102 protein-coding genes and 1 tRNA gene (2 of these 103 running past the window's edge) are annotated in these 115,343 nt (G+C 71.3%); 11 read left to right on the top strand and 92 right to left on the bottom strand.

Annotated elements, in window-relative coordinates:
- The 7 genes from DEJ11_RS10000 to polA all read right to left on the bottom strand — a co-directional run.
- Nucleotides 1-119: the start of an acyltransferase gene (locus DEJ11_RS10000; protein ID WP_181440787.1), read on the bottom strand. Its footprint begins 1,126 nt before the window's first position; only the first 119 of its 1,245 coding nucleotides appear in the window; the start codon lies at nucleotides 117-119; its stop codon lies off the left edge, out of view.
- A gap of 47 nt (nucleotides 120-166) precedes the next feature.
- A complete protein-coding gene (locus tag DEJ11_RS10005; protein WP_111103032.1) occupies nucleotides 167-1,663 on the bottom strand; it encodes an AMP-binding protein in 1,497 nt (498 codons plus the stop codon).
- Between the two features lie 22 nt (nucleotides 1,664-1,685).
- On the bottom strand, nucleotides 1,686-2,729 hold the full coding sequence (locus tag DEJ11_RS10010; protein ID WP_111100500.1) for a BPSS1187 family protein: 1,044 nt from the start codon (nucleotides 2,727-2,729) through the stop codon (nucleotides 1,686-1,688).
- Entirely contained in the window at nucleotides 2,726-3,328 is a 603-nt protein-coding gene (gene coaE, locus DEJ11_RS10015; RefSeq protein ID WP_111103033.1) for a dephospho-CoA kinase, read from the bottom strand. The genes DEJ11_RS10010 and coaE overlap by 4 nt, the downstream gene beginning before the upstream one ends.
- Before the next feature lie 92 nt (nucleotides 3,329-3,420).
- Complete coding sequence (rpsA, locus tag DEJ11_RS10020; protein ID WP_071403741.1) at nucleotides 3,421-4,896, bottom strand: 30S ribosomal protein S1; 1,476 nt, start codon at nucleotides 4,894-4,896, stop codon at nucleotides 3,421-3,423.
- Between the two features lie 158 nt (nucleotides 4,897-5,054).
- Nucleotides 5,055-6,734 (bottom strand): DUF885 domain-containing protein, encoded by a 1,680-nt coding sequence (locus DEJ11_RS10025; protein ID WP_111103035.1) that lies wholly within the window; start codon nucleotides 6,732-6,734, stop codon nucleotides 5,055-5,057.
- A gap of 50 nt (nucleotides 6,735-6,784) precedes the next feature.
- Nucleotides 6,785-9,427 (bottom strand): DNA polymerase I, encoded by a 2,643-nt coding sequence (polA, locus tag DEJ11_RS10030; protein ID WP_258375312.1) that lies wholly within the window; start codon nucleotides 9,425-9,427, stop codon nucleotides 6,785-6,787.
- Nucleotides 9,428-9,555: 128 nt separating this feature from the next.
- On the opposite strand from polA, the gene DEJ11_RS10035 reads away from it, so the two are divergent.
- Nucleotides 9,556-9,924 (top strand): PaaI family thioesterase, encoded by a 369-nt coding sequence (locus DEJ11_RS10035; RefSeq protein WP_051596794.1) that lies wholly within the window; start codon nucleotides 9,556-9,558, stop codon nucleotides 9,922-9,924.
- A 40-nt stretch (nucleotides 9,925-9,964) separates the two neighbouring features.
- Here the strand turns inward: DEJ11_RS10035 and DEJ11_RS10040 are convergent, their stop codons facing one another.
- The 5 genes from DEJ11_RS10040 to DEJ11_RS10060 all read right to left on the bottom strand — a co-directional run bounded on the left by DEJ11_RS10040 (nucleotide 9,965) and on the right by DEJ11_RS10060 (nucleotide 13,529).
- Nucleotides 9,965-10,435, bottom strand: a complete 471-nt coding sequence (locus DEJ11_RS10040; protein ID WP_111103037.1) for a GNAT family N-acetyltransferase — start codon at nucleotides 10,433-10,435, stop codon at nucleotides 9,965-9,967.
- A gap of 109 nt (nucleotides 10,436-10,544) precedes the next feature.
- The gene (locus DEJ11_RS10045) at nucleotides 10,545-11,150 is read right to left on the bottom strand and encodes an ANTAR domain-containing response regulator (protein ID WP_017887240.1); all 606 of its coding nucleotides are present in this window, start codon (nucleotides 11,148-11,150) and stop codon (nucleotides 10,545-10,547) included.
- A gap of 114 nt (nucleotides 11,151-11,264) precedes the next feature.
- Nucleotides 11,265-11,346: transfer RNA gene (locus DEJ11_RS10050), tRNA-Leu, on the bottom strand.
- Nucleotides 11,347-11,358: 12 nt separating this feature from the next.
- Nucleotides 11,359-12,849: a sensor histidine kinase gene (locus DEJ11_RS10055; protein WP_111103038.1), complete on the bottom strand. Its 1,491-nt coding sequence runs from the start codon at nucleotides 12,847-12,849 to the stop codon at nucleotides 11,359-11,361.
- Nucleotides 12,846-13,529, bottom strand: coding sequence for a response regulator (locus tag DEJ11_RS10060; protein WP_258371313.1), 684 nt, complete (start codon nucleotides 13,527-13,529; stop codon nucleotides 12,846-12,848). Before DEJ11_RS10060 ends, DEJ11_RS10055 begins: the two co-directional genes overlap by 4 nt.
- A 149-nt stretch (nucleotides 13,530-13,678) precedes the next feature.
- Between DEJ11_RS10060 and DEJ11_RS10065 the strand changes: the two genes are divergently transcribed.
- Nucleotides 13,679-14,155, top strand: coding sequence for a hypothetical protein (locus DEJ11_RS10065; RefSeq protein WP_146250027.1), 477 nt, complete (start codon nucleotides 13,679-13,681; stop codon nucleotides 14,153-14,155).
- Between the two features lie 24 nt (nucleotides 14,156-14,179).
- On the opposite strand, the gene DEJ11_RS10070 is transcribed toward DEJ11_RS10065, so the two are convergent.
- Genes DEJ11_RS10070 through exaC form a run of 3 tightly spaced genes read right to left on the bottom strand, consistent with a single transcriptional unit; the run spans nucleotide 14,180 to nucleotide 17,395 of the window.
- Nucleotides 14,180-15,403 (bottom strand): helix-turn-helix domain-containing protein, encoded by a 1,224-nt coding sequence (locus tag DEJ11_RS10070; RefSeq protein ID WP_111103040.1) that lies wholly within the window; start codon nucleotides 15,401-15,403, stop codon nucleotides 14,180-14,182.
- Between the two features lie 52 nt (nucleotides 15,404-15,455).
- A complete protein-coding gene (locus DEJ11_RS10075) occupies nucleotides 15,456-15,854 on the bottom strand; it encodes a DUF779 domain-containing protein (protein ID WP_111103042.1) in 399 nt (132 codons plus the stop codon).
- Nucleotides 15,854-17,395 carry an acetaldehyde dehydrogenase ExaC gene (exaC, locus tag DEJ11_RS10080; protein WP_111088760.1) on the bottom strand — a complete coding sequence of 514 codons (1,542 nt, stop codon included), beginning with the start codon at nucleotides 17,393-17,395 and terminating at the stop codon, nucleotides 15,854-15,856. Before exaC ends, DEJ11_RS10075 begins: the two co-directional genes overlap by 1 nt.
- Before the next feature lie 151 nt (nucleotides 17,396-17,546).
- Here exaC and DEJ11_RS10085 point away from each other — a divergent pair, with 151 nt between their 5' ends.
- Complete coding sequence (locus tag DEJ11_RS10085) at nucleotides 17,547-18,086, top strand: HdeD family acid-resistance protein (protein ID WP_181440788.1); 540 nt, start codon at nucleotides 17,547-17,549, stop codon at nucleotides 18,084-18,086.
- Between the two features lie 23 nt (nucleotides 18,087-18,109).
- Here DEJ11_RS10085 and DEJ11_RS10090 read toward each other — a convergent pair whose 3' ends face one another.
- From DEJ11_RS10090 to fmt, 19 genes are all read right to left on the bottom strand, one after another.
- Entirely contained in the window at nucleotides 18,110-19,204 is a 1,095-nt protein-coding gene (locus DEJ11_RS10090) for a VIT1/CCC1 transporter family protein (RefSeq protein ID WP_111046404.1), read from the bottom strand.
- A 130-nt stretch (nucleotides 19,205-19,334) separates the two neighbouring features.
- Nucleotides 19,335-20,780, bottom strand: a complete 1,446-nt coding sequence (gene pyk, locus DEJ11_RS10095; protein ID WP_017887208.1) for a pyruvate kinase — start codon at nucleotides 20,778-20,780, stop codon at nucleotides 19,335-19,337.
- Between the two features lie 197 nt (nucleotides 20,781-20,977).
- Nucleotides 20,978-22,435 carry a glutamate synthase subunit beta gene (locus DEJ11_RS10100; protein ID WP_111023053.1) on the bottom strand — a complete coding sequence of 486 codons (1,458 nt, stop codon included), beginning with the start codon at nucleotides 22,433-22,435 and terminating at the stop codon, nucleotides 20,978-20,980.
- Nucleotides 22,428-27,032 carry a glutamate synthase large subunit gene (gene gltB / locus DEJ11_RS10105; RefSeq protein ID WP_372500256.1) on the bottom strand — a complete coding sequence of 1,535 codons (4,605 nt, stop codon included), beginning with the start codon at nucleotides 27,030-27,032 and terminating at the stop codon, nucleotides 22,428-22,430. Before gltB ends, DEJ11_RS10100 begins: the two co-directional genes overlap by 8 nt.
- 223 nt (nucleotides 27,033-27,255) lie before the next feature.
- Complete coding sequence (lgt, locus tag DEJ11_RS10110; RefSeq protein WP_181440789.1) at nucleotides 27,256-28,242, bottom strand: prolipoprotein diacylglyceryl transferase; 987 nt, start codon at nucleotides 28,240-28,242, stop codon at nucleotides 27,256-27,258.
- 96 nt (nucleotides 28,243-28,338) lie between these two features.
- Nucleotides 28,339-29,133 carry a tryptophan synthase subunit alpha gene (gene trpA / locus DEJ11_RS10115; RefSeq protein WP_071403730.1) on the bottom strand — a complete coding sequence of 265 codons (795 nt, stop codon included), beginning with the start codon at nucleotides 29,131-29,133 and terminating at the stop codon, nucleotides 28,339-28,341.
- Nucleotides 29,130-30,344, bottom strand: a complete 1,215-nt coding sequence (gene trpB, locus DEJ11_RS10120) for a tryptophan synthase subunit beta (RefSeq protein WP_071244754.1) — start codon at nucleotides 30,342-30,344, stop codon at nucleotides 29,130-29,132. Before trpB ends, trpA begins: the two co-directional genes overlap by 4 nt.
- A 100-nt stretch (nucleotides 30,345-30,444) precedes the next feature.
- Nucleotides 30,445-31,230: an indole-3-glycerol phosphate synthase TrpC gene (trpC, locus tag DEJ11_RS10125; RefSeq protein ID WP_111103099.1), complete on the bottom strand. Its 786-nt coding sequence runs from the start codon at nucleotides 31,228-31,230 to the stop codon at nucleotides 30,445-30,447.
- Between the two features lie 19 nt (nucleotides 31,231-31,249).
- Nucleotides 31,250-31,489: an HGxxPAAW family protein gene (locus tag DEJ11_RS10130; protein ID WP_017887200.1), complete on the bottom strand. Its 240-nt coding sequence runs from the start codon at nucleotides 31,487-31,489 to the stop codon at nucleotides 31,250-31,252.
- The gene (locus tag DEJ11_RS10135) at nucleotides 31,486-32,184 is read right to left on the bottom strand and encodes a Trp biosynthesis-associated membrane protein (RefSeq protein WP_110858960.1); all 699 of its coding nucleotides are present in this window, start codon (nucleotides 32,182-32,184) and stop codon (nucleotides 31,486-31,488) included. The genes DEJ11_RS10130 and DEJ11_RS10135 overlap by 4 nt, the downstream gene beginning before the upstream one ends.
- Nucleotides 32,181-33,725: an anthranilate synthase component I gene (locus DEJ11_RS10140; protein ID WP_071403728.1), complete on the bottom strand. Its 1,545-nt coding sequence runs from the start codon at nucleotides 33,723-33,725 to the stop codon at nucleotides 32,181-32,183. Before DEJ11_RS10140 ends, DEJ11_RS10135 begins: the two co-directional genes overlap by 4 nt.
- Nucleotides 33,722-34,120, bottom strand: a complete 399-nt coding sequence (hisI, locus tag DEJ11_RS10145; RefSeq protein ID WP_111103043.1) for a phosphoribosyl-AMP cyclohydrolase — start codon at nucleotides 34,118-34,120, stop codon at nucleotides 33,722-33,724. The genes DEJ11_RS10140 and hisI overlap by 4 nt, the downstream gene beginning before the upstream one ends.
- 25 nt (nucleotides 34,121-34,145) lie before the next feature.
- Nucleotides 34,146-34,901, bottom strand: coding sequence for an imidazole glycerol phosphate synthase subunit HisF (hisF, locus tag DEJ11_RS10150; protein ID WP_258375314.1), 756 nt, complete (start codon nucleotides 34,899-34,901; stop codon nucleotides 34,146-34,148).
- An 11-nt stretch (nucleotides 34,902-34,912) separates the two neighbouring features.
- A complete protein-coding gene (hisG, locus tag DEJ11_RS10155; RefSeq protein ID WP_071403725.1) occupies nucleotides 34,913-35,752 on the bottom strand; it encodes an ATP phosphoribosyltransferase in 840 nt (279 codons plus the stop codon).
- Nucleotides 35,753-35,810: 58 nt separating this feature from the next.
- Nucleotides 35,811-36,074 carry a phosphoribosyl-ATP diphosphatase gene (locus DEJ11_RS10160; RefSeq protein WP_027465728.1) on the bottom strand — a complete coding sequence of 88 codons (264 nt, stop codon included), beginning with the start codon at nucleotides 36,072-36,074 and terminating at the stop codon, nucleotides 35,811-35,813.
- A gap of 101 nt (nucleotides 36,075-36,175) precedes the next feature.
- On the bottom strand, nucleotides 36,176-36,835 hold the full coding sequence (gene rpe / locus DEJ11_RS10165; RefSeq protein WP_110864565.1) for a ribulose-phosphate 3-epimerase: 660 nt from the start codon (nucleotides 36,833-36,835) through the stop codon (nucleotides 36,176-36,178).
- Nucleotides 36,836-36,872: 37 nt separating this feature from the next.
- Complete coding sequence (locus DEJ11_RS10170; RefSeq protein ID WP_258375315.1) at nucleotides 36,873-37,775, bottom strand: Abi family protein; 903 nt, start codon at nucleotides 37,773-37,775, stop codon at nucleotides 36,873-36,875.
- Nucleotides 37,776-37,876: 101 nt separating this feature from the next.
- Nucleotides 37,877-39,445 (bottom strand): RsmB/NOP family class I SAM-dependent RNA methyltransferase, encoded by a 1,569-nt coding sequence (locus DEJ11_RS10175; RefSeq protein WP_258375316.1) that lies wholly within the window; start codon nucleotides 39,443-39,445, stop codon nucleotides 37,877-37,879.
- A complete protein-coding gene (gene fmt / locus DEJ11_RS10180; protein ID WP_111103046.1) occupies nucleotides 39,442-40,377 on the bottom strand; it encodes a methionyl-tRNA formyltransferase in 936 nt (311 codons plus the stop codon). Before fmt ends, DEJ11_RS10175 begins: the two co-directional genes overlap by 4 nt.
- Nucleotides 40,378-40,511: 134 nt before the next feature.
- Between fmt and DEJ11_RS10185 the strand changes: the two genes are divergently transcribed.
- Nucleotides 40,512-40,841 carry a DUF8129 domain-containing protein gene (locus DEJ11_RS10185; protein WP_111103047.1) on the top strand — a complete coding sequence of 110 codons (330 nt, stop codon included), beginning with the start codon at nucleotides 40,512-40,514 and terminating at the stop codon, nucleotides 40,839-40,841.
- A 14-nt stretch (nucleotides 40,842-40,855) separates the two neighbouring features.
- Entirely contained in the window at nucleotides 40,856-41,311 is a 456-nt protein-coding gene (locus DEJ11_RS10190; protein WP_111029258.1) for a DUF4383 domain-containing protein, read from the top strand.
- 122 nt (nucleotides 41,312-41,433) lie between these two features.
- Here DEJ11_RS10190 and DEJ11_RS10195 read toward each other — a convergent pair whose 3' ends face one another.
- The 14 genes from DEJ11_RS10195 to DEJ11_RS10260 form a co-directional block, all read right to left on the bottom strand.
- Nucleotides 41,434-43,416, bottom strand: coding sequence for a primosomal protein N' family DNA-binding protein (locus DEJ11_RS10195; RefSeq protein ID WP_111046411.1), 1,983 nt, complete (start codon nucleotides 43,414-43,416; stop codon nucleotides 41,434-41,436).
- Between the two features lie 8 nt (nucleotides 43,417-43,424).
- Nucleotides 43,425-44,636 (bottom strand): methionine adenosyltransferase, encoded by a 1,212-nt coding sequence (gene metK / locus DEJ11_RS10200; protein ID WP_110858970.1) that lies wholly within the window; start codon nucleotides 44,634-44,636, stop codon nucleotides 43,425-43,427.
- 5 nt (nucleotides 44,637-44,641) lie between these two features.
- Nucleotides 44,642-44,905: a DNA-directed RNA polymerase subunit omega gene (gene rpoZ / locus DEJ11_RS10205; RefSeq protein ID WP_017887186.1), complete on the bottom strand. Its 264-nt coding sequence runs from the start codon at nucleotides 44,903-44,905 to the stop codon at nucleotides 44,642-44,644.
- 27 nt (nucleotides 44,906-44,932) lie between these two features.
- Nucleotides 44,933-45,856, bottom strand: a complete 924-nt coding sequence (gmk, locus tag DEJ11_RS10210) for a guanylate kinase (protein ID WP_239001435.1) — start codon at nucleotides 45,854-45,856, stop codon at nucleotides 44,933-44,935.
- Nucleotides 45,853-46,737, bottom strand: coding sequence for an orotidine-5'-phosphate decarboxylase (gene pyrF / locus DEJ11_RS10215; protein WP_258375318.1), 885 nt, complete (start codon nucleotides 46,735-46,737; stop codon nucleotides 45,853-45,855). Before pyrF ends, gmk begins: the two co-directional genes overlap by 4 nt.
- A gap of 11 nt (nucleotides 46,738-46,748) precedes the next feature.
- A complete protein-coding gene (gene carB / locus DEJ11_RS10220; RefSeq protein ID WP_111103049.1) occupies nucleotides 46,749-50,042 on the bottom strand; it encodes a carbamoyl-phosphate synthase large subunit in 3,294 nt (1,097 codons plus the stop codon).
- Nucleotides 50,042-51,241, bottom strand: a complete 1,200-nt coding sequence (carA, locus tag DEJ11_RS10225; protein WP_111103051.1) for a glutamine-hydrolyzing carbamoyl-phosphate synthase small subunit — start codon at nucleotides 51,239-51,241, stop codon at nucleotides 50,042-50,044. The genes carB and carA overlap by 1 nt, the downstream gene beginning before the upstream one ends.
- A complete protein-coding gene (locus tag DEJ11_RS10230; RefSeq protein ID WP_111103053.1) occupies nucleotides 51,238-51,801 on the bottom strand; it encodes a PH-like domain-containing protein in 564 nt (187 codons plus the stop codon). The genes carA and DEJ11_RS10230 overlap by 4 nt, the downstream gene beginning before the upstream one ends.
- On the bottom strand, nucleotides 51,798-53,156 hold the full coding sequence (locus tag DEJ11_RS10235; protein WP_111103055.1) for a dihydroorotase: 1,359 nt from the start codon (nucleotides 53,154-53,156) through the stop codon (nucleotides 51,798-51,800). The genes DEJ11_RS10230 and DEJ11_RS10235 overlap by 4 nt, the downstream gene beginning before the upstream one ends.
- Entirely contained in the window at nucleotides 53,153-54,127 is a 975-nt protein-coding gene (locus tag DEJ11_RS10240; RefSeq protein ID WP_071403715.1) for an aspartate carbamoyltransferase catalytic subunit, read from the bottom strand. The genes DEJ11_RS10235 and DEJ11_RS10240 overlap by 4 nt, the downstream gene beginning before the upstream one ends.
- Nucleotides 54,127-54,726, bottom strand: a complete 600-nt coding sequence (gene pyrR / locus DEJ11_RS10245) for a bifunctional pyr operon transcriptional regulator/uracil phosphoribosyltransferase PyrR (protein WP_017887177.1) — start codon at nucleotides 54,724-54,726, stop codon at nucleotides 54,127-54,129. Before pyrR ends, DEJ11_RS10240 begins: the two co-directional genes overlap by 1 nt.
- A gap of 24 nt (nucleotides 54,727-54,750) precedes the next feature.
- The gene (gene nusB / locus DEJ11_RS10250) at nucleotides 54,751-55,203 is read right to left on the bottom strand and encodes a transcription antitermination factor NusB (protein ID WP_027465744.1); all 453 of its coding nucleotides are present in this window, start codon (nucleotides 55,201-55,203) and stop codon (nucleotides 54,751-54,753) included.
- Nucleotides 55,204-55,214: 11 nt separating this feature from the next.
- Entirely contained in the window at nucleotides 55,215-55,778 is a 564-nt protein-coding gene (gene efp, locus DEJ11_RS10255) for an elongation factor P (RefSeq protein ID WP_017887175.1), read from the bottom strand.
- A 110-nt stretch (nucleotides 55,779-55,888) separates the two neighbouring features.
- Entirely contained in the window at nucleotides 55,889-57,580 is a 1,692-nt protein-coding gene (locus DEJ11_RS10260) for an ABC1 kinase family protein (RefSeq protein WP_181440790.1), read from the bottom strand.
- A gap of 159 nt (nucleotides 57,581-57,739) precedes the next feature.
- Here DEJ11_RS10260 and DEJ11_RS10265 point away from each other — a divergent pair, with 159 nt between their 5' ends.
- Both DEJ11_RS10265 and DEJ11_RS10270 read left to right on the top strand, forming a co-directional pair.
- Nucleotides 57,740-58,048, top strand: a complete 309-nt coding sequence (locus DEJ11_RS10265; protein WP_181440791.1) for a hypothetical protein — start codon at nucleotides 57,740-57,742, stop codon at nucleotides 58,046-58,048.
- Nucleotides 58,048-58,227: a hypothetical protein gene (locus tag DEJ11_RS10270; protein WP_110864577.1), complete on the top strand. Its 180-nt coding sequence runs from the start codon at nucleotides 58,048-58,050 to the stop codon at nucleotides 58,225-58,227. Before DEJ11_RS10265 ends, DEJ11_RS10270 begins: the two co-directional genes overlap by 1 nt.
- 9 nt (nucleotides 58,228-58,236) lie before the next feature.
- On the opposite strand, the gene aroB is transcribed toward DEJ11_RS10270, so the two are convergent.
- The 9 genes from aroB to DEJ11_RS10315 all read right to left on the bottom strand — a co-directional run bounded on the left by aroB (nucleotide 58,237) and on the right by DEJ11_RS10315 (nucleotide 68,644).
- Nucleotides 58,237-59,334, bottom strand: coding sequence for a 3-dehydroquinate synthase (gene aroB, locus DEJ11_RS10275; RefSeq protein ID WP_111103059.1), 1,098 nt, complete (start codon nucleotides 59,332-59,334; stop codon nucleotides 58,237-58,239).
- Nucleotides 59,331-59,912, bottom strand: a complete 582-nt coding sequence (locus DEJ11_RS10280) for a shikimate kinase (protein ID WP_111103061.1) — start codon at nucleotides 59,910-59,912, stop codon at nucleotides 59,331-59,333. Before DEJ11_RS10280 ends, aroB begins: the two co-directional genes overlap by 4 nt.
- Nucleotides 59,909-61,129, bottom strand: a complete 1,221-nt coding sequence (gene aroC / locus DEJ11_RS10285; protein WP_110858979.1) for a chorismate synthase — start codon at nucleotides 61,127-61,129, stop codon at nucleotides 59,909-59,911. Before aroC ends, DEJ11_RS10280 begins: the two co-directional genes overlap by 4 nt.
- Before the next feature lie 42 nt (nucleotides 61,130-61,171).
- Nucleotides 61,172-62,734, bottom strand: a complete 1,563-nt coding sequence (mltG, locus tag DEJ11_RS10290) for an endolytic transglycosylase MltG (protein ID WP_146250028.1) — start codon at nucleotides 62,732-62,734, stop codon at nucleotides 61,172-61,174.
- 93 nt (nucleotides 62,735-62,827) lie between these two features.
- Entirely contained in the window at nucleotides 62,828-63,271 is a 444-nt protein-coding gene (gene ruvX, locus DEJ11_RS10295; RefSeq protein WP_171907752.1) for a Holliday junction resolvase RuvX, read from the bottom strand.
- 8 nt (nucleotides 63,272-63,279) lie between these two features.
- Nucleotides 63,280-65,937, bottom strand: a complete 2,658-nt coding sequence (gene alaS, locus DEJ11_RS10300) for an alanine--tRNA ligase (protein ID WP_111103064.1) — start codon at nucleotides 65,935-65,937, stop codon at nucleotides 63,280-63,282.
- Between the two features lie 59 nt (nucleotides 65,938-65,996).
- On the bottom strand, nucleotides 65,997-66,179 hold the full coding sequence (locus tag DEJ11_RS10305; RefSeq protein ID WP_027465751.1) for a hypothetical protein: 183 nt from the start codon (nucleotides 66,177-66,179) through the stop codon (nucleotides 65,997-65,999).
- Between the two features lie 248 nt (nucleotides 66,180-66,427).
- Complete coding sequence (gene rpsD / locus DEJ11_RS10310) at nucleotides 66,428-67,057, bottom strand: 30S ribosomal protein S4 (RefSeq protein WP_017887166.1); 630 nt, start codon at nucleotides 67,055-67,057, stop codon at nucleotides 66,428-66,430.
- A 234-nt stretch (nucleotides 67,058-67,291) separates the two neighbouring features.
- Nucleotides 67,292-68,644 carry a replication-associated recombination protein A gene (locus tag DEJ11_RS10315; protein WP_111103066.1) on the bottom strand — a complete coding sequence of 451 codons (1,353 nt, stop codon included), beginning with the start codon at nucleotides 68,642-68,644 and terminating at the stop codon, nucleotides 67,292-67,294.
- A gap of 132 nt (nucleotides 68,645-68,776) precedes the next feature.
- On the opposite strand from DEJ11_RS10315, the gene DEJ11_RS10320 reads away from it, so the two are divergent.
- On the top strand, nucleotides 68,777-69,589 hold the full coding sequence (locus DEJ11_RS10320) for a peptidylprolyl isomerase (protein WP_111103068.1): 813 nt from the start codon (nucleotides 68,777-68,779) through the stop codon (nucleotides 69,587-69,589).
- 113 nt (nucleotides 69,590-69,702) lie between these two features.
- Nucleotides 69,703-70,935, top strand: a complete 1,233-nt coding sequence (locus DEJ11_RS10325; RefSeq protein ID WP_173034022.1) for a DUF349 domain-containing protein — start codon at nucleotides 69,703-69,705, stop codon at nucleotides 70,933-70,935.
- Between the two features lie 99 nt (nucleotides 70,936-71,034).
- Here DEJ11_RS10325 and DEJ11_RS10330 read toward each other — a convergent pair whose 3' ends face one another.
- Genes DEJ11_RS10330 through DEJ11_RS10350 form a run of 5 tightly spaced genes read right to left on the bottom strand, consistent with a single transcriptional unit; the run spans nucleotide 71,035 to nucleotide 74,300 of the window.
- A complete protein-coding gene (locus DEJ11_RS10330; protein WP_111103069.1) occupies nucleotides 71,035-71,997 on the bottom strand; it encodes a bifunctional riboflavin kinase/FAD synthetase in 963 nt (320 codons plus the stop codon).
- 8 nt (nucleotides 71,998-72,005) lie between these two features.
- Nucleotides 72,006-72,461, bottom strand: coding sequence for a hypothetical protein (locus DEJ11_RS10335; protein WP_111046420.1), 456 nt, complete (start codon nucleotides 72,459-72,461; stop codon nucleotides 72,006-72,008).
- Nucleotides 72,462-72,506: 45 nt separating this feature from the next.
- Entirely contained in the window at nucleotides 72,507-72,872 is a 366-nt protein-coding gene (locus DEJ11_RS10340; protein ID WP_071403707.1) for a hypothetical protein, read from the bottom strand.
- A complete protein-coding gene (truB, locus tag DEJ11_RS10345; RefSeq protein WP_071244775.1) occupies nucleotides 72,869-73,831 on the bottom strand; it encodes a tRNA pseudouridine(55) synthase TruB in 963 nt (320 codons plus the stop codon). Before truB ends, DEJ11_RS10340 begins: the two co-directional genes overlap by 4 nt.
- 22 nt (nucleotides 73,832-73,853) lie before the next feature.
- Nucleotides 73,854-74,300 carry a hypothetical protein gene (locus DEJ11_RS10350; RefSeq protein WP_071414719.1) on the bottom strand — a complete coding sequence of 149 codons (447 nt, stop codon included), beginning with the start codon at nucleotides 74,298-74,300 and terminating at the stop codon, nucleotides 73,854-73,856.
- Between the two features lie 52 nt (nucleotides 74,301-74,352).
- On the opposite strand from DEJ11_RS10350, the gene DEJ11_RS10355 reads away from it, so the two are divergent.
- Entirely contained in the window at nucleotides 74,353-75,279 is a 927-nt protein-coding gene (locus DEJ11_RS10355) for an iron-sulfur binding domain-containing protein (RefSeq protein ID WP_372440168.1), read from the top strand.
- On the opposite strand, the gene rbfA is transcribed toward DEJ11_RS10355, so the two are convergent.
- The 12 genes from rbfA to DEJ11_RS10415 all read right to left on the bottom strand — a co-directional run bounded on the left by rbfA (nucleotide 75,276) and on the right by DEJ11_RS10415 (nucleotide 90,103).
- Complete coding sequence (gene rbfA / locus DEJ11_RS10360; RefSeq protein ID WP_111031590.1) at nucleotides 75,276-75,749, bottom strand: 30S ribosome-binding factor RbfA; 474 nt, start codon at nucleotides 75,747-75,749, stop codon at nucleotides 75,276-75,278. The genes DEJ11_RS10355 and rbfA overlap by 4 nt on opposite strands.
- Nucleotides 75,750-75,862: 113 nt before the next feature.
- Nucleotides 75,863-78,715: a translation initiation factor IF-2 gene (gene infB, locus DEJ11_RS10365; protein WP_110864590.1), complete on the bottom strand. Its 2,853-nt coding sequence runs from the start codon at nucleotides 78,713-78,715 to the stop codon at nucleotides 75,863-75,865.
- Nucleotides 78,716-78,789: 74 nt separating this feature from the next.
- A complete protein-coding gene (locus DEJ11_RS10370) occupies nucleotides 78,790-79,101 on the bottom strand; it encodes a YlxR family protein (protein WP_031259737.1) in 312 nt (103 codons plus the stop codon).
- Between the two features lie 68 nt (nucleotides 79,102-79,169).
- The gene (nusA, locus tag DEJ11_RS10375; RefSeq protein WP_071414715.1) at nucleotides 79,170-80,165 is read right to left on the bottom strand and encodes a transcription termination factor NusA; all 996 of its coding nucleotides are present in this window, start codon (nucleotides 80,163-80,165) and stop codon (nucleotides 79,170-79,172) included.
- Between the two features lie 143 nt (nucleotides 80,166-80,308).
- On the bottom strand, nucleotides 80,309-82,060 hold the full coding sequence (locus DEJ11_RS10380; protein WP_111029245.1) for a proline--tRNA ligase: 1,752 nt from the start codon (nucleotides 82,058-82,060) through the stop codon (nucleotides 80,309-80,311).
- 694 nt (nucleotides 82,061-82,754) lie between these two features.
- Nucleotides 82,755-83,909 (bottom strand): flavodoxin-dependent (E)-4-hydroxy-3-methylbut-2-enyl-diphosphate synthase, encoded by a 1,155-nt coding sequence (gene ispG, locus DEJ11_RS10385; protein WP_171907786.1) that lies wholly within the window; start codon nucleotides 83,907-83,909, stop codon nucleotides 82,755-82,757.
- Between the two features lie 56 nt (nucleotides 83,910-83,965).
- Entirely contained in the window at nucleotides 83,966-84,526 is a 561-nt protein-coding gene (locus DEJ11_RS10390; protein ID WP_111103070.1) for a cysteine hydrolase family protein, read from the bottom strand.
- Entirely contained in the window at nucleotides 84,523-86,013 is a 1,491-nt protein-coding gene (locus DEJ11_RS10395; protein WP_111046426.1) for a purine-cytosine permease family protein, read from the bottom strand. The genes DEJ11_RS10390 and DEJ11_RS10395 overlap by 4 nt, the downstream gene beginning before the upstream one ends.
- A gap of 24 nt (nucleotides 86,014-86,037) precedes the next feature.
- The gene (locus DEJ11_RS10400; RefSeq protein WP_173034034.1) at nucleotides 86,038-87,372 is read right to left on the bottom strand and encodes a M50 family metallopeptidase; all 1,335 of its coding nucleotides are present in this window, start codon (nucleotides 87,370-87,372) and stop codon (nucleotides 86,038-86,040) included.
- 128 nt (nucleotides 87,373-87,500) lie between these two features.
- A complete protein-coding gene (gene dxr, locus DEJ11_RS10405) occupies nucleotides 87,501-88,613 on the bottom strand; it encodes a 1-deoxy-D-xylulose-5-phosphate reductoisomerase (protein WP_111031584.1) in 1,113 nt (370 codons plus the stop codon).
- Nucleotides 88,614-88,615: 2 nt separating this feature from the next.
- On the bottom strand, nucleotides 88,616-89,587 hold the full coding sequence (locus DEJ11_RS10410) for an FKBP-type peptidyl-prolyl cis-trans isomerase (RefSeq protein ID WP_071404621.1): 972 nt from the start codon (nucleotides 89,585-89,587) through the stop codon (nucleotides 88,616-88,618).
- A gap of 6 nt (nucleotides 89,588-89,593) precedes the next feature.
- A complete protein-coding gene (locus tag DEJ11_RS10415; RefSeq protein WP_071404620.1) occupies nucleotides 89,594-90,103 on the bottom strand; it encodes an OsmC family protein in 510 nt (169 codons plus the stop codon).
- Nucleotides 90,104-90,137: 34 nt separating this feature from the next.
- Here DEJ11_RS10415 and DEJ11_RS10420 point away from each other — a divergent pair, with 34 nt between their 5' ends.
- Nucleotides 90,138-91,130, top strand: a complete 993-nt coding sequence (locus DEJ11_RS10420; RefSeq protein ID WP_111103072.1) for an asparaginase — start codon at nucleotides 90,138-90,140, stop codon at nucleotides 91,128-91,130.
- A gap of 100 nt (nucleotides 91,131-91,230) precedes the next feature.
- Here DEJ11_RS10420 and DEJ11_RS10425 read toward each other — a convergent pair whose 3' ends face one another.
- The 18 genes from DEJ11_RS10425 to atpE form a co-directional block, all read right to left on the bottom strand.
- Complete coding sequence (locus tag DEJ11_RS10425) at nucleotides 91,231-91,986, bottom strand: hypothetical protein (protein WP_146250029.1); 756 nt, start codon at nucleotides 91,984-91,986, stop codon at nucleotides 91,231-91,233.
- A gap of 65 nt (nucleotides 91,987-92,051) precedes the next feature.
- Nucleotides 92,052-94,040 carry a zinc-ribbon domain-containing protein gene (locus DEJ11_RS10430; RefSeq protein ID WP_111103075.1) on the bottom strand — a complete coding sequence of 663 codons (1,989 nt, stop codon included), beginning with the start codon at nucleotides 94,038-94,040 and terminating at the stop codon, nucleotides 92,052-92,054.
- The gene (locus tag DEJ11_RS10435; protein ID WP_111046431.1) at nucleotides 94,037-96,514 is read right to left on the bottom strand and encodes a TgpA N-terminal domain-containing protein; all 2,478 of its coding nucleotides are present in this window, start codon (nucleotides 96,512-96,514) and stop codon (nucleotides 94,037-94,039) included. The genes DEJ11_RS10430 and DEJ11_RS10435 overlap by 4 nt, the downstream gene beginning before the upstream one ends.
- Nucleotides 96,511-97,824, bottom strand: a complete 1,314-nt coding sequence (locus DEJ11_RS10440; protein ID WP_071404615.1) for a DUF58 domain-containing protein — start codon at nucleotides 97,822-97,824, stop codon at nucleotides 96,511-96,513. Before DEJ11_RS10440 ends, DEJ11_RS10435 begins: the two co-directional genes overlap by 4 nt.
- A gap of 98 nt (nucleotides 97,825-97,922) precedes the next feature.
- Nucleotides 97,923-98,894 (bottom strand): AAA family ATPase, encoded by a 972-nt coding sequence (locus DEJ11_RS10445; protein WP_027465773.1) that lies wholly within the window; start codon nucleotides 98,892-98,894, stop codon nucleotides 97,923-97,925.
- Between the two features lie 69 nt (nucleotides 98,895-98,963).
- Complete coding sequence (locus tag DEJ11_RS10450) at nucleotides 98,964-104,837, bottom strand: Ig-like domain-containing protein (RefSeq protein WP_146250030.1); 5,874 nt, start codon at nucleotides 104,835-104,837, stop codon at nucleotides 98,964-98,966.
- On the bottom strand, nucleotides 104,834-106,246 hold the full coding sequence (locus DEJ11_RS10455; protein WP_111103077.1) for a serine/threonine-protein kinase: 1,413 nt from the start codon (nucleotides 106,244-106,246) through the stop codon (nucleotides 104,834-104,836). Before DEJ11_RS10455 ends, DEJ11_RS10450 begins: the two co-directional genes overlap by 4 nt.
- Nucleotides 106,247-106,376: 130 nt before the next feature.
- Nucleotides 106,377-107,198: a PP2C family protein-serine/threonine phosphatase gene (locus DEJ11_RS10460; protein ID WP_017885739.1), complete on the bottom strand. Its 822-nt coding sequence runs from the start codon at nucleotides 107,196-107,198 to the stop codon at nucleotides 106,377-106,379.
- 3 nt (nucleotides 107,199-107,201) lie between these two features.
- The gene (locus tag DEJ11_RS10465) at nucleotides 107,202-108,020 is read right to left on the bottom strand and encodes an FHA domain-containing protein (RefSeq protein ID WP_146250031.1); all 819 of its coding nucleotides are present in this window, start codon (nucleotides 108,018-108,020) and stop codon (nucleotides 107,202-107,204) included.
- Nucleotides 108,021-108,045: 25 nt separating this feature from the next.
- Nucleotides 108,046-108,603 carry a hypothetical protein gene (locus DEJ11_RS10470; RefSeq protein WP_027465775.1) on the bottom strand — a complete coding sequence of 186 codons (558 nt, stop codon included), beginning with the start codon at nucleotides 108,601-108,603 and terminating at the stop codon, nucleotides 108,046-108,048.
- Between the two features lie 109 nt (nucleotides 108,604-108,712).
- A complete protein-coding gene (locus tag DEJ11_RS10475) occupies nucleotides 108,713-109,483 on the bottom strand; it encodes a YaaA family protein (RefSeq protein ID WP_349775178.1) in 771 nt (256 codons plus the stop codon).
- Nucleotides 109,480-109,743 (bottom strand): F0F1 ATP synthase subunit epsilon, encoded by a 264-nt coding sequence (locus tag DEJ11_RS10480; RefSeq protein ID WP_027465776.1) that lies wholly within the window; start codon nucleotides 109,741-109,743, stop codon nucleotides 109,480-109,482. The genes DEJ11_RS10475 and DEJ11_RS10480 overlap by 4 nt, the downstream gene beginning before the upstream one ends.
- A 1-nt stretch (nucleotide 109,744) precedes the next feature.
- Complete coding sequence (atpD, locus tag DEJ11_RS10485; protein WP_017885744.1) at nucleotides 109,745-111,199, bottom strand: F0F1 ATP synthase subunit beta; 1,455 nt, start codon at nucleotides 111,197-111,199, stop codon at nucleotides 109,745-109,747.
- Between the two features lie 47 nt (nucleotides 111,200-111,246).
- Nucleotides 111,247-112,149, bottom strand: a complete 903-nt coding sequence (locus DEJ11_RS10490) for a F0F1 ATP synthase subunit gamma (protein WP_110864050.1) — start codon at nucleotides 112,147-112,149, stop codon at nucleotides 111,247-111,249.
- Nucleotides 112,150-113,778 carry a F0F1 ATP synthase subunit alpha gene (atpA, locus tag DEJ11_RS10495; protein ID WP_027465778.1) on the bottom strand — a complete coding sequence of 543 codons (1,629 nt, stop codon included), beginning with the start codon at nucleotides 113,776-113,778 and terminating at the stop codon, nucleotides 112,150-112,152.
- 108 nt (nucleotides 113,779-113,886) lie between these two features.
- Nucleotides 113,887-114,681: a F0F1 ATP synthase subunit delta gene (locus DEJ11_RS10500; protein ID WP_111033768.1), complete on the bottom strand. Its 795-nt coding sequence runs from the start codon at nucleotides 114,679-114,681 to the stop codon at nucleotides 113,887-113,889.
- Between the two features lie 2 nt (nucleotides 114,682-114,683).
- Complete coding sequence (locus tag DEJ11_RS10505; protein ID WP_071404610.1) at nucleotides 114,684-115,238, bottom strand: F0F1 ATP synthase subunit B; 555 nt, start codon at nucleotides 115,236-115,238, stop codon at nucleotides 114,684-114,686.
- A gap of 9 nt (nucleotides 115,239-115,247) precedes the next feature.
- A protein-coding gene (atpE, locus tag DEJ11_RS10510; protein WP_017885749.1) for an ATP synthase F0 subunit C crosses the window boundary here: on the bottom strand, nucleotides 115,248-115,343 show its end. 147 nt of this gene lie beyond the right edge of the window; 96 of the gene's 243 nt are visible here — the last part of the coding sequence; its start codon lies off the right edge, out of view — the gene reads right to left on this strand; the stop codon is at nucleotides 115,248-115,250.

The raw sequence follows: 115,343 nt of genomic DNA on the forward strand, positions 1-115,343 counted from the left end.
GCAGCGGTGTGGCTCGTGGTGTGCACCCCGATCACGCACGCGAACGTGAGGATGCGGAGCACGTCGACCTCGTACAGGTGCCGGGGCTTGCCCTCGGCCGTGCGTGTCGGCGTCTGCACCCCCGGCTCGTCGCCGGTCGATGCCGGGGACACGCGTGATGGTCCGTTCACGATGGTCGGGCCATGGTCCGGACCTTCGCGCGCTGCACCTTGCCGGTGGGTGCGCGCGGCAGGTCGGGCACGACGATGACCTCGACCGGTCGGCGGAACCGGGTCAGGTGTGCCTCGGCCCGGGCAACGAGATCGGCCACGAGGGCTGCGTGGTCGACGGGTTCGTCGGGCTGCGGGATCACGTAGGCGATCGGGACGGCACCGAGCACGTCGTCGGGGCGGCCGACGACGACCGCCTCGAGCACGCGGGGGTCGCCGAGCAGGACGTCCTCGACCTCGGACGGGTAGACCTTCTCGCCACCGCGGTTGATGACGTCGTCGGAGCGTCCGGCCAGGGACACCCAGCCGTCGGTGCTGACGGACCCGACGTCACCGGTGTGGAGCCAGCCTTCGGCGTCGAACCGCTCGGACGCGCGGCCACCCAGGTAGCCCCGGACGATCCCCTCGCCCCGCACCCACAGCGCACCGATCTCGCCGGCGGGCAGCACCGAGCCGTCCTCGCCGCGGACCTGCACCTCGGAGCCGACCGGCACCCCGACGGTACCGGGCCGGGCCGGTTCGTCGAGCGGCGTCGCCGTGATCTGCGAGGCGCCTTCGGTCATGCCCCAGCTCACGACGAGCGGCACGTCACCGAGGGCGGCGCGCACCGGATCCGGCAGCGGCGCCGACGCGCTGCGCACGAACCGCAGGCCCGGCGGGAACTCGAGCGGCCCGGTCTTCGCCAGTACGGCCAGGACGGCCGGGACGGCGTTCAGCCAGGTGATCCGTCGTTCCGCGAGCAGGTCCCAGAACCCGGTACGCCGGAAGCGCCGGTCGAGCACGAGGGTCCCGCCGGCGACGAGCGTCGCAAGCAGTCCGACCACCTCGGCGTTGACGTGGAACAGCGGCAAGGAGTTGAACCCGCGGTCGTCCGGCACGAGCCGGTTGTGCTGCGCGACGGCCCGGGCGACGAACAGCAGCTGCGTCTCGGGCAGCTCGACGCCCTTCGGCGTGCCGGTCGACCCGGAGGTGAACAGCACGACGGACCCCTGGCCCGGCTCGTGCGGGCTGTGGGCGGGCAGGTCGCCGTCACGGACGGCGGTCGGGAGGAACGTGGCCGGGTCGATCCTGCTCGCCGGTGCCCCGGGGACGGTCGCGTCCACCGCGCGGTCCGACACGACGATGGACGCTCCGCCGATGAGGTCGGCGAGACGGCCGGGCTCGGTGGCCGGCTGGCCGGTGTCGACGGGGATCGCGCGGCGACCGGAGGCGACGGCGCTCAGGTGCACGACCGCGAACGCGAGCGGGTCACCCACGTCGACCAGGACGGCACCCGACGGGGCGATGCCGATCGCGTCGAAGGTCCGCGACCAGGCGGTCACCGCGTCGTCGAGCGCGCGGTAGGTGAGGACGCGCTCCGAGCGGGCGTCCTCGAGGAAGTGGCGCACGCCCCCGTCGGCCGCACGGGCCCGGATGAGCGAGCGCAGGTCGGGTTCATCACGAACGGGCTGCACGCAGGAAGGCTATTGCGCGACGCTATGAGCGGTCGGAGGGAACAGCGGGATCTGTGGAGAACCGGTGCAGCATCCACTGCCACAGTGGGAGCATCCGGGGGACGCCGTCACGGGTGAGCGGCGTCGAGTCCTTGATGATCAGGGAGTGCGCCTTGCCCTCGCCGCCGAGGTCGGTGAGGATCGCGTGCGGGTCCGCTCCGGCGAGTGGCGGTGCGGTGTCCGTCTCGAACGGCCCGGACACACCGCTCAGCCCGAGCACGTCCCACGAACCGGTGATGCGGGGGCCGAACGTGTCACGGACGTCGTCGATGGCGTACATCCGGTCCACCGGTGTCCGGCCCGGGCGGTCCATCCACGCTGCGTGTGCCGGCCCGCGGGACTCGACGGGTGACGAGAACATCAGCGCGCCGTGGACACTGCGGATGTGGGCGATGTACGCCGCCTCTCCGCCGCCCTGCGAGTGCCCGGCCACGACGATGTCGTTCCAGACGATGCGGTCGTCGCCCTGGACGAACCGCCCCCAACCGCCGTCGGGGTCGTGGTCGTCGAGGTACGCGACGGCGTCCCGGAAGCGCGAGACGATCGACCCGGCCGGACTGACCGCACTGAACGCCGAGGGCCGCGTGCCGTCGAAGCGGTTCCGCTGCACCATGCCGTAGCAGCGTGCGTCGGCCTCACACGTGCCGGACAGGGTGCGGCCCAGGTTCCAGTAGTCGAGGCCGAGCACGTGGTAGCCGTCAGCAAGGGCGGCTCCGAGGAACCGCTGGTACTCCGCGGGACGGGATCGGGTCGCCGGCAGGAACAGCAGGAGCGGACCGTCAGCCGAGGTGCGTGCGGCGAAGTCGTCGCGGTTCGGGGTGAGCCGCTCACCGTTCACCGTTCCGAGCCGGAACCGGTGGAACTCCCCCTCTGGCCCGTGTTCGTCACCCGACGGCCGTTCGTGCACCGCGACGCGGCCGTTGTCCGCCACTCGCTGGGCACCGAGGACGTTCGCGGCGACGAGCGACGCGCCCCCGATCGCCACGAGGACGATCGCGGCGAGGACCAGCAGCAGGCGGTGGCTCATGGAGTGATCCGCGCCCACACCTCGTCAGCGGAGCGGATCGTCTGCTCGAGCGTCCCGGTGGCGTCCACGACGTGGTCGGCGAGGGCAAGACGGTCGGCATCGCTCGCCTGGGCGGCGACGCGGCGCTCGGCCTCGTCACGGGGCATGCCGCGGTGCTCGACGAGCCGTTCGATGCGCTGCACCGCGGGGGCGTCGACCACCACGACGGCGTCGAACCGGAGCGGACGCGAGCCGCGGGCCTCGGCGAGCAACGGTACGTCGTAGACCACCACGGCGTCGGGGTCGGTGGCCTCGGCGGCGTCGAACGCCTGCTGCGCGAGCCGCCAGACCTCGGGGTGCGTGATGGCTTCGAGGTCCTTCCGCGCCGCGGGGTCCGCGAACACGATCGACCCGAGCGCCGGCCGGTCGAGCGAACCGTCGGCGGCGATCACCGACGGACCGAACCGCTCGGCGACCTGCGCCAGGCCCGGGCTGCCCGGTGCCACGGCGTCCCGAGCCAGTCGGTCAGCGTCGACGACGACGGCCCCGTGCTCGGCCCAGCGCCGGGAGACGGTCGACTTGCCCGCGGCGATGCCGCCCGTGAGTCCGATGATGTGCACGGCAACAGGGTAACGACCCCGATGCCCGGAAACGCCGGAAGCCCGGCACCCTGTCAGGGGTGCCGGGCTTCCGGTCGGGACGATCCGCTCGATCAGTTGTTGGTCGAGCTGAGCTTCTCGCGGAGTGCAGCGAGCGACGCGTCGTCGGCCAGGGGGCTCGCGCCACCCGTCTCGCCGGCGAACGACGAGGTCGACGACGACGAGGAAGCCGTGGCCGGGAGGTCGAAGCCACCCTGCGCCTCGTCGGCGATGGTCTTCGCGACCTGCGCCTTGTGGGCTTCCCAACGACCCTGGGCGGCCGCGTACTGGCCCTCCCACTCGGTGCGCTGCGTGTCGTAGCCCTCGAGCCACTCGTTGGTCTCCGGGTCGAAGCCCTCGGGGTACTTGTAGTCACCCTTGTCGTCGTACTCGGTCGGCATGCCGTAGAGCGCCGGGTCGAACTCGTCGCTCTCCGGGTCGACGCCCTCGTTCGCCTGCTTGAGGCTGAGCGAGATGCGGCGACGGTCGAGGTCGATGTCGATGATCTTGACGAAGACCTCGTCGTTGACCGAGACGACCTGCTCGGCGAGCTCGACGTGCTTGTTCGAGAGCTCCGAGATGTGCACGAGGCCCTCGATGCCGTCGGCAACGCGGACGAAGGCACCGAACGGGACGAGCTTCGTGACCTTGCCCGGTGCGATCTGACCGATCGCGTGGGTGCGGGCGAAGACCTGCCACGGGTCCTCCTGCGTCGCCTTGAGCGAGAGCGACACGCGCTCGCGGTCCAGGTCGACCTCGAGGATCTCGACAGTGACTTCCTGACCGACCTCGACGACCTCGCTGGCGTGCTCGATGTGCTTCCAGCTGAGCTCGGAGACGTGGACGAGACCGTCGACGCCGCCGAGGTCCACGAACGCACCGAAGTTGACGATCGAGGACACGATGCCCTTGCGGACCTGGCCCTTGTGGAGGTTGTTGAGGAACGTCGTCCGGGACTCGGACTGCGTCTGCTCGAGGAGTGCACGGCGCGACAGGACCACGTTGTTGCGGTTCTTGTCGAGCTCGAGGATCTTGGCCTCGATCTCCTGGCCGAGGTACGGCGTCAGGTCGCGGACACGACGGAGCTCGATGAGCGAGGCGGGGAGGAAGCCACGGAGGCCGATGTCGACGATGAGACCGCCCTTGACGACCTCGATGACCGTCCCGGTCACGACGCCGTCGGACTCCTTGATCTTCTCGACGTCGCCCCACGCACGCTCGTACTGCGCGCGCTTCTTCGACAGGATGAGGCGGCCTTCCTTGTCCTCCTTCTGGAGAACCAGGGCCTCGACCTCGTCGCCGACCTCGACGACCTCGTTGGGGTCGACGTCGTGCTTGATCGAGAGCTCGCGCGAGGGGATGACGCCCTCGGTCTTGTAACCGACGTCGAGGAGGACCTCGTCGCGGTCGATCTTCACGACGGTGCCGGAGATGAGATCACCGTCGTTGAAGAACTTCAGGGTCTTCTCGACCTCGGCCAGGAAGTCATCAGCCGAACCGATGTCGTTGATGGCGACCTGCTTAGGAGCCTTGGTCGTAGTGGTTGTCATGTAGAGATTGCTCCGAACGGACATGAGTCGGGCCATGGCGTGCGGGGACTCGGCCCCCGTGGTGCACCGCCGTGGCGATTGATTGAGTGGCGCGGATTGCGCCGCACAAGTCTAACCGCACCGGCGGAGGCCCCACAACCGGGCGTGTCGACGGCGCGTCACCCGACCAGGGCGGTCCGCAGGGTGTCGAGGCCGATGCTGCCGAGCGAGAGCGCACGGTGGTGGAACGCCTTCAGGTCGAAGTCGGCTCCCTCGCGGGCGGCGACCTCGTCGCGGATGGACTCCCAGACGCGCTGACCCACCTTGTACGAGGGGGCCTGCCCCGGCCACCCGAAGTACCGGGCGACCTCGAACCGGACGAACGCGGGGTCCATGTTCACGTTCTGCCCCATGAAGTCGAGCGCGTACTCCCACGTCCAGCCGCCGCCGTCGGGGTTCGTCTTCTGCAGGTGCACGCCGATGTCGAGCACGACGCGGGCCGCACGCATGCGCTGCCCGTCGAGCATGCCGAGGCGGTCCCCGTCGTCGTCGAGGAACCCGAGCTGCTCCATCAGCCGTTCGGCGTACAGCGCCCAGCCCTCGACGTGCCCGGAGGACCCGGACAGCTGCCGTCGCCACGTGTTCAGTTCGCCGCGGTTGTAGACGCCCTGGCTGATCTGCAGGTGGTGTCCGGGGACACCCTCGTGGTAGACCGTCGTCTTCTCGCGCCAGGTGCCGAACTCGGTGACGCCCTCGGGGACGGACCACCACATGCGGCCGGCACGGGAGAAGTCGTCGGAGGGGCCGCTGTAGTAGATGCCGCCCTCCTGCGTGGGGGCGATCCGGCACTCGAGGCGACGGATCGGGTCCGGGATGTCGAAGTAGGTCCCGGCCATCGCGGCGATCGACGCGTCACTCGTCTCCTGCATCCACCGCTGCAGTGCCTCGGTGCCGTGCAGGATCCGGGACGGGTCGGTGTCGAGCACCTCGATCGCCCGGGCGACGCTCGCACCGGACTCGATGCGGTCGGCGATGCGCTCCTGCTCGTCCCGCATGCGCGAGAGTTCCTCGAGGCCCCACTCGTACGTCTCGTCGAGGTCGACGACGGCGCCGAGGAACCGGCGCGAGTGCAGCTCGTAGGCTTCGCGACCGACGGCGTCGACGGGGGTGGCAAGCGGCAGCAGCTCGTGCTCCAGGAACTGGCCGAACGAGCGGTAGGCCGCCGCGGCGACCTCGGCACCGCGGTGCAGTTCTGCTCGGAGCGTCTCCGGCACGGGGACGTCGCCCTCGAACGCGGCGGAGTCGGCCAGCTGACGGAACATCCCGCCGTCGGCGCCGGTGCGCGCCGCCTGCTCGGCGATGAGCGCGACCTGGCGCTTCGCCGGGGTGACGCCTTCACGCGTGCCCTCGAGCAGGGTCTCGCGGATGCCCTCGAGCGCATCCGGCAGCGCCTGCAGCCGACTCGCGATGTCCTGCCAGTCGCCCTCGGTCGCGGTCGGCATCAGGTCGATGATCTCCCGCACCGACTGCGCCGGGCTCGCGATGACGTTGAGGTCGCGGAGGTGCAGCTTGCGCTCGTACGACTCCTGCACCAGGTCCAGCTCGGCGCCGAGGTCGGCCTTCGTCACCTGGTCCACCGAGTCGACGGCGGGAGCGGCGTCGAGCGCACGCTTCGCACCGCGCGCGGCCTCGGCCATCGCGGCGGCACCGGCGGGCGAGGTGTCGCCGTACTCCCCCGTGCGCCCCGGGACGCCGATGTACGTGGCGGTCGTCGGGTCGAGGTCGACGAGGGTGGTGACCCAGTCCTCGGCGACGCGGTCGACGGCGGACGGCTGGCGGACAGGACGCTCTTCGCTCATGCCCCGACCCTACCGACCCGCGGGTCGGCAGGAATCCCGAGCCGCCCGGGTCAGTGGGCGGCGCTCTCCCAGTTCGGCCCCACACCGACCGAGACGTCGAGCGGGACGCTCAGCTCGGCGGCGCTGCCCATCCGGGTGCGGAGGATCTCCTCGACACGCTCCTGCTCCCCGGGCGCGACCTCGAGGATGAGCTCGTCGTGCACCTGGAGCAGCAGGTGCGACTGCAGCTCGCCGTCGCGCAGGTCGTCGGCGACCCCGAGCATCGCGATCTTGATGATGTCGGCGGCCGAACCCTGGATCGGGGCGTTCAGCGCGGCGCGTTCGGCGTTCTCGCGCAGGACCCGGTTCGGGCTCTTCAGGTCGGGGAACGGGCGACGGCGACCGAAGATCGTCTCGGTGTAGCCGTCCTCGCGCGCCTGCTCGACGACGTTGCGCAGGTAGTCGCGCACCGCACCGAAGCGGGCGAAGTACTCGGTCATCAGGGTGCGGGCCTCGGACTGCTCGATGCGCAGCTGCTTCGACAGACCGAAGGCGCTCAGCCCGTAGGCCAGGCCGTAGGACATCGCCTTGACCTTGGTGCGCATCTCGTTGGAGACCTCGGACGGGTCGACTCCGAACACCCGGGCGCCGACGAAGCGGTGCAGGTCCTCGCCCTCGTTGAAGGCCTGGATGAGCCCCGGGTCGCCGGAGAGGTGCGCCATGATCCGCATCTCGATCTGCGAGTAGTCGGCGGTGACGAGCGTCGTGTACGGCTCGGCCACCGCGAACGCCGACCGGATCCGGCGACCGACGGCCGTCTTCACCGGGATGTTCTGCAGGTTCGGGTCGGTCGACGAGACCCGGCCGGTGCTCGTACCGGTCTGCTCGTAGCGGGTGTGGATGCGCCCGTCGACCACGGCGGCGTCGAGCGTGTCGACGATCTGCCGGAGCTTCGTGGCGTCGCGGTGCTGCAGCAGGAGCCCGAGGAACGGGTGCGGGTGCTGTTCCTGCAGGTCGGCCAGGCTCGCGGCGTCGGTCGAGAACCCGGTCTTGGTCTTGCGGGTCTTCGGCATCGCGAGCTCGGTGAACAGGACTTCCTGCAGCTGCTTCGGCGATCCGAGGTTGACCTCGTGCCCGATCTCGGCGAAGGCCTGCTGCGCGAGTTCGGCGGCGCGCTCCCCGAGTTCCTTCGACAGGCCGGTGAGCACCGGGCGGTCGATGCCGACGCCGATGGTCTCCATGCCAGCCAGCACCGACACGAGCGGCAGCTCGATGTCGTCGAGGACCTGCAGCGAGGACGCGTCGATCCGGGCGCGCAGGGCCGTGGTGACGCGGAGCACGAACCACGCGTGCACCCCGACGTTGACCGGGTCGGTCTCGGGGACCAGCTGGTTGGGGTCGGCCGTCGGCAGTTCCTCGCCGAGCTCCTGGTAGACGAGGTCGGACAGTGGCTGTCCCTGCTTGCCGGGCTGCGCGAGCCACCCCATGATCCGTGCGTCGCCGGCGATGCCGTTCACGACGAAGCCGGCGGTGCCGAGCGCCTTGATCGCGGCCTTGGCGTCGTGGAAGTGCTTCGGGGCGTCGGAGGCGAACCAGGCCGAGAGCTGCTCGTAGTCCTTCGCGCCGCTGCCGCCCGGCACCAGCACGGCGTCGTCGTGGGTCGCGATGCCGATGGCGCTGAGGCGTCCGTCGATGACCTCGACCGCGACGCCGTAGCCGTTCGCCGCCTCGGTGGCGTTGCGGCGCTCGAGCCAGTAGCCGAGCTCTTCGTCGATCAGCGTCTTGACGGGCGGCGGGGTCGGCGCGCCGTCATCGACGGTGCCCTCGGCCGCGGGCTCGGCGGGGTCGCCCGACCCGGCCACCTTGAAGACGCGGTCGAGCAGCGTGCGGAACTGCAGCTTGGCGAAGAGCTCGCGCACCGCGGTCTCGTCGACCGGGCGGAGTGCGACGTCGGCGGGACCGACGGGCAGCTCGACGTCGGTGACCAGGCGGTTGAGCCGGCGGTTCCGGATCGCCCGGTCCTGCTGCTCGCGCAGGTTGTTGCCGACGACGCCCTTGATCTCGTCGGCGTGCTCGAGGACGCCGTCGAGCGACCCGTACTGGGTGACCCACTTGACCGCGGTCTTCTCGCCGACCTTGTCGATGCCGATCAGGTTGTCGCTGGTCTCGCCGACGAGTGCGGCGATGTCCGGGTACTGGTGGGGCTCGATGCCGTAGCGCTCGTAGACCTTGTCGCGGTCGTAGCGGGTGAGTTCGGAGACACCGCGGACGGACGGGTAGAGCAGCGTGACGTCGTCGTTGACGAGTTGGATCGAGTCGCGGTCACCGGAGACCACGTAGACCTTGAAGCCCTGGTCGGCACCCTGCTTGGAGAGGGTCGCGAGGATGTCGTCGGCCTCGTAGTCCTCTTTCGTGACGGTGGTGATGCCCATCGCCTCGAGCGCCTGCTGCAGGAGCGGGATCTGGCCCTTGAACTCGGCCGGGGTCTCGGAGCGGGTGCCCTTGTACTCGGCGTACTCACGCGTGCGGAACGAGAACCGGGAGATGTCGAACGCCACCGCCAGGTGGGTGGGCTTCTCGCGCTGCAGGAGCATCAGCAGCATCGAGATGAAGCCGTGGATCGCGTTGGTGTGCTGCCCCTCGCGGTTCACGAAGCTGTCGACCGGCAGCGCGTAGAAGGCCCGGAAGGCGAGCGAGTGGCCGTCGATGACCATGAGGGTAGGCTTTGCGGAGTCCGACACCCGGACAGCCTACCGACGCCCGCTGACACGGAAGGTCGACGCAGACCGTGACCGACGACACCACATCGACCACGATCGATCCCCGCATCGACGAACGCGGCATGGGCGAGCTGGCCGAGAAGATGGGCATGGTCATCACCGAGCTCTCGGCCGAGCGCGCGGTCGGTTCGATCCCCGTCGAGGGCAACCGCCAGCCGGTCGGCCTGCTGCACGGCGGCGCCTACGTCGTCCTCGCGGAGAGCCTCGGTTCGATGGCCGCGAACGTGCACGCCGGGCCCGGCCGCTACGCCGTCGGCATCGAGCTCAGCGCCTCGCACTCCCGCAGCGCCACGAGCGGCATCGTCACGGGCACGTGCACCGCCATCCACCTGGGCGGCACGCTCACCACCCACGAGATCGTCCTGACCGACGACCAGGGTCGTCGCTGCTCCACCGTGCGGATCACGAACATGATCCGCGAGCGACGCTGACCGACGGAGCGACGGAGCGACGGAGCGACGGAGCGACGACTCAGTCCTCCGGCGGCCGCTGCAGCAGCAGGCGGGCGTCGCCGAACCCGAGCCGCCGGTAGAGCCGTTCGCCGTCCACGCTCGAGTGCACCGACGTCCGCTCCACGCCGAGCTCGTCGGCGAGCTCGAGCAGCGCCGTCACGAGGCGTCCGGCGACGCCGGAACCACGCAGCTCCGGGTGCACGTAGACCGTCTGCAGCTCGGCGGCGAACCGGTCACCGTCGACGTGCGGCGCCGGCGGTCGCGGGTGGACCGCCAGCCACGCCATGCCGAGCACCACGCCGTCCCGCTCGGCGACCACGCACCGGTGCGACCCCCGGTGACGGGCGGCGAAGTCCGTCATCGCCCTGCGGTACTCCTCCGGCGTCTGCACCGGTGAGCGGCCGTCCTCGTCGACGCTCCACCGCCACCGCAGGTCCGCCACCGCCGGCATGTCGTCAGGCCGGGAGGCCCGGATCACCACGTCGTCCATGGCTCCAGCCTGCCAGGTGGTCGCGGCACACGCCCCGCCCCCGGACGCAGGAACGCCGCCGACCCCAGGGGGGCCGGCGGCGTTCCGTGAGCGACGGTGGAGCGCTGGACTACTTCTTGGCGCTGAGCTGCTCGATGATCGCCTTCGCGACGTCGTGCATGGTCAGGCGGCGGTCCATCGAGGCCTTCTGGATCCAGCGGAACGCCTCGGGCTCGGTGAGGCCCATCTTCTCGTTCAGCAGGCCCTTGGCGCGGTCGACGAGCTTGCGGGTCTCGAAGCGCTCGACGAGGTCGGCGACCTCGGCCTCGAGCGTGATGATCTGCTGGTACCGCGAGAGGGCGATCTCGATCGCGGGGAGCAGGTCGTTCGGGGTGAAGGGCTTGACCACGTAGGCCAGCGCTCCGGCCTCGGTCGCACGCTCGACGAGGTCCTTCTGGCTGAACGCCGTCAGCAGGACGACGGGCGCGATGTGGTTCTTGGACAGCTTCTCGGCTGCGGAGATGCCGTCGAGCTGGGGCATCTTGACGTCCATCACGACGAGGTCGGGGCGGAGGTCGGTCGCGAGCTGGACGGCGGTCTCACCGTCACCGGCTTCACCGACCACGTCGAACCCGTTGTCGCGGAGGATCTCCACGATGTCGAGGCGGATGAGCGACTCGTCCTCGGCGACGACGACGCGACGGGGTGCTGGTGCTGTTGCTTCTGTGTCACTCACGGACGAAAGCCTACTAGACGACGGAAGTGCCGTATCCCAGACCACGCAGATCGATGCTCGGTACGAGTGGCGGGACGCGGGTCCGAACTGCCCCGCACGCCGTGAGCGATTTCGTACGAGTGGCGGGACTTGAACCCGCACGCCGTGAGGCAGAGCATTTTGAGTGCCCCGTGTCTGCCGATTCCACCACACTCGCGAGGACTCCAGGCTAGCAGGACGCGCGCACCACCCCGGTCGCCGCCGGGAGCGACAACTCGAACACGGCGCCGCCCAGGGTGCCGTCCTCGCCGTACCGCAGCCCGCCGCCGTGCGCCTCGGCGATGCCCCGCGCGATGGGGAGCCCGAGCCCCGCTCCGCCCGAGCGGGCGTCCCGTGCGGCCTCGAGCCGGACCAACCGGTCGAACACCCGCTCACGGTGTTCCACGGGGATCCCCGGCCCGTCGTCCTCGACCCGCACCACGGGGCCGGGTCCGCGGTCGTCGAGGCTGACGGCGACCCGTCCCGTCGCACCGCCCGCACGTGCCGCGTTGTCGACGAGGTTGCCGAGGACCTGGGCGATCCGCTCGGCGTCGACGTCGGCCTCCACCGGGTGCGCGGGCACGACGACGTCGAGCTCGAGGGTAGGCAGCCGGAGCCGGAGCCGGTCTCCCTCGGCCGCCAGGAACGCCCCGAGGTCGACCACCCGACGGTCGAGTTCGATCCCGCGGTCGAGCCGGGCCATCGTGAGCATGTCCTCGATGAGCCGAGCTGCCCGGTCGGCCTGCCGGACGACGTGCACGGCCAGCACCTCGCGGGTCCGGTCGTCACCGGCGCCACCCCGCACCAGGGTGTCGGCGGCCGCGCGGACCCCTGCGACGGGTGTCCGCAGTTCGTGCGCGGCGTCGGAGAGGAACGACCGGACGCGGGCCTCTGCGGCGACGGCGTCACGCTCGGCGCCCTCGACCGCGTCGAGCATCTCGTCCAGGGCGACGGCCACGCGACCGATCTCGGTGTCGCGGCGCGAGGGTCGGAGCCGCTGCCCACGGTCACCGCCGGCGATCGACCGCGCGGTCGTCGCCATCTGGTCGAGCGGTCGCAGGGACCGTCGGACGACCAGGACGACGCCGAGGACGGCGATGCCGAGGAACGCCGCCGAGGCACCGCCCATCACCCAGCCGAGCTGCACGAGCGTGTCCTGGACGTCACGGGTGCCGGCGGTGAGGGTGATCCGGGTGCCGTCGTCGAGCCGGCTCACCAGGGTGAGGACACCGTCGTCCTCGCGAACCGACGACGACGTGATCGTGGCGCCGTCGTCGGCGGGCGCCGGCGTGGCCGGATCGGTGGGTGTCCGTCCGACGCCCCCGCTGCCCCGCGGGACCGTCACGGGGAGGGAACCGGGGTCGAGCGGACCGGCGCGGAGCTGGTCCGGGGTCGGTCCGGCCTCGACGGCGTCCCCGTCCGGCTGGACGATCCGGACCGAGAGTCCCTGCGCGGAGAGCCGGTCGGCCAGATCCTCGGCGTCGACGGTGCCGACGAGCGCCGCAGCGGCCGACGCACGGTCACGCAGGCGGTCCTCGGCCTGGGCGCGGAGCCGGACGCCGAGCAGCCCCTCGACCGCGATCGTCAGCCCGGCGAGCAGGACGGCGAGCAGGACCACGATGGCGACGACGGTCCGCAGCCGCAGCGAGGTGGTCCGCAGGCGCCCGGCCTCAGCCCTCACGCTGCGGTCCGCTCGTCGCTGAGCCGGTACCCGATGCCCCGGACGGTGTGCACGAGGCGTGGTCCGTGCGCCTCCATCTTCCGCCGGAGGGCGCTGAGGTGGACCTCGACGACGTTCGCCGCGACGTCGTCGTACCCCCACACCTGGGTGGTGATCTGTCCCTTGGACACCGTCCGGCCCCGGCTCTCGGCCAGGAAGCGCAGCAGGCGGAACTCCGTCGCGGTGAGGTCGAGCAGCACCCCGGCGCGGCGGGCGGTGGCGGCGTCCGGGTCGAGCACGAGGTCGCCCACCTCGACGACCGAGGGGATCCGGCCACGCCGTCGGAGCACCGCGGTCACGCGGGCGACCAGTTCGGCCATCGCGAACGGCTTCACCACGTAGTCGTCGGCCCCCTCGGCGAAACCGCGCAACCGCTCGTCGAGTTCGTCCCGCGCGGTCATCATGACGACGGCGGCGTCCGTGGCGGAACGCACCCGTCCGGCGAGCACGATGCCGCTCGGTCCGGGCAGCATCCAGTCGAGCAGGACGAGGTCGGGGGCGCTGCGTCGCAGGTCGTCGACGAGGTCCCGTCCGTCCGCGGCCTCGGCGACGAGGAAGCCCTCGGCGCGGAGTGTGGTCGCGACCGCGGTGCGGATGGAGTCGTCGTCGTCGACGACCAGGATTCGGGCGGGAGCAGGCACGGCGGACACCGTACGGCGCTCCGACGGCCACCGAGCATGGAGGACGCTGGAGAACCCCTGTGCTTCAGGCATGCTTCAGATTCGGACTCGAGCGTCGTCTGCAGCGGCGGATCACCCGGATCCGCTCGGACAGACGAACGGTGACCACCATGCACGACGAACGAGACGACTCGACCACCACTCCCACCCGGCGACGCGGGGCGCTCCTGCGACGGGTCGGCATCGGCACGGCCGCGGCCGCGGTCCTGGTGCTCGGCGGGTTCGGCATCGCCACGGCGAACGCAGCCACGACCACCCCGGCGCAGGGCACCCCGACCGGCGCACCGACCGGTGCGACCACGCAGGCCCCGGCTCCGGCCGACGGCGACACCGCGACGGTGCCCGCACCGCCCGAGGGCGGGCCCGCGACGGCGCCCGGCTGCACGGCGCTCCCGGACGCCGGTGCGCACGCGACCGTCCCCGCCCCGCCGAAGGGCGCCGACGGGAAGGCGCCGACCCCGCCGAAGGAGGGTGCGAAGCCCACGGCGCCGACCCCGCCGGAGGACAGCGCGACGGGGAAGGCCACGGCACCAGCCCCGGCAGCTCCCGACGCGACCACGACCCCTGCGCCGGCCTCCGGTTCCTGATACCGAGCCGGGGAGCGCGCGCCGTCAGCGATCCCGATCGCGCGGGGCGCGCCTCCCGGTCTGGTCGTCCCGAGCGTCTCCGGAACCCTCGAGCGCCTCGATCGCCGCCACGAGACCGGCCCGTCGCGGCGACCGCCGCGGCAGCACCGCGAGCAGCGCGCGCAGCACGAGCGCGTCGGTCGCACCGTCCGGTGTGCGCGCCCACGCGAGCAGGGCGTCGACGCCGCCGTCGGCGACGACCGACTCGCGGAACCGCAGCCGCACCAGGTCACGCACCGCGTCGACGCCGGGTGCGGCGGAGCCCGGCAGGACCGGTCCGGCGTACCGGTCGACAGCCTGGAGGCGCGCCCCGCGTTCGAGCGCGGACAGCACGCCGTCGACGTCGGTCCGGACCCCGGTCACCCGGTACGGCCGCGACGTCACGGTCACGTCCGGCGCGTGCTGCGCGAGGACCCGGCGCAGCCGGACGACCTCGGCGCGCAGGGTGACGACCGCGCCCGGGTCACCGTAGACGGCGGCGGCGAGGTCGGTCGCTGCGAGGCCGGCGGGGTGCGCGGCGAGCACGACGAGCAGTTCGGAGTGCCGGGCGGACAGCTCGACCCGGCGGTCGGCGATCCGGAGCACGGCGGTGTCGGTCCCGAGCACGGTCAGCTCGGCCGACGGTACGCGGGGTGTCCGTGCCCGGGGGCGGACCGCAGCCAGGGCGAGTTGGGCCTCAGCGGCGGCGACCGTGGCGGCGAGCAGCGACAGCGTGTGCCGCTCGACGGCGCGGTCGTCGCCCGTCAGGTCGAGCACGCCGACGGTCGCACCGCTCGCGTCGTGCACCGGGACCGCCGTGCACGAGAACGGCTTGACGGCGTTCGCGTAGTGCTCGTCGGAGCGGATCTGCACCGGACGGTCCAGGCGCAGTGCCGTGCCGGGCGCGCTGGTGCCGACGCGGTCCTCCGACCAGTCGGCTCCGGGGACGAAGCCCATGTCCTCGGCGGCGCGACGCGTGGAGCGGGCGCCGTCGACCCAGACGAGACGGCCCGCGGCGTCCGCGACGGCGACGACGCACCCGGCCGAGCGGGAGTCGTCGAGCAGCAGCCGGCGGACCACCGGCAGCAGGGTGGCGAGGGGGCCGTCGTGCCGTACGGCGTCGAGTTCGTCGTCGCCGAGGGCGAGGACCGGGGTGGCGTCGGGGTCGACCCGGGCGGACCGCTGCCACGATGCGGCGACGAGCGGGCGGAGCCGACCGGGTGCGCGCATGCGTCCTCCGATCGACCCCACCCGCCGCTCCGTCGCGACGCGTGCGGTCAGCCTACGTCCGGGCCACCCGCGGGACCAGGCCGAGATCGGCGAGCTCGACGTCGTCGAACATCCGCGACCGGGTGAGGAACCGTTTGCCCTCCGGGACCTCGACCGAGAACCCGCCGCCCCGACCGTCGACGACGTCGATCGTCAGGTGCGTGTACTTCCAGTACTCGAACTGCGACACCGACATGTAGACCTCGACCGGCTCGAGACCGTCCACCTGCAACGCGCCGAGCAGGACGTCCCCCGGACCGGTCCGGAACATGCCGACGGGGTAGCACATCGGGCTCGAACCGTCGCAGCAGCCGCCGGACTGGTGGAACATCAGCGGGCCGTGCCGGGCGGTGAGGGTGTGCAGGAGCTCCCCCGCCGCCGGCGTCACCGCGACGCGTGCGGTGTCGGGCATCAGAAGAAGCCCATCGGTCCATCGGCGTAGGAGACGAGCAGGTTCTTCGTCTGCTGGTAGTGGTCGAGCATCATCTTGTGGTTCTCGCGCCCGATGCCGGACTGCTTGTAGCCGCCGAAGGCCGCACCCGCCGGGTACTGGTGGTACGTGTTCGACCACACGCGCCCGGCCTGGATGTCCCGTCCGGCGCGGTACAGGGTCGTGACGTCCCGGCTCCACACCCCGGCGCCGAGCCCGTACAGGGTGTCGTTGGCGGTGGCGATCGCGTCGTCGTAGCCGCTGAAGGACGTCAGCGCGAGCACGGGCCCGAAGATCTCCTCCTGGAAGATCCGCATCGAGTTGTCGCCCTCGAACACCGTCGGCGTGACGTAGTAGCCACCGGAGAGTTCGCCGCCCAGATCGGCGCGCTCGCCACCGGTCAGGAGCTTCGCGCCCTCCTGCTTGCCGATGTCGATGTAGCTCAGGATCTTCTCGAGCTGGTCGTTGGACGCCTGGGCGCCGATCATCGTCGACAGGTCGAGCGGGTGTCCCTGCTTGACGGCGCGGACGCGTTCCAGGCCGTCGGCGACGAACCCGTCGTAGATCTCCTCCGCCACGAGTGCCCGCGACGGACACGTGCAGACCTCGCCCTGGTTGAGGTTGAAGAACGTGAAGCCCTCGAGCGCCTTGTCGTAGAAGGAGTCCTTCTCGGCCGCCACGTCGGGGAAGAACACGTTCGGGCTCTTGCCGCCGAGCTCGAGCGTCACCGGGATGAGGCTCTGCGAGGCGTACTGCATGATCAGCCGCCCGGTCGTGGTCTCCCCCGTGAAGGCGATCTTCCGGATGTCCGGGTGCTGCGCGAGCGGTGCGCCGACCTCGATGCCGAAGCCGTTGACCACGTTGAGCACCCCGGCGGGCAGCAGGTCGCGGATGAGCTCGACGAGCACGTGGATGGACGCCGGGGTCTGCTCGGCGGGCTTCAGCACGACGCAGTTGCCGGCGGCGAGGGCCGGTGCGAGCTTCCACACCGCCATCAGGATCGGGAAGTTCCAGGGGATGATCTGCCCGACCACGCCGAGCGGCTCGTGGAAGTGGTAGGCCACGGTGTCGTGGTCGATCTCGCCGGCGGAGCCCTCCTGCGCACGGATCGCCCCGGCGAAGTACCGGAAGTGGTCGATCGCGAGCGGGATGTCGGCGCCGAGGGTCTCACGGATGGGCTTGCCGTTCTCCCACGTCTCGGCGACGGCGAGCATCTCGAGGTGCTCCTCCATGCGGTCCGCGATCTTGTTGAGGATGACGGCACGTTCAGCCGCGCTCGTCCGTCCCCAGGCCGGGAACGCCTTCCATCCGGCGGCGACGGCCCGGTCGACGTCCGTGGAGTCACCGCGGGCCACCTCGGTGAACACCTTGCCCGTGACGGGGGTGGGGTTCTCGAAGTACTGCCCGCTGGCGGACGGCACGTACTCCCCGCCGATGAAGTGGTCGTACCGGGATCGGTACTCGACCAGGGAGCCGGGCTCGCCGGGTGCGGCGTAGCTGGTGGGCGAGGGTGCGATGGTCATGGTGGTGCCCTTTCGACGACGCTGTCGGGGCGCACGGGTCGCGCGCCTGCTCCGCACAGTACGACCGCGGGGGTTGCAGGTCGTTGCACGGCCCGCGGCTCCGACGGGTAGCGTGCTGGACACCAGCGCTGGCGATCAGGGAGGAGCGCTCGTGGATTCTCGTGCCGTCAGGACGTTCCGGGTGTTCGTCGTCGTCACCGCCGTCGTCGCCATCGCACTGGGCATCGTGGCCATCGTCTGGCCCCGCCCGTCACTCGTGCTCGTGGCGCTGCTGTTCGGCGTGTACCTCGTCGTGGCCGGGGCACTGCGCGTCTTCGCCGCGGTGCGGGGGCACGGCACCCGTCCGGTGTGGCGGTGGACGTCCGGCATCGTCGGCGGCCTGGTCGCGGTCGCGGGGCTCGTGACCCTGCTCGACCCGGCGATCCCGCTCGTCGTCTACGCGGTGCTCGCCGGTGTCGGGTTCGTGATCGAGGGGATCGCCGCGATCGTCGGCGGCTTCGTCGGCCACCCGGGGTCGTCACGCGTCCCGACGGTCGTCAGTGGCGTGCTGTCGATCATCGGGGGCATCGTCGTGCTCGTCGCCCCCGGACTCGCGCTGACCGTCTTCATGGTCTTCGCCGGCATCGCGCTCATCGTCGTCGGGGCCGCGACCCTGCTGCTCCTGCCGCCGCGCGCCGCCGTCCGCCGCTAGCCGCCGCTCGCCGCCGTCCGCCGCTAGGCCGACCCGGTGCCGAAGAGCAGCCCGAGCGCGTAGGTGACGATCGCCGCACCGAACCCGATGGCGAGCTGCCGGAAGGCCCGCTTGCCCGGCGAGGCCCCGCTGAGCACGCCGACGACGGCGCCGGTGCCGAGCAGGGCGATGCCCACCAGCCCGCCGGCCACCGCGATCGCCGGCCACCCCTGCATCCCGAACAGGAACGGCAGCACCGGGATGATCGCGCCCGAGGCGAAGAAGCAGAAGCTCGACACCGCGGCGCTCAGCCCGGTACCGACCGCCTCGTGGTCGTCCGTGACCGCGGTCGAACCGGTCGCCGGCCGCCGCTCGCCGATGCCGGACAGCACCTGCGCGGCGTGCTCGGTCGCCTCGGCCTCGGACATCCCGCGCGCGCGGTAGACCAGCGCGAGCTCGTTCGCATCGACGTCGAGGTCCGACACCGCCTTGCCGGCCTCGGGGTGCGGCGCGGACGCCTCGAGCAGTTCGCGTTGCGACCGGACGGAGACGTACTCCCCCGCCCCCATCGACAACGCGCCGGCGAGCAGGCCGGCGATGCCGCTCAGCAGCACGAAGTGCCGGTCGGCCCCCGAAGCACTGATACCGATGATGAGCGCCAGGTTGGACACCAGACCGTCGTTCGCGCCGAACACCGCCGCCCGGAACGTGCCGGACAGCCGCATCCGGCCCCGGTTCGCGAGCCCGCGCACGACCTCGCCGTGGATCCGCTCGTCGGCGGCCATCCGCGCGGTCGCGTCCGAGTCGTCGGCGTACGGCGAGCGGTCCTCGGCGCGCTGCATGAGCGCGAGGACGAAGACCGACCCGAACCGCTTGGCGAGCACGGCGAGCACCCGGGTGCGCAGGCTCCCCCGCTGGGGACGTCCGACGTCGTCGCCGAGCAGGTCGAGCCAGTGGTCGGCGTGCCGTCCCTCGGCCTCGGCCAGCGCGGCGAGGATCTCGCGCTCCTCGCCGGAACGGCGGGCAGCGAGGTTGCGGTACACGGCCGCCTCGGCACGTTCGTCGGCCAGGTAGCGACGCCAGCGGCGGACGTCGGCGCGCGGCGCCGGGGTGTCGGATCGGAGGCTCACAGCGACCATCCTGCCGCCTGCGGCCGACGTCCGGTCACCACCAGGGCCGTGGAGACGCGGCAGGGCGCGGACCGGAAGCGGTCGGCGCTGCGCGCGCCGGGCCTCCAGTCCGCGCCCTGGTGGTGACGGATCCCTCGGATCAGTCCCGGACGTAGGCCGGGGCGGCCTCGGCGTGGGCGTCGCCCACCCGGTGCACGCGCAGGTCGTTCGTCGAGCCCTCGATGCCGGGAGGGGACCCGGCCGTCACGATGACGCGGTCGCCGGGGGCGGCCAGGCCGTTCTCGAGGAGGACGTCGTCCACCTGCGAGAAGAGCTCGTCGGTGTGGGTCTTCCGCTCCACCAGGAACGAACGGACACCCCAGGTGAGGGCCATCCGGCGGCGCGTGGCCTCGTTCGGGGTGAAGGCGATGATCGGCAGACCGTGGCGCAGGCGCGACATGCGGCGGGCCGAGTCACCGGACTCGGTGAAGACGCAGAGGTACGACGCCTCGGTGAACTCGGCGATCTCGACGGCGGCGAGGGTGATCGCACCGCCGAGGGTGCGCGGCTTGGTGCCGAGCGGCGCGATGCGCTCGAGACCGTGGTCCTCGGTGGACTCGACGATGCGGGCCATGGTGCGGACGGTCTGCACCGGGTACTCACCGACGCTCGTCTCACCGGACAGCATGACCGCGTCGGCACCGTCGAGGACGGCGTTCGCGACGTCGGACGTCTCGGCGCGGGTGGGGATCGGCGACGAGATCATCGACTCGAGCATCTGCGTCGCGACGATGACCGGCTTCGCCATGCGGCGGGACAGCTCCACGGCGCGCTTCTGCACGATCGGGACGGCCTCGAGCGGGAGCTCGACGCCGAGGTCACCGCGGGCGACCATGATGCTGTCGAAGGCGTCGATGATCTCCTCGAGCGCGTCGACGGCCTGGGGCTTCTCGACCTTGGCGATGACCGGCAGGCGCTTGCCCTCTTCGTCCATGATCTCGTGGGCACGCACGACGTCGCTCGCGTTGCGCACGAACGACAGCGCGATGAGGTCGGCACCCTGGCGGATCGCCCAGCGCAGGTCGGCTTCGTCCTTCTCGCTGAGCGCGGGGACGTTGACGGCGACACCGGGCAGGTTGATGCCCTTGTTGTTGGACACCGTGCCGGGGACGACGACCTCGGTGCGGACCCGAACGCCGTCGGTGTCGAGGACACGGAGGCGGACACGGCCGTCGTCGATGAGCAGCGGGTCGCCGGGCTTGACGTCCTGCGGCAGGCCCTTGAACGTCGTGCCGCAGATCTCCTTCGAGCCGGGGACGTCCTCGGTCGTGATGGTGAAGATGTCACCGACCGCCAGGTCGTGCGGGCCGTCGGCGAACCGTGCCAGACGGATCTTCGGACCCTGCAGGTCGACGAGGATCGCGACGGGCTTGCCGAGTTCTTCGGCGGCACGACGGACGTTGACGTAGTTGGCCTCGTGGACGCTGTAGTCACCGTGGCTGAGGTTGAGGCGGGCGACGTCGACGCCCGCTTCGATGATCTCCTTGACGGTCTCGTAGTCCGACGTTGCCGGTCCGAGCGTCGAAACGATCTTTGCGCGTCTCAATGGATTCCTTCGTGGTGGTGGATGGAGCTTGGGTTTCCGCGCTGTGGGGCCGCGCGGAACGAAGCGAGGCCACCAGCACCCTACCGAGTGCTGGTGGCCTCACGCTCACGGGAGCGTGAGCATCTGGTGGAGACGGTCCGCCGTCCGGCGGCGGTCCGACATCTGGTGCGCGTCCGACATTCCGTGATCGTCCGACATCAGACGGAGATCGCCCGGTCGGTCGCCTTGACCGGTGCCGGCAGGATCGTGGAGCCCTCGAGGTACTCGTCGACCTGTGCGGCCGCGGCACGGCCCTCGGCGATAGCCCACACGATGAGCGACTGCCCGCGACCCGCGTCGCCGGCGACGAACACGCCGGCTTCGTTGGTCGCGTAGTCGGCACGGCGGTCGAGCGCCCCGGAGACCGTGGTCGGCAGACCGAGCTGCGGCTCGATCGTGTCCGACTCGGGGCCGGTGAAACCCATCGCGATGAGGACGAGGTCGGCCGGGATCTCCCGCTCGCTGCCCGCCTTCGGGACCCGTCGGCCGTCGAGGTACTCGGTCTCGGCGACCCGCAGTGCGCGGACCTCGCCGGCGTCGTTCGACAGGAACTCGACGGTGGAGGCGAGGAAGTGCCGCTCGCCGCCCTCTTCGTGCGCGCTCGTGATCTCGAACACGGTCGGGAACATCGGCCACGGCTGGTCGGACGGACGCTCGAGCGGCGGCTGCTTGCCGATCGCCAGGTTCGTCACGCTCAGCGCACCCTGGCGGTGAGCGGTGCCGATGCAGTCCGCACCGGTGTCGCCGCCGCCGATGACGACGACGTGCTTGCCCTCGGCCGTGATCTGGTTGTCGACCGTCGTGCCCGCGTTCGCCTTGTTCTGCTGGACCAGGTAGTCCATGGCGAAGTGCACGCCCTCGAGGTCGCGCCCCGGGATCGGCAGGTCGCGCGGCACCGTTGCACCGGTGGCGACGACGACCGCGTCGTAGCGCGACTTCAGGTCGTCCCAGGTGATGTCCTTGCCGATCTCGACCCCGGCACGGAACCGGGTGCCCTCGGCCTGCATCTGGGCGAGGCGCGCGTCGATCTGGCGCTTCTCCATCTTGAAGTCCGGGATGCCGTAGCGGAGCAGCCCGCCGATGCGGTCGTCCCGCTCGTAGACGGCGACCGTGTGGCCGGCACGCGTGAGCTGCTGCGCGGCGGCGAGCCCGGCGGGGCCGGAGCCCACGACGGCGACGGTCTTGCCCGTCAGGCGCTCCGGCGGGTGCGGGGTGACCCAGCCGTTCTGGAACGCCTGGTCGATGATCGAGACCTCGACCTGCTTGATCGTCACCGGGGGCTGGTTGATGCCGAGCACGCACGACGACTCGCACGGTGCCGGGCAGAGCCGACCCGTGAACTCCGGGAAGTTGTTCGTCTCGTGCAGGCGCTCGATCGCCTGGCGGCCCTCACCGCGCCAGGTCAGGTCGTTCCACTCCGGGATCAGGTTGCCGAGCGGACAGCCCTGGTGGCAGAACGGCACGCCGCAGTCCATGCAGCGGCCGGCCTGGCGCTTCAGGACACCGGACTCCTGCTGCTCGTAGACCTCTTTCCAGTCCATGAGCCGCACGGGCACGGGTCGCCGGGGCGGGAGTTCGCGTTCCTGGACCTTCAGGAATCCCTTGGGGTCAGCCACCGGTCACCTCCATGATCCTGTTCCAAACGATGTCACCGTCGGGGTCGAGCCCCTCGTCGACGGCCTGTCTGCGCGTCTCGAGCACCGCCGCGTAGTCGCGCGGCAGCACCTTGACGAAGTCGCTCAGGTCTCCGGACGCCAGCAGGTCGGACGCGAGCGTCGACCCCGTCTCGTCGGCGTGCCGGGTGAGCAGGTCGGTGACGATCTCGACGTCGGCGCTGTCGAGCGCCTCGAGCCGGAGCTCGCCGGACGCGAGGGCGTCGGTGTTCACGTGTTCCTGGCGCAGGCCGCGGACGTACGCCGTCCCACCGGACATGCCGGCACCGAGGTTCCGGCCGGTCTCGCCGAGGATGAGCGCGAGCCCGCCCGTCATGTACTCGAGCGCGTGGTCGCCCACGCCCTCGACGACGGCCGTGGCACCGGAGTTCCGCACCAGGAACCGCTCGCCCACGATGCCGCGGATGAACATGCTGCCCTGGGTGGCGCCGTACCCGATGACGTTGCCGGCGATGACGTTCTCGGCGGGGTCGAAGCCCGAACCGGCGTCGGGACGGACGACGATCTGGCCGCCGGAGAGCCCCTTGCCGACGTAGTCGTTGCTGTCGCCGATGAGCCGCAGCGTGATGCCTGCCGGCAGGAACGCACCGAGCGACTGCCCGGCGGAACCGCGCAGCGTCACGTCGATCGATCCGTTCGGCAGGCCGTGCTCGCCGTGCCGCAGGGTCACCTGGTGGCCGAGCATGGTGCCGACGGCGCGCTCGGTGTTGCGGATGGGCAGGTCGAGCGCGATCGAACCGCCGTGGTCGAGCACGTCCGCGGTCTGCTGGATGAGCTGCACGTCGAAGTGCTGGTCCAGCTCGTGGTCCTGCTCGCGGTGGTGGCGGCGCGGTTCGGCGTCGTCGAAGTGCGGTCCCTTGAGCACCGGCGCGAGGTCGAGGCCCGACGCCTTCCAGTGCTCGACGGCACGGTCGACGTCGAGGGCGTCGGTCTGCCCGATCGCCTCGTCGAGGCTGCGGAAGCCGAGCTCGGCGAGGAGCTCGCGGACCTCTTGTGCGATGAACTCGAAGAAGTTCACGACGAACTCGGGCTTGCCGGAGAACCGCTTGCGGAGCTCGGGGTTCTGCGTGGCGACGCCGACCGGGCAGGTGTCCAGGTGGCAGACGCGCATCAGGATGCAGCCCTCGACCACGAGCGGGGCGGTCGCGAAGCCGTACTCCTCGGCCCCGAGCAACGCGGCCACGACCACGTCGCGTCCGGTCTTCATCTGCCCGTCCACCTGCACGACGACGCGGTCACGCATGCCGTTCAGCATGAGCGTCTGCTGGGTCTCGGCCAGGCCGATCTCCCACGGGGTGCCGGCGTGCTTGAGCGAGTTGAGCGGGCTCGCGCCGGTGCCGCCGTCGTGGCCGGACACGAGCACGACGTCGGCCAGGGCCTTCGTCACGCCGGCCGCGACCGCACCGATGCCGGACTGGCTCACGAGCTTCACGTGGACGCGGGCGGCCGGGTTGGCGCGCTTGACGTCGAAGATCAGCTGCTTGAGGTCCTCGATGGAGTAGATGTCGTGGTGCGGCGGCGGCGAGATGAGGCCGACGCCCGCGGTGGCGTGCCGGGTGCGGGCCACCCACGGGTAGACCTTGGCCGGGGGCAGCTGACCGCCCTCGCCGGGCTTCGCGCCCTGCGCCATCTTGAGCTGGATGTCGGTGGCGTGCGTGAGGTACATGCTCGTCACGCCGAACCGGCCGGAGGCGACCTGCTTGATCGCGCTGCGGCGCTCGGGGTCGAGCAGGCGGTCGACGTCCTCGCCGCCCTCACCCGTGTTCGACCGGCCACCGAGTCGGTTCATCGCGATGGCGAGCGTCTCGTGGGCCTCCTTCGAGATGGACCCGTAGGACATCGCACCGGTGTTGAACCGCTTGACGATCGACTCGATCGACTCGACCTCGTCGAGCGCGATGGGCTTCCGAGCGCCCTGCTTGAACCGGAACAGCCCGCGGAGCGTCATGAGCTGCTCGGACTGGTCGTCCACGGCGCTCGAGTACTCGCGGAAGATGTCGTACCGGCGGGCACGGGTGGCGTGCTGCAGGCGGAACACCGTGTCCGGGTTGAACAGGTGCGGCGGGCCCTGACGGCGCCACTGGTACTCGCCACCGATCTGCAGTCGCTCGTGCGAGAGCACCGCGCCGTCCTGCGGGTACGCCTGGGCGTGCCGCTCGGCGTTCTCCTTGGCGATGACGTCGATGTCGACGCCGCCCAGGATCGACGAGGTGCCCGTGAAGTACTTGTCGACGAACTCCTGGCTGAGCCCGACGGCCTCGAACGCCTGCGCACCGGCGTAGCTGGACACCGTGGAGATGCCCATCTTCGACATGATCTTCAGTACGCCCTTGCCGAGCGCCTTGATGACGTTCTTGACGGCCTGCTCCGGGGTGATCCCGGGGATCATGCCGGCGCGGACCAGGTTCTCGCAGGTCTCCATCGCCAGGTACGGGTTGATCGCCGAGGCGCCGTACCCGATGAGGGTGGCCACGTGGTGGACCTCGCGCACGTCGCCGGCCTCGACGATCAGCCCGACCTTCATGCGCTGCTCGGTGCGGATCAGGTGGTGGTGGACCGCGGCGAGGAGCAGGAGGCTCGGCACCGGTGCCTGCTCGGAGTTGCCGTCGCGGTCGGACAGCACGATGAACTGCTTGCCGGACTCGATCGCGGCGTCGACCTCGTCGCACACGGCGGCGATGCGCTTCTGCATCGCCTTCTTGCCGGCGTCGACGCGGTACAGGCCCTTGATCGTGACGGTCAGGTGGCGACCCGACTCGGTCTCGAAGTGCTGGACCTTGGCGAGCTGGTCGTTGTCGATCACCGGGAAGTCGAGCGTGATCTGCTTCGCGTGCTCGGGACCGGCGGAGAGTAGGTTGCGCTCCGGACCGAGTCCCATCCCCATCGAGGTGATGACCTGCTCGCGGATCGAGTCGAGCGGCGGGTTGGTCACCTGCGCGAACTGCTGCGTGAAGTAGTCGAAGAGCAGGCGCGGACGCTCCGACAGCACGGCGATCGGGGTGTCCGAGCCCATCGCGCCGAGGGGTTCGGCACCCGCTGCCGCCATCGGGCGCAGCAGGATGCGGACTTCTTCCTCGGTGTACCCGAACGCGCGCTGACGACGGGTGACCGACGCCGGGGTGTGCACGATGTGCTCGCGCTCCGGCAGGTCGTTGAGGTTGATGCGTCCGGCTTCGAGCCAGTCGCCCCACGGACCGGAGGCGGCGAGCTCGCGCTTGACCTCGTCGTCCTCGATGATGCGGCCGGCCTCGGTGTCCACCAGGAACATCCGGCCCGGACGCAGGCGGCCCTTGCGCACGACCTTGGCGGCCGGCACGTCGATGACCCCGGTCTCGGAGCCCATCACGATGAGGCCGTCGTCGGTGACCAGGAAGCGTCCGGGGCGCAGGCCGTTGCGGTCGAGGGTGGCGCCGACGAGCGAGCCGTCGGTGAAGGTGATCGCGGCGGGGCCGTCCCACGGCTCCATGAGCATCGAGTGGTACTCGTAGAACGCGCGGAGGTCCGGGTCCATCCCGACCTGGTTCTCCCACGCCTCGGGCACCATCATCGACACGGCGTGCGGCAGGGTCCGGCCGGTCAGGGTCAGCAGCTCGAGGACCTCGTCGAACGAGGCCGAGTCGCTCGCCCCCGGGCTCACGATGGGCAGCAGCGGGGCCATGTCGCCGAGCAGTTCGCTCTCGAGCTGCGACTGGCGGGCGCGCATCCAGTTGCGGTTGCCGCGCACGGTGTTGATCTCACCGTTGTGGGCGATCGTCCGGAACGGCTGCGCGAGCGGCCATGACGGGAACGTGTTGGTGGAGTAGCGCGAGTGCACGATCGCGAGCTTCGACGCGAAGCGCTCGTCGCTGAGGTCCGGGTAGAACGGCTCGAGCTGGAGCGTCGTGACCATGCCCTTGTAGACCATGGTGCGGCTCGACAGCGACATGAAGTACAGGTCGTTGTCGTGCTCGGCGCGCTTGCGGAGGCGGAAGGCCTGACGGTCCAGCGCGATGCCGCTCCACGAGGCACCGTGCACGTCGTGCCGGATGGAGGCGACGAAGAGCTGCTCGAACGCCGGCATCGCGGCACGGGCGAGCGTACCGAGGACCTCCGGACGCACCGGGACCTCGCGCCACCCGAGGACCTTCAGGCCCTCTTCGCGGGCGAGTCGCTCGACGGCGCCCTTCACCGCGTGGCGGGCGTCGTCGTCCAGGGGCAGGTAGGCGGTGCCGACGGCGTACTCCCCCGCTGCCGGCAGCTCGAACGGCACGACGGCCCGCAGGAACTCGTCGGGCACCTGGCACAGGATGCCCGCGCCGTCACCGGTGCCAGCGTCGGACCCCACGGCACCGCGGTGCTCGAGGTTCCGGAGCGCACCGAGGGCCGCGTCGACGATGTCGTGCCCGGGCGTGCCGCGCAGAGTCGCGACCATCGCGAGACCGCAGGCGTCCTTCTCGTTCGCCGGGTCGTACATGCCCGTCGCGTCCGGGATCGCGGAGAAGCGGCGGTGCGGCGGCACGAGGCTCGTCGGTGCCGAGGGCTGGGTTGGCTGGAGCGCCATGGGGAACCGTCCTCACGAGGAAGTGGAACAGGGACAGCGGTGGCCCGGTGGTGCGTTCCGCCCGAGCGGGCGGGACTGGTGCCCGTGCCCGCCGTCAGTGAGTTGCCCTGCCGGCCGGCGAGGTTGCTGGGCCCCGCTTGTGGCGGGGACCGTCTGGTGCTGCTGCTGCTGGTGTGCTGCACGTGACCGGTGGTCGTCGGGAGCGGGTGCTCCCACCACGGGATCAGCGAGTGGTCGTGACCGGTTCGTCGCTCGTGACGCCGTCTGCTGCGTCGTCATCGTGCTCCGAGAAGGTGTCCTCGGAGTCTACAACGGAGGTCGGACGGGGCCCGCGACCCGGCAGGTACGGGCTCGGCTCCTTGCCGGTGTGGCGACGGGTCTGCACCACGAAGATCAGGATGCCGATCACGACCGCGGCGAGGGCCACCCACACGTTGGTGCGGACGCCGAAGAAGGTCTCGCTCGTGTCGACGCGGATGGACTCGAGCACCGAGCGCCCGGCGCCGTACCAGATCAGGTACAGGCCGAGGACCTTGCCCCACTGCAGCGTGAACTTGCGCGCCAGGAAGAGGATGACGACCACACCGAGGACGTTCCAGATGATCTCGTACAGGAAGGTCGGGTGGAACAGCGTGCCCTCGGGCAGGCCCTTCGGGAACGCAGCGTTGCTCGAGTCGATCTCGAGGCCCCAGGGCAGGCTCGTCGGCATGCCGAAGAGCTCCTGGTTGAAGTAGTTGCCCAGGCGACCGAAGGCCTGTGCGAGCAGGACGCCCGGCACGACCGCGTCGATGAACGACGTGAACCGCAGGCCCACCTGACGGCAGCCGATCCACGCACCGACCGACCCGAGGATGAGCGCCCCGAAGATGGCGAGCCCGCCCTCCCAGATGTACAGGAAGGACAGCGGGTCGATGCCGGGGCCGAAGTAGTCGGACACGTGGGTGAACACGTGGAAGAGACGACCGCCGATGATGCCGGCGGGCACGGCCCAGATCGCGATGTCGATGATGATCCAGCGCTCGACGCCACGGGCGTTGAGTCGTCGGTTCGCCAGGACGACCGCGGCCACGATCCCGATCAGGATGCAGATCGCGTACGCGTGGATGCGGAAGTCGAGGGGCAGCGACCAGCCGAACGCGTCGCGCAGCCAGGCGGTCAGGTCGAAGTACTGCCAGGCGGTGCTCGGGCTCGGGATGCTCAGGAGGGGCATGGAGGTGCTGTCGCCTTTCGGAACTGACGGGGCGCGGTCGACGTGGCGTCGGCCTCGCTCACTGTAGCGCGGCTCGCGGGCCGGACAGGAACTGGACTAGCGGCGGCGGGCGCCGGTGGCGAGGTCGGCGGCACGGTCCGCCACGCCCTGCACACCGAGGTCGGCCAGCGCACGGACGAACGCGGACCCGACGATGGCGCCGTCGGCGTACTCGAGCACCTCACCGACCTGCTCGGCCGTCGAGATCCCGAGACCGACGCAGGTGCGCTCGACCCCGGCGTCGCGCAGACGAGACACTACCGTGCGTGCGGCGACGTCGACGCCGACCCGGGCACCGGTCACACCCATCGTCGAGACGGCGTACACGAACCCACGGCTGGCCTCGACCGCCTGGCGCATGCGCTCGTCCGACGAGGACGGTGCGGCGAGGAAGACCCGGTCGAGCCCGGTCCGCTCGGAGGCCTCGGTCCACGCGGAGGCCTCGTCGGGGATGAGGTCGGGCGTGATGAGGCCGGCTGCACCGGCGGCGACGAGGTCGTCGGCGAAGCGGTCCACGCCGTAGCGCAGCACCGGGTTCCAGTAGGTCATGACGAGGACCGGCACGTCGGCCCGTTCGGTGATCTGCTGCACGGCGTCGAAGACCTGTGCGACCCGGAAGCCGTTCGCCAGGCTCTCCTCGGCTGCCCGCTGGATCACGGGCCCGTCCATCACGGGGTCGGAGTACGGCAGACCGAACTCGATGACGTCCACCCCGTTCTCGGCGAGGGCGACGGCGGCGTCGACGCTGGTCTGCAGGTTCGGGTACCCGGCGGGCAGGTAGCCGACGACGGCTCCGGCGCGCTCGGCGTTGGCGGCGTCGATCGTCTGGGCGACGGTCTTGTTCGTGGTCACAGCTGCACCGCGTTCTCGTCGAGGATGCCGAAGTAGCGACTGGCGGACGCGACGTCCTTGTCACCGCGGCCGGACAGGTTCACGAGCACGACGCCCTCGGGGCCGAGCTCCTTGCCGAGCTTCATCGCACCGGCGAGGGCGTGGGACGACTCGATCGCCGGGATGATGCCCTCGGTCTGGCTCAGCAGGCGGAACGCCTCCATGGCCTCGGTGTCGGTGATCGGCTGGTACTTCGCGCGGCCGATCGACGCCAGGTACGCGTGCTCCGGTCCGACGCTCGGGTAGTCGAGTCCGGCGGAGATGCTGTGGCTCTCGATCGTCTGGCCGTCCTCGTCCTGCATCAGGTACGACTTCGCGCCCTGCAGGACGCCCTCGCGACCGAGCGTGATGCTCGCCGCGTGCCGACCGGTCTCGACGCCGTCGCCCCCGGCCTCGAAGCCGTGCAGTGCGACGGACTCGTCGTCGAGGAACGCCTCGAAGATGCCCATCGCGTTCGAGCCGCCGCCGACGCACGCCGCGACGGCGTCCGGCAGACGACCGACGCGGTCGAGGACCTGCTGGCGCGCTTCCTCGCCGATGACCTTGTGGAACTCGCGCACCATCTCGGGGAACGGGTGCGGACCGGCGACCGTGCCGAGCAGGTAGTGCGTCGACTCGACGTTGGCGACCCAGTCGCGCAGGGCGTCGTTGATGGCGTCCTTCAGGGTGCGCGATCCGGTCTCGACCGGGATCACCTCGGCACCGAGCAGGCGCATCCGGGCCACGTTGAGGGCCTGTCGCTCGGTGTCCACCGCGCCCATGTAGACGACGCACTCCATGCCGAACAGGGCTGCGGCGGTCGCGGTCGCGACGCCGTGCTGGCCGGCACCGGTCTCGGCGATCAGACGGGTCTTGCCGAGCCGACGGGCGACGAGGGCCTGGCCGAGGACGTTGTTGATCTTGTGGGACCCGGTGTGGTTCAGGTCCTCGCGCTTCAGGATGACCCGGGCACCACCGGCGTGCTTCGCGAACCGCGGCACCTCGGTGATGATCGAGGGGCGCCCGGTGTAGTCACGCTGCAGCTCGTCGAGCTCCGCACGGAACGCCGGGTCCGCCCAGGCCTGGCGGAAGGCGGCCTCGAGCTCGTCGAGCGCGAGGACGAGGGACTCGGGGACGAAGCGTCCGCCGAAGTCACCGAAGTAGGGGCCGTGCAGGTCGCGGAGTGAGGTCACGATGTGTCTCCCGGGACGAGTCCGACGCGGCCGGTCGGCCGCGTCGGACGGGTGGAACGTGCGGCCGCGGTCGGCGGCCTCGATACGTGGGCGGAGCCGGTCAGGCCCGGTCGGCGGCGTCGACGAACGACGCCAGGGTCGCGGCGGGGTCGTCACCCGTCACGAGCGCTTCGCCGACCAGCACGACGTCGGCGCCCGCCGCACGGTAGTGCGCGACGTCGGCCGGACCGGAGACCGCGGACTCGGCGACACGCACGACCCCGTCGGGGATGCGGTCGGCGAGCGACCCGAACAGGTCGCGGTCGAGCGAGAAGTCGGTGAGGTCCCGCGCGTTGACGCCGAGGATGCGGGCACCGGCGTCGAGGCCACGCGTGACCTCGTCACCGGAGTGCGCCTCGACCAGCACGCGCATGCCGAGTTCTTCGGCCAGGGTGTGCAGCTCGACAAGACGGGCCTGCTCGAGCGCCGCCACGATGAGCAGCACGACGTCGGCTCCGGACGCCCGGGCCTCGATCACCTGGTACGGGTCGGCGATGAAGTCCTTGCGGAGCACGGGCACCCCGACGCGGGCTTTCACGGCTTCGAGGTCGGCGAGGCTGCCGAGGAACTTGCGGCCCTCGGTCAGGACGCTGATCGTCGAGGCCCCGCCACGCTCGTAGTCGGCGGCGAGGGCGGCCGGGTCGGCGATCGCGGCCATCGACCCGCGGGACGGGCTGGCGCGCTTGACCTCGGCGATGATCTTCACCCGGTCGCCCGGGCTGAGGAACGCGAGGGCGTCGAGCGGCGACGCCACCCGGTCGAGGTCGCGTTCGACGTCCGAGTACGGACGGTCGACACGACGGGCGGCGGCGTCCTCGAGCGCGCCCGCGACGAGGGACTCGAGCACGTTCGGCATCGGGAGACCCCTACTCGCCGTGGTGCTTGGGGACGAACTTCGGACCGTCGACGCCGTAGCCGGCCTTCTTCATCACGCCACCGACGATGAGGCCGATGAGGACGACGCCAGCGGAGGCCCAGACGCCCCACGGCTGGTCGAACCAGAAGAACAGCGTGCCTGCCGCGAATCCGATCAACATGATCACGACGGCGGTCCAGGCGGCCGGCGAGTGGCCTTCGCCGAGTTCTGCGGGCTCAGTGTTGCTCACGGTGCTCCTCGTTCTGCTCCGGCGTCGTCGGTCGAGCGACGCCCTGTCGATCCTACCGTGTCGTCACTCGGCGCCCCCGCGCCCGCGCCGTCGGCGGTGGTCGGGTCCACGCCCGCGCTCAGGTCGTCCCAGTCGACGACCGCGTCGCGCTGGACGGGTGCTGCTGCACGTGCTGCTGCGGCGGCTCCGGCGGTGGCGGCACCGTACTTCCGGCTCGGGCCGGGCCAGGCGCGCTGGACGACGATGACGACCACGCCGAGCAGCACGGCGAGCACGCCACCCGCGATCCCGACGGCGGGCCACGGGCTCACGGAGACGCTCGACACGACACCGCGGACGGCACCGAGGTCACTGACCCCGGCGACCTCGCCGACGGCACCGCGTGCGGCGGCGATCGGGTCGCCGAGGGCGGTGATGCCGCTGACGACCACGCCGAGGCCGAGCAGGATCTCGACGGCGGCGAGCACGATGCGCAGCACCCGTCCGGCGATGGTCATCGCCAGGAAGAGCGCGAGGCTCGCGATCGCCAACGCGGTGTACTGCGGCACGACCGCCGCCCCGTCGGCCGAGACCGTCGAGGTGACGGCGGCACCCGCGTGCAGACGGACGGTGAACCAGGTCTGGGTCCAGGCGAGCATGATGACGCCGGCGACCAGGAGCCCGGCGACGACGACGATCGGACGCGAGCGCTTCACGAGCGGACCTCGCGCATCCGGTTGGCCGTGGCGACGGCACGCAGTGGGGCAGCGGCCTTGTTGACCGCCTCGACGTGCTCGGTCTCCGGGTCGGAGTCCGCCACGAGTCCGGCCCCGGCCTGCACGCGGGCGACGCCGTCCTTGATCAGGGCGGTCCGGATCGCGATCGCAAGGTCGGCGTCACCGGCGAAGTCGAAGTAGCCGACGACACCGGCGTACGCACCGCGCTTCGCCGGTTCGAGCTCGTCGATGATCTCGAGCGCACGCGGCTTCGGCGCGCCCGAGAGCGTGCCTGCCGGGAACGTCGCCCGGAACACGTCGATCGCCGAGGCGTCGGGACGCACCCGCCCCTCGACGCTCGACACCAGGTGCATGATGTGGCTGAACCGCTCGACGGTCATGAACTCGGTGACGCTGACGGTGCCCGGCTCGCACACCTTCTGCAGGTCGTTGCGCGCGAGGTCGACGAGCATCAGGTGCTCGGCGCGCTCCTTCGGGTCGCCGAGCAGGTCCTCGCCGAGGTGGACGTCCGCTTCCGGGGTCGCACCTCGCGGGCGGGACCCGGCGATCGGGTGCGTGATGGCGCGGTCGCCCTGCACCTTCACCAGCGCCTCCGGCGATGCGCCGACGATCCAGAACCGCTCGTCGGCGGTGTCCGCGAGGGCGAGGAAGTACATGTAGGGGCTCGGGTTCAGCGTCCGGAGCACCCGGTAGACGTCGAGCGGGTCGGCCGTGACCTCGTGGTCGAACCGCTGCGAGATGACGACCTGGAACACGTCACCGTCGCGGATGAAGCCCTTCGAGCGCTCGACGGCCGCCATGTAGTCGGCCGGGCTCGTGCGGTGGGTGGGGGTCGGCTCGGCGATCTCAAAGGCCTCGGCGACGGTCGCGACGCTCGGCTGCACCAGGTCGCCCTGCATGCGGTCGAGTCGCTGCTGCGCGTCCGCCCAGAGGGTGTCCGCATCGTCGGTGCCGTCGTTCAGCACGCTCGCGACGAGCAGCACGAGACCGGTGCGGTGGTCGAGCGCGGCGAGTTCGGAGACGAAGGACAGCGCCTGTCCGGGCACGTCGAAGTCGGCCGGCGGCACGTTCGGCAGGTGCTCGAGCTGACGCACGGCCTCCCACCCGATGAAGCCGACGGTCCCGCCGACGAGCGGCGGCGAGCCGGGCACGCGGGGCGTCGCCCAGCGCTCGTGCAACCGTGCCAGGACCTCGAGCGGGGCGCCGTCGAGCGACCCGACGGCGCGCTCGGCGTCGATGCCGGTGTCGATCCAGGCCGCGCGGTCGCCGTCCTGGGTCAGGACGCCGAAGCTCCGCACGCCGACGAACGACCAGCGCGACCACAGGCCGCCCTGGCCGGCGGACTCGAGCAGGAAGGACCCGGGGCGGCCGTCGGCGAGCTTGCGGTAGACGCCGACCGGCGTCTCGCTGTCGCCGTACAGCGCGCGGACGACCGGAAGGACACGGTGGTCGCCGAGCAGGCCGTCGAACTCCGGTCGGGAGGTCGTGTGCGGGGTCTCGGAGATCGTCGCGGTGGTCATCGGGTCGGCTCCACGGCCGTGTCCGTCGGGGCGGACATGGTCACGGGCGCGAGCGGGTCGACGTCGAAGCACCGGTGCGCACCGGTGTGGCACGCAGCCCCGACCTGCTGCACCGTGACGAGGAGCGTGTCGTCGTCGCAGTCCAGCGCGGCACCGCGGACGTACTGGGCGTGTCCCGACGTGTCGCCCTTCCGCCAGTACTCGTTCCGCGACCGCGACCAGAAGGTCACACGGCCTTCGGTGAGGGTGCGGCGGAGGGCTTCCCGGTCCATGTAGCCGAGCATGAGGACGTCCTTCGACGATTCCTCCTGCACGATGGCGGGGAGCAGGCCGTCCGCACCGAAGTGTGCGCGGTCGAGGACCGCCTCGGTGTCGGTGCTGGTGCTGTCGGTCATGAGGCTCCTAGCCTACGGCGGCGGATCAGCGGACGGCGTGGCCGGTCGCGCGGAGCGCGGCCTTGACGTCCCCCACGGTCATCTCGCCACGGTGGAAGACGCTGGCGGCGAGGACTGCATCCGCACCCGCGTCGACGGCCGGGGCGAAGTGCTCGACGCGACCCGCGCCTCCCGAGGCGATCACCGGGACCGACGAGACGGCGCGCACCGCGGCCACGAGTTCGAGGTCGAACCCGTTCTTCGTGCCGTCGGCGTCGATGGAGTTGACGAGCAGCTCCCCCGCGCCCCGCTCGACGGCCTCGCGTGCCCACGCGATGGCGTCGAGGTCGGACTCGGTCCGCCCGCCGTGGGTGGTGACCACGAAGCCCGAGGGCATCCGGTCGGAGCGCTTGACGTCGAGCGACAGCACGACGGCCTGGGCACCGAACCGGTCGGCGATCTCGCCGATGAGCTCGTGCCGGGCGATCGCTGCGCTGTTCACGCCGATCTTGTCCGCGCCGCACTGCTGCATCCGCGAGACGTCGTCCACACTGCGCACCCCGCCGCCGACGGTGAGCGGGATGAAGACCTGCTCGGCCGTCCGGGTCACGGTGTCGTACATCGTCGCCCGGTTCTCGACCGTGGCGCCGACGTCGAGGAAGGTCAGCTCGTCGGCACCCTGCTCGTAGTACCGAGCCGCGAGTTCGACGGGGTCACCGGCGTCCTGCAGGTCGAGGAAGTTCACGCCCTTGACGACGCGGCCGCCCTTGACGTCGAGGCACGGGATGACCCGGACCGACACGCCACCGGCGGTCACAGGCGTGCGGCGTGGATCGGGCTGACGAGGATCGCCCGGGCGCCGAGGTCGTAGAGCGCGTCCATGATGAGGTTCGCGTCGTCGCGCGGGATCATCACGCGGACCGCGGCCCAGTCGCGGTCGTGCAGCGGCGACACGGTGGGCGACTCGATGCCGGACGCCACCGCGGTCGCCTGCTCGAGCAGGGCCGTGGGGACGTCGTAGTCGAGCATCACGTAGCCACGGGCGACGAGCACGCCCTGCAGGCGTCGGCGGAGCACGTCGATGCCGGGGATGGTCTCGTCGGTGGAGACGAGCACCGCGGTCGACTCGAGGATCACCGGGCCGAAGATCTCGAGGCCCGCCTGCCGGAGCGTGCTGCCCGTCGACACGACGTCGGCCACGGCGTCGGCGACCCCGAGCCGCACGGCGCTCTCGACGGCGCCGTCGAGCTTCACGAGCGTGGAGCTGACCCCGTGCTCGGCGAGGAACGCCCCGACCAGGCCGGGGTAGCTCGTGGCGACCCGGACGCCGTCGAGGTCCTGCAGCGAGCCGAACCGACCGGGCGTGCCGGCGAACCGGAAGGTGGAGTCGGCGAAGCCGAGCGCGTCGACCTCGTGTGCCTCGGACCCGGAGTCGAGCAGCAGGTCGCGGCCGGTGATGCCGACGTCGAGTGCGCCGGACCCCACGTACGTGGCGATGTCCCGCGGGCGGAGGAAGAAGAACTCGACGCCGTTGCGCTCGTCGAGCAGGTGCAGCGCCTTCGGGTCGCGGCGGCCGGCGTACCCGGCCTCCCGCAGCATGTCGGACGCGGTCTCGGACAGGGAGCCCTTGTTGGGCACGGCGATGCGGAGCATCAGTGGGTCTGCTTTCTGTGGGGTCGTCGGCGGTCGTCGGTGCGCCGGGCGGCGCTTCCTACAGATGTCGCCAGACGTCCGCCGGGGTGAGCCCCTTGGCGACCATGAGGACCTGGAGGTGGTAGATCAGCTGCGAGATCTCCTCCGAGGTGCGCTCGTCGCCCTCGTACTCGGCCGCCATCCAGACCTCGGCGGCTTCTTCCACGATCTTCTTGCCGATCTGGTGCACGCCGGCGTCCAGTTCGGCGACGGTGCCGGAGCCCTCGGGGCGCGTGCGCGCCTTCTCGGTGAGCTCCTGGAACAGGTCGTCGAACGTCTTCACGAGGTCCAGGCTACCGGTCTCCGCTGACGCTGCCGACGCACCGTCCGGACGGGAGGCAGTGGTCGCCCCGGTGACACCGGTACCGGCCGGCGCTCCCCCGGTCACGAGCGCGCCCGAGCGGCGGCCTCGCGCAGGTCGGCGATGCGCGCGGCGGGTTCGCCGCCGTACACCGCGGAGCCCGCGACCAGCGTGTCGGCACCGCTCCGGACGGCCTCGGGCACGGTGTCGACGGCGATCCCGCCGTCCACCTCGAGCCACACGTCGAGCCCGGAGGCATCGACGGCGGCGCGGGCGTCGGCGAGCTTCGGCATCACGGACGGCATGAAGGACTGGCCGCCGAACCCGGGCTCGACGGTCATCAGCAGGATCATGTCGTAGGCGTCGAGGTGGTGCAGCACCTGCGTGATCGGGGTGCCGGGCTTCACGGCGACGGCGGCGCGGGCACCGTTCGACCGGATCGCCGCGGCGGTCGCCACCGGGTCGTCGGCTGCCTCGAAGTGGAACGTGACGCTCGATGCACCGGTCTCGGCGTACTTCGGCGCGTTGCGGTCGGCATCGGTGATCATCAGGTGCACGTCGAGCGGCACCGGCGACACCTGCTGCAGGCGCTGCACGATCGGCAGCCCGAGCGTCAGGTTCGGGACGAAGTGGTTGTCCATCACGTCGACGTGCACCAGGTCGGCGGTCTCGATGCGCTGGAGTTCGCGCTCGAGGTTCGCGAAGTCGGCGGACAGGATGCTCGGCGAGATGCGGATCGTCACCGGGCAAGCCTACCGGCGTGCCGCTGGAGGCCCGCGGTCATCGCCACAGCGACGTCGCGTTCCAGTCCACTGGCGCCCCCGTCTGCTCGAAGGGGACCAGTGCGATCGGCGGGTAGGCAGCCATCGCTTCGGCGAGCAGCCGGGACGGCCCGATGCCGCTGGCTTGGCGGAGGTACTGCACCAGCGTCAGCTGGCCGTAGGTCCGGTTCATCGCGTGGGCGGCGAGGTCGAGTCCGTCGTGCGTCCCTCCGCGCGGCAGGCGGGGGCGTTTCGGGTACACCCTGTTGAACAACCGGCCGTGGTGGGCACAGGCGTTGCGGACGACGTTCAGCGCACGGAGCCACGAGGAGAACTGCGGCGGTCTCAGCCCGAACGCTCCGGCGACCTCGGTCTGCACCAGCGGCGGTGCGAACCCGAAGAGCCGGCTCAGGCTCCCCCAGTCCATGAGCTCGACGGCGGCCCACACGGGCAGGGTCCCGCCGTAGGCGAGCCGGTGGTGCTCCACGAAGTCCTCTCGGGACCGCCCGACCTCACGGTCGTGGCGACGGCGCCAGTCGGCGTACTGGTCACCCGACCGGGCGAGCACGCCGAGCAGCGCCGGCTCCAGGTGGGCGCACGGATCGAGCCGCCCCAGTTCATGGCCGAGTGCGGCGCGGACGGCGAGTTCGATCGGCGCGATCGCGTCGAAGACCGTGGTCCGGAGGCGGGCGTCGAAGTCGGAGAGGGAGACCACGTCAGCGAGACGAGTGCCCGCCGCGAAGTCGTCGCTCCGGTGCCCGGACCGCAGTCGACGGAACGAGTACCAGTACCCACTGAGTCGGTAGTAGCTGACCCGCCGCAGCAGCTCGACCGCGGCGTCGTGGTCCCCGACGTCCATCCCGCGGGCCTCGAGCAACGCGACCTGTTGGCTTGTCGACCGGAACGCCTTGACCTCGCTCAACGCACCCCCACACGAAGAGGACCGGCCCTGGACCTGCTTTCGCAGGCGGAACCGGTCTTGTGGAACCAACATATCAGAAGCGCTCCAGCGGAGCAACCGCCTCAGTCGACGCGACGGAACAGCGCGATGAACATCGCGTCCGTCCCGATGCGGTGCGGCCACAGCTGCGCCGTGGCACCGTCGGCGATCTCGGGGTCACGTGCGGCGACACCCCGGACGATCGTGGCAGTGTCGAGCTGCTCGAGCCGGTCGCCGTGCCGCCCCATCAGCGCGTCGACCTGCCCGCGGGTCTCGGCCAGGTGCGGCGAGCACGTCACGTACGCCAGGGTCCCGCCCGGTGCGAGCACCCGGACGGCGGCGTCGAGCAGTTCGGTCTGCAGGGCCGCGAGCTCCTCGACGTCCTCGGGGAGCTTCCGCCAGCGAGCCTCCGGTCGGCGACGCAGCGCGCCGAGCCCGGTGCACGGGGCGTCGAGCAGGATGCGGTCGAAGGTCATCCCGGTGCCGTCGCGTCCGTACCGACGGGCGTCACCCTCGACGACCCGCACGTGGTCACCGAACACGCCGAGGGCGTTCCGCACGAGTCCGGCGCGGGCGGGCACGAGTTCGTTGGCGACCAGGGTCGCCCCGCCCTGCTGCGCCTCGGCGGCGAGCAGCGCGGCCTTGCCGCCGGGCCCGGCGCACATGTCGAGCCACCGCTCCCCCGCACGCACGTCCGACGAGCGGCTCAGCGCCAGCGCGGCGAGCTGCGACCCCTCGTCCTGCACACGCAGGCGTCCGGCGGCGACGCCCGGCACGCGCGCCGGGTCGCCGCTGATGCCGCGGATGCCGACGGGCGACACCGGCGCGGCGTCCGCCTGCACGACGGGCTCGTCGGCTCGGACGGGAGGCACGGTGCCGGTCGCGCCGTCGGCCTCCGGTTCGTCGTCGACGGGCACCAGGGCCGCGGGCACGTCGTCCGCACCGGTCGCGTCGGCGAACGCGGCGTCGGTGTCGTCGTCCGGGGCGGTGCGGGCGGTCGCCGTGGCGATGTCCTCGTCGGTGGCGAGTCCGGGCAGGGCCGCGAGCTGCACCCGGGGTGCGGCGTTGTCGGCGGCGAGCAGGGCGGCGAGCTCGTCACGGGAGCGTTCGGCGGCCAGGGCGTCGCGGAGCGCCGAGACGACCCAGACCGGGTGCGACCAGCGGGTGGCGAGCAGGGCGTCCCCGGCGCGGCCCTCGGTGATCAGGGCGTCCCACTCCTGGTCGGTGCGGGCGGCGATCTTGCGCATCACGGCGTTCACGAACCCGGTGGCGCGGCGGGCACCGACCTCACGGGCGAGCTCGACCGTGGCGTCGACGGCGGCGTGCGTCGGGGTGCGCATGGCGAGCAGCTGGTGCGCACCGAGACGCATCACGTCGAGGACGTCCGCCTCGATGTTCTCGGCGCGGCGACCGGATGCCAGCGCGATGATCACGTCGTAGCGGCCGAGCATCCGGATCGACCCGTAGGTGAGCTCGGTCGCGAACCCGGCGTCGCGGGCGGTGAGCCCGGCGCGGCGGATGCGCGTCGGCAGCAGCAGGTTCGCGTAGGCGTCGTCGACCTGCACGGCGCGGAGCACGTCGAACGCCACGCGGCGGGCACTCGCCGGACGCGGGCCGCGGCGGGCACCCTGGGGCTTCGTCTGGGGGCTCATGCGAGGACCTTCCCGTCCAGTTCGCCGAGGCCACGGGCCCAGGCGGCGGCGTCCATCGCCTTCTTGCCCGCCGGCTGCACCTCGAGCAGCACCAGCGGGGTGTCGGCGGTCCCGACCAGCAGCCGTCCGCCGTGGAGTGCGAGCGCACCGGGCGCGAGCGACGGGGCGGGGTCCTGCGTGCCTCCAGGCTCGATCGTGCTGCGGAGCAGCTTCACGCGGGTCTCGCCCAGGTGGGCGTACGCGCCGGGCTCGGGCGTGACCCCGCGCAGCAGCGCGTGCACGGAGGCGGCGGGCGCGGCGAAGTCGGTGCGGCCGTCGTCGATCGTGAGCTTCGGGGCGAGCGTGGGCTCGCCGGACTGCTCGGTCGCGACGGCGGTGCCGGCGGCGATGGCGTCCACGACGTCCGCCACCACGTCGGCGCCGACCTCGGCCATCGCCGCGAGGACCTCACCCGAGGTCGCTTCGGGGTCGATCTCGAAGGGCAGGGCGGCGTAGACCGGGCCGGCGTCGAGCGACTCGACCAGCTGGAAGACCGTGGCGGCGGTCCGGGTGTCGCCGGCCATCACCGCACGCTGCACCGGAGCCGCACCGCGGTACGCCGGCAGGTCGGAGAAGTGCAGGTTGATCCACCCGTGCCGCGGGGCGTCGAGGGCCGGGCGGCGGAGCAGTGCGCCGTAGGCGACGATCACGCCGAGGTCGACGTCGAGGTCCGCGATCCGGGCGGTGACGGCGTCGTCGACACGCGAGGCCTCGATGACCGGCAGTCCGAGCTCCGCTGCGACGACGGCCACCGGGGTCGGGGTGAGGACACGCTTCCGGCCCTGCGGGGTGGCCGGCCGCGTGAGCACCGCGACGATCTCGTGGTCGGACGCCGCCAGACGGCGGAGGGTGGGGACGGCCGCAGCGGGGCTGCCGGCGACGACGAGACGCATGGGTTCGATCCTCCCACGCCGACGGCCCCACCCGACCCCGACCGCCTGTCCGGAGCACGCGGTGCTCAGCTCTGCCTGTGCACCAGCAGAGCGTGGGCTGCGTAGGTTCTGGCTGCATCGACGGAAGGAGCACCATGACCGACCGAGACCTGCCCATCCCGGACTTCGACCACGTCCCGCTCGGCAACCTGACGGAGCACCTGACGGCCCTCGACCGCGAACAGCTCCAGGTGCTGCTCGACCACGAGCACGCCCACGGCGCGCGGTTGCCGGTGCTGGAGCGGATCCGTCACCGGATCGAGGCCCTGGACGGCGGTGCGGAGCCGATCGGTTCCGTGCCGGAGCACCTCCCCGAGACGTCTGCGGGGGCTTCGGCACCAGCGGACGTCACGCCGGCCACCGCCGGTCCGACGATCAACCCGCCGTCCCACGGCGTGCCCACCAACCCCGCGCAACCGCGCTGAGATCAGGAGACACCATGAGTGACGTCACCACCGCCACCAACCGCTACGCCGGTTCGTCCGTCCAGAAGGCCGCCCTCGTGGTCGGCATCGTGTTCCTGCTCGTCGGGATCGCCGGCTTCGTCCCCGGCATCACGACCGGCGACCTGGCCGGGGCCGGACACGAGTCGATGGGCATGCTGCTCGGCATCTTCCAGGTGTCCGTGCTGCACAACATCGTGCACCTGCTGTTCGGCGTCGTCGGACTGCTCGCCGCCAACCGCGCTTCCGGCTCGCGGATGTACCTGGTGCTCGGCGGGATCGTCTACTTCGTGCTGTGGATCTACGGCCTGTTCACCGCCGGCCACAGCTCGGGTGCGAACTTCGTCCCGCTGAACAACGCCGACAACTGGCTGCACCTCGTGCTCGCCATCGGCATGGTCGCCCTCGGCGTCGTGCTGCCGCGCGAGCGTCGTCGGCCCGCCAACGCCTGACCGGCCAGCACCAGCCGGTCGCCGCACGGCGGCAGACCCCGAACGACACCGCCGACGTCCCACGACGTCGGCGGTGTCGTTCTGCGTCGTGCAGCGCCCGGGCCCGCCCGGGACCGGCGGCGTCAGACCTCGGAGAACGGCTCCGCGTCGTCCAACCGCACCCGCAGCGTCGGAGCGGCCCGTCGTCGGTTGCCGCCCTTGAGCACCCGCCGGGTCGACGAGCGCCGGATGACCTCGGCCTTGAGCGTCGCGGCGACCTCGGCCCCGTGCGCGTACGGGAACCGCACGATGGCCCGGACCGTGCCCGGCAACGTGTCGTCCTCGACCGGGACCGGGCCGAGCACCGGACCGACGACGGCGTCGCCGAGGGCCTCGACCGCAGCGGTGACGGCCTCGTCGGTGCCGGTCATCGTCGCCACCCGCACCGCCGGCGGGAAGTGGAGTTCGCGGCGGTCGGTGAGCTCGTCGTGCGCGGGACCGTCGAGCCGCCACAGGGCCATCGCCGAGGCCAGGCGCCCGCCGATCCCGACCAGGTACACCTCGGCCCCGGGGGCCGACTTCGCGGCGGCGTTCGTCCAGAAACGCAGCACGTCCTCCTGCACCCGCAGCCCTTCGCGGGCGAGCATCTTCTCGCCGTCGAGCAGCAGCACGCAGGCGTAGCCGCCCGGCACCGACGGCTCGGCCCCACGGGTGGCGACGACGACCGATGGCTTGGCGGGAACCTCGTCGAGCGGACGGGACCCGTCCGCGACGATGATCCGGGTGCCGGGGAACGCCCGCCCGAGCTCCTCCGCGGTGCGCTGTGCCCCCTGGCCGACCGGCTTCACGGTGCCGTTGCCGCACGTCGGGCAGCGGAACCCAACGGCCAGGGCACCGCAGAACCGGCACTGGGGCGTGGCGCCGCGGTGCGGGCTGCCGAGCGGCCCGCCGCAGACCCGGCAGTGCGCGCGTTCGCCGCACTCGGCGCAGACCAGCCCCGTACCGAAGCCCGGGCTCGCGACCTGCACCAGGACGGCACCGTGCTGGCTGGCCTCGCGCGCGGCACGCCAGGCGGAGCTCGGGATGCGGGCCTGTGCGGCAAACCCCTCGGCCCCGGTCTGCTGCACGGTGGGGATGACCTTCGGCGTCTTCACGCGGTAGGGCACGACGTCCTGCAGCCAGTGCAGCTCCACCAGCCGTTGCACGTCGGTGCTGCGCGCGTGTGAGACGAACAGCAGCGCGGCCCCGGACTGGGCGGCCCGCACCAGGGCCACGTCACGCGTGTGCACGTAGGGGGCCCGCTGCTCGATGAACGAGGCGTCGCCGTCGTCCCACATCGCGATCAGCCCGAGGTCGGTCGCCGGCGCGTACATCGCCGTACGGTTGCCGATCGCGACCACCGGGTGCGTGCGGGCCTGCAGCAGGGCCTTCGCGCGCTGCCCGTTCGTCTGCTTGGCGTCGAACCGAACCACCCGTTCCGGCGGCAGCACGGCGAGCAGGGCGCGCTCGAGGTCGATGACGTCGCGGAAGTCCGGCACGGCGATCACCGCGGACTGCTCGGCCGCCACCGTGTGTGCGGCGGCCTGGGCGAGCGTCGCGGCCCATCCCGGCACCCAGACCGGTGCGTCCGCGTCACCCACCGCCACGGGCTGGGGCACGGCGGCGACCGCGGCGCGTCCGTGCTCCGTCACCACGGCCTCCAGGACGCCGTCGGCGTAGCCGGTGACGGGCGGGGCGGTCACCGGCGGCGGCGACCACGCGGTGTCCCGGGCGAGCCAGGCCTTCTCGGCGCGCACCTGCCGCGGTGGCACGGCGAGGCGCAGGACGTCGGAGGCGACACCCGCGGCCCGGTCGGCGACGGCACGCGCGAGGGTCCAGATCTCCGGCGCGAGCACGGGCACCGGGGACAGCACGGCCTCGATCTGACTGAGTTCCCCCGGGTACTCGCCCTCGGTGACGATCTCGACCACGTAGCCGTCGGACATCCGGGCCCCGGTGCGCAGCGGCACCTTGACGCGGACCCCCGCGACGCAGTCGTCCTCGAGCTCGGCCGGCACCCGGTAGTCGAACAGACGGTCCAACTGCGGGAGCGGCGAGTCGAGGACGACGCGCGCGACGGTGGTCACGCGGTGCTTCAGACGGTCGCGGCGACGAGTCCTGCGGCGGCGCGGAGTTCCTCGACACGGTCGAGCTGCTCCCACGTGAACCCGGGGAGCTCGCGGCCGAAGTGGCCGTAGGTCGCGGTCTGCGCGTAGATCGGTCGGAGCAGGTCGAGGTCGCGGATGATCGCGGCCGGACGCAGGTCGAACACCTGGCGGATGGCGGCCTCGATCGTGGCGTCGTCGACGTGTCCGGTGCCGAAGGTCTCGACGTAGAGCCCGACGGGCTTCGCACGGCCGATCGCGTACGCGACCTGCACCTCGAGCCGGTCGGCGAGCCCTGCGGCGACCGCGTTCTTGGCGACCCAGCGCAGCGCGTACGCCGCCGAACGGTCGACCTTCGACGGGTCCTTGCCGCTGAACGCGCCGCCACCGTGCCGGGAGGCCCCGCCGTAGGTGTCGACGATCACCTTGCGGCCGGTGAGCCCGGCGTCGCCCTGGGGGCCGCCGATCTCGAAGCGACCGGTCGGGTTCACGATGACGTCGACGTGCGACGAGTCGAGGTCGACCAGGTCGAGGACCGGACGGATCACGTGCTCGGTGATCGCCGCGGTGAGCTCGTCGAGCGTGACGCTCGGCGAGTGCTGCGTGGAGAGCACGACGGTCTCTACGGTCTTCGGCACGACGCCGTCGTACCCGATGGTGACCTGGGTCTTGCCGTCCGGACGCAGGAACGACAGCTCGCCCGACTTGCGGACCGCGGCGAGGCGCTCGGCCAGCCGGTGCGCCAGCCAGATCGCGACCGGCATGTACTCGGGGGTCTCGTTCGTCGCGAAGCCGAACATGATGCCCTGGTCGCCGGCGCCCTGACGGTCGAGCGGGTCGACCGCACCGGTGCGCGAGTCGAGCGACTCGTCCACACCCTGCGCGATGTCGGGCGACTGCGCGCCGATCGAGACCTCGACACCGCAGGTGGCACCGTCGAACGAGACGTCCGACGAGTTGTAGCCGATGCCGGTGATGACGTCACGGACGAGCTTGGGGATCTCGACGTAGCCGGAGGTCGTGACCTCGCCGGCGACGTGCACGAGCCCGGTGGTCACCATCGTCTCGACGGCGACGCGCGCGTTCGGGTCGACCGTCAGCAGTGCGTCGAGGATGCTGTCCGAGATCTGGTCGCAGATCTTGTCGGGGTGCCCCTCGGTCACCGACTCGGACGTGAAGAGGCGGAGAGCAGCTGCAGTCACCGGGATCAGTCGGTGGGCTGCTGCTGCTTGGTGACGGTGAGCTTGTCCTCGTTGATCTCGTGGAGCGCGACGGACAGCGGCTTGTCGTCGATCGTCGAGTCGACGAGCGGTCCGACGTTGTCGAAGAGCGAGCCCTCGTGCAGGTCGGCGTAGTAGTCGTTGATCTGGCGGGCGCGCTTCGACGCGAAGATGACGAGCGCGTACTTCGACTCGACCTTGCTGAGCAGGTCGTCGATGGGCGGGTCGATGATGCCCTGGGGGTTGGCCATGGTGTCTCCTCGAAGTCAGTGCACCCGTCAGGGCGCAGAGAACAAGTCTACGACCTCACGTGCCGCGGTGCCGACATCGGAGTTCACGATCCGCACGTCGAACTCGTCCTGCGCGGCCAGCTCGACCTTCGCGGTCTCGAGACGACGCGCCTGTTCCTCCGCGGATTCGGTGCCGCGGCCGATCAGCCGGCGCACCAGTTCCTCCCACGTCGGGGGCAGCAGGAACACGAGCACCGCCTCGGGCATGGCGTCGCGCACCTGCCGGGCGCCCTGCAGGTCGATCTCCAGCATGACCTTCTCGCCGGCGTCGAGCGCGCGGTCGATCGGCGGGCGCGGGGTGCCGTAGCGGTACGAGTTGTGGACGGTCGCCCACTCGAGCAGCTCGCGGTCGCGGATCATGCGGTCGAACTCGTCGTCGTCCACGAAGTAGTAGTGCACGCCGTCGACCTCGCCGGGGCGCGGCTTCCGGGTGGTGGCGGAGACGCTGAGGTTGACGTCCGGGTAGTGCTGTCGGATGTGCGCGCTGACCGTGCCCTTGCCGACCGCGGTGGGTCCGGCGAGCACGACGAGCTTCGAGGCGCCACGCTTGCGACCGCGGGCGGCGAGCCAGTCGGCCAGGGCGGTGCGCTGCCGGGTGCCGAGGCCACCGAGGCGCTTCGAGGGGGCGATCCGCAGGGTCCCCATGATCGCCTCGGCTCGTGCGGGGCCGATCCCCGGCAGGCTCACCAGCAGGTCACGGACCCGCAGCGAGCGTTCCGCCGAGGTCGTCTCGACCAGCGAGTCGTCCCAGGCGGCACGGGCGACGTCGAGTGCCGAGCGCTCCCCCGATGCGATCGCGGCCTTCACCGCGGCCCGGGCGCGTCGCGCGGCGACCGCGGCCTTCGCCGCAGCGACGCGGTCGACCTCTGGCGGGGTCCGGTGGGCGGGCAGGCCCTCGTGTTCGTCGGTCACGCTGCCGCCACCAGTGCGGTGCGGATGCGGTCCGCGCGGTCGGTGACGAGCGCCGCGACGCCGTCCGGACCGTCGGTCAGCAGGCCGCGCGACTCGCTCACGAGCACCTGCTCGGCACGCCCGCCGTACAGCGCACGGAGGTCCTCGATGCGGGCGCCCTGGGCACCGAAGCCCGGGGCGAGGACCGGAGCGGTGCCGATCGTGTCCGCGTCGATGCCGAAGTCGTCGAGGTGAAGGGTCGCGCCGAGCACGAGCCCGACATCGCCGAGGGCCTGATCGCCCACGGACCGGTTGTCGTCTGCCACGTCCAAGACGATACCGGCCGCGACCGTCCGGCCGGTACGCGGTCCTTCCGCGAGCACCGCGGTCTGCAGCACACGGGCCTCGGGGTTGCTCGTCGCCGCGAGCACGAAGACCCCGGCACCGTTCCGGCGCGCGACGTCGATCGTGCCCCGGAGCGAGCCGTACCCGAGGTACGGCGACACCGTCATCGCGTCGGCCGCGAACGGCCCGTCGCGGTCCAGCCACGCCAGCGCGTAGTCGTCACCGGTGGTCCCGATGTCGCCCCGCTTCACGTCGGCGACGACCAGGAGGCCCGCATCGCGTGCCCGGCGGATCGTCGCGTCGAGCGCACGGTAGCCCGCGACCCCCGCCGCCTCGAAGAAGGCGACCTGCGGCTTCACGATCGCCGCGCGGCCGGCGGCCGCGTCGACCAGGGTCGCGCCGAACGCCGTCAGGCCCTGCTCGTCGCGGGCGAGCCCCCACGCCGCAAGGGTGGCGGCGTGGGGGTCGATCCCGACGCAGAGCGGTGAACGCTCCCCCATGGCGGACGCGAGGCGGTCGCCGAAGGAGGCCGGGCCTCCTGACCGGGTCGTTGCCACGCTGGCAGCCGTCACCAGGTCGCGCGCTCGAGCGCGTAGTCCTGCAGGCTGCGGACGTTGAGCGGCGAACCGATCGTCTCGATCGCCGCGACGGCCGCCCCGATCTGCGCGATCGTCGTGAACAGCGGCTTGTCCGCCGCGACCGTGGCCGCGCGGATCTCGTACCCGTCCGCACGACCGGCGGCACCCGACGGCGTGTTGATGACGATGTCGACCTCGCCCCTGGCGAGCAGGTCGACGACGCTCTCGCCGCCCTGGCTGTACTTGCCGACGATCCCGACCTCGATGCCGTTGCGGCGGAGGATCTCCGCCGTGCCCTCGGTCGCGATGATCGTGAAGCCGAGCTGCTGCAGGCGGTGCACCGGCAGCACGATCGCGCGCTTGTCGGTGTCGGCGACGCTCACGAAGACCGTGCCGCTGGTCGGCAGGCCGCCGTACGCGGCGTCCTGCGACTTGAGGAACGCCCGCGGGAAGTCGCGGTCGATGCCCATGACCTCGCCGGTGGAGCGCATCTCGGGGCTGAGCACCGAGTCGACGACCTGGCCTTCGCGGGTGCGGAAGCGACGGAAGGGCAGCACGGCCTCCTTCACGGCGACGGGCGACTGGGCGGGCACGAACGCCCCGTCACGCTCGGGCAGCATGCCCTCGGCGACGAGCTCGGCGACCGTGGTGCCGGTCATGATGCGGGACGCGGCCTTGGCCAGCGGGATGCCGAGCGCCTTCGAGACGAAGGGCACGGTGCGGCTGGCGCGCGGGTTCGCCTCGAGGACGTAGAGCACGCCGGCGCCGATGGCGAACTGGACGTTGAGCAGGCCCTGCACGCCGATGCCGCGGGCGATCTTCTCGGTCGCGTCGACGACGCCCTGGATCTCCGCGCGGCCGAGGCCGACCGGGGGCAGGGTGCAGGCCGAGTCGCCGGAGTGGATGCCGGCCTCTTCGAGGTGCTCCATGATGCCGCCGATGTAGAGCCGCTCGCCGTCGAAGAGCGCGTCGACGTCGATCTCCACGGCGTCGTCCAGGAACCGGTCGACCAGCAGCGGGAGCTCCGGGCCGATGATCGCCTGGTCGGCCATCCGGTCGAAGTAGTCCGCGAGCGACGGGGAGTCGTACAGGATCTCCATGCCGCGGCCGCCGAGCACGAACGACGGGCGGACGAGGACGGGGTACCCGATCTCCTCGGCCACCGTGGTCGCGCTGGCCAGGTCGTGGGCGGTGCCGTTCCGCGGTGCGAGCAGGCCGGCGGCGTCGAGGATGGCGGAGAACTGCCCGCGCTCCTCGGCCGAGTCGATCGCGGTGGGGCTGGTGCCGAGGATCGGGATGCCCGCGGCCTCGAGCGGCTTCGCCAGGCCGAGGGCGGTCTGGCCACCGAGCTGCACGACGACGCCGACGAGTTTGCCGGACGCGGCCTCGGCCTCGATGACCTCGAGGACGTCCTCGGCGGTCAGCGGTTCGAAGTACAGGCGGTCCGAGGTGTCGTAGTCGGTCGAGACGGTCTCGGGGTTGCAGTTGATCATGATCGTCTCGAACCCGGCGGCGCTCAGCGCGAAGGACGCGTGCACGCACGAGTAGTCGAACTCGACGCCCTGCCCGATGCGGTTCGGGCCGGAGCCGAGGATGACGACCTTCTTGCGGTCGCTCGGCGTGATCTCGGTCTCGGTGTCGTACGACGAGTAGTGGTACGGCGTCAGGGCGGGGAACTCGCCGGCGCAGGTGTCGACCGTCTTGAAGACCGGTCGGATGCCCTGGGCGTGCCGCTCGTCACGGACCTGCTGCTCGGAGACCGGAGCCGCGTCCGTGCTGCGCAGGCTCGCGATCTGGGTGTCGCTGAAGCCGTGCTCCTTCGCCCAGCGCATCGTGTCCGCGTCGAGGGTGTCGGCGGCCCGGACCTCGTCCGCGACCTCGTTGATGAGCACGATCTGGTCGATGAACCAGGGGTCGATCTTGGTGGCCTCGAAGACCTCGTCCGCGGTGGCACCCGCGACCAGCGCCTGCTGGACCGTGACGATGCGGCCGTCGGTCGGGATCGACGCCTTCGCCAGCAGGGCGTCCTTGTCGAGCTCGGCCGCCGGGGTGTCCCAGTGGAAGCTCGACCCGCGCTTCTCGAGCGAGCGCAGCGACTTCTGCAGCGCGGTGGCGTAGTTCCGGCCGATGGCCATCGCCTCGCCGACGCTCTTCATCGTCGTGGTGAGGGTGGCGTCGGCGGCCGGGAACTTCTCGAACGCGAACCGCGGGGTCTTCACGACCACGTAGTCGAGGGTCGGCTCGAAGCTCGCCGGGGTGACCTTCGTGATGTCGTTCTCGATCTCGTCGAGCCGGTAGCCGATGGCGAGCTTCGCGGCGATCTTGGCGATCGGGAAGCCCGTGGCCTTCGACGCGAGGGCGGACGAGCGGGACACGCGGGGGTTCATCTCGATGACGATGACGCGGCCGTTCGACGGGTCGACGGCGAACTGGATGTTGCAGCCACCGGTGTCGACGCCGACGCGACGGATGATGTCGATGCCGATGTTCCGCATGTTCTGGTACTCGCGGTCGGTCAGGGTCAGCGCGGGGGCGACCGTGATCGAGTCACCGGTGTGGACGCCGACCGGGTCGACGTTCTCGATGGAGCAGATGACGACGGTGTTGTCGTAGTTGTCGCGCATCAGCTCGAGCTCGTACTCCTTCCAGCCGAGGATGGACTCCTCGAGCAGGACCTCGGTCGTCGGGCTGGACTGCAGCCCGTCGCCGACGAAGCGGACGAGTTCGGCCTCGTTGTAGGCGAAGCCCGAGCCGAGGCCGCCCATGGTGAAGGACGGGCGGACGACCAGCGGGTACCCGAGGTCCTTCGCGAACTCCTTCGCTTCCTCCAACGTGTGCGCGATGTGGCTGCGGGCGACGTCGGCACCGGACTCGAGCACGAGCTCCTTGAAGAGCTGGCGGTCCTCGCCGCGCTGGATCGCCTCGACCTTGGCGCCGATGAGCTCGACGCCGTGCTTCGCGAGGATGCCGGCCTCGTCGAGCGCGATGGCCGCGTTCAGGGCCGTCTGGCCGCCGAGGGTCGGCAGGACCGCGTCCGGCTTCTCGATGCGGATGATCTCCTCGAGCGACGCGTTCGTGATCGGCTCGATGTAGGTCGCGTCGGCGAAGTCGGGGTCGGTCATGATCGTCGCCGGGTTCGGGTTGACCAGGATGACCCGGACGCCCTCGGCCCGGAGGACGCGGCACGCCTGCGTGCCGGAGTAGTCGAACTCGGCGGCCTGACCGATGACGATCGGGCCGGAGCCGATGACGAGGACGGAGTTGATGTCTGCGCGCTTGGGCATCAGTTCGCTTCCTTGGTGATGTCTGCTGCGGGGGTCGTGGCATCGGCGGTGGCCGCGTCGAGCGGCTCCCCGTCGCGACGCTCGCGCACCATGTCCGCGAACCGGTCGAAGAGGTACATGCTGTCGTGCGGTCCGGCGGCGGCCTCGGGGTGGTACTGCACGCTGAACGCCGGCACGTCGAGCGCGCGGAGGCCCTCGACCACGTTGTCGTTCAGCGAGTAGTGCGAGACCTCGACCCGACCGAACCCGGCCGGGGACTCGAGGACCTCGCCGAGGGGCGCGTCGACCGCGAAGCCGTGGTTCTGGCTCGTGATCTCGACCTTGCCCGTGGTCGTGTCGAGCACCGGCTGGTTGATGCCGCGGTGACCGAAGGGCAGCTTGTAAGTGCCGAAGCCGAGCGCGCGGCCGAGCAGCTGGTTGCCGAAGCAGATGCCGAAGAACGGGCGGCCGGTGCGCAGGCTGTCCTGCAGCAGCTCCACCTGTGCGTCCGACGCGGCGGGGTCGCCGGGGCCGTTCGAGTAGAACAGGGCGTCCGGTGCGAGGGCTTCCAGCTCCGCAGCGGAGATGTCCTGCGGCACCACGTGCACCTCGAAGCCGCGGGCCGCGAGGTACCGGGTGGTCGAGGCCTTCACGCCGAGGTCGAGCACGGCCAGGGTGCCGATCTGCTCGCCGACGGCGGGGACGACGTAGGTCTCCGGGGTGGACACGACCGCCGAGAAGCTCGCGCCGGCCATCGTCGCCTGCGACACGACCGCGTCCAGCTGCGACTCGGCCGACAGCGCCGCGTCCGGACCGCTGAAGACGCCGCCCTTCATGGCGCCGGCGTCACGGATGCGGCGGGTGAGTGCGCGGGTGTCGATGCCGGAGATGCCGACGATGCCGTCGCGCACCAGGTGGTCGTCGAGCGTGGCGTTCGCGCGGTGGTTCGACACCACGCGGCTGGGGTCGCGCACCACGTACCCGGAGACCCAGATGCGACGGGACTCGGGGTCCTCGTCGTTCACCCCGGTGTTGCCGATGTGCGGCGCGGTCTGCACCACGATCTGTCCGGCGTAGGAGGGGTCGGTCAGCGTCTCCTGGTAGCCGGTCATGCCGGTCGCGAAGACCACCTCGCCGAGCGTGCGCCCACGGGCGCCGTAGGCCCAGCCGTCGTACCGGGTGCCGTCTTCGAGGACCAGGACGGCCCGTTCGCGTGTCATGCTTTCTTCCCTTCGCCCGCGGTTCGCGGAGCATCGGCCGCAGTCGCCTGCGGCCCGGTCTCGGTCAGTCCCTGCAGGGCGTGCAGCGCGGATGCGTCGCCCTCCGGGAACCGGAAGTAGGTGTCCAGGTCCGTCGCACCTGCGGCGCCGGTCGCCGTCCATCGCAGACGGACCAGTCCCCCGGGTTCGACCACTCGGTCGATCGCCCACGTGGAGCGGTCGGCGCCGCGGACCGCGTCGCGCGCGATCCAGCGGTCGTCGGTACCGGCAAGGCGCATCACCACGCCGGTCGCGTGGACCGTCACCCCGCCGCGGCCGCGGAACCCGAGGCCGCCTGCGGTGATGCGTTCCAACGGCTGGTCGGCGCGGGTCGTCGCGACGGTGAACCCGTCCCACGACCCGACCGCCGGTGCCAGGTCGGCCGGCACGCGGACTGGAGGCACGGCTTCCGCCTGCTTCCTGGTCCGCGTCCGCCAGGTGCGCGCCATCGCGACGAACAGGGCGGCGACCGCGAGCAGGATCACCGCGCCGAGGAGCCAGCGCTGCGCGTCGCCGCTCATGCGCGCGCCCCTGTCCGGAGCGCCGCGGCGTGCGCCGCGATCGTGTCCGCGTCGACGACCCGGCCGTCGAGCACCGTCGCGTACCCCTGGTGGAAGGTCGCGACGACCCGGCCAGGCAGGGTCATGCCGAGGTACGGCGAGTTCTGCGACTGGCCGGCGAGGTCGGTGACCGCGAACTCGCGGCTGGCCGACGGATCGTAGAGCGTGATCTCGGCGGGTGCTCCCACGGCGATGCGCTGCCCGTGCCCCTCGACCTGGCCGATCCGCGCCGGCGCCTCGGACAGCACCCGGGCGACGTCGGCCCAGTCGAGCCGGCCGTCGTCGACCACGGCGGACTGCACCACGCTCAGCGCCGATTCGAGGCCGACCATGCCGTTCGCGGCGGCGGGCCACTCGCAGCACTTCGCCTCGGCGGTGTGCGGCGCGTGGTCGGTCGCGACGATGTCGATGGTGCCGTCGGCCAGGGCCGCGCGGAGCGCCTCGACGTCCTCGCGGGCGCGGAGCGGCGGGTTCACCTTGTAGCGGGCGTCGTAGCCGGGCGCACCGTCGTGGCCGGCGATGAGGTCCTCGGTGAGCACCAGGTGGTGCGGGGTGACCTCGGCCGTGACGTCGATGCCGCGGGACTTCGCCCACCGGATCACCTCGACGCTGCCGGCCGTCGAGACGTGGCAGACGTGCAGACGTGCTCCGACGTGGTCGGCGAGCAGGACGTCGCGGGCGATGATCGCCTCTTCCGCGACGGCGGGCCACCCGGCGAGGCCGAGCTCCGAGGACAGCCGGCCCTCGTTCATCTGCGCGCCGATGGTCAGCCGGGGCTCCTGGGCGTGCTGCGCGAGCACCCCGCCGAAGCCCTTGATGTACTCGAGTGCGCGGCGCATGAGCAGCGGGTCGGCCACGCACGAGCCGTCGTCCGAGAACACCCGGACCTTCGCCCGCGAGGTCGCCATCGCGCCGATCTCGGACAGGTGCGTGCCCTGCAGCCCCTGCGACACGGCGCCGATCGGGCGGACCGTCACGTAGCCCGCGTCGTCACCGAGTGCCTGGACCTGCTCGACGACCCCGGCGGTGTCGGCGACGGGGCTCGAGTTCGCCATGGCGTTCACGGCGGTGAAGCCACCGGCGGCCGCGGCACGCGAGCCGGTGAGGACGGTCTCGGACTCCTCGTGACCGGGCTCGCGCAGGTGCGTGTGGAGGTCCACGAGACCGGGCAGGGCGATGAGGCCGTCCGCGTCCACGGTGGTGGCGCCGGCCGTGTCGAGACCGGACCCGACCGCGGTGATGCGCCCGGCCTCCAGGCGGATGTCGGCACGCGAGCCGTCGACCAGCTGCGCGCCACGGATCAGGTGAGCGGTCATGCGGCGGACTCCTTCGCGTCGGTGCCGGTGCCGGCACTGCCCGTCAGGGCGAGGTAGAGGACGGCCATCCGGACCGAGACGCCGTTCTCGACCTGCTCGACGACCGTCGAACGGGGGTCGTCGGCGGCGACGCCGGCGATCTCGAGCCCGCGGTTCATCGGGCCGGGGTGCATGATCAGCGTGCGCTCGGACAGCCGCCCGAAGCGCGCCGCCGTCAGGCCCCAGTGCCGCGTGTACTCGCGCGGGTTCGGGAAGAAGGCGTCGTTCATCCGCTCCTGCTGGATACGGAGCGTCATGACGACGTCCGGGTCCTCGGCCAGGGCGGTGTCGAGGTCGTGGTGCACCGCGGCGCCGAACGGCGACGGGGTGGCGGGCAGCAGCGTCGGCGGCGCGGCGAAGGTCACGCTCGCGCCGAGGGTGCGGAGCAGCCAGGCGTTCGACCGGGCGACCCGGCTGTGCAGCACGTCGCCGATGATCAGGACGCGCACGCCGTCGAGGCCCTGGCCGCGCGAGCCGGCACCGTGCAGGCGGCGGCGCATGGTGAAGGCGTCGAGCAGCGCCTGCGTCGGGTGTTCGTGGGTGCCGTCACCGGCGTTGACCACCGGTACGTCGATCCAGTCGGCGTCGGCGAGCACCCGCGGGGCGCCCGATGCACCGTGGCGCATGACGATGCCGTCGATGCCCATCGCGCCGAGGGTCTGCACGGTGTCCTTCAGGGATTCGCCCTTGGAGACGCTCGAGCCCTTCGCGGCGAAGTTCAGGACGTCGGCGGACAGGCGCTTCGCGGCGGCCTCGAACGAGATGCGCGTGCGCGTGGAGTCCTCGAAGAACAGGTTCACCACGGTCTTGCCGCGCAGGGCCGGGAGCTTCCGGACCTCGCGCGTGTTGACCTCGGCCATCTCCTCGGCGACGTCGAGGATGTGGACGGCCTGGTCGCGGGACAGGTCGGCGGTGGAGAGCAGGTGCCGCATCACGCCACCCCCTGCTCGATGAACACGGTGTCGTCGCCGTCGGTCTCGGCCAGGTGCAGGGTGACCCGCTCGTCGGACGCGGTCGGCAGGTTCTTGCCCACGTGGTCCGCGCGGATCGGCAGCTCACGGTGGCCGCGGTCGACGAGCACGGCGAGCCGGACGGCACGCGGCCGGCCGATGCCCTGCAGCGCGTCGAGCGCGGCGCGGACGGTACGGCCGGAGTAGAGCACGTCGTCGACGAGCACGACGACCTTGCCGTCGATGCCGCCGGCGGGGATGACCGTCCGGTGCGGTGCGCGACCGATGCCGTGGCCGAGGTCGTCGCGGTGCATGGTGACGTCGAGCGTGCCGACACGCTCCGTCCCGATGCCACCGGCGGCCGAGGACCACTCCGGCTCGATGCCGGCCAGGATCCGGCCGAGGCGTTCCGCCAGGACGGCGCCGCGGGTCGGGATGCCGAGGAGCACGAGGTCCGAGCCCCCGTGGTTGGCTTCGAGGATCTCGTGCGCGATGCGTGTCAGGGCACGCGTGATGTCGGGCTGTTGCAGGACCGTTCTGGTTCCCACGTCGACCCCCTTCCCCGCCTCACTGGACGGCATTAAAGGATGCTGACGTGGTCAACCCTACCGGGACTCCTGGTCTCCTGCGACCGTCCGACCGGACGGTGCACGACCGCCGGCGACGGCCCCGAGCACGCCGTTGACGAAGCCGGCCGAGTCCTCGGTGGACAGCGACTGCGCGAGCTCCACCGCCTCGGCGATGGCGACGGCGTCGGGCACCTCCGGGTTGAACCGGAGCTCCCAGACGGCCATCCGCAGGATGCAGCGGTCGAGGACCGGCATCCGGGCGATCGACCAGCCCTGGGCGTGGTCGACGATGACGGAGTCGATCTCGTGACGGGCGTCGTCGACACCGGTGACGATCTGGCGGGCGTAGTCCCAGCTGGAGGCACGCTCCGGCTGGTCCAGGTGCCGGACCGTCTCGGTGGCGAGCACGTCCGCGATCGGCAGCTCGCGCACCTCGGCGACGTACAGCATGTCGAGGGCGCGCTTGCGGGCCTTCGAACGAGCACTCATACGGTCAGCGCCTAGGAGTTGACGCGGCCGAGGAAGCTGCCGTCGCGCGTGTCGATCTTCACCAGGGTGCCGCTCTCCAGGTACAGCGGGACCTGGATGCGGTGGCCGGTCGCGATGATGGTCGCGTCCTTGGTGCCGCCGGAGGAACGGTCACCCTGCAGGCCCGGCTCGGTCTCGACCTCGGTGACGATCGACGTCGGGAGCTCGACGTACAGCGGGTTGCCCTCGTTCATCGCGATGGTGACCATCGCGGACTCGAGCAGGTAGTTCTTGGCGTCGCCGACCACGGTCGCGGAGACCGGGATCTGGTCGTACGTGTCGGTGTCCATGAACACGTAGGAGTCGCCGTCCTCGTAGAGGAACTGGTAGTCACGACGGTCGACGACGGCGGTGTCGATCTTCGCGCCGGCGTTGAACGTGCGGTCGACGACCTTGCCGGAGACGACGTTCTTGAGCTTCGTGCGGACGAACGCGCCGCCTTTGCCCGGCTTGACGTGCTGGAACTCGACGACCGACCACAGCTGGCCGTCGATGATGAGAACGGCGCCGTTCTTGATGTCTGTGGTACTGGCCATGAGTCGTCGGTGTCCCGTTCGGTCGTGTTGTGAAGTGTCCTCGGGCCGCGGACGGCCCCGGACGAGTGTAGCGGACGCCCGCCCGGCAGCCGGAGCGGTGCGCGCGGCGGTCAGCGTCGCCGTCGGGCGAGCCAGGCGTCGATCGCCGCCCATCCGAGCAGCACCACCGCCGCTCCCCCGAGCAACCCGCCCGCGACCCCGGTGGACAGGGCCGCCGTCGGTCGTGCCGGCAACGACAGGTAGACGATCGCCAGGATCCCCGCCCCCGCACCGAGCAGCACGAGCAGGATGCGCCGGATCATCCCGGACACGAGCTGCCGGTCGCGGCTGTCCGCGAAGAGCCGGATGTTCACCGTGAACCGGCCGGTCTCGATCGCCTCGCCGATGCGGTCCACCCGGCGGGGCAGGCGACGGGCAGCCGACACGACGCCGAGCAGCTCCTTCGCCGCCAGGTCGCGGAGCTTGCCCGGCCGGAGCTGGTCGGTGATCTGCTCCCGGGCGAGTCCGCGGGACTCCTCGAGCAGGTCGAACGACGGTGCGAGCGTGCGGAGCGTCCCCTCGAAGATGGCCAGGGCGCGTGCCGCGGCGACGAAGTCCGGCGGCGGCTTCAGCCGGTAGCGCCCGAAGACCTCGACCGCGTCGTCCACGGTGTCGACGCCGATGCGCGCACCCGGGCCGAGCTCGTCCGCGACGAAGCGGGCGATGTCCCGACGGAAGTCGGGCTCGTCGTGCGCATCGCGCACGGGGGCCATCCGCAGGACCGCATCGGCGATCCGCGACGTGTCGTCCTGCAGGTACGCGGCCAACAGGTCCTGGACCGTGTCCCGGAGACCCGGGTCGAGCCTCCCGACCGATCCGAAGTCGATCAACGCGGGCCGCCCGTCGGGCAGCACCAGGACGTTCCCCGGGTGCAGGTCCGCGTGGTACAGGCCGTCGAAGACGACCTGGCGCAGGAAGGCGCGGAGGATGGCGCGCATCGGCGCGTCGAGGTCGCGCTCGGAACGCTCGGCGCGGATCGCGCTGAGCGTGTCGCCCTCCAGGAACTCCATCACGAGCACACGCCGGCCGGACAGGTCCGGGTAGGGGTCCGGGAACCGGACCTCGTCCGGACGCGCGCTGCGGGCCTGGGCCGCACGCAGCGCGGAGAGGTTCCGGAGCTCGGAGACGAAGTCGACCTGCCGGATCAGGTCGTCCGCGTACTGGCTGGCGATGTCCTGCACGCCGACCTGCCGCGCCTCGGTCGACCACCGGGCCATGAACCGGACGACCCGCAGTGCGATGTCCACGTCGCGGCGCACCGCTGCGTCGATCCCCGGCCGCTGCACCTTCACGGCGACCGCGGTGCCGTCGGGCAGCCGGGCGCGGTGCACCTGCGCGATGGACGCCGCTGCGACGGGCACCGGGTCGAAGGTCGCGAAGACCTGGTCGACCGGGGCGCCGAGCTCCTGCTCGAGGAGCGCACGGACCTCGTCCGCCGGTGCCGCCGTGACATTCCGCTGCAGGTGGGCGAGTCCCTCGGTCCACTCCTCGGGCAGCAGGTCGTCACGGGTGGAGAGCAGCTGGCCCATCTTCACGAATCCGCCACCCGCTTCCTCGAGCGCCCGGCGCAGGTGCTCGGCCTGGTCGCGCCGCAGCTCCGACGTTGCCGGGTCGTGCGAGAAGTCGAGACGACGGAACGGCACCAGGTGGTGGCGACGGGCGATCGAGAGGAGTTCGGTGAAGCGGCGACCACGGGAGCGCAGGGTGCCGGTGTCGGCATCGCGCGGGCCGGAGAGGTCGCTCAGTCGGGGTGGGGTGGGCACGTCCGCCAGTCTGCTCCCCGGTGCTGGGTCCGCAGCGTGCGGGTCGCCCGGTCCGTCGCGTCGCCCCATCCTCCTCCACAGCCTGGAGGCCCGGTGCGGCTTCCACAGGCCGGCGCGGGCCCGGCGCGGGGCGCGGTCCTGGAGCGAGACACTCGTGCCGTGGAGACAGCACTGACCGCGGCGTGCATCGCCGCCGGAGCGGCGATCGTCGCTGCCGTCGTCAGCTGGTTCGGGCCGTTCCAGAGTCGACGGACGTCCGATCGTGACCACGCCTGGCATCGGTTCACCTGGGCCGTCACGCAGCGGCCGGACATGAACACATACGACATCTCGACAACGGTGCTCCGAGACCTGGAGACCGTACCGTGGTGGTCGAAGGCCGATCGCCGACTCGCGAGCCGAGCGCTCCGCAGGCGAGCCAGCGCCGACCAGGCACATGACCACGACGAACGAAGGGCATCCGACTGATGTCGATCCTGCGACCGCTCCCCGACGCGCCCGACCTCGACGAGGACGACGACGTCCTCTTCGCCTGGGACCACGGCGCCACCGTCGACGAATGGCGGGAATCCCAGCGCACCGGCGTGGTCACCGTCTCGACGCGCGTCACCTGGTGGTGGCGCAGGATGCGACGGGTCCTGCGCTGACCGGCGTGGCTAGACGCCGACCTCCTGGTAGGCGGTGAAGAGCAGGTGGTCCTCGGGGCCCTCGAGCACGACGGGCTTGCCGACGCCGTCCAGGATGATGAACCGCAGCATGCCGGCACGGGCCTTCTTGTCACGACGCATGGTGGCGAGCAGCCCCTGCCAGCGCCCGACGCCGTACGAGGTCGGCAGGTCGAGCGACTCGAGGATCGCCCGGTGCCGGTCGACCGTGGCGTCGTCCAGGTGCCCGGTGAGTCGGGCGAGTTCGGCGGCGAACACCATGCCGACCGACACCGCTGCGCCGTGGCGCCACTGGTACCGCTCGGCGTGTTCGATCGCGTGCCCGAGGGTGTGCCCGTAGTTCAGGATCTCGCGTCGGCCCTGCTCCGTGAAGTCGGCCGAGACGACCTCGGCCTTGAGCGCGATGGCGAGCTCGACGACCCGGCGGAACTCCGGGGTCGTCGGGTCGGTGACCCGGTCGACGTCGGCCTCGATGATGTCCAGGATCTCGGGCACGGCGATGAACCCGGCCTTCACGATCTCGGCGAACCCGGTCAGGATCTCGTTGCGCGGCAGCGTGCGAGCGAGGTCGAGGTCCACGACGACGGCATGGGGCGCGTAGAAGGCGCCGACCAGGTTCTTGCCCTCGTTCGTGTTGATGCCCGTCTTGCCGCCGACGCTGGCGTCCACCATGCCGAGCACGCTGGTCGGGACGGCCACGTACGGCACACCGCGCAGCCAGGTCGCGGCGACGAAGCCGGCCAGGTCGGTGACGGCGCCGCCCCCGAGGCCGATCACCGCGTCGGTGCGGGTGAAGTCGGCCTGCCCCATGATCTGCCAGCAGAACGCCGCGACCTCGACGCGCTTGGCGCCCTCGGCGTCGGGGACCTCGGCGATCAGGGCTTCGAGCCCGGCCTCGACCAGCAGCGCCCGGAGCTCGTTCGCCCGGGCACCGAGCGTCGGCGAGTGCACGATGAGGACCTTGGCGACACGCGGGCCCAGGATCGCGGGCAGGGCGCCGAGCAGGTCCGTGCCGACGGCCACCGTGTAGCCGTCGTCACCGCCGACCCGGATCTCGGTGGTCCCGGCGGGCAGGGTCGACTCGGTCACGGTGCTCCTTCGGTGCTGGTGGTGCTGCTGGTCGTGCTGCCGGGCGCGGCGGTGGTGCCGGCGTCGCTGCGCAGCCACGTGACGACCTCGTCGACCACGCGGGACATCGGCCGGCGCGACGTGTCGACCACGACGTGCGCGAGTTCGTCGTAGGTGGCCGCCCGCTCGTCCATGATCGTCTGCCAGGCGTCGATCCCGCCGTTCGCCAGCAGGGGCCGGTCGGACCCGGCGATCCGGTCGGCGACGGCCTCGGGCGACACGGTGAGCAGGACGATGCGCGCGCCGCTCAGGGCCTGCCGCGTGTCCGCGTGGGTGACGGCTCCCCCGCCCACGGCGATGACGCCGCCGGTGGCCAGCGCCGCCCGGACCGCCTGGGCCTCGAGCGCGCGGAACGCCGGCTCGCCGCGGTCGGCGAAGATCCCGGGGATCGGCCCGTGCTCGCGCACGATGACCCGGTCGGTGTCCGTGAACGGGACGCCGAGGGCCTTCGCCACCCGCTTGCCGACGCTCGACTTGCCGGCGCCCATCGGGCCGATCACGACCACGGGCGCGTCGGCGCGTCGGACGTCGGTGCTCACAGGTCGGTCGACGTCGCCGACGGCTCGGTCCGGCGCGTGCGCAGGGTCTCCGGGATCGCCGCGAGGTAGGCGTCGAGGTTGCGCTTCGTCTCGACGACGTTGTCGCCGCCGAACTTCTCGAGCACCGCGTCGGCGAGCACCAGGGCCACCATCGCCTCGGCGACGACACCGGCAGCGGGCACCGCGCAGACGTCCGAGCGCTGGTGGTGCGCCGAGGCGTCTTCACCGGAGACGACATCAACCGTGTGCAGGGCGTGCGGGATGGTCGCGATCGGCTTCATCCCGGCGCGGACGCGCAGCACGGTGCCCGTGGACATCCCGCCCTCGGTCCCACCGGCGCGGTCGCTCGTGCGGTAGATCTCGCCGTCCTCGCGGTACAGCTCGTCGTGCGCGGCGGAGCCCCGGCGGCCGGCCGTCGCGAAGCCGTCACCGACCTCGACCCCCTTGATGGCCTGGATCCCCATGATCGCCGCGGCGAGGCGGGCATCGAGCCGGCGGTCCCAGTGCACGTGCGAGCCGAGGCCCGGCGGGACGCCGTAGAACAGCACCTCGACGACGCCGCCCAGGGTGTCGCCGTCCTTCTTCGCGGCCTCGACCTCGGTGACCATGCGTGCGGAGGTCTCGGCGTCGAAGCACCGCAGCTGGTCCTCGTCGAGGCGGTCCACGTCGTCGGGCAGCGGCAGGTCCGTGCCGTCGGGGACCCGGACGGTCCCGACCTGCAGGGTGTGTGCCACCGAGCGGATGCCGAGTTCGGCCAGGAACGACTTGGCGACGGCACCGAGCGCCACGCGTGCGGCGGTCTCGCGGGCGCTCGCACGCTCCAGGATCGGGCGCGCCTCGTCGAAGCCGTACTTCTGCATGCCGACCAGGTCAGCGTGGCCCGGTCGCGGTCGGGTGAGCGGCGCGCTCCGCCCGCGGGACATCTCGGTGGACTCGATCGGCTCGGGGTTCATGACCTCGACCCACTTCGGCCACTCGGTGTTGCCGATGCGGATCGCGATGGGGCTGCCGAGCGAGTAGCCGTGCCGGACGCCGCCGGACACGTGCAGCTCGTCCTGCTCGAACTTCATCCGCGAGCCACGGCCGTAGCCGAGCTTGCGGCGCGCGAGATCGGCACGGATGGACTCGAACGACACCGGGACACCCGCGGGCAGGCCCTCGAGCATGGCGATCAGTTCGGGTCCGTGGGACTCACCAGCAGTCAACCAACGAAGCATGCCGCAATCCTCCCACAGCGATCGTCCGTGCGACGTCGTCGCCTACTGGTAGTCGGGGTGCGCCCGCAGCCACGCCTGGAACTGCTCGACCGCCACCAGGTGCTGGTCGTAGGTGTCCGAGAAGACGGTCTTGCCCGACTCCAGGTCGACCGTCACGAAGTACAGCCACTTGCCCGGGGCCTCGTTCGTCACGGCCTTGATCGCGATGTCCCCGGGGTTGGAGATCGGTGCGGGCGGGAGCCCCTCGTGCACGTAGGTGTTGTACTCGTTCGAGCCGTCCGCACGCTCGGCGTCCGTGGTCGTCACGGTGTGCGTGTTGCCCGTGCCGTACGCGACCGTGGCGTCGGACTGCAGCTTCATGCCCTGGTCGAGGCGGTTCTGGAACACCCGGGCGACCTTGGGGTAGTCGGCTGCGAGACCGGCTTCCTTCTGCACCAGCGACGCGAAGACGATGGTGCGCTCCTGGTCGGCCTCCTTGACGCCGGCGGCGGACAGGTGCTCCTTCATGGTGTCGACCATCGACTTGAAGTACTGCTCGGCGGTCCAGCCCGGGTTGATCGGGTAGGTCGCGGGGAAGAGCCAGCCCTCGAGCGTCGTGACGCCGGACGGCAGGTCGTAGGCCGACAGGTCCTTCGCGGCCGCGTCGACCTGCTTCTCGGTCAGGCCGGCCTTCGAGACCATCCCGGCCTTGATGTCGGCGAGTGCCGTGCCCTCCGGGATGATGATCGACGCCTGGACGCGGTTGTCCTTGTCCTGCAGGGCCGCCAGCGCCGACTTCGAGCTCATCTGCTTCTTCAGCGCGTACGAACCGGGCTGGAACTGCACGTCCGGCGATGCCAGCAGGAGCTTGTAGAACACCTTCGAGTCCTTGACGACGCCGCTGCGCTGCAGCGTCGCGGCGACGTTCTCGCCGATGTCGCCCTGCTTGATCGTGATGGTCACCTTGGAGGTGCCGTTGCCCGTGTAGTCGTCGGGCTCCTGCGCGCCGCTGATCGCCGCGATGAGCTGCTGGATCTTCGGCGCGGCGAACGTGTACGCCCCGACGCCGGCAGCGAGCACGACCGCGACGATGACGAGCCCCGCGACGAGCGGTCCGCGCCGGCGCTTCGGCCGTGGCTCGCGCGGCGGCCTGGAGGCGCGTCCTCCGCCGCCTCGTCCCCCGCGTCCGCCGCCTCCCGCGGCACCACCGCCGCCGGTCGCGTCACCGTCGTCCGTCCCGTCGGCGCCGGACCCGCCGGCCGCGGCGGTCACCGCGGGCTCGGTCGGCAGCTCGCCGGTCAGCAGTGCGGCGACCTCGGGGTGCAGGTCTTCGGGGCGGGTGGCGATCGGTGCGTCGGCGGGGGACGCCGGGCGTTCGTCGCGTGCGGCTGCCGGGGCCTCGGTGGTCCGTTCGGCGGCCGGCGGCTCCTCGGTCGCTGCGACGCGGGCTCGTTCGGCTTCGAGGGCGCGGGCTTCGCGTCGGGACATCGGAGGCGCCGGCGGTGGGGTCACCTGACCAGCGTCGTCGCGGTCATCGGTGCCTGTCGTGCGGTCGGAAGTCGCCTTCCGCCGCTCGGCGTCGTTGCCGGGCGCGATGATCGCGTTCCAGTCCAGATCGTCTGCCAACGTCCTCGGTCTCTCGGTCGGGAACTCCACCTGGGCACCGTCGTCCTCACAGCTGACGACGAGAGCACCCATGTGCGGTACCGGGCAGCCCTGTCAGGGAAGCGTGGTGCCCGGAGGGGCACCGGCACTGCGCTCGTGGTCGAGCGCGTGTTGCAGAATGATAACAGCGGCTGCTTGGTCGATCACGGCCCGGGACTTCTTCGTGTTCTTGCCGGCCTGGTGCAGCCCTCGCTGGGCGGTCACGGTCGACAGTCGTTCGTCGACCAGGCGCACCGGCCGACGCGCCGCGATCCGAGCCGCGAACACGCGGGCGTCCTCGGTCGAGGCCGTGTCCCCACCCGACATCGACAGCGGCAGTCCGACGACGACCTCGAGCACGTCGTACTCGTCCGCGAGCTCCAGGATGCGCCGGAGGTCCTTCGAGTCGTCGCGACGGACGGTCTCGACCGGCGTCGCCAGCAGGCCGTCGCGGTCGCACACGGCGACCCCGATCCGGGCGCGTCCGACGTCCACGCCGAGCCGCCGCCCGGACCGGATGCCCACGGTCAGCCCGCGAGCCGTGCGGTCACGGCACGCAGCGCCGCGGGGAGCGCTGCTGCGTCCGTCCCACCGCCCTGCGCCAGGTCGGGCTTGCCGCCGCCGCCACCACCGAGCACGCCGGCGGCCTCCTTCGCGAGGGGGCCCGCCTGCACGCCCGCAGCACGGGCGGCGTCGTTCGTCGCGACGATCACGATCGGCTTGCCGCCCACGACGGCACCGAGCACGACGACGGCCGCGCCGTCACCGAGCTGGCCCCGGACGCCGGTGGCGAGCGAGCGCAGGTCGTCGCCGGACTGCAGGCCGTCGACCGTCTCGGCGACCACGGTGGTGGCACCGACGGTGGTGGCGTTCCGGGCGATGGCGGGCACGCGCTGCTGCAGGTTCGCCGACTCGTACTCGGCGAGCTTCTTCTGGGCGGACCGGAGGTCCTCCATCAGGTTCTGCACGCGGGCCGGCAGGTCGGCACGGGGAGCCTTGAGCGCGCTGGAGAGCTGCGACACGATCGTGCGCTCGACGGCGAGGTCGCGGAACCCCTCGAGCCCGACCAACGCCTCGACGCGGCGGTTCGTCGAACCGACGCTCGACTCCCCCACCAGGTTGACGAGTCCGATCTGCGCGCTCGAGGCGACGTGCGTGCCACCGCAGAGCTCGCGGGACCACGGGCCGCCGATGTCGACCATGCGGACCTCGGCGCCGTACTTCTCACCGAACAGGGCCTGCGCCCCGAGGGCCTTCGCCTCGTCGATGGGCAGGATGCGCGTGGAGACCTCGAGGTCGGTGCGGATCGCGGTGTTCACGACCTCCTCGATCTCGGAGCGCGTCTCGAGCGAGACCGGCTGCGACCACGAGAAGTCGAGGCGCATGTAGCCGGACTTGTTGTACGAACCGGCCTGCAGCGCCTCCGGCCCCAGGATGTCGCGGAGCGCCGCGTTCACCAGGTGCGTCGCGGAGTGTGCCTGGGTCGCGCCGCGGCGGTACTCCGCGTCGACGATGGTGCTCGCGGCGTCACCGACGCCGACCTCGCCGGAGCGGACCTGCACGGTGTGGCTCCACAGCCCGGAGACCGGTCGCTGGACGTCGAGGACCTCGAGGTCGAACCCGTTGCCGACGATCGAGCCCTGGTCGGCGTCCTGGCCGCCCGACTCGGCGTACAGCGACGTCTCGCCGAGGATGACCTCGGCGATGTCACCGGCGACCGCACGGTCGACGCTCACACCGCCGACGATGATGCCGAGCACGCGCGTCTCGGCCTCGAGCGCGTCGTAGCCGAGGAACGTCGTCTCGCCCTTGGCCCGGAACGCGCTGTACACGCTCAGGTCGGCGATCGCGGTCTTCTTGCTCTTCGCGTCAGCCTTCGCCCGGGCACGCTGCTCGGACATCAGGGTCTCGAACGCCGTGCGGTCGACGTGGACCCCGGCTTCCTCGGCCATCTCCATCGTCAGGTCGATGGGGAACCCGAAGGTGTCGTGCAGCAGGAACGCCGTGTCACCGCCGATCGACGGGGCGCCGTCCTGCTTCGCACGCTCGACGGCCACGTCGAGGATGGTCGTGCCCTGCGCCAGGGTGCGGAGGAAGGTCTCTTCTTCCGCGTAGGCGATACGGGAGATCCGGTCGTAGTCGGACGCCACCTCCGGGTACGCGTCGCGCATGGCGTCGCGGGACGCCGGGAAGAGCTCGGGGAACGTGGGCGCCTCGACACCGAGCAGGCGCATCGCGCGGACGGTGCGACGGAGCAGACGACGGAGGATGTACCCGCGGCCCTCGTTCGACGGGCTCACGCCGTCGGCGATGAGCATCAGCGAGGAACGGACGTGGTCGGCGATGACGCGCATCCGCACGTCGTCCTCGTGCACGGCGCCGTAGCGTCGGCCGGAGATCTCGGCTGCGCGGTCGAGCACCGGGCGCACCTGGTCGATCTCGTACATGTTGTCGACGCCCTGCTTGATGAAGGCGACGCGCTCGAGCCCCATACCGGTGTCGATGTTCTTGTTCGGCAGCTCGCCGGTGATCTCGAAGTCGTACTTCGACCGCACGTCGGCGATCTGGTACTGCATGAAGACGAGGTTCCAGATCTCCACGTAGCGGTCGTCGTCCGTCGCCGGGCCGCCGTCGATGCCGTACTCGGGGCCACGGTCGAAGAAGATCTCCGAGCAGGGACCCGCGGGTCCGGGCTGTCCGGTCGACCAGTAGTTGGTGTCCTTGCCGAGGCGCTGGATCCGCTCGTCGGGCAGCGACGAGTGCTGCTTCCAGAAGCCGATCGCCTCGTCGTCCTCTTCGTAGACGGTGACCCAGAGGTCGTCCGGCGAGAAGCCGAGTCCGCCGTCGGTCTCCGGGTTGGTCAGGAACTCCCAGGCGAACTGGATCGCCTGCTCCTTGAAGTAGTCGCCGAACGAGAAGTTGCCGTTCATCTGGAAGAACGTGCCGTGGCGCGGGGTCTTGCCGACCTCTTCGATGTCGTTCGTGCGGATGCACTTCTGCACGCTCGTCGCCCGCGGGAACGGCGCCGGGATGAGACCGGTCAGGTACGGGATGAACGGCACCATGCCGGCGACCGTGAAGAGGAGCGACGGGTCGTCGGAGACGAGGGACGCGGACGGGACGACGGTGTGGCCGCGGTCACCGAAGTACTGGAGCCAACGGCGGCGGATCTCTGCGGTCTGCATGGTGCTTCCTGGGTTCAGGTCGTGGGTGGAGGAGGGGCGAGGCTGCTCGGTCGGAGCGCTCAGACGTCGGTACGGAGCTCGGCCTCGCGCGACCGGTAGCCGTCCGCGACGGCACCCGTGAAGGCCTTCGTCTTGGCGTTCACCTCGGCGAAGAGCCGGGCGCCACCGGAGGTCTGGGCGACCCGGTGTGCGACGGCGAACCCGATGACGATGCCGACGGCGACGAAGAACAGCTGCTTCACGGTGCCTCTCCCTCTGTGCACCCGGGCGGTGCATGCCCGGACAAGCTTAGTCGCCGGGCACTTCCGCGCGTCCCCGTCCGCAAGACGCCGTCGTGTCGGCAGGTCGCCGCCGAAACCGGAGGCGTCTCGCGCACCCGGAGGCGCGTCGCCGAGACGACGGCGTGTTGCGAAGCGGAGGGCGGTGCCGGAACGCCGAACGGCGGGTCGCCCTCGAGAGGACGACCCGCCGTTCGGGTGTGATCAGTGGATCAGCGAGCTGCGTAGTACTCGACGACGAGCTGCACTTCACAGGTCACGGGGACCTCGGCGCGCTTCGGGCGACGCACGAGGCGGGCCTGGAGCTTCTCGATCTCGACCTCGAGGTAGCCCGGGACCTTCGGGAGGACTTCCTGGTGGCCACCGGCAGCGGCGACCTGGAAGGGCTCCATCGACTCGGACTTCGCCTTGACGTGGATCAGCTGGCCCTCCTTGACGCGGAAGGAGGGGCGGTCGACGAGCTTGCCGTCGACCAGGATGTGGCGGTGCACGATCAGCTGACGGGCCTGCGCGGTGGTGCGGGCGAAGCCGGCACGGACCACGAGGGCGTCGAGGCGCTGCTCGAGGAGCTCGACCAGGTTCTCACCGGTCAGGCCCTTCGTCTTGCGGGCCTCTTCGAAGACGATGCGGAGCTGCTTCTCGCGGATGCCGTACTGGGCGCGCAGACGCTGCTTCTCACGGAGGCGGACGGCGTAGTCGCTGTCCGCACGACGGCGCGTACGGCCGTGCTCACCGGGCCCGTAGGGGCGCTTCTCGAGGTAACGGGCGGCCTTCGGCGTCAGCGGGATGCCGAGTGCGCGCGACAGGCGGGTCTTGCTGCGGGTACGTGACTTGGTAGACACAGGGTCCTTTTCTCTGTTCGAACTGAATACTCACCGGAGGCCGGGCACGCGAGTGCCGGTGGCCCCGACGACGGGATCCAGAGGGATGAGCCTGTGGGATCGGACGGCTACAGTCCGAACCTCTGCCCCCGTACCACCGGAGTGGCACTCTGTCCTCGACGCAGCCGTGCTCGAGGACCAGGACGTAGGCCCGGCAATGCTAGCAGCATCGGGGCGAGCGCAGAAGCACCGACGCTAGTGGCCGCGTGTGATCTTCCGGAGTCGCTCGAGCCGCGGCCCGACCTCGCGCTCGTAGCCGTTGGCCGTCGGCGTGTAGTACTCGGTGCTCTCGAGGGCGTCCGGCAGGTACTGCTGCGCGGCGACCCCGTGCTCGGCGTCGTGGGAGTAGACGTACCCCTTGCCGTGCCCGAGGCGCTTCGCCCCGGCGTAGTGCGCGTCGCGCAGGTGCATCGGGACCGTGCCCATGCGCCCCGCCTTGACGTCGGCCATCGCCTGGTTGATGCCGTTGTAGGCGGCGTTCGACTTCGGCGCCGTCGCCAGGTACACGACGGCCTCGGCCAGCGGGATCCGCCCCTCGGGCATCCCGATGAGCTGCACGGCCTGGGCCGCGGCGACCGCGATGGGCAGCGCCTGCGGGTCGGCCATGCCGATGTCCTCGGACGCGGAGATGATGATCCGGCGCGCGATGAACCGGGAGTCCTCGCCGGCCTCGATCATCCGGGCGAGGTAGTGCAGGGCGGCGTCGACGTCGCTCCCCCGCACCGACTTGATGAACGCGCTGATGACGTCGTAGTGCTCGTCGCCCTGTCGGTCGTAGCGCAGCAGGGCCCGGTCGACCGCGGCCGCGACGGTGTCGGCGTCGACGACGGGCACGGTGTCGTCGTCCTCGTCCTGCGCGGCGGTGGCCGACGCCGCGGCGGCCTCGAGCGCGGTCAGGGCACGTCGAGCGTCGCCGGACGCGAGGCGGATGATCGCGCTGCGGGCTTCGTCACCGAGGACGACGGCACCGCCGAGCCCGCGGGGGTCCTCAACAGCGCGGTCGACGAGCATGCCGAGGTCGGGATCGGTGAGCGGTTTGAGCGTCAGGAGCAGCGAGCGGGACAGCAGGGGCGAGATGACCGAGAACGACGGGTTCTCGGTGGTGGCGGCGATCAGGATGACCCACCCGTTCTCGACGCCGGGCAGCAGGGCGTCCTGCTGGGCCTTGCTGAACCGGTGGATCTCGTCGAGGAACAGCACCGTGGTCGACCCGTACAGGTCGCGGTGGGTGAGGGCCTTCTCCATGACCTCGCGCACGTCCTTCACGCCGGCGGTCACGGCGGAGAGCTCGACGAACTCGCGACCGGACTGCCGTGCGATGGCCTGCGCCAGCGTGGTCTTGCCGGTACCGGGTGGGCCCCACAAGATCACGGAGACCCCGCCGGGGTTCTCACGCGTGCCGGTGGCGAGCTGCACCAGGGGCGAACCCCGGCCGAGCAGGTGCTGCTGACCGGCGACCTCGTCGAGGCTGGTGGGGCGCATCCGGACGGCGAGCGGGACGGAACCCTGCGCGAGACCGGCGCGACCACCCGTGGTGGGCGCGTGCATTCCCGAACGATCCGCTGCCATCCTGCAATCGTAGGCCGGTCCACCGACGCAGGCCGCGCCTCCCGCCAGGTGGTGGTGGTGACCGTTCGGCTACGCTCGTTGCACACTGCGACGAGAGGGCAGACCAGCACCGTGGCACCGAAGAACCCAGCGCGTGACAACCGAGAGGCGCGCGAGCGCCTCCGCCTCTACCAGGCCCGCCAGGGCCTCCACGAGCGGCAGCGACGCCGCCGCGTGCGGGACAACCTGATCGGTGCCGGTGCCCTCGTCCTCGTCGCGGCCCTCGCCACCGGGTCGCAGCTCGCCTTCGCTGGGTCGCGGGGGTCGGACGCCCCGGCCCCGAGCGCCTCCGCGTCGTCAACGGCCACGCCGTCGGCCAGCGCCACGGCCGGCAACACCGGCGACGTGCCGAGCAAGTCGATCGCGAAGGGCGCGACCTGGACCGGCACGCTCACGCTCAACAAGAGCATCGACCTCGGCATCGAGCTGGACGGTGCGAAGGCCCCGCAGGCCGCGAGTGCCGAGATCTCGTTGATCCGTGAACAGTTCTACAACGGCACCACCTGCCACCGGCTCGCCGACAGCGACGGCCTGAAGTTCCTGCAGTGCGGCTCCGCGAACGGCGACGGCACCGGCGACGCCGGCTTCGAGTACGGCCCGCTCGAGAACGTGCCGGAGGACGGCGTCTACGAGAAGGGCACGATCGCGATCGCACGGTCGGACTCCCCGTACTCGCAGTCGACGCAGTTCTTCATCGTCTACGGGGACACCACGCTCGACAGCTCGACGGGCGGCTACACGGTCGTCGGCAAGGTCACGAGCGGGCTGTCCGAGCTCGAGTCGAAGATCGCCGCGAAGGGCATCGCGTCGCCCGGCAGCGACGGCACCGGCGAGCCGAAGGTGGCGACGAAGATCACCGACGCGACCATCGCGGAGCAGAAGTAGTCCACAACCCGTCGCACCGGTCGGGCGGCGGAGCCCGTCCGTGCAATAGGCTGACGACCTGACCGTGCCGACGGTGACGTCGGCGATGCACGACCACGATCGAGGCGAGACCTGTGGGATCTGACGAAGCAACGACCTGGGGGCGGGTCGACGAGAACGGGACCGTGTACGTCCGGTACGAAGAGACCGAACGTGCTGTCGGTGAGTACCCGGACGCCACCCCCGAAGAAGCCCTCGCCTACTTCGCGCGGAAGTACGCCGACCTCGAGGGGCAGGTGAAGATCGCCGAGCAGCGCGTCCAGCGCGGTGCGTCGGCGAACGACGTCGCCCGGACGGTCGAGCACCTGACCGCCTTGGTCGCCGACGCCCGCGTGGTGGGTGACATCAAGTCACTCGAGACCCGCGTGGGCGCGCTCACCGAGCAGCTCGGCTCGCTCACCAAGGAGCAGGCGGAACAGGCGCAGCAGGCACTGCAGGACGCCCTGGCGCACCGCACCGCCCTGGTCGAGGAAGCCGAGGCACTCGCCGCGGTGGACCCCGCACGCGCGCAGTGGAAGCAGATCACGGCGCAGCTCGACGACGTGTTCGCGCGCTGGCAGCAGCACCAGCACGACGGGCCGCGGATCCCCAAGAACGAGGCCAACGACCTCTGGAAGCGGTTCCGCGCAGCGCGGTCCACCGTCGACCAGCACCGTCGTGCGTTCTACTCCGAGCTGGACGCACAGCACCGTGACGCCCGGACTCGCAAGCAGGAGCTCGTGGCGCAGGCCGAGGCCCTCGCACCCCGCGGCTCCGATGCGATCCCGGACTACCGCCAGCTCCTCGACGACTGGAAGAACGCCGGACGTGCCGGCAAGCGCCACGACGACGCACTCTGGGCACGCTTCAAGGCCGCCGGAGACGTGCTGTTCGAGCAGCGCCACGCCGAGAGCGCAGCCGAGAACGAAGAGTTCTCCGCCAACCTCGAGGCGAAGCAGGCCCTGCTGACCGAGGCCGAGCCGCTCCTGCAGGCGACCGACCGTGTCGCGGCGCGCAAGACCCTCACCGGCATCCAGCGCCGCTGGGACGAGATCGGCAAGGTCCCCCGCGGCGACGTCCGTCGGGTCGAGGACCGCCTGCGTGCGATCGAGGACCACGTCCGTGGGCTCGAGGACGCGCACTGGAAGGAATCGAACCCGGAGCGCAAGGCCCGTCAGAACGGCCTCGCGAGCCAGCTGGAAGACGCGATCGGCAAGCTCCAGTCCGAGCTCGCCGCGGCGCAGGCCACCGGTGACGCCCGGAAGATCAAGGACGCGCAGGAAGCCCTCGACGCCCGCAAGATCTGGCTCGACGCCCTGGGCGGCTGAGCTTCCGCCCCGACGAACGACGCCCCCGTGACCGATCGGTCACGGGGGCGTCGTCGTACGGGGGCGTCGTCGTACGGGGGAACAAGTGTGCTCAGCAGGTCAGACCGGCGCGGGCAGTCCGAGCAGCAGTCGGATGTCGAGGTCGTCCTGCCGCATCTGCGCGGCGAGCTCGTCCATCGACGAGAACTTCACCATGCCGCGCACGTACGACACGAACAGCACCGAGATCCGATCGCCGTACAGGTCGATGTCGACGTCGAGCAGGTGCGCCTCGATCTGCTTCGCCGGCACGCCCTCGAACGTCGGGTTGTTGCCGACCGACACCGCTGCCGGGTACACGGTGCCCTCGTGCAGCACCCGGGCGGCGTAGACGCCGTCGGCGGGGACGAAGCCCTCGCACGCAGGGTCGAGGTTCGCGGTGGGGTACCCCATCGCACGGCCGCGCTGGTTGCCGTGCACGACGACGCTCCGCACGGCGTGCTCCCGCCCGAGGAGTCGAGCGGCCTCGGCCACGCGGCCCTGGCCCAGGAGCTCCCGGATCCAGGTGGAGGACACCCGGCGCTCACCGTCGGGTCGGACGTCGTCGATGAGGTCCACGTCGTCGATGAGCTCGACGGTGAAGCCGTGCTGCTCCCCCAGGGTCCGCAGCAGCGCGACGTCACCGGCGCCCCTCGCACCGAAGCGGAAGTCGCTGCCGACGAAGACGAGCCGGGCGTGCAGGGTGTCGACGAGGATCTCGGACACGAACGCCTCGGGCGACTTCGACTGCAGTTCCTGGTCGAACCGGAGCAGCAGGGTGGCGTCGACCCCGGCGTCCTCGAGCAGTTCGCGGCGCTGCGCGGTGCTCGTCAGGGCCGGCGGGACGTGCGGCGGGTCGATGACGTTGAGCGGGTGGCGGTCGAACGTGACCACGGTGGCCACGAGGTCGTGCTCGCGGGCGGCACGCTCGAGGTGCGCGATGACGGCTCGGTGCCCGACGTGCACGCCGTCGAACTTGCCGATGGTGACGGCGCTCGGGCCGAACCCGTCCGCCACGTCGGCGGTGTCCTCGTAGAACTGCACGGTGGCTCCTACTCGCTCGCCGGGGCGGTCGACGAGGACGCAGCCGGTGCCGACGGCTCGGCGACCGCGGTGCGGTGGTGCTTGCGGAGCCACCAGAGCCCGGCGATCGGCAGCACGAGCGGCGCGAAGGCGTAGCCCAAGCCGTAGTACGACCAGATGGTGTCGTCGGGGAACAGCTGGCGGTCGAACAGCGACAGGGTGCCGATGACGAGCACGCCGGTCATCTCGAACACGATCGTGACGCAGGCGACCCGGTACCAGAACCGGCCGGGCACGATGAGGGCGATCATCGCGACGATGTAGACGACGGCAGCGATGGCACTGAGCGTGTACGCGAAGGGTGCGAACGAGAACTTCTCGATGATCTGCACGACGCTGCGTCCGGTCGCCGCCAGCGCGAGGATGCCGTACACGGCGATGAGGACGCGGCCGATGCCGGTCGCGAGTGAGGATCTGGTCGCCATTGCACCGATTCTACCGACGCGCGGCTGCGCGCATGACCTCCGGCGTCAGTTCAGCGCGAACCAGATCTGGTACATCCGGTAGACCATCACCGCGACGGTGAAGGCCCCGGCGCCGAGCACCACGGTGCTCCACTTCGTGCGGTCGATCAGTGCCCACACGACCGCGGCCGGCGGGACGAGCAGGACAGAAACGGCGTACACCCCGAACTCGAGCGCGTTGCCGTCGGGCGGACTGCCCGTCGCCGGCAGCACGATCGAGATGACGCCCTGCGCAAGGAGCAGCAACTCGATGAGCACGAGCGCGCCGACCGTGTAGTCGTTCGGCTTCCAGCCGATGAACCCCACGACGACCGCGAAGAGCCCCACCACGACGGCGAGCACCAGCTGCACCCACATGTACCACTCGATCACGCGCGGGCTCCGGTCTGCGAGGAGGACGACGCACCGGGCGTCGGGAAGTTCGTGATGACCCGGAGCAGCCCCCGGCGGACGGAGACGAGGCCGACCAGCCGGTCGTCGGACGCGGTGACCGCTGCCACCGGTCCGTCCGAGTCGGGGTGCTCGGCCGCGACACGCTTGCCGTCGGTGAGGTCCTTCGCCGAGGCTGCGTCGAGCGTCACCGACGAGAAGAGTCGCCGGGCGATGTCCGCCGGACGTGCGAGCGCGGCGCGGACGTCGACGGCGTCGTCCTCGAGGTCGATGGCGTCCTGCACGTCGAACGGTCCGACGCGGGTCCGACGGAGGGCGACGAGGTGCGCCCCGGTGCCGAGGGCAGCGCCGACGTCACGGGCGAGCGCACGGACGTAGGTGCCCGACGAGCAGGTCACGACGACGTCGAGGTCCACCACGGCGACGTCGGTGCCGTCGACGGCGACGGTCCGCTCGTTCCGCGTCGTGACGTCGAACTGCGAGACGGTCACCGTGCGGGACTTGAGCTCCACCGCCTCGCCCTTGCGCGCCAGGTCGTAGGCGCGGCGCCCGTCGACCTTGATCGCGCTGACCGTGGACGGGACCTGGTCGATCACGCCCCGCTGCGCCGCGACAGCGGTCTCGACGGCGTCGTCCGAGACGTCCGCAGCGGCCACACCGACCGCAGCGGTCGGCGTGCCGTCGGCGTCGTCGGAGTCCGTGGAGACACCGAGCCGGATGGTCGCCGTGTAGGTCTTGTCGAGGCCCACCAGGTGCGTGAGCAACCGGGTGGACGGCCCGATGCCGAGCAGCAGCAGCCCGGTGGCCATGGGGTCGAGGGTGCCGGCGTGGCCGACCTTCTTCAGGCCGAGGCGCCGACGGGCGATGGAGACCACCCGGTGGCTGGAGATCCCCTGCGGTTTGTCGACGAGGAGGATGCCGTCCGGCGCGGTTTCGAGCACCAGGCGAGATTACCAGCGCCGGTCAGCAGGCGTCGTTCCACTCGCGGCGGGGGTGCTCGGGATCGGTGACGTCGAGCACCGCGGAGGCCGCGATCTTCACGTCGGCGCGACGCTCGAGTCGGCCGGACTCCTGCTCGACCCACAGCGACCAGCGCCACAGGGTACGGACCCCGGGGGCCAGGATGCCCCGCCCGTGCACGATCAGGACACCGTCACCGGCTCCGGTCGTGCGGAAGGGCGTCACCAGGTCGGACCGGAGCGTGTCCTGGTCGGCGGACGGCGCGGCGGCCGCCATCGCGGAGATCCCGTGCTGCTCGAAACCGGTGACGAGCGCGGCCGCGACCCGCTCGAGGTCGGTGCCGTCCTGCCCGTCGACGCCGATGACGGTGCGGTTCGTGCCGACCTGCGCGATCGCCTCTGCAGCGATCGCAGCCATCGTGTCGGTCTCTTCGGGTGCCCAGCGTGCCATGCGTCCACCGTAGGCTGTCGAGGTGAACGCGAGTCGGGCCTCCAGACCGGATGTGGACAAACCGACCGCGCGACGCGGTGTGCAGGAGCCGGCCACGCCGGAACGGCCCGACATCGCGACCCCGCTGATCGCGTGGTTCCGGCAGCAGGCGCGGGACCTGCCGTGGCGCCGCCCCGGCTTCCCCGCGTGGGGGACGCTCGTCAGCGAGATCATGCTGCAGCAGACGCAGGTCGCGCGCGTGGTCCCCCGACTGGAGGCGTGGCTCACCCGGTGGCCGACGCCTCGCGACCTCGCGGACTCGCCCCCGTCCGAGGCGGTGCGTGCCTGGGACCGGCTCGGCTACCCGCGACGCGCGCTCGCGCTGCACGCGGCGGCGACCGCCATCGCGAACGACCACGGCAACGTCGTGCCCCGCGACGTCGACGCGCTGCTCGCTCTGCCGGGCATCGGCGACTACACCGCCCGCGCCGTCGCGGTCTTCGCGTACGGCGACCGGCACCCGGTCGTGGACGTCAACGTGCGCCGCGTGCTCGCACGTGCGGTCCTCGGCCAGGGCGAACCCGGGCCGGCGAAGGCGAAGCAGGACCTCCCGCTCATGGAGTCCGTGCTGCCGGCGGACCGCGACGACGCCGCCGCCACGAACGCCGCCGTGATGGAGCTCGGCGCGCTGGTGTGCGTGTCCCGCTCCCCCGCTTGCGATGCGTGCCCCATCGCGGACCGCTGCGCGTGGCGTGCGGCCGGGTACCCGGAGCACGACGGGCCGCGGGCTCCGCGGCAGGCGAAGTTCGCCGGCAGTGACCGCCAGGTGCGCGGCCTGATCATGGCCGAGCTGCGCGCCAGCGACGTGCCGGTCACCCGGTCCGAGATCGAACCGGTGTGGCCGGACGCCGACCAGCGGGACCGGGCGCTCGCGTCGCTCCTGCGTGACGGACTGGCCGTCGGGGACGACGCGAGCGGCTACCAGCTGCCCGGGGTCTAGGAACGCGGCTCGGCGGAGCCGTCGGTCTCGGCAGCGTCGTCGGCGTCGTCGTCCTCGTCGCGCTTGTACGGGTCGGCGTCGCCGGCGTACGTCGCACCGACTGAGGCTGCGCGGACCTGCTCGTCGCGCACCTGGGCCTGCACGAGCAGGTCCTCCATGTGCGCCGAGGTCTCGGGCAGGGCGTCGGCGATGAACTCGAGCGACGGCGTGAGCCGGGCGGTGATGTTCTTGCCGACCTCGGACCGGAGCATGCCGGTCGCGGCCTTGAGCGCCGCGGCGGAGTCCGCACGCTCCTCGTCGGTGCCGTAGACGGTGTAGAAGATCGACGCGTGCTGCAGGTCACCGGTCACACGGACGTCGGTGATCGTGACGAACCCGAGTCGCGGGTCCCGCAGACCCTTGTCGAGTCGACGTGCGACGACTTCCTTGATGCGGTCCGCCATCTTGCGTGCGCGCTGCGGATCGGCCATTGGGTGCCTCCTGAGGCAGTGGCGGGACGCATCCCGCCGGTGGTCCTGCGTGGGAAAGGGGTCGGGCCCCGGCCTCCCGCGTGGGGAGGCCGGGGCCCAGAGGAGTCACGCGATCAGTCGCGCGGCTTCTCGACGAGTTCGGTCGTCTCGACCTCGTCGCCGATCTGGATGTCGTTGAACTTGCCCAGACCGATACCGGCTTCGAAGTCCGTGCGGACCTCGGTCACGTCGTCCTTGAAGCGACGCAGTGACTCGATGGCCAGGCCATCGGCGACCACCACACCCTCGCGGATGACGCGCGCCTTGGCGTTGCGCGTGATCGTGCCGGAGCGGACGATGACACCCGCGATGTTGCCGAACTTCGAGGAACGGAACACCTCGCGGATCTCGGCGACGCCCGACTGGACCTCTTCGTACTCGGGCTTGAGCATGCCCTTGAGGGACTGCTCGATGTCGTCGAGTGCGTTGTAGATGACCGAGTAGAAGCGCACGTCGATGCCTTCGCGCGCCGCACGTTCACGGGCCTTGACGTCCGGACGGACGTTGAAGCCGATGACGATGGCGTTGTCGATCGTGGCGAGGTCGATGTCCGACTCCGTGATCGCACCGACACCGCGGTGCAGGATGCGGAGCTGGACGCTGTCGTCGACCTCGATGTCCAGGAGCGACTGCTCGAGTGCCTCGACGGCACCGGAGACGTCACCCTTGATGATGAGGTTGAGCGACTCGACCTTGCCCTCTTCGAGCGCACGGGTGAAGTCCTCGAGCGAGATGCGCTTGCGCGACTTCGCCAGCAGGGCGTTGCGCTCGGCGGCTTCACGCTTCTCAGCGATCTGACGCGCCGTCCGGTCCTCTTCGGTGACGAGGAACGTGTCACCGGCGCGGGGCACCGAGGACAGACCCTGCACCTGGACCGGGCGGCTCGGCGTCGCGGCCTTGACCGCGACCCCGTTCTCGTCCGTCATCGCACGGACTCGGCCGTAGGCCGTGCCCGCCACGATGGCGTCACCGACGTGGAGCGTGCCGGACTGGATGAGGACCGTGGCGACTGCACCGCGACCCTTGTCGAGACGGGCCTCGATCGCGACACCACGGGCGTCCTTGTCGGGGTTCGCACGCAGGTCGAGACCGGCGTCCGCGGTGAGCAGCACGGCGTCCAGGAGCTCCTGGATGCCGATGTTCTGCCGCGCCGACACGTCGACGAACATGACGTCGCCGCCGTACTCCTCGGCCACCAGGTTGTACTCGGTGAGCTGCTGGCGGACCTTGGCGGGGTTCGCGCCTTCCTTGTCGATCTTGTTGACCGCGACGACGATCGGCACACCGGCCGACTGCGCGTGGTTCAACGCCTCGATGGTCTGGGGCATGATGCCGTCGTCCGCCGCGACCACGAGGATCGCGATGTCCGTCACCTGGGCACCACGGGCACGCATGGCCGTGAAGGCCTCGTGACCCGGGGTGTCGATGAAGGTGATCGGGCGGTCGATGCCCTCGTGCTGCGCGACGATCTGGTACGCACCGATGTGCTGGGTGATGCCACCGGCCTCGCCCTCGACGACCTTCGAGTTGCGGATCGCGTCGAGGAGGCGGGTCTTGCCGTGGTCGACGTGACCCATGACGGTGACCACGGGCGGCCGCTGCTGCAGCACGTCGTCGTCTTCGTCCTCGAGTTCTGCGTCGAGGTCGATGTCGAAGCCCTCGAGGAGCTCCTTGTCCTCGTCCTCGGGCGAGACGATCTGGATCTTGTAGCCCAGCTCGTCACCGAGGACCTCGAACGTGGCCTCGTCCAGCGACTCGGTTGCGGTCGCCATCTCACCGAGGTGGAACAGCACCGTCACGAGGTTGCCGGGCATGGCGTCGATCTTGTCCGCGAAGTCCGAGATGCTCGCACCACGACGGAGTCGGACGACCGTGTTGCCATCGCCACGAGGGACCTGCACACCGCCGAGCGACGGGGCCTGACGCATCTCGTACTCGGCGCGCTTCGTCCGCTTCGACTTGCGGGCACGGCTCTTGCCGCCACCGCGACCGAACGCACCGGCGGTACCACCACCGGGGCCACGACCACGGCCTCCGCCACCCGCGGGACGCGGGCCGCTGAAGGCCGGACGCGGGAAGCCGCCACCGGCACCGCCGCCGGCACCCGGACGGGCACCGGGGCCGCCACGGCCACCACCCTGGCCCGGGCGCTGCCCGAAGCCGTTGGGACGGTTGCCCTGACCGGGACCACCCGGACGCGGAGCACCCGGACGGGGCGTGCCCGGACGCGGGGGCTGCGGACGCGGGATGCCACCGCCACCGGCTGCGCCGGCGGCCGGGCGCTGGCCCATGCCCTGGTTGGACGAGTACGGGTTGTTGCCGGGGCGCGGCGGGCGCGAGCCCATGCCCTGGTTCGACGAGTACGGGTTGTTGCCCGGACGTGCACCGGGCTTGGGGCCACCCGGCTTCGGACCGGCTGCCGCGGGAGCCTTCGGGCTGGTGCCCGGCTTCACGGCGTCGGACTTCGGAGCAGCGTCGGTCGACCCGCCTGCCTGCTCGGCGGCCTGCTTCTCAGCGGCCTGCTTCTCGGCACGGGCCTTCTGCGCGGCCTCGGCCTCGGCCTGTCGCTGGGCGACGGACTTCGGTGCGGCCGGTGCGGGGACGTCGGCAGCGGGTGCTGCCGGGGCCTCGGGCTCGGGAGCCGGTGCCGGACGAGCCGGACCCGGACGGGGACCGCCGGGCTTGGGTGCACTCGACTTCGGCGCGCTGGCCTTGGCGGGTGCGCTCGGCGCGGAGGCCGAGGCGGCGGGCTTCGCCGCGGGGGCGCCGTCTGCCTGGAGGGCGGCACGGAGCTTCCGTGCCACGGGGGGCTCGATGCTCGAGCTGGCACCCCGGACGAACTCGCCGAGCTCCTTGAGCTTCTCGAGTGCGGTCTTGCTGTCGACGCCGAGTTCGCTTGCGATCTCGTGTACGCGTGGTTTAGCCACTGTTCTCCTTCACGGGTCCCACCCCGTGAAGGGGCAGGACTCAATGGATGACGGGTCTCATTTCGAGCCGCTCATCAGTTGTCCATAAGCCGTTCAGCCTGTTCTGTCATGTCCGGGCGCTCGGCCGGTTCCTGTGGGAGACCGACGATGTGGTCGAGCACCGCGGACGTGTCGGGATCGCGATCCAACCGGAGCGCACGGCGGAAAGCCCTGCGCTTGACGGCCAGATCGTAGGCATCGACGGTCGGTGTGAGCCACGCTCCCCGGCCCGGCATGACTGCCTTCGGATCCGCCACGACACGGCCATCGCTCAGGGCGACGACTCGGAGGAGGGAGGATCGGGAAGCGCGACGACGACTGCCGATGCACGTTCTGACGGGAACCACTCTACTCCTTGCCTCGGACGTGCGCGATCCGGCGCGCCCTCGCAGGGCGCGCCGGGAGCGAAATCGTCCTAGTCCTCGCCGTCCAGGATGGAGTCCGGCTGGATGTCGATGCGGGCACCGGTGAGCTTCGCGGCGAGGCGGGCGTTCTGCCCCTCCTTGCCGATCGCGAGCGACAGCTGGTAGTCCGGCACGAGCGCGCGGACGGCCTTCGTCGAGGCGTCGAGCACGAATGCGCTCGTCACCTTGGCCGGCGACAGGGCGCTCGCGACGAACGATGCGAGGTCGGACGAGTAGTCGACGATGTCGATCTTCTCGGCACCGAGCTCGTTCGTGACGGCCCGGACACGTGCGCCGAGCTCGCCGATGCAGGCACCCTTCGCGTTCACGCCGGGCTCGTTCGCCTTGACGGCGATCTTCGTGCGGTGGCCGGCCTCGCGGGCGAGCGAGGTGATCTCGACGACACCGGACGCGATCTCCGGGACCTCGAGTGCGAAGAGCTTCCGGACGAGGCCCGGGTGCGTGCGCGACACGATGATCTGCGGGCCCTTGTTGCCGCGGGCGACGCTCGTCACGTAGACGCGGATGCGGGAGCCGTGCTTGTACGACTCCCCCGGCACCTGCTCTTCGGGCGGCAGGATCGCCTCGATCGTGCCGAGGTCGACGTGCACCATCTTCGGGTTCGGGCCCTGCTGGACCACGCCCGCGACGATGTCGCCTTCCTTGCCGCGGAACTCGCCGAGGATCTTGTCGTCGCCGATGTCGCGCAGGCGCTGGTTGATGACCTGCTTCGCCGCGAAGGCCGCGATGCGTCCGAAGTCGCTCGGCTGGTCGACGGCTTCACCGATGACGGTGCCCTCGTCGTCCAGCTCGGGGACGTAGACGCTGACCTCGCCGGACTTGCGGTCGAGCTCCACACGCGACTGCGCGTGGGCCGGCTCGCCGTTCTCGTCGGCGTGCTTCTGGTAGGCGGTCAGGATGGCAGATTCGATGATCTGGACGAGCTCGTCGAACGGGATCTCCCGCTCGCGCTCCATGAGTCGCAGGACTGCGAGATCGATCTTCACCGAGGTGCCTCCGTATTCAGATGAGTCGCTCCTGCGGGGTGGAACTGCGCAGAAGTCGGCCACAAGCGTACCCCAGAACCAGGAGACGGACAGGAGGCCCGTGGCGACGTCGCCACGAGCCTGCTGTCCGTCAGGGGTCGCGTCTAGATCGCGCGGACCGCGTCGAGCAGCTCGGCCACCGGCACGTCGCGGCGGTCGCCGGTCGCGCGGTCCCACAGCTCGACGACGCCCTCGGCGGCGCCGCGGCCGGCGACGACGACGATCGGCATGCCGAGCAGCTCGGCGTCACGGAGCTTCACGCCGGGCGAGACCTTGGGGCGGTCGTCGTACAGCACGTCGAACCGCTCGCCCTCGAGCTCGGCGACGACGGACGCCGCCAGCTCGTAGGCGACCTGGTCACGGCCGGTGGCGACGATGTGCACGTCGAACGGCGCGACGTTCTTCGGCCAGACCAGGCCCTTCTCGTCGTTGTGGGACTCGGCCAGGATCGCGAGGATGCGGGTCACGCCGATGCCGTACGAGCCCATCGTGACCGTCGCGAGCTTGCCGTTCTCGTCCTGCACCTTGAGACCGAGCGCCTCGGCGTACTTGCGGCCGAGCTGGAAGACGTGCCCGATCTCCATGCCGCGCGCGGTCTCGAGGGGGCCGGAGCCGTCCGGCGACGGGTCACCGGCGCGGACGTCGGAGACCTCGACGACACCGTCGGCCACGAAGTCACGGCCGGCGACGAGGCCGGACACGTGCACGCCGCGCTCGTTGGCGCCGGTGATCCAGCTCGTGCCGTCGACCACACGCGGGTCGACGAAGTAGCGGAGGCCGGTGGCGCTGTCGGCGCCGAGGACCTGCGGGCCGATGTAGCCCTTCACCAGGCCCCGGTGCTTCTTGAAGTCGTCGTCGCCGGCGGCCTCGACCTCGGCCGGGGCGAACGACACCTCGGCGCGCTTCAGGTCGACGTCGCGGTCACCGGGCAGGCCGACGACCACGACCTCGCGCGTGCCGTCGAGGTGGGTGAGCGCCAGGACGACGTTCTTCAGCGTGTCCGCCGCGGTCCACGGCGCGCCCTCACGCGGCGCGACCTGGTTCGCGTGGGCGACGAGCGTGTCGATCGTCGGGGTGTCCGACGCCGGCAGCAGCACGGGCTCCGGCTGGCCCTCGATCGGCAGCGACTCGGGGACGGGGGTGACGTACGCCTCGACGTTGGCCGCGTAGCCGCCGGCGCTGCGGACGAAGGTGTCCTCGCCGACGCCGATCGGGTGCAGGAACTCCTCGGACTTCGAGCCGCCCATCGCGCCGGCGTCGGCCTTGACGATGACGTAGTCGAGGCCGAGGCGGGCGAAGATCTTCTCGTACGCGTCGCGCATGACCTGGTAGCTGCGCTCGAGGCCCTCGTCGGTGAGGTCGAACGAGTACGCGTCCTTCATGGTGAACTCGCGGCCGCGCAGGAGCCCGGCGCGGGGCCGGGCTTCGTCGCGGTACTTGTCCTGGATCTGGAACAGCGTGACCGGCAGGTCCTTGTAGGACGAGTACAGGTCCTTCACCAGGAGCGCGAACATCTCCTCGTGCGTGGGGGCGAGCAGGTAGTCGGAACCCTTGCGATCCTGCAGGCGGAACATGCCGTCGCCGTACTCGGTCCAGCGGTTCGTCGCCTCGTACGGCTCACGGGGCAGGAGCGCGGGCAGCAGGACCTCCTGCGCACCGGCGGCGACCATCTCGTCGCGGATGATCGCCTCGATCTTGGCGCGCACCCGGAGTCCGAGCGGCAGCCAGGCGAAGATCCCCGGGGACTGGCGACGGACGTACCCGGCGCGGACGAGCAGCTTGTGGCTCGTCACCTCGGCGTCGGAGGGGTCGTCGCGGAGCGTACGGAGGAACAGATGCGAAAGCCGTGTGACCACGGGGCAAGCCTAGTGGCGACGGGCCGACGGCGCGGGTTCGCTGCGGTGTCCCCGCCGCTGGGCGCGAGCGGCGCCGCTCGGCACGGTGCGCGGTTCGCTGGCTCGTGCGGCGGCAGCCGCTGCGTGCGCGCCTGCAGGCTCGCACCGGGCGATCAACCCGGCGGCCGCTCGCGAAGTCCGCACCGTGCGGAGGGGATGCGCGCCGAGCAGCCGCAGCGGGCCTCCGGGCCGGGCCCCGGTTCGGCACGCGCGTCGCGGGCGCCGCCGGCGACGCGGAGCAGAGCCGCACGGTGCGAGGTTCATCGGCCGGTGGGGCGGCGGCCGCTGCGTGCGCGCCTGCAGGCTCGCACGGGGCGGTCAATCCGGCGGCCGCTCGCGAAGTCCGCACCGTGCGGAGGGGACGCGCATCGAGCAGCCGCAGCGGGCCTCCGGGCCGGTCCGCGGTCCGGCACGCGCGTCGCGGGCGCCGCCTGCGACGCGGAGCAGAGCCGCACGGTGCGAGGTTCATCGGCCGGTGCGGCGGCAGCCGCTGCGTGCGCGCCTGCAGGCTCGCACGGGGCGATCAACGCGGCACGGAAGCGCGAAGCGCGCACCGTGCCGACCGGCGCTGGCACCAGCGCCGGCGCCATACGACGACGGACCGGAGGCCCGGTGCCAGCTGGCACCGGGCCTCCGGTCCGGAGGGTGGCCGCGCCTACGGCGCCATGATCACCTGGGGCGTGCCGGTGGCGGCGGCCGGACCCATCTCGTCCGCGATGCGGTTCGCCTCGTTGATGAGGGTCTGGACGATCTCGGCCTCGGGCACGGTCTTGACGACCTGGCCCTTGACGAAGATCTGCCCCTTGCCGTTGCCCGAGGCGACGCCGAGGTCGGCCTCGCGCGCCTCGCCCGGGCCGTTCACGACGCAGCCCATGACGGCGACGCGGAGTGGGACGGTCATGCCCTCGAGCCCCTTGGTGACGTCGTTCGCGAGCTGGTAGACGTCGACCTGCGCGCGACCGCAGCTCGGGCAGGAGACGATCTCGAGCTTGCGCTCGCGCAGGTTGAGCGACTGCAGGATCTGCAGGCCGACCTTGACCTCCTGCGCGGGCGGGGCGGACAGCGACACGCGGATGGTGTCGCCGATGCCCTCGGCCAGCAGGATGCCGAACGCGGTGGCGCTCTTGATCGTGCCCTGGAACTCCGGGCCGGCCTCGGTCACGCCGAGGTGCAGCGGCCAGTCGCCGGCGGCGGCGAGCTGCCGGTAGGCCTTGACCATCACGATCGGGTCGTTGTGCTTGACCGAGATCTTGAAGTCGTGGAAGTCGTGCTCCTCGAACAGGGAGGCTTCCCACACCGCGGACTCGACGAGCGCCTCGGGGGTGGCCTTGCCGTACTTCTGCAGCAGGCTCGGCTCGAGCGACCCCGCGTTCACGCCGATGCGGAGCGAGACGCCGGCGTCCTTGGCGGCCTTGGCGATCGCGCCGACCTGGTCGTCGAACTTGCGGATGTTGCCCGGGTTGACGCGGACGGCAGCGCAGCCGGCGTCGATCGCCTGGAAGACGTACTTCGGCTGGAAGTGGATGTCGGCGATCACGGGGATCTGCGACTTCTTCGCGATGATCGCCAGCGCATCGGCGTCGTCCTGCGTGGGCACGGCGACCCGGACGATGTCGCAGCCCGAGGCCGTGAGTTCGGCGATCTGCTGCAGCGTCGCGTTGATGTTGGTGGTCTGCGTCGTGGTCATCGACTGCACGGACACCGGGGCGTCGCCGCCCACGAGCACCTTGCCGACCCGGATCTGCCGCGACTTGCGACGCGGAGCGAGGGTTTCGGGGGACTTGGGCATACCGAGGTTGACTGCGGGCACGTGAGCACTCTACGCGCTCGGTCTGACCGTGCCGGGTCCGGTCCCCGTGCGTCTGTTCAGAGCTCCCTGACCGAGTCGACGACCGTGATCAGCGGGGCGTAGAGCCGCATCACCGCGAGCGCGCGGTCGTGGTCCTCGTCGGTCGCGCCGGCGCAGGCGTCCGCCACGACGGTCAACGTCGCACCCGCGTCGGCCGCCGCCAGCGCGGTCGACAGCACGCAGCAGTCGGTCGAGACCCCCGTGAGCACCAGGTGCGGGTGGTCGCCGACGACGGCCTGGAGGCTCGTCCCCCACTTGCCGAAGGTCGGTTCCGTCACGACGGGGTCGTTCCGGTCCGCGGCGGCCGACGCGAACGGTTCGGTGAGCGCGTACAGCGGGTCGGTGTCCGGGACCAGTGCGAAGGGCCAGTCGCGGTAGTACGGCACCCACGCACCCTCGGGCTCCGCCGGTGCCACGAAGCGGGTGAAGACCGTGCGGCCCGTGAACCGCGGCAGGAGCCGCTCGATGCCGGCGCCGGCGTGGTCGTACCGCGGGGCGGCCCACGGGTTCTCGCCGGTGAAGACCTGCTGCATGTCGATGACGACGAGCCAGGCGTCGTCGGGGATCTCCGCGCTCATCGCAGGTCGTCCGGCGTGCTCGGTGCTTCCGGCGTGGCGAGTGCTTCCTGGCGGCGGATCGAGCCGCGAGCGAACAGCAGCGTGCCGAGGAACCCGACGACCAGGGCGACGAGGACGCCGAGGTTCGCGTAGGCCCACGGCCCCTCGCGGCCACCGAGGCCGAACGGGCCGAGCAGGTAGCCCTGCCACGACAGCCACGCCGGTGACGCCAGCGTGACGAGCCCCCACCCGAGCGCCGTGCCGACGGCGACCAGGGCGATCGCGCCCCACCGGACGTCACCGTAGCGGCCGCGACGGTCGTCGAGCTCGGACTCCGCGTAGGTGCGTCGGCGCAGCAGGACGTCCGCGACGAAGATGCCGGCCCACACCGCGATCGGCACGCCGAGGGTGATCAGGAACGCCTGGAACGGCTTCGCGAAGCTGGTCGCGAAGAAGGCGATGTACACGGCGCCGGCGACCATGAACACGCCGTCGACCCCGGCGGCGACCGGCCGCGGGATCTTCACGCCGACGCTCAGCAGCGCGAGGCCCGACGAGTAGATGTCGAGGACCGCTCCCCCGACGAGCCCGAGGATCGCCACGATCGCGAACGGGATGAGGAACCAGATCGGCAGGATGGTGGTGAGCGCGCCGATCGGGTCGTCCTGGATGGCAGCGTTCAGGTCCGGCGACGACCCGGCGAGCAGGACGCCGAAGACCACGAGGATCGCCGGGGCCAGCGCGCCGCCGAAGGTCGTCCACCCGACGACCCCACCGGTAGACGCGGCCCGCGGCAGGTACCGGGAGTAGTCAGCGGCGGCGTTCACCCAGCCGAGGCCGAAGCCGGTCATCACCAGGACCAGGGCCCCGATGACCTGCTGACCGCTGCCGGAGGGCATCGCGGCGATCGCGGCGAAGTCGATGGAGGGCACCGCGAGCACGATGTAGACGACGGTGAGCACCCCCGTGATGACCGTGATCCAGGTCTGCAGGCGCATGATCACGTCGAAGCCCGCGACGCCGGCCCCGACCACGAGCGCGGCGACGACGACCAGCGCGACGACCTTCGTCAGCACCCCGCCGTCCCAGCCGAGCTCGGTGAAGACCGTCGAGGTCGCCAGGACCGCCAGTGCGGCGAGCGAGGTCTCCCACCCGACGGTGAGGATCCAGCTGAGGAACGAGGGCACCCGGTTGCCCCGCACGCCGAACGCCGCACGGCTCAGCACCATCGTCGGCGCCGACCCCCGCTTGCCGGCGATCGCGACCACGCCGCACAGCAGGAACGAGAACACCACCCCGACGACCGAGACGGCGGTGGCCTGCCAGAAGGAGATGCCGAACCCGATAACGAACGCCCCGTAGGCGATGCCGAGCACGGAGATGTTGGCGGCGAACCACGGCCAGAACAGTCCCCGTGGGGTGCCCCTCCGATCGGACTCGGCGATGACGTCGAGGCCCTGGCGCTCGACGGTGCGAACCTCGGGAGGGTTCGGGGCGGCTGTGGTCATCCGCTGAGCGTAGCGCCGGAGCGACTACCCGAACAGGTTCACCGGCCGCACGATGTCGGCGTAGATGAGCAGCGCGCTCATCCCCGCCAACAGCACCACGACGACCATCGTCAGCGGCATCGTCTTCGCCAGGTCGATGGGCCCCGGATCGGCCTTGCCGACGAGCTTGAACGACCGTCGCTTGATCGCTTCCCAGAGCGCACCAGCGATGTGTCCGCCGTCGAGCGGCAGCAGCGGCACCATGTTCAGCACGAACAGGCCGATGTTGAGCGAGGCCAGCAGCCCGAGGATCGTGTACGCCTTGTCGACGACGGGGACGCCGCTCATCGACGAGACCTCGCCGATCGCGCGGCCCACGCCCACCACCGACACGGGGCTGTCCTGCGACCGCTCCTGGGCACCGAACGCGGCGTTCCACACGGCGACCAGGCGCTGCGGCAGGTCGATGATCAGGTGCGCCGACGCCGCGATCTGGGCGCCGGTCGCGGGCAGCACCTCGGCCGGGGACTGCCGCACCAGGGACTGCCCGATGCTGACGCCGACCACGCCGACGCGCTGGGTCTTCGTGGTGCCGTCGTCGTTCTTGACGACCTTGCCCTCGGCGTCGTAGACGTCGCGGGTGGCGGTCGTCGGGGTGATCTCGAGGGTCTTGCGGGCACCGTCGCGCTCGACGACCACGGTGACCTGCTCACCGGCGGACTCCTGGAAGACCTCGGAGACGCGGGTGATGGTGGGGTCCTGCTCACCGTTCACCGAGAGCACGACGTCGCCGGACTCGATGCCCGCCTGCTTCGCCGGGGACACAGCGTCGCCGGGCGAGCACTCGGTCGTCTGGCTGTTCGGCAGCACGCACCCGACGCTCGACGTGAAGGTCGTCGTCGGCGCCCCGAACCCGCACAGCAGCACACCGAACAGCACGATGCCGATCACCAGGTTCATCGCCGGGCCCGCGACCATCACGATGATCCGCTTCCACGGCGTCAGGCGGTAGAAGGCGCGGGAGTCGTCACCGCCGGAGTCCGCGATCTGCTCGGCGCTGGCCTGGCGGGCGTCCTGCACGAACGCGCCGTACATGCCGGTGTTCGTGATGGCGTTCGCCCGGCCCGAGGCGCGCGGCTTGAGCATGCCGACCATCGAGATGTACCCACCGAGCAGGATCGGGCGGATCCCGTACTCGGTCTCACCCCGCTTGAACGACCACATCGCCTTGCCGAAGCCCAGCGAGTACTGCGTCACCTTGACGTTGAAGAGCTTCGCGAAGGACAGGTGCCCCAGCTCGTGGAGTCCGATCGAGACCAGCAGGCCGATGATGAAGACGACCACGCCGAGGACGAAGAGCAGGACGGATTCGACGGTCACCGGGAAAGAGTACGGGACTGATTCCATGACGGAGCCGAGCGCCGTCTGAGAGGCGAGCTGGGCCTCCAGGCCGGTGCGTCACGTCCGCGGTCTGCCGCCTCCGCGTCGGACGGGAGGCGCGACTCGCGTCAGCGGGTCAGCGCGCGGTCCGCAGCGGTGCGGGCCCACTGCTCCGCCGCGAGCACGCCGTCGAGTGACGGCTCCCCCGCGGTGTGCTCCTCGACGACGCGCTCGACCGTGTCGACGATGTCCAGGAAACCGATCGCGCCCGCGTGGAACGCGGCGACGGCCTGCTCGTTCGCGGCGTTGAACACGGCCGGGAACGTCCCGCCCAGCTCACCCACCCGCTTGGCGAGGGCGACTGCGCCGAAGGCGTCCTGGTCGAGCGGCTCGAACGTCCACGTGCTCGCGGTCGTCCAGTCGAGCGGCACGCCGACGCCGGGCACCCGGTCCGGCCAGGCCAGGCCGAGCGCGATCGGCAGACGCATGTCCGGCGGCGACGCCTGGGCGATGGTGGAGCCGTCGACGAACTCGACCATCGAGTGCACGATCGACTGCGCGTGCACGGTGACGTCGATGCGGTCGTACGGCACGTCGAAGAGCAGGTGGGCCTCGATGACCTCGAGTCCCTTGTTGACCAGGGTCGCGGAGTTCGTCGTGACGACGAGACCCATGTCCCAGGTCGGGTGCGCCAGTGCCTGGGCGGGGGTGACGTCACGGAGCTGTTCGCGGGTGCGCCCACGGAACGGACCGCCGCTCGCCGTCAGGACGAGCCGCTGCACCTCGGCGTCGGCGCCGGAGCGCAGCGCCTGCGCGATGGCGGAGTGCTCGCTGTCCACGGGCACGATCTGCCCGGGCGCCGCGGCCTGCTGCACGAGGGAGCCGCCGACGATCAGGCTCTCCTTGTTCGCGAGGGCGAGCACGGCACCGGTCTCGAGGGCCGCGAGCGTCGGGCCGAGGCCGACCGAGCCGGTGATGCCGTTCAGGACGACGTCGGCCTCGACGCTCCGGACGAGCTGCTCCGAGTCGGCCGCGCCGAACGCCGTGTCGCGGACGCCGAACCGGGCGGCCTGCTCGGCGACGAGGTCGCGGTTGCTGCCGGCGGTGAGCCCGACGACCTCGAACCGGTCGGGGTTGCGGGCGACCACGTCGAGCGCCTGGGTGCCGATCGAGCCGGTGCTACCGAGGACGACGATCCGCCGACGGTCCGGACCGGTGGTGCCGAGGCGGCCGTCCGTCACGGTCAGCCCTTGGCGAGGATGTCGACCACGAAGACGAGCGTGGCGTTCTTCGGGATGCCCGAGCCCTCCTGCGGGTTCGCGCCGTAGGCGTCCTCCGGCGTGGCGACGATCAGGACCTGCGAGCCGACCTTCTGCCCGACGAGCCCGGTGACGAAGCCCTTGATGAGCGCGCTCTCCGACACGGTGAAGGTGGTGGGGACACCCTTCGACCACGAGGAGTCGAACTCCTTGCCGGTGTCGTAGACGACGCCCTTGTACTGCACGAGTGCGGTGTCGCCGTCGGCGATCTCGGTGCCGTCGCCCTGCTTGAGCACCTCGACCGTGGTCTTCGTGGGCGCCTTGACGCCGTCGGGGACCGTGATCTCCGGCTCGCCCGAGGCCTTGTCCTTGACCGTGGGCAGGCCCGGGTCCTGGTCCTGCGGGGTGCCGGTCGCCTTGGTCGGGGTCTGCGCGACGACGTCGGCGACCACGACGATCTCACCGCCGGTGTTGAAGCCGAGTGCGGAGGACTGTCCGACCGCGGCGACGCGGTCGCCCACCTTCGAGCAGGCGAGGAGCGCACCGAAGCCCGATCCGCCGACCGAGAGCACCTGCGGGTTGCCCTCGTCGAAGCCGACGGTGCCGAGCTTCTTGGCGTCCGAAGCCTCGTACACGCTGTAGGAGACCTGCGCGTAGTCGCCCTCGTCGAGCGCCGCGCCCTTGCCCTTCACGAGGCGGGTGGCCTGCGGCGTCTTCGCGGACAGGCCGGACGAGAACTTCACCGTCGGGGCCTTCGGTCCGCCGAACGACCCGGTCGCCTTGATGGCATCGGACGACTTGCCCGGGTCGGGGCAGGAGGTGATCGCCGAGGCCGTGGCACTGGCCGACGGGGTCGGCGAAGCCGAGGACCCGTTCGAACCGGAGCCGGAGCAGGCGGCGAGTCCCAGCACGACGGCGGGGACGATGGCGATCGGGAGCAGGCGGAGACGCTTCACGAGGACCTAGTCTGCCCCACCTGTCGAAGAGTCCCCTGCCAATGACGCAGGTCGGACGACCAGCTGCGGCTCGTGGTGCACCGGGAACGCCACGGACCGCGCGATGAAGCAGAGCTCGTTGGCGGTGACGTGTGCTGCTTCGGCGTCCGCGACCCGGTCGGCCTCGAGGATCGTGACGACCGGGTGCAGGGTCGCCTCGGTCAGTTCGCCCGAACCGTCGCGGTTCAGGCGGAGCGACGCGGTCGCGGTGTCCTGGTAGTCGACGACGGTGAAGCCCTTCGTCACCGCGACGTGCAGGTAGCTGAGCATGTGGCACTGGGCCAGCGCCGCGACCACCATCTCCTCGGGGTTCCAGCGGTCACGGTCCCCGCGGAACGTCGGGTCGGCGGAGCCGGGGACGTCGGGCTTGCCGGTCGCCGAGACCACGTGTTCGCGGCCGTAGTCGCGGTACCCGGAGGTGCCGGTCCCGCGGTCGCCGGTCCAGCTGACGGAGACCTCGTAGGAGTGGTCGTGCACGGGTGCGCCCCTTCGCCTTGGCTAGCATGGCGGCATGACGGTGAGCCCCGAAGTCCGCAGTGATCGCCATCCTCTCACCGCCGACGGTTCCGTCGAGCTGGCGGTGCTCGAACGCTCAGGGTTCGACGAGAGCCGGCACGTCGGCGCCGGCGTCGTCGTCGACGCGAGCGGCACGGTGATCGACTCCGTCGGCGACGTGACCGCGAGCATCTACCCGCGTTCCACCATGAAGCCGTTCCAGGCCCTGGCCGTCCGACGTTCCGGTGCGCTGTTCTCCGACGAGGAACTCGTCCTCACCACCGCGAGTCACGCCGGCACCGCGGCGCACCAGGCGCTCGCCCTGCACATGCTCGAGTCCTTCGACCACGTCGAGGCCGACCTCGGCTGCCCGCCCGACATGCCCTTCGACCGCGGGACCGCCCGGACGATGGACGGCCCTCGCCGACTGGCGATGAACTGCTCCGGCAAGCACGCTGGCATGCTCGCGGCCTGCCGGGTGAACGGCTGGGACGAAGCCACGTACCTCGACATCGAGCACCCGTTGCAGCAGCGGGTGCGTTCCGTGGTCGAGGAGTACACGCACGAGACCGTCGACCTGGTCGGTACGGACGGCTGCGGCGCCCCCGTGTTCCCGCTCACCCTGACGGGGTTGGCACGCGGGTTCGCCGGTGTGGTGGCCCGGGCCGACGACGACTCCGCTGCGCTGACCGACGCGGTCCTGGCGCACCCGTGGGCGATCGACGGCGTCGGACGCGCGAACACGGTCACCATCGAGCGACTGCAGGTGCTGGCGAAGCTCGGTGCCGAGGGCGTGATGGTCATGGGGTTGCCCGGAGGCGCCGCCGTGGCCGTGAAGGTGCTCGACGGCTCACAGCGAGCCGGCACCCTGGCGGCCCTGGCGCTGCTCGAGCGGAACGGGCTCGTGGCGTCGGACGGGGTAGCCGAGGTGCTCGAGGTGACGGGTGAGCGGGTGCTCGGTGGTGGCGTGCCCGTCGGCGCCGTGCGGGTCGGCGCCGGGTTGCGCTGATCGTTGCTCGGCGCCGGTCAAGCGTCGGCGCTGGTCAAAGGGTCAGCGCTGGTCAAGGGTCAGCGCTGGTCAAGGGTCGGCGGTGGTCATCGATCGGCGCTCACGGGTCGGGGACGAGGACGGGAAGCGCCGGGGACACCCGGACGACCGCGTGGTCGTCGGGTCGACGGACGGAGCAGCCGTACCGTGAGACCTCGACGGTGACGTCCCGCTGACGAGGCGCCGATCCGAGTCCGGCCACGAGCACCACGGAGCCGTGCGGTCGGCCGTCGGCACCCATCCGCACCGCGACCGAGGTCCCCGACGGCAGGGCGTGCACTGACAGGGTGCTCGCTGCCCGGGTGCTCGCTGACCGGGCGCTCGGGGCTGGATCGGCGCTGCCGGTCGCCACGGTGTCGAAGACCTCGGGAGCAGCGGCCCAGCGCAGGTCCTCGTCGGTGTGGACGGCAGCGGCTCGGAGCTGCTCGGCGAGCCCGAGGTACACCGCGACGGCGAGTGCTCCGGCACCGACGACCACGACGTGGGACGCGGCGTCGACCCAGAGCACGCGGCCGCCCGGACCGTGCCCGAGGACGACTGCCGGCGTGCCGTCGCGGTCCTCGGGAACGGTGCCCGTCAGCGTTTCCGGCGCACCGAGCGGTTCTGGCTCGGCGGGCTGGTCGGGTCCGCGCGGAGCGACGACCACGACCGGGTCCGGCGAGGCCGAACGGTGCAGCACCACGTCGACCAGCGCGCAGCACGCACCCGCGCCGAGCAGGACGCCCTGCCCCGCGCCGCTGATCGGCGCGAGGACCCCGGCCACGACGAGCGCGACCGCGGCCCCCACGATCACGCAACGAGCGGTGAACCGGGACATGACCCCATCGCACCAGGAACGAGCAGCTCAGTGCTGGCCCGGGACCCGATCTGTGGAGAAGTCGGCTACTGCACCAGGAAGAACTGCTCACCGATGTCGACGCGGGCACCACGCTCGACGCGGTACCGGCGACCGGGCTCGCAGCGGCGGATCGATCCGTCGATGTGCCGGACGACCGTGCCGTTGCCGGAGAACCGGTCGGAGACCCACAGGTCGTCGCCGTCGCGGCCGAGCTCGAGGTGCGTCTTCGACACGGACTTGCCCGGGTCGTGCACGGTCAACAGGTCGTCGTAGCGCTCCCCCGGCTGCGGTCGCGGCAGTCGGCCGAGCAGGCCCGTGCCGTGGACGCCGAGCCGCTCACCCGTGCTGAAGTGCAGCACGAACGGTGCCCGGGTCGGGGTCTTCGCGACGATGCGGGTCTCGTCGACGTCCTCGTCGAGGTCGTCGAGCGCGCCGGCCGCTGCGGGCGACTCAGACCGGTCGACGGGCGGGAGCGGCAGCGCGGGTCCGGTCGCTCCCGGGATCGGGGGCAGCGGTGCAGCGGAGGGCACGCCCGCGGTGTCGGCGGACGGTGCCGAGGAGGGGACGGTGGCGGAACCGGGCACCGGCGGGATCGGCGTGCGCGGCACGGCGGACGCCTCGGTCGGCGGCTCGGGCTCGGTCACCGGTGCAGCGTGCGCTCCGCGGGGACGTCGGCCGGCATCGGACTGCTCGACCTCGGCGCGGAGGGACTCGTCGTCCACCGGGATCTCGTCGTCCGGCTCGTCGCCTGCAGCGCGCTCGTCGGACCCGTTCGGACCCGCGGGCACGGCCGGATCCGCGTCGGGCTCGTCCGGCTCGTCCGCAGCGTTGCCCGCGTCGGAGGCCTGCGTGCCGTCGGACTCCTCGGCGGCCCAGTCGGGTCGGGTCATCGGCAGCGGCACGACCGGGCCGGTGAAGGCCGCGGTGACCGCCGGACGGACGGCTCCGCACTCGCCGCAGAAGATGTCGTCGGGTTCGAGCCGGTTGCCGCAGACGTGGCAGATGGCCGTCTCGTGCATGCCCGGGGTGACGAGCGGGGCCGGACGCGGCGGTCGACGGTCGATCAACGGCTCGACCACGGCGGTGTCCCCGGGCTGCGGGGCCGACACGACGGGCGGCTGGTCGTCGGTGGCGCTGGTCTCCGACGCCGCCAGGATTGTTTCGTCGGGCTCCGGCTCGGAGGCGTCCCGGGCACCCTGTGCGTCCCGGAGTTCTTGGGCATTCTGTGCGTTCTGGGGTTCCTGTGCGCCGTGTTCGTCGGGCGCAGGAGCCGCAGCGTCCTGCTCGCCAGCAGGTTCGGCGGGTGCTCCCGGCATCGGCGGGACGACCGGATCGGCCGGCGCCTCGGCAGCCGGGGTACCGCGACCGACCCACCAGGACGGACCGGCGGGTGCCGCCGGGGGTGCGGTGGCAGCGGGCGGCGCCCACACCGGAACGGAGGGCTCGGCAGCGGGCGGCGGCTCGACGGGCTGGGGCTCGACGGGCTGGGACTCGACGGGCTGTCGCACCGCCTGGTCCGACACCGACGACGGAGCATCGCGGATCGGGTCCTCGGGCGTCTCGGGGCGACCGGGAGCCGGGGCGATCCGCGTGCGCTCGGGGTCGTCCGCATCGAGGGGTTCGGACGGGTACGCGTCGGGGTCGAGGGGAGGCTCGGACTCGCCCGGCGCACCCGACCAGTCCTCGAGCCCGGAGCCGGCACCGTGCACATGGGAGGGTGCCTGGCGCGGCGCGAAGTCATCAGGACGCTGCACCGGTACGGGTGCCGGCGGTTCGGTGCCGCGACGGTCGGCACCGGTGAGCCACGCACGCGTGGCGGGATCGAGCGTGGCTTCGGGCAACCAGGCGTCGGAAGCCGGGTCGGACCGTCGGCCGTGGGCGTCGGGCTGCTGCAACGGTGGCGGCGGTGCCTGTTCGACGGGGGTCGGCGCGACCGGGCGACGGCTCGCGGCGGCGGTGACCGCGCGACCGCACTCACCGCAGAAGATCGCTCCGTCCGGGAGCATCGATCCGCAGTGTTCGCATCTGATCACGTGGTGCCTCTGTCCTCACTCGGCCGTCCACGACGCTCGTCCGGCCTCTGGACATCGTAGTCGCCGCGCCCCGACGCAGCCTGGCGGTCGGTCCTCCGACGGGACCGTGCCGTCGGACGGCGTCCCGTTCCCCGCAGGGACCGGAGCGAGACGGCGGTGCGGAACCGCTCCCGCCTGGTCCGCCCTGTCCGGAGCGAACCGATCGCATCGTCGGTCGCCGCCCACATGCGGTCGGCGGTGGTCTGGTCGGCGTCACTCGGACCGAACACCGCGCGGTCGGCCAGCGCGGCGAGTCCGGTGCCACCGTCGCCCGGTGCACCGACCACGGCTTCGCGTCGGGTTGCTGCCTGCCGCACGTCGTGCCCGCGGTCGAGCAGTGCGTCGCGGTACTCGTCCCAGGCGCCGACGATGCGGCCGCGGGGCGTGGTGGCGTTCCGCCGTCGGCGGCGCCGCAATCGCTTCAGCAGCACGATCACGGCGAACGGCAGCAGGACGAGCGCGACCACGCCGAGGGTCCCGAGGGCCCAGGGCAGCACCGCGAGCAGGATCTGGAGCCAGAGCGGCTGCACCGGCGGCGTGTTCCGGTCGCTCTCGGGGGGCGTCTGCTGGTCCTGGTCCTGCCGGTCGACCGGGGGCGGCGGCACCACCGTCTCGGGTCGGGTGACCGGCTGCGGGGTCTGCTGCTGCTCGTTCGGGATCTCGCGCACCTCGGGGTTGGGGTTGAGCATCACCCATCCCCACTGCGCGGTGTCCACCTCGATGCGGGCCGTGACGTCGGACCCACGGAAGGTCGTCGTCCCGCCAGGCGCTGCGGTGCCGTCGCGGCCTGAGTCTCCCCCGGCCGTGAAGCCCATCACGACCCGTGCGGGGAAGCCGATCTCGTCCGCCATCAGTGCGGCCGCCGCGGCGTACTGCTCCTGGTCCCCGATCATCAGGGGTGCGGTGAGGAGCTCCTGGACACGGTCGGCACCGTGACCGGACCGACTCATCCGGTCGTCGCCGACACCGTGGCTGACGTACCCGTTCCGTTGCAGGGACTGCACCGCGGCGAGGAGCTTCGCACCGGGTGCCGACACGTCCTTCGTCGTGGACTCCACGGTGTCGCGCACAGCGTCGGGGACGTCCCGTGCGGTGGGCACGGCGGCGCTCCCCGGCCGTGCGGTGGCCAGCTGCCGTTCGGTCGGCTGGTCGGGCAGCACCGCCGTCAGGTCGTAGGACGTGCCGTCCCCGACTCCGCCGACCACGGCGCCGGTACCGGTCGATCCGTTGTAGAAGAAGGCGCCGCGCTCGTCGTCGGCGTCCTGCCCGGTGAACTCCACGCGCTCCAGGTCACCGACCGTCGGCAGCCACACACCGCGGTACCCGTCGACCGTCACGCCGACGTCGACCGTGGTGCCCCGGACGCCACGGACGTCGACCGCGGTCGGTACCCGTTCGAAGGTGCCCGAGCCGGCCGAGCCGTCGGCCCCGCCGACGCGGTAGACGACGCCGTCGTAGGTGTCGAGCGTCGCGATGCGGACGAACCCGCCCTCGGGCAGACCGGTCACCCGGAGCTGGGTCGCGTCCGAGGCGGTGGACTCCTCGTAGGCGCGGAACCCGCTGAGCGGACTGACGTAGTCGCGTGGGTCGAACGGCTTCACGACGTCGGTGCGTGCGACGGTGCGCTCACCCGACGGAGGTGCCACCAGGCCGAGTCCGGTCGCGACGACCGCCGCGGCCACGATGGTGCCGGTTCCCACGAGGGCGGGGCGGACGATCGACCGCGCGACCGGCACGCGTGCACCGATGGTGGTCGCCACCGCGACGGCGCGACGCGCGTGCCGCACGGTCAGCGCCCAGACGAGGGCGAGGCCCACCAGGACGACCGCCGTCACGATCGACGTGTCGAGCCGGCTCGGCCCGACGACGACCCCCACCGCGAAGAGCACCAGTGCCGGGATGCTCGCGAGTTCCTGCCTGGAGGCGCGGGTCGCCACGCTCACGGCGGTCACCGCCGCCACGAGCAGCGTCACGAAGTAGGGCACGAGGAGCGCCTCGTACGAGCCCACCGGCAGGCTGATGGTCACCAGCTGCTTCCAGCCGAGGGCGACGCCGGCGAAGAGGTCGAGCAGGCCGCGTCCGGTGGGCAGCAGGCCGTTGGCCTGACTCGGCACGGCGGCGGGGACGCCCGTGAGCGTGAAGGCGGCGACGGTCGCGATCGCCACGACGGCCGTCGGGAGCCGGAACAGGGTGCCGAGGAGCGCGACGACCGTCCCGATGACGATCGCGGTCACCGCGGCGGTGATCATCGCGCCGTCCCGGTACACCGGCCACCAGGACGTGCTCGCGACGGCCAGCAACAGCCAGACCGCCAGCGTGCCGCCGGCGAGCCGGAACGGCACGAGCCGCCGTGCGTCGCGACGGTCGGACCGTCGGGTCGAGCGCCTCGCCCGGTCCGGTGCCGGGGCCGGGGTGGTCACGGGTGCGGCGCTCATGCTGCCGACGCCGATCGGTGCAGGGCGTGCCGGAGGTCGTCCAGGTAGCCGATGGTCATCACCGTCAGACCCGCGACGCGCAGGAACCGCGGCTGGGCCTCGGGCTCGCAGATCACCGCGACGACCTCCACCCCGACGGGGAACCGCGTGGCGGCGAGTCGGAGCGCGGGCAGACCGACGGTCGACCCCACCACGAGGAACGCGACGGAGATGCCCTCGGTGTCGCTCCCGACGATCCGGGAGACCTCGGCGATCGGCAGGCACGCGTCGGCGAGGCCGACCGAGGCGAAGTCGTCGAGCAGGCGCGTCGGGGTGACGGTGGGGAGCGTCCGCACGGCGTACACGGCACGCTTCGCGAACTCGGGCGTGCGCTGCGACACCACGACCGAGACCTCACGGCCGTCGCGGATCGCCCGCGCGCCGAGGGACGCGGCCGCGCTGACGGCGAGCTCGAACTCCTCGTCGTCGGCGAACTCACCGCGGGCGATGCCGAGCGCGACGACGAGGTGCGAGCGACGGGTGTCCTCGAACTGCCGGACCATGAGCGCGCCGGACTTGGCGGTCGACTTCCAGTGGATGGTGCGCGGGTCGTCGCCGGGCATGTACTCGCGGATGGCGTGGAAGGCGATGTCCGCGGGTGACAGGTCCGTCGTCGCCTGCCCCTCGAGGTCGCGCACCAGGCCGGTGCTCGTCGACGGGATCGCGATGGTGCGCGGGTGCACGATGACCTGCTCACGGGCGGTCCAGACGAGCTCGCGGCGCACGAGTCCCACCGGGTCGGCGCGGACGCCCGTCACGGGACCGACGTCGAGCACCCCGCGGCGGAGCGTCGGGACGGGGACCTCCCGCTCGAAGGTGCCGTGCGGCCCGATGGCCGGGATGGCGACATCGACGAGGCCGGATCCGACCGGGACCTCGACGGTGGTCGGCACCGACGGCAGACGCGTGGGGTTCTCGGCCGTGATGATCACGCCGGCGTCGTCGCCGACCGCCACACGGTGCTGCGGCAGCCGCATCCGGATCGCCAGCCGCGACCGGCCGATCAACGCCACCGCGGCGACCACCGCGAGCACGGCGCCGGCGAACCCGACGACGACGATCTCCCGCAGGCCGAACCGGTAGCCGGTCACGAACGCGACGAGCGTCAGGGCGGCGACCGTCCACCCGAGACCGGTGACGACCGACGAGACCTCGCCCCAGAGACGCAGGACGAGCCTCCAGGCCGTTGCCCAGAGCCGGACGATCCCGATGACCGCATCCGCTGCGACGCCCTCGCGGTCACCGACGATGCGCGTCCGGACGTTGGTCATGCCGGTGACCGTCCCCGTGCGCTCGTACGCCGTCGTGCCACGACGCGACCGCGTCGAGGACGGACGGCGCGAGCGCGTGGAGACGGGCCGGCGGTCCGTCACGTCGTGACTCGGTCGGCAGGCGGCGGGGTCTCCACCAGGAGCTGCGCGATGACGCTCGGTGCGCTGACGCCGTCGAACTCGGCCTCGGCGTCGAGCACCAGGCGGTGCGCGAGGACCGGGACGGCCAGTGCCTTCACGTCGTCCGGCGTGACGTAGTGGCGACCGCTCAGCGCCGCGAGGACACGGGAGGCACGGATCAGGCCCATCGCCCCACGGACGCTGACGCCGAGCCGGACCTCGCTCGCCGAGCGGGTCGCGTCCACCAAGCGCGCGACGTAGTCGGCGATCACGGCGTCGACGTGCACGGTTCGCGCCAGGGCGGCCATCTCGGTGATGGTCGCGGCGGGCACAACGCTCGCCAGCGGGACCGACGCCGACGGAGCCGACGAGGTCTCGAGGATCTTCACCGTCGCGGCGTGGTCGGGGTAGCCGATGGACGTCTTCATGAGGAAGCGGTCCAGCTGCGCCTCGGGCAGACGGTAGGTGCCGGCCTGCTCGATCGGGTTCTGGGTCGCGATGACCATGAACGGCGCGGCGAGACGGTGGTTGACGCCGTCGACCGTGATCGCGGACTCCTCCATCGCCTCGAGCAGCGCGGACTGCGTCTTCGGGCTCGCACGGTTGATCTCGTCGGCGAGCACGATGTTCGCGAAGACCGGCCCGCGGTGGAAGTCGAACTCCTGCGTCCGCTGGTCGTAGACGCTGATGCCGGTGATGTCGCCCGGCAGCAGGTCGGGGGTGAACTGGATGCGGTTCGTGGTGCCCTGCACGCTCTGCGCCATCGCCCGGGCGAGGCTCGTCTTGCCCGTTCCGGGGACGTCCTCGAGGAGCAGGTGCCCCTCGCTGAGCATCGCCGTGACCGCGAGGCGGATCACGAACGTCTTCCCGAGGAGCACCTGCTCGACGTTGGTCACGATGCGGCCTGCGACGTCGGCGAACCAGGTGGCCTGCTCCGGGGTCATGCTCATGCGGGGTGGTCCTTCGGTCGTGGCGGGAGGTGTGCGGCGGCGGGAGGGTCGTGGCAGGCCGGGCGGGCGTCAGCCGCCGGGAGCTGGTTCCGGGGCGGGTTGCTCGGGAGCGGGAGCGGGGTCCGGTTCAGGTGCTGCTGCGACCGGGAAGGCGTCGGTTGCTTCACTCGCCTGGGTCGAACCCGACCCGTCGGTCGCCGTGACGTACGCGCGCACCTTGACGGACTTGGCGAAGAAGGGTGGCTCCGGAGGAGTCTCACCAGCGTCCCAGCTCGACGTCGTGGGGAAGCCGCTGCCGTCGTCGCTGGCGTACCAGTACGCCGTGTACCGCACCGTGATCCCGCTGCCGCTCGGCCCCGTCACGGCGATCGGCTGGCCCTGCTGAGCGGTCGCCACCGAGAGGTTCGCGTCGAGCGCCGTGGCGTTCCCCGTCCACGAGTCGGCATCGGACGAGCAGAAGCTGCTCCCCGGGCCGCCGCAGGCGCGGACGGTCAACGGTGCCGAGACGTTCCGGGCGCCGGACCCTGGCACACCCGTCCAGGTCTGGCCCGGCTGCAGCGTGATCGGCTGCCCGCCCGTCTCGAGCTGGTAGTGGTGTGCGGGCCGCGACGAGGCGGTGACGCTCACGTTCCAGAGGTTCGTGCCGGCGGGGACGACGTCGACCGAGGGCCTGCCGGTGCCGGACGGCCGCTCGTAGGTCACGGCGTCGACGTACTCGACGTTGCAGAAGTAGCCGTTGGTCACGGTCACCGCGTACCGGGTCGAGCCACCGCCGACGCCAGAGTCGCGCGTCGGACTCGAACTGCCGAGCGAGTTCGAGGGCGGAGCAGCACAGTCCACGTTGCCGGATCGGAACACGGCGTACCGCAGGCCGGTCCCGCCGGCGGCGTCGCCGGCGCTCCAGCTCACGGTCACCGTCGACCGGCCGGACGAGTCCGCCTGGTCCCCGGCGACCGCCTGCAGGTTCGTCGGCTTGCCCGGTGTCCCGACGGCACTGCCCGTGGCGGACGCGGAGTTCCACTGCACGACGGTGCCGTTGCGGTCGGCGTCGTTGCGAGCGGACACGGTGACCTTGTACTGGGCAGCGCTCTGGGCGCCGGTGAACGAGGTGTTCGTGGCGGTACCGGTGTGCCGCGTGGTCGACAGGCCCGGGCCCTCGATCGTGACGATGTAGTCGTCGACCGCGCTGCCGTTGTTCGGCGCGGACACCTTGCCCCACTTGACGTCGAGCTGGTTCGGTGTCGCCTTGCTCGGCGTGACCGTGATGCCCTTCGGGGGTGCCGGCACGAAGTCCGCACTCATCGGACCCGAGCGGGACGAGGGCTTCGAGTCACCGATCGCGTTGGTCGCCACGACCTGGAACCGGTACGACGCCTTCGGGTCGAGTCCGGTCAGCGTGCACACCGTCGCGGTCCCGCAGTTCTTCGAGACGCCGTTGGTCCCGACGACCCGGTAGCCCGTGATGGGCGAGTTGTTGCCCTGAGGAGTCGACCACGTGAGCGTGACCTGACCGCCGTCGTACGAGCCGGTGCGGGTGGGTGCACCCGGAGCGTCCGGGACGTCCTGCACCGAGATCGTGACGTCACCCCAGACGTACCGGTCGGGATCGTTCGTCGCGTCCGCCACCTGGTACTGCAGGTGGGCGTCGCCGGGCTTCGCGGTGTCGGCGACCGAGACCTGCAGGCGCGTGCGGTCACCGCTCGGGGTGACGGTGACGCCGCTCGGCAGCCCGCCGGACAGACCCCGGATGTTCACGACGCGCAACCGCTCACCCGGGAACGGGTTGGTCGGCTGGTCGTTCGTGAGCACGTCGATGGTGGTGGTCGCCCCGCGCTTCGTCACCGACCGGTCGGCGCCGGGCTGGACCACCGGACGGGTGGAGGCGACGACGCCGACGGTGACGGTGCCGGCGCGACCGGTGTTGGCGTCGTCCGCGACACCGATCCCGACCGACGCGGTGGTGTTCTTCTTCGCGGTGTCGGCGACCGAGATCGTGAGCTGTTGCTTCGCGATCGACGCGGTCGTCCCCGCGGCGGGCCGGCCGACGATCGAGTACCGGAGCTCGGGCAGGTCCCGGGGGTACGGGTAGTCGGTCAGCTTCGTCAGGTCGATCTTGCGCGTCTCGCCCGGCTGCATCTCGACCGAGGATCCCGTGAACGCCGGCGGCTGGTTCGACCGGGGCGTGACCGTGATCGGGAGCACGAGCGTGGCGACGCGGCCCTTGCCGCCGTTCGCCGACGAGCCGTCGGTGACCTCGAACGAGATCGACGCCTTGCCGTAGTAGAGCTTCGCCGACGTGAACTGCAGCGTCGAGGAGTCCACCACCAGGCTCTGCCCGTTGGCGTGGGTGGCCTTGACCGTGCCGCGGTCGGTGATCTTCGCGGTCTCGCCGTTCGCCGTCACGACGAAGTCCTGCAGCGGGATGCGGACGGTGGCCTCGCTCTTCACCGTGACCGCACCGGCGCTGCGGTTGATCTGGGGCAGGGCGTCGTCGAAGCCCGGCACGTTGATGAAGCCGTAGGAGACGATGTCCGGGTGGTCGGCCCGGGCGACCGAGAACGGGATCACCTGCGAGTCGTCGGTCAACCGGACGGTGATGCGGCCGTCGTCGGTGGGCGTCGCCGTGTCGCCGTAGCCGGGGACGACCCCGACCCGGAGGTCGGCCGCGGTGCCCTCGGCGAAGAAGACGTTGTCGAGCACGTCGACGGTCACGCTCTGCCGGTGCAGGATGTCCTGCAGGTCGAGGGTCGTGTCGTCGACCTCGGGCCGGAGCGGCTGGGCGTCGGGGTCGACGGTCACCGTGAGGAAGGCCGTGCTCGATCCCCCGCTGCTGTTCGCGACGGTGTAGAGCACCGCGAAGTCACCGCTCTTCGCCGACTCCGGAGGCGTGACGCGGATCTGCTGCTTCCGGAGGACCTTGGCGGTGACGTCCTCTGCCGTCGGCTCGGCCTGCGCGACGGTCAGCTGCCCGCCTTCGGGGTCGGAGTCGTTCTGCAGGACGCGCACCGTCACCGACCCACCGGGGCGGATCGTGACGTGGTCGGCCTCGGCCACGGGGTTCGAGGCCTGCTCGGCGCGGGGTGCGATGCCGACCCGTACGGTGCCGGTGGCGCGGGCCCCGAGGGCGTCGACGACGGTGTAGGTGAACTCGTCGGTGCCGGCCGAGTAGTCGCCCGCCTCGTAGGTCAGGGCGTCCGAGGCGACGTCCGAGACCGACCCCTTGTCGGGGTTGGAGCCCACGCCGACCAGCTGGACGGAGTCGCCGTCCGGGTCGATCCCGTTCAACGGCACGCTGACCCGCACCGACGAACCGGCGACGACGCGCGCGGTGACGGTCTGCGGGACGGGCGGGTTGTTCGTGGCGGCGTCACGCTCGCGCACCGAGATCGACACCGCGGCGTCGGCGTACTGGCCGTCCGGGCCGGCGACCCGGTAGACGGCGGTGTAGTTGCCCGGCGTCTTCGGGGCGAGGTACCGCAGGTGGTCGCCGGAGACGAACAGCAGGCCGCCGTCACCGGGGACGTTCTGCACCAGTTCGGGCTGCAGCGTCAACGGCTCGCCCTCGGGCTGGGTGTCGTTGTCGAGCGCGTCGATGTTCGCGACGTCACCGACACGGACGGTGGCGCTGTCCGGCTGGGCGACCGGTGGCTGGATGCGGTCGGGCTTCGGGATCTCGACGACCGTGATCGTGCCGGGTGACGACGCCAGGCCGTTCGTCTCCGTGTACCCGAACGAGACCGGGCCGTCGAGGGGCGCCGTGAGCGTGACACGGACCGTGTGCTGGTCGAGGATGCTCGCCTGCACCCCGCTGCCCCGTGGGGGTCCGTCGAGCGCCGTCACGAGCAGCACGCCGCCCGCCGGGTCGATGTCGGTCGCGGTGACGTCCGTGTCCTTGGTGGACAGGGTGTTCACGAACACCGTCTTCGGCGTGGTGATCGGCGCCGTCGAGGCATCCGGTGGCGCGAGGACGGTCACCCGGACGATGCCGCTCGAGGTCTTCACACCGTCGGTCACCGTGTACTCGAGCTGGTGGTCGCCCGCCCGCTCCCCCTGCACCCGGAAGGTCCCGGCGTCGTAGCTCGGGGTGACGGTGAGCCCGGACGCCGACGACACGCTCGTCAGCGTCACGGTGCCGTTGCCACCGCGCACGTGGTCGAGCGGCTCGACCGTGAAGGCCTTGCCGGCGTACCCGGACACCGGGAACGGATCGGCGCGCAGCGGGACGGTGCCCTGCTTGGCGACCCGGACCGTCACGGCACCCCGACCGTCGGCGCGACCGTCGCTCACGACCAGCTGCACGGAGCGCTCACCGGTCCGGCCGCTGTCGTTCCGGAAGTCGAGCAGGCCGTCCGGTGTGGTGGACACCCGGTCGCCGTTCGACGCGGTCGCCGACTCCAGGTACACCGGGTCGCCGTCCGGGTCGACCCAGTCGCCGAGGACATTCGAGACGACGTGCCCGTTCTGGACGACGTCGGCCGAGGTGTCACGGACCTGCCGCGGCGCCTCGTTCTGGCTGTCGGGGCGCACGTTGATCCGGACGGTCGCGGTGTCCGATCCGCCGTTGCCGTCGGTGATCGTGTACGGGAACGTCACGGTCCCGGTGGCGCGCGACGACAGCGTGACCTGCAGGCGTTGACCGTCGCCGACGATCGCGACGCGGCCGGCGGACTTCGAGATGGTGCCGACCTCGCTCACGATGATCGGGTCACCGTTCGGGTCGTAGTCGTTCAGCAGGACCGGGAGGCTCGTGGTGCGTCCCGGACGAGCGCCCAGTTCGTCGTCCACCGCCACCGGTGGCTTCTGGTCCTTGTCGACCTCGGGGTCGTCGTCGGAGACCTGCTCCTGTTGCTGCTCGTCGTCCTGCTTGATCAGGTCGGCCCAGTTGTCGATGAGCTGCCCGCTGCGGTCGATCGCCCAGGAACGGCCGCTCGTCGGGTCGTTGGCGACGACGGTGTCGCCGTTGTGCAGGATCTGCAGTTCGCTCGTGCCGCCGGTGCTCGCCAGCCGCTGCAGCGCGTCGCCGTCACACGTGTCGATCGCCTGTCCGCCCGCCCACGCCGCGTACGTGCAGGAGCCGTCGACGTAGGGCCGCGCGGCTCGTCCGGCCACCTGGAGCGCGGTGGCGTCCACGGTGCCGGAGGCGCTGACACGGACCAGGCCCGCCGTGCCCGCGACCGTCACCTGGGCCGTGCTGTCGGAGGACCGCTGGAGGGCCGGCGACGACCCCACCCGGTCACCGAGTTCGACGGTGCGGCCGTCGACCGACAGGGCACCGCTCGTCCGGTCGAGCACGGCGAGGTGCCCGTCGAACGTGGCGACCTGGAAGTCGTCGCCGCGGTCCATGTCGACCTTCCACCGTTCGGCGACGGTGAGTGTCGTGCCGACGTCGACCAGCGACGCCGTCCCGGTCTTCGCGGAGTAGACCGCGACGTGGCCGTCGGAGGCGTCGAAGACGGTGTCGGCGCCCAGGGTCAGGTCTGCCTTGGCCGACGCGTCGAACTCGGCGAGGTCGTTCGCGGGGGTCGCCCAGAGCTCGCCCGTGTCGGCGTTGCCGATGACCGCGGTGTCGCCCGCGAAGAAGACCTGGGGCGCCCCCGCCGGCAGCGTGATCGCATCACCCACGGTGGCGTCGGCGACGTCGACCCGGGCGACCGTGCCCTTCGTCTCGTCCACGCTGTAGACGGTGGAGCCGCGCTGCAGCACGGACAGGTCGTCGCTGGCCGTCTCGACGGCGGTGTTGAGCTGCAGGATGCCGGTGTTCGCCCGGCCGACCGCGCCGTACTCGGCCGAGGGCACCCAGACCGTGCCGTCGCCGAGGTCGACGCGTTGCGTGTGGTACCCGGTGGAGACGATGGCGGTGGTCGCGACGACGGCGGCGACGAGCACCGAGGCACCGGTCGTCACGGCGGCGGAGCGGTGCTTCGCGAGGAGGGCGCGGATCACCCGGCGCTCCCGATCGTCGCGCACTTCTGCGCGCTCGCGGCACCCGTCTTGCCGTCGCGGTTCACGGCGACGGCGATGCACTCCTCGTCGCCGCGTTCACCGGAGACGACGAACGTCGTGCCGGTCTGCTGGCTCGACGACCCGTTGGACGAGATGACGTACGTGTCGCCGCTGCGCAGCCCCGGGTCGGTCCAGCTGAAGGACACGGACTGCGGCGACGGTTCGGCACGGACCTCGGCCACGACCGGGATCGCCCCGGCCCCGAGCCGCCCGACGACGACGACCGTGGCGATCGCGAGGGCGGCGACCACGACGACGGCCAGAGACGTCGCCCAGACCAGGGTCGAACGGGTTCGGCGCCGGGCACGGGTCACGGACCCGGTGCGGTGCACGGTGCCGACGCTGTGCGAACCCCCGGCCACGACCCCACCCTGCACCGCACGGCGGGTGCGACGACGCCCGCCGACCCGGGTGGGCGGCTGCAGCTCACGGATCACGGTGCGCTCACCGTGCGGGGTCGGCGTCGAGATCGCCCATGCCTCGACCGCGACGTCGGCGGACGTCTGCGGGATGCCGAGCTCGGCCTCGACCTGCTGGAAGCCGCGGACGAGTTCGATCACCGTCGCGGGGCGGCCCTGCGGCTTGCGGGACAGCGCCGAGGCGAGCAGGCGCTCCAGCGAGGGCGGCACGTCGGTGCGACCGGTGGGCTTCACGCCGCCCCTGTCGATCCGGTGCATCAGGTCGTTCGCACCGTTCTTGCCGCCGCGGATCTCGAACGGGCTGCGCCCGGCGAGGAGCGAGTACACGGTCGCCGCGAGGGAGTACACCTCGGACTGGATCGTGCCACGCGACTCGTCGATCAGGACCTCGGGCGCGGACCACGGGATCGACATGCCGATCGGCTCGTCGGGGTCGGTGCCCCCGATCGTCGCGGCGATGCCGAAGTCGGAGAGCACGGGGTTGCCGTAGGCCGTCAGCAGGATGTTCGACGGCTTGATGTCGCGGTGCAGCACGCCCTCGCGGTGTGCGGTCTCGAGCGCCGACCCGATGCGGATACCGATCGACAGCACCTCGGACACGGGGATCGGTTCGCGACGGTAGCGCTCACTGAGGGACGAGGAGCAGAGCTCCATGACCAGGTAGGGACGGCCGTCGGCGGCGACGCTGGCCTGCAGGACGGTGAGGATCGACGGGTGCGTGCTGAGCCGGGCCATCAGGTTGGCCTCGGCCTGGAACATCTGCCGGACGCGGTCGTCGACGACCTCGTCCAGCAGCACCTTCACCGCGACCTGTCGTCGGGGCATGTCCTGCTCGTAGAGGAAGACGTCGGCGAAGCCACCGGACCCGAGGACGTGCACGGGACTGAAACCGCCGATCACGGGCGGGTTGGACGGCAGGCGTCTCGCCATGGTCCTCTCCTCCCCCGGCCGAGCGGCCAGCTCTCTCGACGTGGCCATGTCATTGTACGAAGCGTGGGTGACCGACATTCCGCACGCCGATCCCCCACAGCTCGACGTGTTCCCCCAGTTCGGGGGCCAGCTAGTGACGCGGCAGCGTGTCCTCGAGGTCGCCGTCGTCCGGTGCGGCATCGACCTGCAGCACCACCACGGTGACGTTGTCACGACCGCCGGCCACGACGGCGTCGCCGACGAGGCGCTCCGCCAGGTCCTGCGCGCCCGGCTCACGTGCCGCGATCCGCGCGATCCCGGCGTCGCCGAGTTCCTTGGTGAGCCCGTCGGAGCAGACGATGTAGCGGTCACCGGCCCGCAGGGGCAGGGTCCACCAGTCCGGTGCCGGCGGTTCGCCGAAGCCGACCGCACGCGTGATGACGTTGCTGTCCGGGTGCTGCTCGGCGTCCTCGGCACGCAGCAGGCCGGCGTCCACCATCTCCTGCACCACCGAGTGGTCGACGGTGACGCGGCGGAGCACGCCGTCCTCGATGCGGTAGGTGCGGGAGTCGCCGACGTTGAACACGAGCGCCGCGGGCTGTCCGAGCGACGCCACGAGCGCGATCCCGGTGACGGTGGTGCCCGCGCCGATGGCGTTGCCGCCGGCTGCACGCTCGATGTCCGCGGTCGCGAGGAGCAGTGCACGCTGGATGCCCTGACGCGTGGTGAACGGTTCGGCCGTCACCTGCTCGAGCCGACGCACGACCGCGTCGCTGGCACGGTCGCCCGCGAGGTGCCCGCCCATGCCGTCGGCGACGACGAAGAACGGCGCACCCACGATGTAGCTGTCCTCGTTGTGGTCACGCCGCCGACCGACGTCGGTCGCGGCTCCCCACGAGAGTGTCAGGGTGGCGCCGTCGGCACCGGGGACGTCGATGGCGTGCGCAGTGGCTGCTCGGCCGAGTTCGGTCACGTGTCAGGATCGCTCTCTGGTGGGTCGGGGCGTGCCGTGTGCTGTCTGATCGGAGGGCCACGGGGGAACCGGAGGCAGCCCCTCTGCCGTCGGTGCGACCCGGAGGTACGGCGAGAGGACCTCGATGGCGTTGCCGTCACCGATCTCGACTACCGTACCCGTCAGCGCGACGATCGACGCACCCGATGCCATGCGGTAGGCGGGTGCACCGGCCGGGCGGACGACGGTCCCGTTGGTGGACCGGAGGTCCTGCACGACGACGGCTTCGCCCTCGGCGTGCATCCGGACGTGGGACGACGACACCTGCCCGTACGTCGACCGCACGGTCACGAGTTCGGGCTGCGGGCCACGGGTGACCCGCGGCAGCGACGGCCGTCGCCCGATGACCACCGGGTGGTCGAGCCGAAAGGTGCGGTCGCCGATGCGGATCGAGGGCACGCGTGCCGTGGGGGCGGCGGGCACCGCCGGGACGGCCGGGAGGCCCGGGGCGGCACCCAGGAACGGGCTCGGCCCGGCACCGGGTCGCGCCGGCACCCGGACGACGGTGTCCTCCGGATCGACGTCGTCCACCGCTGCGGGTGGCTGGTCGGTTGCCCCGGCCGCGGGCCGGATGACCGTGTCACCGAGGACCCCGTCGTCGGAACCGGGGTCGGAGTCGGAGTCGGGACCGGCTCCCGGGACGACGGGACCTGCGCGCCGGATGACGGTGTCGTCGACGGCGTCCGCCGTCCGGTCGCCCAGCGATCGTCGGGGTCGCCGGATGACGGTGTCCTCGATGTCGTCGTCGTACAACCGGAGCCCTCCCAGTGTGGTCTCCCCCACCGTAGACGATCCGGTCGACCCCACGTCATCGACGCTCCCACGACGGCCCGCTGCCCGCGACGACCGAGCGCAGGACGAGCCCCGCGAGCGGGTCGTCCGCGCGGGTCTCGAGGGCGTACCGGGCACGCGTCTCCGCCCGGGCCCACGACCCGAGCGCCCACGCACACCAGGCGCCGAGCGACAGGGCGCCGGCAGCGCCCGACGATCCGTCGAACGGGCCGTCCTGCGCCCGCCACACGCGCCACGCATCGGCACACCGGTCACCGGCGAGCCGCACGCGGGCCCGATCGGGAGCCGGGCCGAAACCGTGGAGCGCCGGCGGTGTCGGGTCCGCGAAGGGGTCGAACACACGGATCGACCGGGGATCGGGTGTGCCCTGCGCCGCGATGAACGGCACCAGGGCCATCCGGGGCGCGAGTGCGCCGCACGCGGTCACCACGGCCGTCGCAGCGGCCGTCGACAGGTCGGCGCGACCGGGCGCGACCAGCGCGGCCGCCGCAGCGGGGAGGGTGACCGCCGCGGCGATCTCGCGAGGGAAACGGACTGCGGAGCCGGGGCCGGACTGTGCCGTGAGAGGGATCATGCACGCCATCGAAACGTGCTGGGAGCCTCCAGGCAGGGTCGCCCCGACCATCTGTGGACCGGAGCGAGCCCGCTCACGCCTGTGGAGGACGAGCCGACCCGGCACCCGCTCAGGCGACGACGGGCTCCAGGCTCTCGGCGACCAGGTCCCAGCCGCCGTCGTTGCGCTCGACGACCACGTCGTTCGCGGCCGCCCAACCGACCAGGTCGTCCATGCTGCCGATGCTCGCGCCGGTGCGGGCGAGCAGCGCCACCAGGCGACCCTTCGCGGTCTTGTTCCAGTGGTTCAGCGCACGACGACGACCGGAGCCGTCGACGCTCACCACCCGTGGTGCCACCGCTCCGGACACGGGACCGAGCTGCCGGTACCCCTCGGACCGCAGGTCGAGCACCAGGCCGTCCACACGGGTCAGCAGGGAACGCGTCGACACCGCGGGCCAGTGCGCGGCCAACCGGATCGACCCGAGCCGCGAGTCGTGCGAGAGCCGGTAGGCCGGGATCGGGTCACCGGCACCGATCGGGCCGAACATCGCGGACTGCACGATCACGTGTTCCGCCCACCACGCACGGGTCGCCGCATCCGCGTCCTGCGCGCCCAACGGGTCGTAGAGGACCCCGGTGTACCGCTCGATCGCGGGCATGGTGCCCGAGGTGTCGAGCTCGAGGTTCCTGAGCCGCTCGGCGATCGACTTCGGACCGAGCTTGAGCGCCGTCCTGGCCGAGGACTCCTCGGAACTGACGAAGCGGGCCGCGGTGATCACCGCGGCCCGCTCATCGGCCAGTTCCGGGAACGAGAGTGCACGCAGATCGAGCGTGCGGCTCGTGTCCCCGCCCTCCCGCTTCGTCTCCGAAGGCGGGAGCAGGACGGTCAGTCCGGTCAGGACGCCAGCGCGGCCTGCCGCGCGACGATCGTCACCGTGTCGTGCTCGACCGACAGGAAGCCGTCCTCGGCGTCGACCGCGACGGTCGACCCATCGGCCCGCGTGATGCGGACCTGACCCTGCGCCAGGATCGCGAGCATCGGCTCGTGTCCGGCGAGGATGCCGATCTGGCCTTCTGTCGTCCGTGCGACGACCATGGTGGTGTCGCCCGACCAGACCTCACGGTCCGCCGAGACGACGCTCACGCTGAGACCCGCCATGTCAGCGGTTCTCCTTCTGGATCTGAGCCCACTTCTCTTCCACGTCGTTGATGCCACCGACGTTGAAGAACGCCTGGGTCGCAACGTGGTCGAACTCGCCGTCGGCGATGGCGCGGAAGGACTCGATGGTGTCCTTGAGCGGCACCGTGGAGCCCTCGACACCCGTGAACTTCTTCGCCATGTAGGTGTTCTGCGAGAGGAACTGCTGGATACGACGAGCGCGCTCGACCGTGATCTTGTCCTCTTCGGAGAGCTCGTCGACACCGAGGATGGCGATGATCTCCTGCAGTTCCTTGTTCTTCTGGAGGATCTGCTTGACGCGCGTGGCCGTCTCGTAGTGGTCGGCACCCAGGTAGCGCGGGTCCATGATGCGCGACGTCGAGGCCAGCGGGTCGATCGCGGGGTACAGACCCTGCGATGCGATCTCACGGGAGAGCTCGGTCGTCGCGTCGAGGTGCGCGAACGTGGTGGCCGGAGCCGGGTCGGTGTAGTCGTCAGCCGGCACGTAGATCGCCTGCAGCGAGGTGATCGAGTGACCACGCGTCGAGGTGATGCGCTCCTGGAGCACACCCATCTCGTCGGCGAGGTTGGGCTGGTAACCCACGGCGGACGGCATGCGGCCGAGCAGCGTCGAGACCTCGGAGCCGGCCTGCGTGAAGCGGAAGATGTTGTCGATGAAGAGGAGCACGTCCTGCTTCTGGACATCGCGGAAGTACTCCGCCATCGTCAGCGCCGACAGGGCCACGCGGAGACGCGTTCCCGGCGGCTCGTCCATCTGGCCGAACACGAGGGCCGTCTTGTCGAAGACACCCGCCTCTTCCATCTCACCGATGAGGTCGTTGCCCTCACGGGTGCGCTCACCGACACCGGCGAACACCGAGACACCGCCGTGGTCCTGCGCGACGCGCTGGATCATCTCCTGGATGAGGACGGTCTTGCCGACGCCCGCACCACCGAAGAGGCCGATCTTGCCACCCTGCACGTACGGGGTGAGGAGGTCGATGGACTTGATGCCGGTCTCGAACATCGAGGTCTTGGACTCGAGCTGGTCGAAGGCCGGAGCCTTGCGGTGGATCGGCCAGCGCTCGGTGATCTCGAGCTTCTCGTCCGTGTTGAGCACGTTCCCGAGGACGTCGAAGACCTTGCCCTTGGTGACGTCGCCGACGGGGACCGAGATCGGAGCGCCCGAGTCACGGACCTCCTGGCCACGGACCAGGCCGTCGGTCGGCTTCAGGGAGATGGCACGGACGAGGTCGTCGCCGAGGTGCTGCGCGACCTCGAGGCCGATCTCCTGCGACGAGTCACCGATGGTGATGGTCGTGAACAGGAGGTTGTACATCTCCGGGATTGCGTCGTGGGGGAACTCGATGTCGACGACGGGGCCCGTGACACGGGCGATCCGGCCGACACCGGGCGCCGACGACGTCTCGACCGCGGTGGTTGCGGTGTCGGTCATGGCTGGTGCCTTCCTGAGGGTGGGTATCTGTCCGCGAACGACGCGGACTACTTCTTCTTCGACGAGAGGGCGTCGGCGCCGCCGACGATCTCGGAGATCTGCTGGGTGATCTCCGCCTGACGCGCGTTGTTCGCGAGTCGGGTGAAGTCACGGATCAGCGAGTCGGCGTTGTCGCTGGCCGCCTTCATCGCCTTCTGACGCGCGGCGTGCTCGGAAGCAGCCGACTGCAGCATGGCGTTGAAGATGCGGCTCTCGATGTAGACCGGGAGCAGCGAGTCGAGCACCGCATCGGCGTCCGGCTCGAACTCGTAGAGCGGCAGGGGCTCGTTGCCCTCGGGCTCGTCGATGCCCTCGACGACCTCGAGGGGCAGCAGGCGAACGACCTGCGGCTCCTGGGTCGCCAGGCTGATGAACCGGTTGAACACGATGTGGATCTCGTCCACGCCGCCCTCAGCGGTGTCCTGGAGGAACTTCGCCACGACGGCGTCGCCGATCTCCTTGGCCGTCGAGAACTCCGGCTGGTCGGTGTTGCCGACCCACTGCTGCTCGGACGGACGCTCACGGAACGCGAAGTACCCGACGGACTTGCGGCCGACCAGGTAGTAGACGACGTCCTTGCCCTCGCTGCGGAGCAGGGAGGCGAGCTCCTCGCCCTGCTTGAGGACGTTCGTGCTGAACGCGCCGTTCAGGCCGCGGTCCGAGGTGAAGAGCACGACGGCTGCACGGGTCGACGACTCCGGCTCGGTGGTCAGCACGTGGTCGACGTTCGAGAACGTCGCCACGGCCGACACCGCACGCGTGACGGCCCGCGAGTACGGACCGGACGCAGCCATGCGGGCCTGCGCCTTCTGGATCCGCGACGCCGAGATCAGCTCCATGGCGCGGGTGACCTTCTTCGTGGTCTTCGCCGACTTGATCCGCTGGCGGTAGACCCGGACCTGCGCTGCCATCTAGCGACGACCCTTGACGATCTGCTCCTGGTCGACGTCCTCGGCGTCAGCCGCGTCGAACTGCTCGGAGCCGAGGGTCTTGCCGTCGCTCGTCTGGAAGCTCTTCGTGAACTCGTCGATCTGCTTGTCCATCTCGGCGACGGTCTCGTCGCTGAGCTGGTTCGTCTCGCGCAGCGTCGTGAGGACGTCGGAGTTGCGACGCAGGTGGTCGAGCAGTTCGGACTCGAAGCGGAGCACGTCCGGCACCGGGACGGTGTCGAGCTTGCCGTTCGTGCCGGCCCAGATCGAGACGACCTGCTCCTCGACCGGGTACGGCGAGTACTGCGGCTGCTTGAGGAGCTCGGTCAGACGCGCACCGCGCTCCAGCTGACGACGCGACGCCTGGTCGAGGTCGGACGCGAACATCGCGAACGCCTCGAGCGAGCGGTACTGCGCCAGCTCGAGCTTCAGCGTGCCGGAGACCTTCTTGATCGACTTCACCTGGGCGTCACCACCGACGCGGGACACCGAGATGCCCACGTCGACGGCCGGACGCTGGTTCGCGTTGAAGAGGTCCGACTGCAGGAAGATCTGGCCGTCGGTGATGGAGATGACGTTGGTCGGGATGTACGCCGAGACGTCGTTCGCCTTGGTCTCGATGATCGGGAGACCCGTCATCGAACCGGCGCCGAGCTCGTCGGACAGCTTCGCGCAACGCTCCAGCAGGCGGGAGTGCAGGTAGAAGACGTCACCCGGGTAGGCCTCGCGGCCCGGCGGACGACGCAGGAGGAGCGACACCGCACGGTAGGCCTCGGCCTGCTTCGACAGGTCATCGAAGATGATGAGGACGTGCTTGCCCTGGTACATCCAGTGCTGGCCGATGGCCGAACCGGTGTACGGGGCGAGGTACTTGAAGCCGGCCGGGTCGGAGGCCGGAGCGGCGACGATGGTGGTGTACTCCATCGCACCGGCGTCCTCGAGCGCACCCTTCACGGAGGCGATCGTGGAGCCCTTCTGACCGATGGCGACGTAGATGCAGCGAACCTGCTTCTCCTCGTCGCCGGACTCCCAGTTGGCCTTCTGGTTGATGATCGTGTCGATCGCGATGGCCGTCTTGCCGGTCTGGCGGTCGCCGATGATCAGCTGACGCTGACCACGGCCGACGGGGATCATCGCGTCGATGGCCTTGATGCCGGTCTGCAGCGGCTGGTGGACCGACTTGCGGGCCATGACGCCGGGAGCCTGGAGCTCGAGGGCACGACGGCCCTCTGCGGCGATCTCGCCGAGACCGTCGATCGGGGCGCCGAGCGGGTCGACGACGCGACCGAGGAAGGCGTCGCCGACGGGGGCGGAGAGGACCTCACCCGTGCGGGTGACCTCCATGCCCTCCTCGATGCCGCCGAACTCGCCGAGCACGATGGCGCCGATCTCGTCTTCGTCGAGGTTCTGCGCCAGGCCGAGCGTGCCGTCCGCGAAGCGGATGAGCTCGTTCGCCATGACGCCGGGGAGACCCTCGACGTGGGCGATGCCGTCACCGGCGTCGGTGACGTGCCCGACCTCGGCCGTGGAGGCCTTCGTCGGCTCGTAGTTCGAGACGAAGTCCTTCAGGGCATCACGGATCTCATCGGGGCTGATGGTGATGTCTGCCATGGGATTTTCCTTGTGGTTTTCCGGGGCCCTTCGGCTCCGAGAGGGTGACGCTGCCGGACTCGGCAGTTCCCGTTGTGGACTTGGGGAGGAGCGGCTTCGACCGTACGCCTAGCCGGCGAGCTGGAGCCGGAGCTCCGAGAGTCGCGTGGACACGGTGCCGTCGATGACGTCGCCGCCGATCTGCACCCGGACCCCGCCGACGACCGTGGGGTCGACGACCTGGTTGATGCTGATGTCCTTGCCGTACCGCTCGGACAGACCGCGCGTGACGCGGGCCGACTGGGCGGGGGTCAGTGGCGTCGCCGTGACGACGGTCGCGACGAGCTTGCCGGCCTGCTCGGCCACGATGCGGGAGGCATCACGGACGATCTCACCGATGCGGCGGCCGCGGGGCTGCTGCACCAGGGCCGAGACGATCGTGATCGTCTGCTCCGATGCCTTGGCACCGAGGAGCCGCTCGACGAGCGCGCCCTTCTGCTGGGGGCTGCCGAGCTTGGTGCCGAGCGCCAGCTCGAGGCCGGCGTCCGAGCGGACGGCGGTCTCGAAGGCGAACAGCTCCGACTCGATCGACGAGTCCGGACCCGCCGTGGCGGCGACGGCGCGGATACCCGCGTCCTCGATGCCGGCGAGCAGGTCCTGCTGCGAGGACCAGCGCGAGCCGGCCACCGCGGTCAGGACCGCACGCGTCGCGTCCGACTGTCCGGCGAAGACACGGTCGATGAGGACCTTCTTGCCGGCCGCGTCGGCCGTGGGGTCGGACAGCAGCCCGAGCAGCTGCGGCGCACCGGCGATCGCACGCCCGGAGGCGAGGATCTCGGCACCCGCGGCCAGGCCGGCGCTCGGACCGAGGTCCGACAGCACCGCCCTGGTGGACGCGAGTGCTTCTCTGGTAGCGCTGCGCATGCTCAGTGCTCCCCCGTCTTCGTGGCCTGCGAGGCCTCGAGGTCGGCGAGGAAGCGGTCGACCACTGCGGTCGACTTGGCGTCGTCCTTGAGCGACTCACCGATCACACCGGACGCGAGGTCCAGCGCGAGGGTGCCCACTTCGGACCGGAGTGCCTGGACGGCGCTCTGGCGCTCGGCCTCGATCTGCGCCTGGGCGTTGGCCGTGATGCGTGCTGCATCGGCGGCCGCCTGCTCGCGGACCTCGTTGCCGATCGCCGTGGCGTCGGCGCGGGCCTGCTCACGGATGCGCGAAGCCTCGGCACGTGCGTCAGCGAGCTGCTTGTTGTACTCGTCGAGCGCAGCAGCGGCCTGCTCCTGAGCGGCCTCGGCCTTCTTGATGCCGCCCTCGATGGCCTCGGTGCGCTCATCGAGCATCTTCGTGATGCGCGGCGTGACGACACGCCACATCACCAGGAAGATGATGACGAAGGCAAGCGCCGACCAGACGACGTCGTACAACGGCGGGATCAGCGGGTTGTGCGTCTCCTCCGCCGCGATGATGAGTGCGTTGTGCATCGAGGAGCCTTAGTTGGTGCCGGTGAAGATGAAGTACGTGGCGATACCGATGAAGGCCAGGGCCTCGGTGAAGGCGATACCGATGTACATGAGGGTCGTCAGGCG

Source organism: Curtobacterium sp. MCLR17_058 (genome assembly GCF_003234705.2).
GTDB lineage: Bacteria > Actinomycetota > Actinomycetes > Actinomycetales > Microbacteriaceae > Curtobacterium > Curtobacterium flaccumfaciens.

Bases quoted from the DNA above. Each gene is read 5' to 3' on its own strand.
- alaS (WP_111103064.1), bottom strand. From the start codon at position 65,937: ATGCAGACCGCAGAGATCCGCCGCCGTTGGCTCCAGTACTTCGGTGAC.
- DEJ11_RS10010 (WP_111100500.1), bottom strand. From the start codon at position 2,729: ATGAGCCACCGCCTGCTGCTGGTCCTCGCCGCGATCGTCCTCGTGGCG.
- atpA (WP_027465778.1), bottom strand. From the start codon at position 113,778: ATGGCAGACATCACCATCAGCCCCGATGAGATCCGTGATGCCCTGAAG.
- aroC (WP_110858979.1), bottom strand. From the start codon at position 61,129: ATGCTTCGTTGGTTGACTGCTGGTGAGTCCCACGGACCCGAACTGATC.
- DEJ11_RS10500 (WP_111033768.1), bottom strand. From the start codon at position 114,681: ATGCGCAGCGCTACCAGAGAAGCACTCGCGTCCACCAGGGCGGTGCTG.
- DEJ11_RS10505 (WP_071404610.1), bottom strand. From the start codon at position 115,238: ATGCACAACGCACTCATCATCGCGGCGGAGGAGACGCACAACCCGCTG.
- DEJ11_RS10090 (WP_111046404.1), bottom strand. From the start codon at position 19,204: ATGGTCGCTGTGAGCCTCCGATCCGACACCCCGGCGCCGCGCGCCGAC.
- DEJ11_RS10040 (WP_111103037.1), bottom strand. From the start codon at position 10,435: ATGGACGACGTGGTGATCCGGGCCTCCCGGCCTGACGACATGCCGGCG.
- DEJ11_RS10240 (WP_071403715.1), bottom strand. From the start codon at position 54,127: ATGCGGCACCTGCTCTCCACCGCCGACCTGTCCCGCGACCAGGCCGTC.
- DEJ11_RS10190 (WP_111029258.1), top strand. From the start codon at position 40,856: ATGAGTGACGTCACCACCGCCACCAACCGCTACGCCGGTTCGTCCGTC.
- DEJ11_RS10490 (WP_110864050.1), bottom strand. From the start codon at position 112,149: ATGGCAGCGCAGGTCCGGGTCTACCGCCAGCGGATCAAGTCGGCGAAG.
- DEJ11_RS10035 (WP_051596794.1), top strand. From the start codon at position 9,556: ATGGGCGAGCTGGCCGAGAAGATGGGCATGGTCATCACCGAGCTCTCG.
- fmt (WP_111103046.1), bottom strand. From the start codon at position 40,377: ATGCGTCTCGTCGTCGCCGGCAGCCCCGCTGCGGCCGTCCCCACCCTC.
- nusB (WP_027465744.1), bottom strand. From the start codon at position 55,203: ATGAGTGCTCGTTCGAAGGCCCGCAAGCGCGCCCTCGACATGCTGTAC.
- DEJ11_RS10390 (WP_111103070.1), bottom strand. From the start codon at position 84,526: ATGAGCGCGGAGATCCCCGACGACGCCTGGCTCGTCGTCATCGACATG.
- DEJ11_RS10235 (WP_111103055.1), bottom strand. From the start codon at position 53,156: ATGACCGCTCACCTGATCCGTGGCGCGCAGCTGGTCGACGGCTCGCGT.
- efp (WP_017887175.1), bottom strand. From the start codon at position 55,778: ATGGCCAGTACCACAGACATCAAGAACGGCGCCGTTCTCATCATCGAC.
- DEJ11_RS10435 (WP_111046431.1), bottom strand. From the start codon at position 96,514: ATGAGCGCCGCACCCGTGACCACCCCGGCCCCGGCACCGGACCGGGCG.
- gltB (WP_372500256.1), bottom strand. From the start codon at position 27,032: ATGGCGCTCCAGCCAACCCAGCCCTCGGCACCGACGAGCCTCGTGCCG.
- lgt (WP_181440789.1), bottom strand. From the start codon at position 28,242: ATGCCCCTCCTGAGCATCCCGAGCCCGAGCACCGCCTGGCAGTACTTC.
- DEJ11_RS10185 (WP_111103047.1), top strand. From the start codon at position 40,512: ATGACCGACCGAGACCTGCCCATCCCGGACTTCGACCACGTCCCGCTC.
- rpsA (WP_071403741.1), bottom strand. From the start codon at position 4,896: ATGACAACCACTACGACCAAGGCTCCTAAGCAGGTCGCCATCAACGAC.
- DEJ11_RS10075 (WP_111103042.1), bottom strand. From the start codon at position 15,854: ATGCCCGACACCGCACGCGTCGCGGTGACGCCGGCGGCGGGGGAGCTC.
- rbfA (WP_111031590.1), bottom strand. From the start codon at position 75,749: ATGGCCGATCCGCAGCGCGCACGCAAGATGGCGGACCGCATCAAGGAA.
- DEJ11_RS10175 (WP_258375316.1), bottom strand. From the start codon at position 39,445: ATGAGCCCCCAGACGAAGCCCCAGGGTGCCCGCCGCGGCCCGCGTCCG.
- DEJ11_RS10455 (WP_111103077.1), bottom strand. From the start codon at position 106,246: ATGGCGAGACGCCTGCCGTCCAACCCGCCCGTGATCGGCGGTTTCAGT.
- carA (WP_111103051.1), bottom strand. From the start codon at position 51,241: ATGACACGCGAACGGGCCGTCCTGGTCCTCGAAGACGGCACCCGGTAC.
- exaC (WP_111088760.1), bottom strand. From the start codon at position 17,395: ATGACCATCGCACCCTCGCCCACCAGCTACGCCGCACCCGGCGAGCCC.
- DEJ11_RS10335 (WP_111046420.1), bottom strand. From the start codon at position 72,461: ATGGCGACCAGATCCTCACTCGCGACCGGCATCGGCCGCGTCCTCATC.
- DEJ11_RS10315 (WP_111103066.1), bottom strand. From the start codon at position 68,644: ATGCACGCGCCCACCACGGGTGGTCGCGCCGGTCTCGCGCAGGGTTCC.
- DEJ11_RS10270 (WP_110864577.1), top strand. From the start codon at position 58,048: ATGTCGATCCTGCGACCGCTCCCCGACGCGCCCGACCTCGACGAGGAC.
- DEJ11_RS10470 (WP_027465775.1), bottom strand. From the start codon at position 108,603: ATGATCCCTCTCACGGCACAGTCCGGCCCCGGCTCCGCAGTCCGTTTC.
- rpoZ (WP_017887186.1), bottom strand. From the start codon at position 44,905: ATGGCCAACCCCCAGGGCATCATCGACCCGCCCATCGACGACCTGCTC.
- hisG (WP_071403725.1), bottom strand. From the start codon at position 35,752: ATGCTCCGCATCGCCGTGCCCAACAAGGGCTCCCTGTCCGAGACCGCG.
- DEJ11_RS10440 (WP_071404615.1), bottom strand. From the start codon at position 97,824: ATGACCAACGTCCGGACGCGCATCGTCGGTGACCGCGAGGGCGTCGCA.
- DEJ11_RS10425 (WP_146250029.1), bottom strand. From the start codon at position 91,986: ATGTCCCGGTTCACCGCTCGTTGCGTGATCGTGGGGGCCGCGGTCGCG.
- pyrR (WP_017887177.1), bottom strand. From the start codon at position 54,726: ATGCCGTCCAGTGAGGCGGGGAAGGGGGTCGACGTGGGAACCAGAACG.
- carB (WP_111103049.1), bottom strand. From the start codon at position 50,042: ATGCCCAAGCGCGCAGACATCAACTCCGTCCTCGTCATCGGCTCCGGC.
- DEJ11_RS10025 (WP_111103035.1), bottom strand. From the start codon at position 6,734: ATGAGCGAAGAGCGTCCTGTCCGCCAGCCGTCCGCCGTCGACCGCGTC.
- DEJ11_RS10350 (WP_071414719.1), bottom strand. From the start codon at position 74,300: ATGGCACGCTGGGCACCCGAAGAGACCGACACGATGGCTGCGATCGCT.
- DEJ11_RS10395 (WP_111046426.1), bottom strand. From the start codon at position 86,013: ATGACCACAGCCGCCCCGAACCCTCCCGAGGTTCGCACCGTCGAGCGC.
- DEJ11_RS10065 (WP_146250027.1), top strand. From the start codon at position 13,679: ATGCACGACGAACGAGACGACTCGACCACCACTCCCACCCGGCGACGC.
- DEJ11_RS10420 (WP_111103072.1), top strand. From the start codon at position 90,138: ATGACGGTGAGCCCCGAAGTCCGCAGTGATCGCCATCCTCTCACCGCC.
- atpD (WP_017885744.1), bottom strand. From the start codon at position 111,199: ATGACCGACACCGCAACCACCGCGGTCGAGACGTCGTCGGCGCCCGGT.
- DEJ11_RS10070 (WP_111103040.1), bottom strand. From the start codon at position 15,403: ATGCGCGCACCCGGTCGGCTCCGCCCGCTCGTCGCCGCATCGTGGCAG.
- DEJ11_RS10230 (WP_111103053.1), bottom strand. From the start codon at position 51,801: ATGAGCGGCGACGCGCAGCGCTGGCTCCTCGGCGCGGTGATCCTGCTC.
- DEJ11_RS10140 (WP_071403728.1), bottom strand. From the start codon at position 33,725: ATGACCACCGCGACGATCTCCGAGACCCCGCACACGACCTCCCGACCG.
- polA (WP_258375312.1), bottom strand. From the start codon at position 9,427: ATGGTCATCGACGGCCACTCGCTCGCCTTCCGGGCCTTCTACGCGCTG.
- DEJ11_RS10480 (WP_027465776.1), bottom strand. From the start codon at position 109,743: ATGGCGGGTCTCAGCGTGAGCGTCGTCTCGGCGGACCGTGAGGTCTGG.
- hisI (WP_111103043.1), bottom strand. From the start codon at position 34,120: ATGACCGACAGCACCAGCACCGACACCGAGGCGGTCCTCGACCGCGCA.
- DEJ11_RS10445 (WP_027465773.1), bottom strand. From the start codon at position 98,894: ATGAGCATGACCCCGGAGCAGGCCACCTGGTTCGCCGACGTCGCAGGC.